Genomic DNA, 115,343 nt, shown 5'->3' with positions numbered 1-115,343 from the left:
TCAATACTTAATTCCACTTGCCGGAATGCTCTTGGGGAACTCAATGAGCGGTAATATCGTGGCACTGCAAAACTTCTTTAACTCCCTTGATGAACGTAAAGGAGAATATGAAGCCGCTATCGCACTTGGAGCATCTAAGGAGTACGCGACGATTCCTTTTGTGCAATCGGCTATTAAGCGCTCTTTGGCACCAACGCTCGCAACAATGACCACCAGCGGGCTTGTCACTCTACCTGGAATGATGACGGGACAAATTTTGGGAGGAGCTAGTCCTCTTGTCGCTATCAAATATCAGATACTCATTATGGTGGCGATCTTTGTCATGATGTCGATTTCAATCACCGTTGCGCTCAAGCTCACCATCAACAATCTCATTAATAAAGAAGGAAGAGTTTTGATCAAACCGCTGGCTTAGCCGCTCCTTCCTCACCATAAACAGTCTGCGTAAGATCTTATCCACAGTTTCTGTGGATAACCGTGGTGATACTTCAAAAGCAAGTCTTTTTATTACCTAAGTTCATCAAAGAACACAAAATTTTCTTTGCATTCATACGCATATAATTTAATTCACGAACTGTAATAATTTGGTCATTCCGGCGACTTAAGATGAAGCCTGTAGTGACACAAGGAGAGTGATACGGCGATGAGAAAAGAGTGGATGGATCAATCTGAACAAAATGTTCAAGATAACCCACAACGTGATTGGTTAATCACAGAGCCCTTAGAAATTCCCCCATTGGAAGAGTTGTTCTAGGCCTAAAACAGCAAAAGGCTCACCGCTTTAGTGAGCCTTTTAAAAATCACATCATCAATGAATCAGCAATCAATCTCGCAGATAGATCAACCAGTACCACATGCCGACAAACAAGCCACCACCAATAATGTTACCCAGAGTAACAGGCAACAAATTGTTCGTGATAAAGCCAATCATATTCAAGTCAGCGTAATCAGCGATGTTCGCTCCTGTCATCTGCCAAAATTCAGCAGGCGCAAAGTTTTTGATACCAATCGCCATCGGCACTTGGAACATATTCGCAATACAGTGTTCAAACCCTGCCGATACAAACATCGCTACAGGTAAAATCATCACTGCTATTTTATCAGTAAGGGTTCGGCCACTAAATGTCATCCAAACCGCTATACAGACTAATACGTTACACATAACACCAAGTGCAACTGCGGATAAAAACGAATGGTGCAGCTTATGCTGAGAAATCGCCATTGCATTTATACCCACTTGGCCATGATCGAACATGTACTGTTTTGTCATCAGCATGCATATCACTAACAGCAGTGCACCAATCAGGTTCCCACCATAGACAACAGCCCAGTTTTTGAACAAGCATTTCCATGTTATCTTGCCACTTGCGCGGGCAACCAAGGTCAATACCGAGCTCGTGAACAATTCACCGCCCGTAACAACAACCAAAATCAACCCCAAGCTAAAAGCCAATCCACCGATAAGTCGTGTGATACCCCAAGGCAGATCACCAGCACCCGTCGTTACGATAGTATAAAAAACAAATGCAATGCCAATGTGGATACCCGCTGAAATCGCCAGTAAAAAAGATTTGATTGGATCTTTTGTCGCTTTACCTACGCCAATCTCTGCCGCACGCTCAGCCATTTGTGGAGGAAGTAGAGAATCAAACTGGTTTAGATTTATCATCGAAGAAATATTTTGCAACATGAGGATTAGTGGGCGCGGATAATTACGTGAATTGTGATCAATTTCAAGCGTAAATTATTTGCGTAAGACAAAATAAATTTAATTTAAAGAAAACTTCTTGTTATCCAGACTAAAAACTCACATAAACGTAATATCACGCCAGATCTCAAAAAATCAATTTTAATCTAACAATCATAGACTTAACTTTTGATTGAATTTTAGATATTTGTTCTCAATACGCTTTAGTATGTTCATTCATATAAACCACATGTTTTAGACTATTTTGCTATTAACAAACGCCTTATAGGTAGAATAGTAAGTGCAAGGATTAATCTTTGATTTATATCTATTCCTTACTCGATTGGTTACCTGACCACCACACAACCACAAACTTATGATGAAACTAAGGGCTGGGTAACATTTCTTAACGCCTGAAGTTGATGATTCGTTACTTCCTGATTAAGTTGAAATAAGTACTTTCGATAAGGAACACAATATGAAATTCACGCCAGAGCATTTATCTGAACTTAATCTTCTTCTTCAATTTGATTTGAGCAGTTCAGCAACGGGCATTAAAGTGCACCACGAAGCATCAGAAGATATGCAGGCGGCCGTTCAACGTATTTATGAGAAAGGCTTATGTACATTGCCTGACGGTGGATACCTAACGGATGAAGGGATCGAAGTGGCAGAGCATGCAGATAAAATCTTAAGAGTTTTATGTAGCTAAGCCTTCATTCAATTGGAACGCCGCCAACAAGTTAAGTGTGGCGTTCCTACAACAAAATTATTCTCTCGTATCTCTCTGTGCTTTCTAAGCTCAGATAAATCACTCCCCATCCTCCTTTCACATTTGTTATGCTGAGATTGATACCAATTAGCCATCAGCCTGTCGCGTAAACTCAATTCATCTAGTTTGAAAGCTGTTCTAGGCGATGATAAGGGAAGCCATAGTGAAAAAGATTTCAATTATTGGCGGGGGTTGGCTTGGACAACCACTCGCGCATTACCTCAGCACTCTCGGACATACCGTTTCAGTTAGCCGAACCACCACTATGGGGGCTACTGAGCTTTGCGAACAGCACCTGAATGGATTCCAGTTCGACCTGAGTGCACCTTTGTCAGAAAGTGAGCATAAACTTGAAGCGACAAAACCAGATATCGTTATAGGTTGTTTTCCTCCCGGCTTTCGTAAAGGTCGCGGTGATGAATATGCACACTACTGGCATACCTTAGTTAGTCTGTGCCAGTCACTCGACGTATCACGCCTAGTGATGGTGAGTTCGACAACCGTTTATCCCAACAGTGCTGATGACATGACCGAAGACAGCGCAAGTCTCGAACTGGCGACACGCCACAACCACTTTTCCGATAATGCAGTCATCATGCTGCAAGCTGAGCAAAGTCTGATCGATTCTGGGCTCAGTTACGCTATTGTCCGCTGCAGTGGTTTAATAGGCCCTGAACGCCACCCGTCTCGCTTTGCAAGTAAGCTCAAACAGGTCAGCTCGCTAGCACCAGCGAATATGCTCCACTTAACCGATGCAGTAGGTGCGGTCAGCTTTATGGCGTTGAATGAGATCAGTGGTGTTGTCAATGCGACGACTCCTAACACGGTCAGTAAGGCGGAGTTTTATCAATCAGCTTTGGATAACGTAGGGTCTGATGATCCCCTTCCTCCCGTTGTTGAGATCAAAGACAAAAGAATCGTTTCTAATAAACTTCAAGATCTTGGCTACCGCTTCCACTTCGACCATACCTTAGAAGCAATCTAACCTATACGGAGCTGCGCAAGTACGATGAAAATCTATCAGCACATCGAACACATTTGGTCCTACATGCAGTTAGGTCATAAGCTTGAAAAAGCAGACTGTATTTTTGTTCTGGGCAGTAACGATCCTCGCGTTGCCGAATATGCCGCAGAGCTCTATTTGCAAGGTTGGGCAAAAACATTGATCTTTTCGGGTGGTGTGGGACGACTAACTGAAGGTGTTTTTGAGCAAACCGAAGCCGATACTTTTGCGGCGATTGCCAGAGATGCAGGCGTACCAAGCGATGCCATCATTGTAGAAAACAAAGCAACGAATACTGGGGAGAACGTCCGTTTCACTCACCAACTGCTGACAGGACATGGACTCCGTCCAAAACGGTTCATTCTGGTGCAAAAGCCTTATATGGAGAGGCGAACCTACGCAACATTCGCAAAGCAGTGGCCTGACGCTTACGACCACGTGATAGTGACCTCTCCTAGATCTCGGTTTTGTGATTACTTTAATGATGAAATTGACCTAACCACCACGGTTATCGCAATGCTTGGCGATCTAGAGCGAATCAAAGATTATCCAAAGCTAGGTTTTCAGATTGAGCAGCCCGTCCCTAGTTCAGTTGACGCATCCCTAATCGCACTCAAAACAATATTTGATCAACAATAACTGAATTCTTACTGATACAAAAAAGCCAGAGCAATTAACTCTGGCTTTTACTTTTTCAATGACAGCTTAATGAATCGCTGCCTCTTTCTCGCTCAGGTATTCAAATTTAAGCTCATCGTCTTTCAAGTTAACCTTCACGGTACCCCCGTCAACTAACGAGCCAAACAGAAGTTCATTCGCAAGCGGCTTTTTCAGCTGCTCTTGAATAGCACGTCCCATTGGACGAGCACCCATCGCTTTGTCATAACCTTTCAGCGCAAGCCAATGACGAGCATCATCCGACACTTCGAGTGATACGCCACGTGCATCAAGTTGAGCTTGTAGTTCAACAATAAACTTATCAACCACTTGATGAATAACGTGCTCATCTAGACTATTGAACCAAATAATGTTGTCTAGACGGTTACGGAACTCTGGTGTAAACACTTTCTTAATGACAGACATCGCATCATGACTGTGATCTTGTTGGATCAAGCCGATCGATTTCTTCTCCGTCTCTTGGACGCCCGCGTTGGTTGTCATCACTAGGATCACATTACGGAAATCCGCTTTTCGGCCATTGTTGTCCGTTAGCGTACCGTTATCCATCACTTGAAGAAGCAAGTTAAAGATATCTGGGTGCGCTTTCTCAATCTCATCGAGCAATACAACCGAGTGAGGGTGCTTGATGACAGCATCAGTCAGTAGACCACCTTGATCGTAACCAACATAACCCGGAGGTGCACCAATTAGACGGCTCACTGAGTGGCGCTCACCGTACTCAGACATATCAAAACGCAGTAACTCAATACCTAGCAGCTTAGATAGCTGCACAGTCACTTCTGTTTTACCCACGCCTGTTGGGCCTGCAAACAGGAATGAACCCACAGGTTTATGGTCGTTACCAAGACCCGCTCGTGTTAGCTTAATCGCTTCGCTAAGTACATCGATCGCATCATCTTGACCGAATACCAGCATTTTCATCTTCTCATCAAGGTTCTGAAGAATCTCTTTGTCTGAAGAGGAAACTGATTTTTCTGGGATTCGAGCCATTTTAGCGACCATTGCCTCGATGTCTGCAACACCGACTGTCTTTTTACGACGACTCGCTGGGGCTAAACGACTACGAGCACCCGCTTCGTCAATAACATCAATGGCTTTATCTGGAAGATGGCGCTCGTTAATGTATTTCGCTGACAACTCTACTGCAGCGCGCAACGCTTTGTTCGTGTAACGGACTTCGTGGTGTGCTTCGTACTTAGGCTTAAGACCAATCAAAATCTTAGTTGTATCATCTAATGATGGTTCAACAACGTCGATTTTCTGGAAGCGACGAGACAACGCACGTTCTTTCTCAAAAATCGTACTGTACTCTTGATAAGTCGTAGAACCAATACAACGAAGTTTACCGCTACTTAATAGAGGCTTGATGAGATTTGCAGCATCAACTTGTCCGCCCGATGCGGCACCAGCACCAATGATGGTGTGGATTTCATCGATAAACAGAATCGCATCATCTTCTTTCTCTAGCTGCTTCAAGATCGCCTTAAAGCGTTTTTCAAAGTCACCGCGGTACTTAGTACCTGCAAGTAGAGAGCCAATATCCAGAGAGTAAATCACGCTATCAGCAATGATGTCAGGTACTTGACCTTCAACAATGCGCCACGCTAAACCTTCAGCAATGGCCGTTTTACCAACGCCAGCCTCACCAACAAGCAGCGGGTTATTTTTACGACGGCGACACAGCACTTGGATAGTACGCTCTAGCTCTTTATCACGACCGATCAATGGATCAATTTGACCCTGCTTTGCAATCTGGTTGAGGTTAGTTGCAAAACTTTCTAGACGGTCTTCAGAATTCGTTTCTTCTGGGCTTTCGCTGTTAAATGAACCTGGTGATGAAGGCTCATCGTCTGAGCTTGAGGCTTTGGTAATACCGTGAGAAATGAAGTTAACAATATCGAGACGACTGATGTCATTCTTTTTCAGCAAATACGCTGCGTGAGACTCTTGCTCACTAAAGATAGCCACCAATACGTTAGCACCCGTTACCTCACTGCGGCCAGAAGACTGAACATGGAAAACCGCACGCTGAAGTACGCGTTGGAAACTAAGCGTTGGCTGAGTTTCACGTGTTTCGTCATTTTCAGGAATAAGAGGGGTGGTTTGATCAATAAAAACGTCTAGCTCACTACGAAGCGCGTCAATGTCGGCTTGGCACGCTTGTAGAGCTTCTCTTGCAGCATCGTTCTCTAACAATGCTAACAGGAGGTGCTCGACGGTCATAAACTCATGTCGTTTGTCTCTTGCGCGTGCAAATGCGCCGTTTAGACTCGACTCTAATTCTTTATTCAGCATAAGTACCTCCTTCAAGAACAACTTAGGTTGCTCGGACAAGCGTTAGGCTTGTTCCATTGTACAAAGCAAGGGATGCTCGTTCTCTTTTGAATACATGGTAACTTGCGCTACCTTGGTCTCAGCAACTTCAGCAGTATACGTGCCACAAATTGCTTTGCCTTCATAATGCACCTGCAGCATCACCTGCGTTGCTTTGTCGATATCCATAGAAAAAAAGCGTTCTAGGATTTCAATTACAAAGTCCATAGGGGTGTAATCATCGTTGTTTAAAACAACGTTATACATGGACGGTGGCTTAACTTTTGTTTTCTCTAACTCCAGCAGATCTGAATCTGGAGTAACCCATTCAAAATGTTTGCTCATGATATTTCGATGTTAATGTTGAACTCTCTTAATTTTACCACTTCATGGAGCGAAAGTTTTGAATTTAGTTCTTACTATTACGAACAAAATGCGACAAAAAAATTTTGTTCATACTTAGAGACTAATGCAGCATTTGAGTCGCTGCAAATAAAAGATTTCTATCTAGCGAGTACTTCTATCTAATTGATTAAAAAGAAACCAAATTATATTGGACTGAGTGATGTATTCTCGAAATTGATGCAATAAGAAGTAAACAAAATGTAAATCTCAAAAGTGAGTTGCTTGCAATAATGTCGACTGTAAGACCTTTTGGCTATTGACTGTACTGTGTCATTGGCTACATTGGTCAAATAGTGACTAAAAATTTAGCAGCGACTGGATTGATATTCACTTTTTGTTTACAAGGAAACAGTGTAAACAACCTTAACAACATCAGTAACAATATGCATGAGGGATGTATAGCATGGCTACAGGTACAGTAAAATGGTTTAACAACGCCAAAGGATTTGGTTTTATCTGTTCAGAAGGAGACGACTCAGATGTGTTCGCACACTACTCAACGATTCAAATGGACGGGTATCGTACTCTGAAAGCAGGCCAACAAGTAAACTTTGAAGTTGAAGAAGGGCCGAAAGGCTACCATGCTAGCTCAGTCGTTCCGGTGGAAGCTCAAGCTTCTAAATAGAAGATGGTACAATTGCAGAAACGCCCACTTTCATGGGCGTTTTTCTTTTTTCGTTATCTAGTGAGTTTTATCCAGCTTGAATCGTTTCACGACTTCTACAAGGCTAGTTGAAACGTCTGTCATACTCGCTGATGTCTGCGCAATTTCAAGCGATGAAGAACCGACCTGACTTGCGACATCTGAAACACTTGCCATTCGAGTTTCGACAGTCTTAGCAATGCCACGCTGACTTTCGACAGTTTGTACAATTTCTTCCGTGTTAACCGCCACCGACTGCATGTTGGATTTTAGTTCATTAATCGAACCAACGACTTGATTAACCTGTTCGACACTTTCTAGCGCCTTTTCTTGCCCTTTTGCTGTAGAGACTACGATGTCTTGTGTCCCTTGATGAATCTTATCCAACAATGACTCCGTTTCGATCAACGCATTCTGTGTACGCTGAGCGAGCGTTCTTACCTCATCAGCAACGACAGCAAAACCTCGTCCCTGCTCACCAGCACGTGCAGCTTCAATAGCAGCGTTTAGAGCGAGTAAGTTGGTTTGCTCTGCCACTTCACGAATAGCCCCCAAAATACTGCCTACGTTTTCCGCTTGGGCATTTAAGTATTCAACTTGATCATTCGTTTCGTTCAAAAGCTCTGACAAATTAGTCGCACTTGACTGAGCATGATTAAGCAATTGATGTGATTTCTCTGACGAAGCGACACCTGTTGAAATAAGTACTGATACTTGAGAAACCGTATTGTCAATTCGTCCAGTTGACTCAATCAGTTGGTTTAATGTACTTGATACTGTTTCAATGTCAGCTTGCTGAGTCGCTGCACCTTCGCTCGATTCACGTGTAACAATGGACAATTCTTCCATTGACGAGGCTACCTCTAATACGGCGCGATCAACGTCATGTAAAATTGCGGCCATGTTCCCTTGCATGACTTTTAAACTCGATAGCATCAGCCCAACTTCATCTTTCGAATCGGCCTTAATATTTTCGGTCAAGTCGCCTTGCGCTAACCTATCCATAATTTTGCGCGCATAGTTAATCGGATTAATTACAGAGCGAGTAGTTAGGATTGAAATAATCACAGCTATAACGACGGCTATCGCCGATAAGACATAGATTGAAAGCGCCGCTTGGCTATTATCTTCTGCGATTTTGGGACCCAAGATATCTTGCCCTTTTAACCCTTGAAGTTTCATCTCTTCAAGCTGCCAAGCAATAGCAACACCAATAACATCTAATTCATTTTCTATAATTGCGTTGCGATCTTCGATCAGTTGATGAACACTCTTGAGCGCTGAGGTATAAGCCAATGAATACACATTGTATTCATCGTACAGTGAGGCCAAACGTGCTGAACTAATTTCTTCTCGTAGTATTGAAGACGCTTCATCAAGTTCACTGCCTAAAAACTTCATCGCTACATCATAGTCTTTTTGCGTATTCGTTTTTAAATACTTATTGCTATACAAACGACCTAGCATCAGCATCTCTTGTACTTGACTCGCCGCAACTATGACCTCATAAGCATGAAAGTCTTGTGGTTCAACGCCATCAATTATTTTACGAATTGTTTCACGCATCGCTAACCCATTAGTGTCTAACTGGTTAACCACAACTTGGTTACGCTCTTGGATGAGCGCTTTAACTTTTAGTTGACCAGCGTTATATCGCTCAAGCTCTTGCAATGAACGAGTGTAATCACTGCTAGACTGAGCCATCTCTTTGAAGAGTTCATTTAACGTATTATAACGCTGAGAAAATTGTTGATCGGTCGATTGTGACGGCTCACGAATATAATTCTTAGATGCAATCCTTAGCTCTAATAAATTTGCCTGCATTCGACCTAGTAAGTTGTTGTTTTTCGCAAGCTCTCGATACTCACTAAAACTTGAAGCCATGCTATTGCTCGAGATCAGGCTATGACTCGAAATAAAGAATAGTAGTGCTAGTAGAACTAAAAATCCGAGTATGATTTTCATCCTGATCGTTAGTTTTTCCATCCGCCTCTCCATATATGGAATGAAATACTGTTTGATGAAATATAGCAAGGGCGGGACAAAAGCACAAAAAAAATGCCTAGGATTTACCTAGGCATTTCATTTAAAGATTTAAACTGTGATCAGCGTGAAACAATACTGTTTAGCGTATCGCTTGGACGCATCAGTGGTGACGCCTTTTCAAACACTGGTGCATAGTAACCACCAAGCTCACCCGCAACACCTTGCGCATCATTTAGTTCAGCGACAATCTTCTCTTCATTAGAAGAAAGTGCTTCAGCGATAGGCGCGAATTCAGCCGCTAGTTCAGCGTCAGCGGTTTGGGTCGCTAGAGCTTGTGCCCAGTAAGTCGCTAGGTAGTAGTGGCTACCACGGTTATCTAGCTCACCAACACGGCGCGATGGCGACTTGTTGTTATCAAGGAACTCACCCGTTGCTTTATCAAGCGCATCCGCTAGAACTTGTGCTTTAGCATTGCCCGCGACTGTACTTAGGTGCTCAAGTGATGCCGCTAGTGCAAGGAATTCACCCAAAGAATCCCAACGCAGGTGGTTTTCTTTTTCTACCTGCTGAACGTGCTTAGGAGCAGAACCACCCGCACCCGTTTCAAATAGACCACCGCCATTCATCAGTGGAACGATAGACAGCATCTTCGCAGATGTACCTAGTTCTAGAATTGGGAACAAGTCAGTTAGGTAGTCACGTAGTACGTTACCTGTTACTGAGATAGTGTCCTGACCTTCTTTGATACGAACTAGAGAGAATTGACATGCTTCTAGTGGAGCAAGAATCTTGATCTCCAGACCAGACGTGTCGTGTTCTGGAAGGTATGCGTTCACTTTTTTGATTAGCTCTGCATCGTGTGCGCGATTCTCGTCTAACCAGAATACCGCTGGAACACCTGTTGCACGTGCACGTGTAACTGCAAGTTTCACCCAATCTTGGATTGGAGCGTCTTTAACCTGACACATACGGAAGATGTCGCCTTCTTCAACTGATTGCTCAAGCAGAACTGCGCCAGAAGTGTCAACAATGCGAATTGTACCCGCCGCATCAAGAATGAACGTCTTGTCGTGTGAACCGTACTCTTCTGCTTTTTGAGCCATTAGGCCAACGTTTGGTACGCTACCCATAGTTGTTGGATCGAATGCGCCGTTCTCTTTACAGAAGTCGATAACCGCTTGGTAGATACCTGCGTAGCTACGATCTGGGATCATTGCTTTGGTATCTTTCTGCTTACCATCTGGACCCCACATTTGGCCAGAAGAGCGCAGCATTGCTGGCATAGAGGCATCAACAATGATGTCGCTTGGTACGTGCAGGTTAGTGATACCACGGTCAGAATCAACCATCGCTAGAGGTGGCTGAGTTTCGTACACAGCTTGTAGAGCCGCTTCGATCTCTTCTTTTTGAGCCGCAGGCAGTGCTGCAATCTTAGCGTAAACATCACCGATACCGTTGTTTACATCAACACCTAGCTTCTCGAATACGTCACCATATTTTGCGAATACATCTTTGTAGTAAACCTTAACCGCATGACCAAAGATCACTGGGTCAGAGACTTTCATCATCGTCGCTTTCATGTGCAGAGACAGTAGAACGTCTTGTTCTTTCGCTTCAGCGATTTGCGCTTCGAAGAACTCTACCAGCGCCTTCTTGTTCATTACTGAACAGTCGATGATTTCTTTATCTTGTAGTGGGAAAGCACCTTTTAACTCTTTCACCGCGCCGTCAGCAGCAACGAACTCGATTTTAACATCTGTTGCGCTTTCAACAGTGTGCGATTTTTCACTGCCGAAGAAGTCGTTACCCGCCATGCTAGATACGTGAGACTTAGAATCCGCGGACCATGCACCCATTGAGTGTGGGTTTTTCTTTGCGTAATTCTTAACAGATAGAGGAGCTCGACGGTCAGAGTTACCTTCACGTAGTACAGGGTTTACCGCACTACCTTTGATCTTATCGTACGTTGCTTTGATCGCTTCTTCTTCGTACGTGCTTGGCTCTTCTGGGTAATTTGGTAGGTTGTAACCCTTAGCTTGAAGTTCAGCGATTGCTGCTTTTAGCTGAGGAATCGATGCTGAGATGTTTGGCAGCTTGATGATGTTTGCTTCTGGTGTTTTCGCTAATTCACCTAGCTCTGCTAGCGCGTCACCAATACGTTGCTCGTCTGTTAGATGCTCTGGGAAGTTAGCAATAATACGCCCAGCTAGAGAGATATCACGAGTATCAACGTTAATGCCTGAAGATGCAGTAAACGATTGGATAATTGGCAGTAGTGAGTAAGTTGCCAGTGCCGGTGCTTCGTCAGTAATGGTGTAAATAATTGTAGGTTTTTCTGTAGGCATGAAATTTCCCTATTGTTCTAACCGGACCCTTCGAAATTGGTCCTGTGAGTGTGTCCGCATACAAGTTATGAATAATCCCCTCACTTGCTGCGATTTGTCCGTCTCTTTTGTATTTGTCGCAATATGCGACATCCTTGAGAGCGATTAGTTATAATTAAACAAAAACGCGATAATAGTCTATTATCTTGTTCAACAATCCTGTTTTTGGGCGCGCAAATGATAGCCCATCCCAGAAACTTTAGATACTTTTACGCACACTTCATTTACATTTTTGCAAGGTAGTTAACATGTCACCACGCTCTCGCCGTGACTCATCTTCTTCTTCATCGAAAAAGCAGCATTCAGGTTTTAAACGTAAAAACAGTTCGAGTAGCCATAAGCCATCGTCTTCACGTCATCGCAGTAAGCCTATAAAAAACAAACCGAAAATCGCGCCAGAAGATCGTAAGGTGATTGTGTTTAATAAGCCATTTGACACGTTAAGCCAATTTACCGATGGAGAAGGACGAAAAACACTTGCAGATTTCGTTACGGTTAAAGGTGTATATGCCGCAGGTCGACTCGACCGTGACAGCGAAGGGCTAATGATACTAACCAATGACGGCATCTTGCAGGCGCGACTCACACAACCGAGTTCTAAGTCTCCTAAAACCTATTGGGTACAAGTCGATGGTGCGCCAACTGAAGAAGATTTAGACAAGCTACGTAAAGGGGTTGAACTCAAAGATGGGATGACACTCCCCGCTCAAGTTGAAGTCATGGAGGCTCCTGAAGTTTGGGAACGTACTCCACCTGTTCGCTTTCGTGCCAATATTCCAACAACTTGGCTTGCGATAACCATTATTGAAGGGCGCAATCGCCAAGTTCGTCGTATGACTGCAAACATCGGCTTCCCTACTCTGCGTTTAGTTCGCTACTCGATGGGTGATGTAACCCTAGGTGATTTACAGCCTGGTGAGTGGAAAGAAATCAATCTTTAGATAGTCGAATAGTTTTAGAGATTCCCTACTCGCTCCTACGTCACTCTATGGAATGACGTTATACAATGTGGTCTTCCAAATACAAAAACGGCGCTTCAATCGAAGCGCCGTTTTTAATATCTAAGAGAAGAAAGAGATTACTCTTCTTCTTTCTTCTCTGCTGCTTTAACAGCAATCGCTAGCTCTTCAAGTGATGCAGGATTTGCAAGACTTGGAGCGTCTGTTAGTAGACAAGAAGCATTGGTTGTTTTCGGGAACGCGATAACGTCACGAATGTTTTCTGTACCACAAAGTAGCATCACTAGACGGTCAAGACCGAATGCTAGACCCGCGTGCGGTGGTGTACCGAACTTAAGTGCGTCTAGTAGGAAGCCAAACTTAGCTTGCTGCTCATCAGCTTCAATGCCTAGGATATCGAATACTGCAGATTGCATTTCAGCGTTATGGATACGTACAGAACCACCGCCAACTTCATAGCCGTTTAGAACCATGTCGTATGCGTTTGAGTTAGCCGCTGCTGGGTTCGCTTTTAGCTCTTCCGCGTTCACACCTAGAGGCGATGTGAATGGGTGGTGCATCGCGTGTAGGTTGCCTTCGTCGTCTTCTTCGAACATTGGGAAGTCAACAACCCATAGCGGAGCCCATGCAGACTCGTCTGTCAACTCTAGGTCTGTACCTAGTTTCAGACGTAGCGCGCCCATTGCTTCAGACACAGTATTTGCTTTGTCTGCACCGAATAGAATGATATCGCCAGTCTCTGCACCTGTGCGCTCAAGAATACCGTTGATCACTTCTTCGTTTAGGAACTTAGCCACTGGAGATTGGATACCTTCCATGCCAGCAGCACGGTCGTTAACCTTCATCCATGCTAGACCTTTCGCACCGTAAATACCAACGAACTCACCGTAACCGTCGATTTGCTTACGAGTTAGCTTAGCGCCACCTGGTACACGGATTACTGCAACGCGACCTTTTTCGTCGTTTGCTGGGCCCGAGAATACTTTGAACTCAACGTCTTTCACTAGGTCAGCAACGTCTACTAGCTCTAGTGGGTTACGTAGGTCTGGCTTGTCAGAACCGAAACGACGCATCGCTTCAGAGAATGGCATGATTGGGAACTCACCTAGATCAACGTCTAGAAGCTCTTGCCACATGTTACGAACCATCTTCTCAGTTGTTGCACGTACTTCTTCCGCGCTCATGAACGATGTTTCGATATCGATTTGAGTGAATTCTGGTTGACGGTCAGCACGTAAGTCTTCATCACGGAAACACTTAACGATTTGGTAGTAACGGTCAAAACCAGACATCATTAGCAGCTGTTTGAATAGCTGTGGAGACTGAGGAAGCGCGTAAAACGAACCTTTATGAACACGGCTAGGTACTAGGTAGTCACGTGCACCTTCTGGTGTCGCTTTCGTTAGTACTGGTGTTTCGATGTCTAGGAAGCCGTTGTCATCTAGGAAACGACGAACAAAGCTAGACGCCTTAGCACGTAGCTTGATGCGATCACTCATTTCTGGACGACGTAGGTCTAGGTAACGGTACTTTAAACGCTGCTCTTCTGAGTTCTTCTGGTTGAAGTCTAGTGGCAGAACGTCAGCACGGTTGATGATTTCAAGGCCTTTAGCGATGATCTCAACTTCACCCGTTGCCATGTCTTTGTTTACTTGGCTGTCTGGACGAACGCGTACTTCACCCGTTAGTTTGATACAGAATTCATTACGAAGTTGGTTAGCTACTTCGTACGCATCTGCCATATCTGGGTCTACAACTACCTGAACGATACCTTCACGATCTCGCATATCGATGAAAATAAGACCGCCCAAATCACGACGACGGTTAACCCAGCCGCAAAGTTCTACAGTTTGTCCTGCAAGGGACTTGTTCAGGTGACCACAGTAATGGGTACGCATAATGAATTTCCCAATCTATTAAAATTTGTTGATTACTATCTACCAGTGTACATTGACTGATAGAGCAAAGTTCCATTTATACGCTGAAAGTCCGATTAAATCGACTATCCAACGTACAATTTATTGCGATTTATTATCTATTGATGCTTTTTACACCAACAAAGGCGTAAAACGGCACCATTAGTTAAAAATTGGCGCTGATTATAGCCCTATAATGGCTCTTTGAGCAAAGCTCTCCATCACCTATTCAGAATCAAGAAACAGCATCGGGAATATGAACCAATTACCTCTTCGTCTTGGCTTAACAATGTGGTCCAACAATCAATGGCAACAAAGCTTTTATGGCCGAGGTACACAAAGTAGTGAACGCCTTGAGAAGTATGCGAGTGTTTTCCATACCGTTGAAGGCAACACCACTTTTTACGCGACACCAACGCTTACAACGGTGAAAAATTGGTATGCCGCGACGCACGATGAGTTTCGATTTACCTTCAAGCTGCCTCAGAACATTACTCACAGGCAGATGCTGCAAGGCTGCCAAAGCGAACTGAAGAGTTTTATGGCTATCATGGCGCCTCTTCACGAACGTATTGGTCAATGGACCATTCAACTCCCTGCGGCATTCAGGCCAGAGCATTTAGATAAGCTCAAACTGTTTTGCGACTTGTTTCCTCCCAACTACCCGATTGGCGTTGAAGTGCGTCACCCTGCTTTTTTCGCTAAAGGAGACGCCGAAAAGCAACTTAACCAATGGTTGATGGAAAAAGGCTATGACCGCATCATAATGGACAGTCGCCCAGTCTTTTCTGAAACACTGACTAAATCGCACCCTCACTATGAATCTTTGCTCGATGCTCAGCAGAAAAAGCCTAAGGTTCCCGTGCATGCTATCGCGACCGCATCTAACCCTATGGTTCGCTTTATTGGCCACCCAGAAGAGGTGCGCAACCAGCAATTTTTCACCCCTTGGATCAAAAAACTGCCCGAGTGGATTAATGAGGGTAAGCAGCCCTATCTGATGATACACACGTCCGATAACCTGATAGCACCTGACTTAGCAATGAAGCTCTATAATCAACTAAGATCCAACATATCATTACCTGACCTGTCACCCTTTCCGCATGACAGTGGCAACACACAAATACAGATGTTTTAGTCCATATCCGTGCAAAGAATGACAGAGCGACGAATTTCCCATAAAATACGCGCCTTTTTGTGACAGCAACTAAGATGCTGGCAACTTTGATAGTGTAAGAGAACAGAGTTATGAACCCTAACAGTAACCCAGACAATATTTTCTCGGCTCCAATCGATAAAATTGGGGACTTTACATTCGACGAACGCGTAGCAGAAGTGTTCCCGGATATGATTCAACGCTCTGTTCCTGGCTACAGCAACATCATCTCTGCCATTGGTATGCTAGCTCAACGTTTTGTTAAGCCACATTCAAATATCTATGATTTGGGTTGTTCACTCGGTGCTGCGACGTTATCAATGCGCCGCAACATTACTCAAGAAGGCTGTCAGATCATCGCTGTCGACAACAGCGCCGCAATGGTTGAACGTTGCAAGTTGCACGTAAACGCCTACCGTAGTGATACGCCTGTCGATGTAGTCGAAGCCGATATTCGTAATATCGAGATTGAAAACGCCTCAGTCGTGGTACTTAACTTCACACTACAATTTCTCTCTCCAGAAGATCGTTATGCACTACTTGAAAAGATCTACTCAGGTCTTCGCTCGGGCGGTATTTTGATCTTGTCAGAAAAATACGTATTTGAAGATGAAACAGCTAACGAGCTATTGATTGATCTACACCACGACTTCAAACGTGCCAACGGCTACAGCGAACTTGAGATAAGCCAAAAACGCAGCGCCATTGAAAACGTAATGCGTCCGAACTCTAAAAAAGAGCACAAAGAGCGCTTCGAGAAAATCGGCTTTAGTAGCTACGACGTTTGGTTCCAATGTTTTAACTTTGGCTCGATGTTTGCCATTAAATAATGCACTCCCTTCGCCCGGGAACAACACGCTTAACTTTTACACCACCAACTCAGTGAAAAACTATGTTTAACTTTGCTAATTTCTACCAATTAATTGCTCAAGACACACGTCTTCAACCTTGGCTGAATGTATTGCCACAACAGCTAACAGACTGGGCAAATGCAGAGCATGGCGACTTTGGTCGTTGGGTCAAAGCACTGAATAAAATTCCTGAAGGAACACCAGATAACATTGATATCAAAAGTTCAGTTACCATCACAAATGATGAGCCTTTCCATACGGGCGAACTGAAGAAACTTGAAAACCTACTGCGCACTTTCCATCCTTGGCGCAAAGGGCCATATCATGTTCATGGTATCCACATTGATACTGAGTGGCGCAGTGACTGGAAGTGGGATCGTGTCCTGCCACACATCACGCCACTAAAGAATCGCAGCGTTTTGGATGTAGGTTGTGGTAATGGTTACCACATGTGGCGCATGCTAGGCGAAGGCGCTCGTTTGACCGTGGGCATCGACCCATCACATCTATTCCTGATCCAGTTCGAAGCCATTCGCAAACTAATGGGCAACGATCAACGTGCGCACCTTCTGCCACTTGGTATCGAACAGCTTCCAAAATTGGAAGCGTTTGACACGGTATTTAGTATGGGTGTTCTTTACCATCGCGTCTCTCCACTAGAGCACCTTATTCAACTTAAAAACCAACTCGTTTCTGGCGGTGAGCTCGTCCTTGAGACTCTCGTTATTGAAGGCGATGAGACGTCAGTACTGGTGCCTGTTGACCGCTACGCTCAGATGCGTAACGTGTACTTCTTCCCGTCAGCGAAAGCACTGAAATTGTGGTTAGAGAACGTTGGTTTTGAAGATGTTCGTATCGTAGACGAGAACGTGACGACAACGGGCGAGCAACGCACCACAGATTGGATGACACACAATTCACTGCCTGACTATTTAGATCCTAACGACCCGTCAAAAACCGTCGAAGGTCACCCTGCTCCTCGCCGAGCAGTATTGGTTGCCACTAAGCCATAGAAACGGTCGGTAGGAGTTGGCGAATTGACAAAGAGTTAACTCAGCGTCAACACGAAAACATATCTATCAACCTAAAAGCTCAATACAATAATAGGGATGCTCTGCATCCTTATTTTTTTGCGTGTGATCACCCTTTGCTTATTTTTTAAGACACCGAATTATCTGTGACTTGTGAGCTTTGTTTTCTATACGCTAAACTTCTAATTTCTCTGTTATTTAACTTACTTTTCAGGTTTATTAATGCTGACACGATTGACCCCTATAATGGCGATACTACTCCTTTCTGGCTGTGCCCTTACCAACAGTGAGCAATATCACCAAGAAACATTAGCGGCAATTCAGGCTTCCGAAGCCAATCTAACCAATCAATACCAAAATCTAAACTTACAGCTAAGTAACCAATCTGACTATATTGAAAGCTTAGAGAACCACATCATCGATCTTGAAGACCAACTTGTTGCTTTCAAAACAGAGGCAATCGAAGAGGTTCGTAAAAAACCGGATCCTGTCGTGATTCCTGCACCAGCGCCAATTCAACCAGCGCCAAGCTACAATGTGGTTTTGGGTGAAGTAGAAACCGTCACTATTGACTCAATCGAGGGCAATTTTTCTGCACGTATCGATACGGGGGCGGCAACTTCGTCACTCAATGCAGTTGATATTGAACAATTTGAGCGCAATGGGAAAAATTGGGTGCGTTTTCACTTATCCAATGGCAACGCTGAGTTGGATGACACCAATTGGATCGAAGCACCAATCCTTCGCTTTGTAAAAATTCGCCAATCAACAAATGATGAAGTAGAGAGACGTGCAGTAGTCGAGTTGTGGGTCAAGCTCGGAAAAATCCATGAAAAAGCGCAATTTACTTTGGCAGATCGTTCTCAAATGAGTCATCCTGTACTTCTAGGCCGCGAATTTATAAGGGATATCGCAGTCGTGGATGTAAGTAAAAAATTTATACACACGGAAGTTCCACAAAAATAATAAGGTAGCGCAAATCTATGACGTCAAAAATTCCATTCTATATATCAGTCGCACTGCTTATCGTCGCTGGTATTGTTTTAAGTATGTTTCGTCATCAGCACTATGGGGTTCCCTGGACTCCAGGTGAAACTAGCCAAGTCTGGGATATTGAAGCCCGCGTAGAATTCAACGGTCAAAACAAACCTGTTAAGGCCTCTCTAGCGGCTCCTCACACTCAATCCGGCTTCACGCTCATCAACGAATCATCTTCGTCACCTGGTTATGGCGTCTCTTACGTAGCAACCGACTCTGGCCGTCGAGCTGAATGGTCTATCCGTTCCGCGTCTGGCCCACAAACGATTTACTACAAGGTTCAATTCCTTGTTGACCCTCAAGCTAAAGTCGACCCTATCCCACCAAGTGATGACATCACGCCTCCTACATTTGATGGCCCGACAGAAGCAGCTGCTGTGGCACTTATTGAACGAGCTAACCAACGTTCAGCGGACGACATTACATTCACTCGTGAACTGATTAAGTCGTTGAATGATGGTGATAGCCAAAACGCCTCACTACTACTCAATAATATGTCTAAGGTAGAGTCTGTTGACAAGCTACTCGCTTACTCAAAAATTCCGAGTAAAGTTGTCGGTGTGATCGAGCTAGAAGATGGCCGACGCCGCCAGACAATCCAGCACATGAACCTAGTGTGGGATGGTAAAAACTGGGAACTTTTCAATCCAAATAGCGCAACTCAAGTTATTGAAGAAAACATTTTAGTCTGGGATGAATCAAATGTTTCATTACTTGATTTGATCGGTGGCCAAAACAGCCAAGTTCACTTCTCTATGATTTCTCAAGAAGTGTCTCCATCACAGGCGACGAAAGAGAAAGTCGAAGCGGATGGCCTGCTGAACTTCTCGATTCACAGCCTACCACTGGAAGAGCAAGCAATGTTTAAGACCATTATGCTCATCCCGATTGGCGCACTGATCGTTGTTTTCCTACGTGTCATTATCGGTCTGAAAACATCAGGCACCTTCATGCCTGTTCTGATTGCGGTTGCCTTCGTACAAACCCAACTTGTAACCGGTATTGTCGGCTTCCTACTTATCGTCGGTACTGGTCTGGTGATTCGTAGTTACCTATCCAAATTAAACCTGTTACTTGTCGCCCGTATCTCAGCCGTCATTATTACGGTCATTATGATCATTTCGGTGTTTACGGTTGTTGCGTTTAAGATTGGATTGACTGAAGGTCTGTCGATTACGTTCTTCCCGATGATCATTTTGTCTTGGACAATCGAACGTATGTCGATCCTCTGGGAAGAGGAAGGCGCGAAAGAAGTTGCGTTGCAAGGCGGTGGTTCACTGTTGACTGCGGTTCTCGTTTACCTAGCAATGACCAGTCCATTTATTCAACACCTGACTTTCAACTTCATCGGTCTACAGCTGATTGTACTCGGTGGCATCTTGCTTCTTGGTACATACACTGGTTACCGCTTAACTGAGCTTCGTCGCTTTAAGCCACTAGCGGAGGACTAAACATGTTTGCACGTTTTGTCTCTCAGTTCACTTCTCCTAATAAGCTGCGTCATAAAGGCATTATGGGAATGAACCAACGTAATCACAGCTTTATTGGACGCTATAACGATCGTTCCAAGTATCCATTGGTGGATGATAAGTTAAAGACTAAGATCATTGCCCAGCAACATGGTGCTACCACCCCTGAGCTAATTGGCACCATCGCTAACCAAGCCGAAGTTAAGCGAATTCACAAGATGGTCACTAACTGGCCAGGTTTTGTTATTAAACCTGCGCAAGGCAGTGGTGGTAAAGGCATCTTGGTCATCGTTTCTCACAAAGACGGCGTATATACCAAACCATCAGGGGCGACCATCAACAAAGAAGATGTCGAACGTCATATCAGTAATGCATTGGCCGGCCTTTTCTCTCTGGGTGGTAAGAATGACGTTGCCGTTGTGGAGAATCTGATTAAGTTCGATGATTGTTTCGACGGCTTCAGTTATGAAGGTGTACCTGACGTTCGTATCATTGTATTTAAGGGCTACCCGGTAATGGCAATGATGCGCTGTTCAACGGCGGCTTCAGACGGTAAAGCGAACCTTCACCAAGGCGCTGTTGGTGTTGGCATTGACATTGCCACAGGCAAAGCGATTCGCGCTGTACAGTTTGACCAGCCGATCACACACCACCCTGATACTGGTAAAGACCTCTCAACCTTACAAGTTCCACACTGGGAAAGGTTGCTTGTCTTAGCGTCTAGTGCGTGGGAGATGACCGGGTTAGGTTATATGGGTACAGATATGGTTCTGGACCGTGATGAGGGCCCTATGGTGTTAGAGCTTAATGCTCGCCCTGGCTTAGCGATTCAAATTGCCAATGGCGCGGGCTTGTTGCCTCGTCTCCATCACATTGAAAGCTTAGGGATGCTAGCAGATTACCCTAAACCTGAAGAGCGCGTAGCGTATGCCGCAAAACAATTTGGTTCAAGCGTTCAATTCTAAACTCTAAATGATGGAATAAAAAATGCCCCATAGTGACAAGCTATGGGGCATTTTTATTGGGGGGTTTCTTTGTGACTATCGCGCTAAAGTTTGACTAGGACTTTAACGGAACCATCAACCAAGCTTTCATCGATGTAACCGATGACGTTACTGCCGCTTGCGACTTTGGCTTTTAGTTGCTCAGGCGAATTCACTGACTCAGGTGGTGTTCCTTTCCCCGTAAACAGCTTTTTCGACCAATAAGATTCCAATTGGGCAAGTGATTTTTTAGTCACCGCTTGGTGGAAGTCTGCTTTTTCACTGTTCTGGTCACTCAGTTCAAGCACGGTCACTTGACCGCCATTGAATTTGGTCTTTTTGCCGAGATATGCCTTCTTTGCATCGGCCACAGATAAACCATCAGGCAACGTAGGAGAACCAATAATGACGACTCCTGCTGCGGCATTAAACGATAGTAGTAAACCCAAAGCAGTGGTTACGATTCCTTTCATCAGTCATCTCCTTAAAATGTTGCATCTAGCTTAACGGTATAGACAAGTGTGTCATCCAGTCCATTTAGCTCATTAGAATTGCGTTTTTCAGCAGAAAGATTGTTTTCTGCATAAGTGACGTCCCCCTTCAACGCTAGGCCAGGTTGGATGTCCCAACGTGCACCGACACTATAGGCATCTCGATCACGAGGTGTGTTAGCTTGCGAAATAACTTGATGATCATTATCGTCTGTCGTCTTAACAAAAGAGTACATGACGTACGGCGTCACAGAGCCAAAGTGATAACCCGTGCTAACGTAGCCTGACATGCTATCCCCATAAACACCTTCGATCTCTGTATTGGTAAATTCCGTCAGAAGTTGAACGCCGTGGTCTTCATAACGAGCTCCTAAACTGTAAAAAGAAGCCGTATCGCTAGTTGCAGCAACAGTAATCGGCCCTGCCACTGGGTGTTCAAATGAATATGCTGGCGTATTGATTTCAGCCGACGTGTAGCTTGCTCTTAGTGTTAAGATATCGTCCGTCCAGCTCGCAGATAACCCCATCAGCTTGTCTAAAGACGTGCCATTTACCGCAACATCTTTTTCGTTACCATAGAAACCCTGTAGATAAAGACTTGAATCTTCAAACTCCAATTCATAACCTGCATCAGCGCCAGTAAATGAATCAATAATTACTCGTCCATAGACTTCCTCAGGCCCGCGAGCCCATGGCATGGCATAAGTCACATCTAGGTAATCCGATAGCATGAACAATGGTAGGCGCAACTTACCACCACGGATCTTCAATCCATCTTCAAACTGATAGCCTAGGTAAGCCCACGTCACTTCTGGTTCCCAACGATCTCGGTTCATATCACCATCATCGTCAGTTCCCTTAGCAACTAACTGCAGCATTGCTTCGACATTACTGGTTGGGCGAAATACCCCTTGAACACCAAATAGTGACTCATTTTCGAATTCAACGCTGTCAGTCACTCCTGCATAGCCTGATTCATTGTCCGCTTTACTGATACCCGTACTCGCAAAGCCGTTTACCGCAAGAGTCGAACCAGACGATGAAGAAGCCACCATTTGAGAAAGTTGCTCGACTTGTTTTTCCAAAGTCTCAATTCTAGCTTCATCTGCAAAAACTGATTGACTTAGCAGCACTGCACAAATACCGGCAGTAAGTTTATTTACTTTCATAAAACATCCACTGTTTATAGTTCTATTATTGATTGCTCACCTTAAACTGCTTAATAACTGAATGCAGTTTAGTGGTAATTTCTTCTATTTCATTCGACAGGGTAAATAGACTCCCTGCCTTTTCAGTTGCGGTAGCTGATTGAGCTTCAACACCAGCCAGTCCGTTCTCTGCGTTGGCCGAATTCACTCTTTGCTGCTCGGCTGCAGCAGCAATACTGCTATTGAGGTCACTCATTAGCTGTACTTTACCTGTTACTTCGTTTAGTGCATCTAGCACTTGCTTCGACTGTTCTGCGCCTTGGTTAGCTTTCGTTACACCATGCTTCATTGAGACCGAAGCGTTGTCCGAAACAGATTGAAGCTCAGCAAGCATGTCACGAATCGATGACGTTGATTCTTGGGTCCTCGAAGCTAGCTGCCTTACTTCATCAGCCACAACAGCAAAACCACGCCCTTGCTCGCCAGCACGTGCGGCTTCGATCGCTGCGTTTAAAGCTAGAAGATTGGTTTGTTCTGCGATTTCACCAATGGTATTAACCGCGCCCCCCACTTTCGCTGAGTACTCAACGAGTTGATTCACAACATTAGCGGTCTGTTCAACGTCCTGTGCTAAGGACTCAAAGGAGTTAACAGAGTCAATAACCGTTTCATGACTAATTCGAACCCGATCTCGCGCTTCAGACGCTTCCATAGACGCTTCATGCGCACTGGTCGATATGGTGTTAACTCCTGCAATAAGCTCCGACACGTTGCGTAATGTCTCACCTATTGTCTGCTGTTGCTCTTCAGTCAACGCACGACTACCTTCACTGAATTCAACAAGTCGTTCGCTGATTGAAATAAGGTGCGATACTTCGTTTCGAGTTGTTTTGATATTGCGCTCAAGGATGCCAATGAAGCTGTTGAAGTTCTCCACCAGTTCACGAACCTCTCCTTGTCCATCAAAATCAAGGCGTGAACTCAAGTCCCCTTCGCCGGAAGCGAATTTCTCAAGAGAACTTGCTACTGCAATGATATCGCGCTGCAGGCGATAACCCGTTAATGCAGAATAGAAAGCAAAGATAATCAGCCCCAAAGCACCAAAGGCACTGATATAAAGAAATGTGATGTGTTCAGCGTCGATAAAGGTATTACTTTCGGTAGCAATGTTCTCCATCGTCAGCTCGTACCCTTTTACAAGGCTTTCTACCTCGTGAGTCAAGCTATCAAAATGAGCAGCATTTTGTTTTGCTCGTTTTCCAAGTTGCTCGAGATTGTCTGTCCCATCGATAAACTCCATCACAATGCTGGATGTGTTGGCGTGAAACTTTTCGATCTCTTGTTTCAACTCGACGATTCTGCTGGTCTCTCCACTTTGAGTGATCAAAGTTAACTGAGTAAGCGCCTCAACTAATTCAACATACACTTGCTGAGCATTCTCAAAGTTCTCTTCTTCAGCAAGGATCACCGCTTGGTTCATCTGTTGATCGTAGTGGACAAGTAAGCTCATAATCTCAATGCTTTTTTGCGTCGCTGGGAAGACAACTTCTTTTATGTCCGTTAAATCTGAAGTCACCTTTTTGCCTAGCTGTTCATACATATAAAATGTTGAACCAAATAAGCCAAAAGCCAGTAAGCAGAATGAAATTAGGCGAATTGTGATATGCATAGTTACTATATGTTATTCCGTTAAACCAGTTACAACATACCATACACCATACCATTTGCAAATTAATAAAACTGAACATTTACCTTATTTCGGAAGTTCAACTATAAAAATGACAACAATTTGCTATCAACTCCATAGTCAACAATCACTTATTACGCTGTATCGCATCCATAAAAAAACCTCATCAAATTTGATGAGGTTTTTATTAACGCTTAAGGTTGAATCAGAGTTCTTCGACTAGCTGCTGAATCTCACTATTCTGTTTTTTCTCTTGGCCAAAGCCACGCAGACCTACAACGTGTACATGCTCATGGTCTTTAAACACTTTACGTACCAATTTGTAGGTTGTCCCTTTCTCTGGGCTGATATTCTCTGGCGCAGCAATCAGAAGTTGCATATCCAGACGATCACACAACTCAAACAGGGTTGAGATAGACTTAGCATCCAGTCGCGCGGCCTCATCGAGGAACAACAAACGACACGGTACAATGTCTTTACTTCGTAGTCGGCGAGATTCTTCTTCCCAACTCTGTACCACCATCAATAAGATCGACTGGCCAGTACCAATTGCTTCACCAGTAGAGAGTGCACCAGATTCTGCTTGTAACCAGCCATCAGAACCACGGTTCACTTCTACGCTGAGTTCTAGGTAGTTACGGTAGTCGAGTAGCTCTTCACCCAGAACCTGTGGTGAACGTTGACCCATATCGATATGTGGGTTTACACGTTGGAACAACTTCGCCATCGCCTCAGAGAACGTAAAGCGTGAAGACTCAAACAGATCTTTGTGCTGTTCTTGCTGCGCTGACAATCCATTAAGTAGCACTTCATGGCTCTCGCGGATCTTCACGTTCAGACGAACACCTTTCACCTGACCAAATGAAATATTCGATAGGCCTTGGTTCAGCATACGAATACGGTTTTGCTCACGTTGAATCGTCTTCTTAATGATGCTTGCTACTGACTCAGAACTGATTGCTAGACGGTTTTCACGTTGAGTTAGTTCTTCTGTTAGACGCGCTAGTTCTACTTCCATCTCTTCAATTGCTTCGACTGGATCGTCAGTGCGAATGATATCTTGGCGAATACGTTCGCGTAGATGCTGGTAAACAGCGATGTAGAACAATACTTTACGTTCTGGTCGTGCGTTGTCTTCCGACAGACGCAATGCATCTCTCAGGTCATCATTGTCAGCGACTGCAAGACGCAGCGCACCTAATGATTTATCCGACATTGAGCGCAACTCATTGTCAGACATGTAAGCCAATTCACGCTTGTGCAGACGACGTTCAACATCGTTCTCACGCGCTAAACGCAATACAGAGCACCAACCCGCTTTAGCAGCAACGACAAATGTACGAAGTTCAACGTACTCTTTCTGAACTTTCTTGAGGCGCTTCGCCAATGCTTTCATCTCGAGTTCAGTCGAGGTAATCGTACGCTCGTATTCACTCTTACGTGTACGTGAAGTGTGCAAACGCTCTTGTAGTTCATCACGTCGACGCATTGCACGCTCTGCCGCACCTTCATCTGCCGTTACGCCGTACTCTTGCAGCTCTTGTTTAAACTCTTGAACCGTTTCTAGCTTAGCTTGATGCGAACTCTTCAATGACGCCAATACTTGGTTGTACTGGTTCATCTGGCCTTGTGCTTGCTTGAGTTCATCACGCGAGCGTGTACGAGTTCGTTCAGCTTCGACGAGCTTAGATTTAAGCTGTTCGCTCAGTTCACTACTCTTGTTCAACAAGTCAACGGAATCTGAGTACGCAAAGTAGTGGCGACGTTCTACAAGATCAGATACAGCGAAGATCTGCTTCTTAAGCGCTTGTAGGTTTTCGTCCGCTTGCTTGTAGTTGGCTTCCAGAACATCAAACTGCTCTGGGTCAGCATCTAGCGCTGAAACGATCTTCTCAAGCTCATTGAGTGCTTTACCATGGTTGGCAACGAACGCTTTCGCTTCCGTTAGCTTTGCCATGCTCTGCTCTAGTTCTTCAAATTGAGCCGCTAACGCATCATCTTCAATCAACGCCATGTTTGGTGCGATCTTATCTAGTGCGCTTAATGCTTGCTTACTTGCCAGTAACTGACTACGTTGCTGCTGCTCTTTTGCATCCATCTCTGACAACAGACGCACGACTTGATTGCGTTTTTCACGAATGTTCGTCAGAGCTTGTTCAGGATCGGATTCAAAGGCCACTTGAATATGTTTAGCAACAAAGTTATTGAACGCTTGGTATAGGCGCTGCAGCTTTTGTGAATCGAAAGCAGCTTTTGCGTGTTGCTCCACCACTTCATCACGTTCAGCGCGAAGTAGCTCTAAACGCTGCTCACGTGCTGCACGGCCAAACAGTGGAATTTCAGGCAGTCGAGAGTAACGCATTTGGCGGGCGTTCATACGAACACACACTGCGCCTTCTAGCTCTTCCGCATCAAATGAACTGTCATCAAAGGCATCAATATCGCCTTCAATGATGTAGAGATCTTCAGGACAATCATCCAGCTCTACCAACTTCTCTTCGATGTCTGACAGATCTGAAACTACAATGGCATGACGTGCTGGACCGTACATTGCACTGAAGTAAGGCGCATCGTCGATAGTGATGTCGTCGTAGATCTCAGATAGAAGTACACCACCTAACGTATCCGCTAAGCCTTTAAGACGAGGGTCATTTGAACCACCTGGCGATGCTAAACGCTCAATCTCACCTTCAAGTTGTGTCCGGCGCTCAGCCAATTTGTCTTTCGCTAATGATTGCTGCTTCTCATCTTCCAGCACCACTTGCATTTGGCTCATAACCGCTTGGCTATCTACTAGATCAGCATCACTTTGCTCACGCAGCGTTTCAAGCGCATCATGTGCTGCAATCCACGTCGGTGCGATAGCTTCAAGCTTGCTGATTTCAGAGTTTGCGTCTTGCTCTAGGCGACGTTGCTCACTTCGCTGTTCGCGCAGCTCTTCTTGCGACATCTCTAACGATTCAATCTGCAAAGCATGACGCTCACGCTCTTGCTCAAACGAAAGCTCATCAACAAGATCAACGTGATGCTGCTTCTGGTACTCAGAAACAAGCTCTTGAGTTTGATGCTGTTTGAGTAAGCGACGCTCTACATCACGATGTTGCGCTCGCCACTGTTGTTCGTTTTGAACAACATGTTGTGCATCTCGACCTTGTTGAATCGCTGACTTCGCTGATGAAGCCGCTTGCTGGCGATCAACTTCGCCAACCACTTGTTTCACTAACTTAAACGCAGTTTCAAACTGTTCAGCTGCCGCTGAAGAAAGATCCAACTTATGCTTAATAGAAAGCAGCTCTGTTGTGCTTTCTGCTTCTTGCGACTTCAGCAGGGCAACGAGTGTCTGTGCTGATTCTGCTGTTAAGCTGTCATCATCCAGAAGTTGCTTAGCCTTCTCTAACGCTTGAACCGCTTGCTGGTACTGAAGTGCACGAGTCTGTTGAACATCCAAAGCCTGTTGGTAGTCTGCAAGTTGGCTCTTCAAGCTATCGACTTCTTCTTCAGAAACCGTCGCTTGCTCTTCCATCATCAGAACACGTTCTTGCGCTTCTTCAACGACCATCATCTGTTCTTCAAGACGCTCTTGGAGCTCTTCAAGGTCTTCTTGATAGCGTTCGATCTTCTCTTGCTGACGCAGCGCGTTTTGTACAAGCTGCAAGTGGTCAGACGCCGCTTGGTAGTCTTGCTCTAACGAAGACTCAGATTCAACTAACAGTTCGAGCTCTTCTTGAACGCGGTTAAGTAGGTTGTTCTGCTCTAGTAGCGTTTCTCGCGAACCAAACAGTTCTGAGCGCAGTGACAATGTTTTATCTAGTTTGTTACGGCGATCATTCGCATGGCGCATGTAATCGGCAGCAACGTAATTCGTTGACTCAGTAATCAAATGTTTAAACAGATCACGGTCAGCTTGGGTAGTTTTGATCGCCTCAAGTGTCATGCGGTTTTCACGCAGCGCCGATTCCATATCTTGGAACGCTTTCTTCACTCCGCCATTTTGTGGCAGTAGGTAGTCGCGTAGAGAGCGAGTAATCGCACTTGAAATACCACCGTAAAGCGATGCTTCAATCAGACGGTAGAACTTAGAACGGTCACTTGAGTTGCGAAGTTTCTTAGGAATAACACCGAACTCAAACATTTGTGAGTGGTAATCAACAATCGAAGAGAACGCTTTAAACTGAACGCCTTCAAACTCACCGATGGCTTCTTTTACTTCATTAATTTGACGAACACGTGCTTGCGTCGCCGATACACTTTCAATCAGTATATCTGTCGGTTTGACATGACTTGGTAGGCCTTGGATAACAAACGGTTTGATATCCACTTTCTTGTCACGACCTGCAACTTGCTGAAGCTTAACTGCGAACAGTAAACGTTGATTGCGTGAATTCACAACATCCAGCGCAGCGTAACACGCACCCGCTTGAAGCTTACCGTAAAGGCCTTTATCACGTGATGATTGGCTACTGCCCGCCTCAGTGGTGTTACGGAAGTGAAGTAGCGTTTGATCTGGAATTAGAGCGGTAATAAACGCGGCCATTGTGGTCGACTTACCGGCACCATTACCACCAGATAACGTTGTAACTAGTCCATCAATATCAAAAGTACGTGCAAAGAAGCCGTTCCAGTTGACCATGGTTAACGATTGATATTTACCTCGTTCAATCATGCTTCACCTTCTTCTATCATTTCATCTTCGGCTTTTTCTTCGTTCGTATCTTGTTCTAGCAAGTTACCTTGGCTTGGTTCTTTCGTGTGAACAACCGCTTCACCATCACGAATCAAGCGCAGCTGTGCTTCACGCATGTCGTCACCCACACGCACATCCGCACCAAAACGGAAAACAGATTCACTGATACTGAATTTGCCTGTTTCACCGATGTTGATGATCATACCCAAGCGGCGCAGACGACGTAGCGACGTACGTACTTTTTCAAACAGTTTTTCTTTATCTAGGTCTGAGCCCGTTGCACGGTTAGTCACAAGCTTCATAAGTTTGCTTTCATCCGCAAGAGCAATCAATTCTTCATACAACTCTTGGTTGGTGAAGATGCCTTCATGAGCCAAACGCTCAGGACTTAGGTAAAGGAAACAAAGTACCTTACCCACTAGCATATCGAGCTCAGATAACACACTTCGGCCAATCAATGACGTCGAGCGTGGTCGTAGATAGAAGAACCCTTCAGGTGCTTTCACTAGCTCAGTGTTGTAGCGCTGATAAAAAGACGACAGTTCGATTTCGAAGTCTGATAGTAGAGCGTGGTTATCAAGATCTTCACTTGAGATATGACGCCCTGCTCGCAACATGCTATCTAGCGCTGGGAACAGAGGGTTTGAAATTGCTTTTGCCAGTTTATCTGACATGTAATCATTAATATCGGTCGATGACATTTGCTTGTACCTTTGCACCATGATCGTTGATCGCCTGCCAATCTGGCTGAATCGCTTGGTAGTCAGACTCTGAATAGCCTAGACGTACTGCTTGGTCGATAACAATTCGTGCTAAATCAAAATGATGAGTATGTGGGTGTTGCGCTAAGTAATCGCGAAGCACAAGTCCCAGATCGATTGGTGCGCCCTGTTCTTTATGAACTTTTAGCATGGAACCAATTCGCTCAGACAGCTCATCATTGACCTGTTGGAACTCTTCGTATTCAACTTCTAAAGGTACTTGTCCAGTCACTTCATCGTCACGGAGTACCAGAGCTTCATCACGAAGATCGGTGAGACGCTCAGCATCTGCGTAAGTCAGATACCAAGGCATATCGAAATAATCTTTTACTGATTGACGCAGACGTGTGCTAAAGGCGCGGTTCTTGTCCATATCAATCGCAGTACGGATAAACTTATGAACGTGACGGTCGTAGCCAATCCAAAGGTCGATCGCTTGCTGCCCCCAACTGGTAATGCGGTCCAGTTTCATCTGTAGGCCAAACAAGGTCTCAGCAATGAATTCAAGTTCATCATCGCCATAAACCAACTCTTGGATATCGAGAATCTGCGTTTGCAGTTCATCGCCTGCTGCTTGAAGAGTATCTTGCAGCTCTTTCAACGTATTTGAGGTTTCCGACAACAGAGATTCACAGTTATTGATTGCATCACGCCAATCTTTATTCAGTAACTCAGCGATTTGCAATTTAACCGATTGCTGCTGTTCGTCCATTACGCGCTGGTTAAGATCGATTTGGTCAAAAATCTCTCCAACAGAATACTTCAATACGCCGTAAACGTTTTTGCGCCAATGGCCAGGCGTTCCACCTTGACGTGCAGACTCAATCGCCTTCGCCATTTCATCAGCAACCATCGATAGCTGAATAGAGAGTTTAAGCCTTGAGAACTCTCTATGACGCACGTAGTAATCCGTAATACCAATCGCTAGTGGAGAAAGGCGGTAAATGCTCGCGCCGTCGGTAACTTCACTCGTAAAACGGCTAATCAATCGCTGTTTTACCATTTCGTTTATCGCATTATTGGCACGAAATGCCGATGCATCTCCAGTCTCTTCGAATAATCGAGTGACAATCGTGAATGCGTCGTGCAGTTCGCCCTCTCCTAGCTCTTCATCAAACCTTTCATTACTCAATACAGCGATGGCAATTAAGAACGCCAGTCTCTCTGTACTCAAGTTCAATGAGAAGTCATGCTGCTTTACCCAACCAACCAATTCATCGATTGGCTGTTCTGCAGCATTTAGAGTCATCTCACTCATGTTAATCCTGCTTTTCTTTCTTTTGTGCCCATACGTGTATGTATCGACCTAATGAGAGGTATGGCTCTTGTCTGCACAATTGTCTTTCCAGGGCCAACACATCTTCATACTGGTAGTCGCCCATGTACTCCATATTGCCTATGTAGTCACTGAAGCATCGAATACCAGACTTACCACAAATCGTGAAACCAGCGTCTTCGATCCATTCATAGACCTCTTCTGGCTTTAACCCTTTTTGAGGCTGTAACTTAAATCTTTTTCGGTGTGGCATTCCGTTTATTACATGAGGGATATTGCCACAAACCACATTTTTGTAAACCAAACCATGATGGTTGTAGAACATGATGGATGCCACGCCACCCGGTTTCACCTGTTCAAGAACCTTTTCAAGAGCGGGTTTAGGGTCGCCCAACCACTCCATGACCGCATGAAACAGCACGACGTCCACTTGACTGTCTAAGTGCTCGTCAATGGATTGAACAGGAGAATGAATGAAGCGATACTGCTCAAGCAGGTTGTTATTTGCAATATCCTGCTCTGCTAATTGCAGCATTTCAGAAGATAGATCACATAACGATATATGATGTCCGAGTTTGGCAAGCTTTTGCGACATTTGTGCTAAACCACCACCCGCATCAAGGATGTTAAGTTGTCGATTTACCCCATCAACAGTGTCTATAACTTGTTCAAGGTCTTCCCAGACAATGACTTGGCGAATCTCACCTTTGTCAGAGCCGTAAATATTTTTTGCAAATTTGTGGGCAATATCGTCGAAATTGCGGTCTTCAGTCACAGCAGCTTGAGTTATGATGTCTAATCGTGCCGCTATTCTGTCACAAGAAAGGCAGGAATAAAGAGGCTTTCTCTTAAAATATAATCAATTGATGTTTTTTCGGACTATTTAGTATGTTTGAGCTGAAAAAAGTTGTGTCCTCTCTGCTAATGCCACTACCAGCGATGTTAATCATCGGTCTGTTTGGCCTAATGCTGATCATGTTCACACGCAAGCAAAAAAGTGGATGTTTTGTTGTTCTATTCTCTTTCATCGGCATTTTTCTCATTGCATTCCAACCTGTATCATCCCGCTTATTGATGCCACTTGAGCGCCAATATTCAGCCTTCTTCCCCGTCGACGAATCGATCGACTATGTCATGGTATTAGGAAGTGGCCATGTGGTAGATGATAAGATCCCACCAACCTCTGAACTAAGTCGAACCGGATTAATGCGTTTGGCTGAAGGCATTCGCATTATGCGTATCTACCCAGGTGCGAAACTCATCTTATCTGGTTATTCTGGGGGTTCAGAAGTAAGTAATGCTCGAATGATGGCGAAAGTCGCGCTTGCGCTGGGCGTTTCTAAATCTGACATTATCTTATTAGAAACAGCAAAAGATACTTGGGAGGAAGCAAGACAAGCAGCCGCTTTTGTATCAACAAAGAAACTGGTTGTAGTAACGTCGGCTAGCCATATGACACGTGCGCTCAACGAGTTCCATTCTGCTGGGCTTAAACCTTACCCAGCTCCTACTAACTACCTAGCTCATGACAAGGTTACACAAGCTTGGGCTAAATACACACCCAAAGCTGTTTACTTAGAGCAAACCGAACGCTACTGGCATGAAACGTTAGGACGTATGTGGCAAACGCTTCGCGACTGGGCGTCTGACTACGAAGAGAAAAGTATTCAAGCCGGAGACTCTAAGCTTTAACTTAGGCTCCAGACAAAAAAATACCGAGGCATGCCTCGGTATTTTTATAATCACAATAAAGGTTGATGCGTATTAATCACCCGCAAACATGTACCCTTCGCCATGAACTGTCACAAAGATTTGTGGGTTCTTTGGATCAAACTCCATCTTAGCGCGCATGCGACGAATAAGAACGTCAATCGTACGATCATTTGGAGCATCAACACGATGACTGATCATATTTAGGATACGCTCACGGCTCAGCACCTGATTCGGGTATGACGACAGCGCAACAAGAAGTTCGTATTCTGCCTTGGTCAACTTAACTGGCTCACCATTGCGACTTAATGCGCGGCGTTGAACATCGAAAGTCCACTCGCCGAAACGAACAACGTTCTCATTTTGCTTTTCTGCTTCAACATTACCTGAAACATTTCGAGCAGAAGAGATACGCCAAAGCAAGTTCTTAACTCGAACCAATAGCTCACGCAGTTCAAAAGGTTTTGTTACATAATCGTCGGCGCCCATTTCTAGACCAACGATTTTATCAATGCTATCCGTGCGTCCTGTTACCAGGATAATTCCAATGTCAGATTGACTGCGAAGCTCGCGTGTTAGCATTAAGCCATCTTCACCAGGAAGATTAATGTCCAACATCACCAAGTCAATCGCATTACTTTGTAGCATAGCGCGCATCTGCTCACCGCTTTCTGCTTCGCTGACTTGGTAACCCTCATTTTGAAAGTAACCAACTAGCTTGCTGCGAGTCACTGCGTCATCTTCTACAACTAGTACGTGATAGCTCATTTACACCACTTAATTTACATTGGGAATTGCTCTTACTAATATTCTATTCATAAATAGTCACAATTCTAGTATTTATCACTTTAAAACCAAGAAAGATGATTTTTTCTTGATTCAAGACAATTCCCAACCCACCATTCACATTCGTCTTTATTTGCATTTAATTTGATATATATAGCATTATCGCTGTTCATTTTTATTGGGTACAATACCTCCAATTATTTTGGGAGTGATACCTGATGCAAGAGATTAAAGCATTTAACGAACAGCGTGCAGAAATATATTGGTGGCTTTCAAGCTTATTTGTAAAAGAGCTGACTGAAGAGAATATCGCCAAATACCATTCGCCGGAAATCCGATCTTTCTTGACTGGGCTTGGCGAAAATGACGAACTGAAGCCAGCCATTGAACGTGTTGTAGATGCGCTTAATCGCCTGATGGATCGTGAAGATGCACAACTTGAATTAGCGGCTGACTTTTGTGACCTATTCTTGAAGTCAGATAAAGACTCAGCATTGCCTTACGCCTCTCTTTACATTGGAAAGTCTGGATTACTAAACGATACTCCAGCGAAAGAGATGGAAGAGTTGATGCAAAAGCACGGCGTTGAGGTAGACAAAAACCTGAATGAACCTGCCGACCACATCGCTATCGAACTCGATTTTCTTGGTAACTTGATCATTAAATCTAACCAAGCTGATACAGACGAAGAGCTTGAAGGCGCATTAACGGCACAAGAACAATTCATTCGTGAACGTATTTTAAGCTGGGTACCTCAATTTAATGCGAAGTGCCAAAACTTAGATGAATTCGGTTTTTATGCAGCAGTAAGCTCACTCACCGTTTCATTTCTGACACTGGACTGTCGCTACTTATTAGGCGAATAAACAGAACATTGTGACCTACGCCATAGCGTCACGATGTTTTTATTTGCTCTAAACTTGTTTGCGGTCTAAAATTGTGACCGCAAACGATAAAAACAAACGAATCAAATACAAACCGCTAAATAGAGCGGTTTTTGTGTTTCTGATACTTTCTGCCAAGATATTCTAAACTGGATATAACACGGGGCAGTCACCCACAGGACAGAACCTTATGGCCACTATTAAAGACGTTGCTCGCCTAGCTGGCGTTTCAACGACCACTGTGTCACACGTAATCAATAAAACTCGCTTTGTTGCTGAAGCTACTCAAGAAAAAGTAATGGAAGCGGTTAACGAGCTAAACTATGCACCAAGTGCTGTTGCCCGTAGCTTAAAATGTAACTCTACACGTACTATCGGTATGTTAGTAACGCAATCAACCAATTTATTCTTCTCTGAAGTTATTGATGGCGTTGAAAGCTACTGTTACCGCCAAGGTTACACATTGATTCTATGTAACACAGGTGGCATTTACGAAAAGCAACGTGACTACATTCGCATGCTTGCAGAGAAGCGCGTTGATGGCATCTTGGTCATGTGTTCTGACCTGACAGAAGAGTTAAGCGAGATGCTTGACCGCCATAAGGATATTCCAAAAGTTGTTATGGATTGGGGTCCAGAGAGCTCGCAAGCCGATAAAATTATCGATAACTCTGAAGAAGGTGGCTACCTAGCGACTAAATACCTAATTGACCGCGGTCATACTGATATTGCTTGTCTAAGCGGACATTTTGAAAAAGCGGCATGTCAGGAGCGTATTCGCGGATTTAAACGCGCAATGACAGAAGCCGACCTAAACGTGAACGAAGATTGGATCTTAGAAGGCAACTTCGAGTGTGATACGGCCGTTCTTGCTGCCGACCAGATTGTGGCTATGGACAACAAACCAAGCGCTGTATTCTGTTTTAATGACACTATGGCTTTGGGCCTAATGAGCCGCCTACAACAAAAAGGCATCCGTATTCCTGAAGATATGTCTGTCATTGGTTACGATAACATCGAGCTTGCAGAATACTTCGCGCCACCACTGACAACGGTTCACCAGCCGAAACGCCGTGTGGGTAAAAATGCATTTGAAATTCTACTAGAGAGAATCAAAGATAAAGAGCATGACAAACGTATCTTTGAAATGCATCCAGAAATCGTGGAACGCTGCACAGTTCGCGACCTCACCAAGTAACACTCTATGCGCCCAAGGACTTTATTTATATCACTTGGGCGTATTAATGCCCCCTATTTATTGAACCAAGATCACACTTATCCCATTAAGACGTGATGTAGTGCCCATATTTTATTTATCCTTTAAATTGTTCGAACCAAGCCACGAACAGGGCAAACCACTCCGAAAGGATGGGACGCAAAGCCTCCGGCCTTACACAATATTTATTGTCTGGTAGCGGGGTTGCCGACGGTAAATATGCAAACGTCATACACGTTTATTAGCACTCGTATGACACCTTACTGACAATAATTCTGCATACATTTGCTAATCTCTCGGACCTGAATTGGTGGCGTATAAATATACACCGAGAATACACAGCATGGATAAACCAATACTTAGAGATTCAATGCGACTGTTTGAGCGATTAGGCTTAATTAAGTCTCGTTCGATGTTTGGTGGCTTCGGTATTTTTGCCGATGACACAATGTTCGCATTGGTCGTTAACGACAAGCTTCATTTACGCGCAGACGCTGAATTAGCTAAGCAGTTTAAAAACAACGGATTGGAACCTTACGTTTATAAGAAACGTGGTTTTCCGGTCGTAACAAAATATTTTGCTTTACACTCAGACTGGTCTGAAGACACAAGTAAGACAATAGAGCTCGCAACTACAGCGCTCGCCGCAGCAAACAGCGAGAAAAACAAACAAGCTAAAGCTAAGCCAAACCGCCTTAAAGATTTACCTAATCTTCGTTTGGCAACAGAGCGTATGCTGAAGAAAGCGGGAATTGATTCGGTCGAGAACTTAGAAGAGACTGGCGCAGTCAACGCGTTTAAAGCGATTCAATCCAGTCACTCTGCCGATGTCTCTGTTGAACTGTTATGGGCTTTAGAAGGTGCTATTAACGGTACCCATTGGTCGGTCATTCCACATAGCCGACGCGAAGAGTTGCTTACTCAATTGAGTCACTAACATCCTGAAAATACCTTTCAAAATGTCAGCCTAAGTGCTGACATTTTTTATCTTTTTGAAATTTCTCCCTTGCTTTCTCTGTCTAGTCTAATAACACTTTAGCTACTCGACTTCTGATGGAGCAGTACCATGAACAAAAAAATCATCCTTGGCATTTTATTCGTTTCTTTGATCGTTATTCTTGGTGTAAATTTTGGCCAATATCTGACTCTCGACAATGCCAAAGCTCAACAAGCTGAACTCTCTGCATTTATTGCGGATAACTTTACGGTTGCTGCTGCCACCTACTTCATTGCTTATGTAGCCATTACCGCGTTTTCTATCCCTGGTGCAGCTGTTGTCACATTGCTTGGTGCTGCTCTATTTGGATTCTGGACCAGCTTGTTATTGGTATCATTTGCCAGCTCAATCGGGGCAACCATTGCGTTTTTGAGCAGTCGTTACCTTTTGCGAGATTGGGTGCAATCTAAATTTGGAGACAAACTCAACGCGATCAACCAAGGCGTCGAACGTGATGGGGCTTTCTATCTATTCTCGCTCCGACTGATCCCAGTATTTCCTTTCTTCTTAATCAACTTATTGATGGGGCTGACACCTATCGCTACGGCTCGTTTTTACCTCGTCAGTCAACTAGGGATGCTACCAGGCACCGCGGTTTACTTGAATGCAGGTACTCAACTGGCTCAAATAGATAGTCTATCTGGAATTGTCTCTCCAACCGTTCTTGCTTCATTCGCTTTACTCGGTCTATTTCCCGTCATCGCTAAGTGGATTATGGCGAAGTTCAAGTCTCAGCCATCTGCATCGAATGGGAGCGTTTAATGAAAGTCTACTCTGCAACAACACCAACTGAAGCTCACATTGTTTGTGAGCTTCTAAAATCCCAGTCTATTGATTGCGAAGTGCGTGGTGAAGGCGTATTTGGTTTGCAGGGCGAAGTGCCATTTGGTGAAAGCAGTGAGCCGTATGTTTGGTTAATTGAGACAGACAAACTGAGTACAGCACAGAGTGCAATTGAAGATTACACACGTGCTCATGTCGGAGATGACTGGAAATGTAGTGATTGCGGGGAGACTAATGAACCGCAATTTGGGGTGTGTTGGCAGTGTGGCGCTACCGCCCCTTAATTCACAGGCTGTATTTGCTGTTTAATGAACGCGATAGAATGATGGTTGAATTCGTCGGGTTTTTCCACGTTACACACGTGACCACAGTTCTCTATCTCAAGAAGCTGACTGTCCTGATGGGCAGCGACCATCTCTTTTACAGGCTGAATAAACATGTAATCACGATCCCCCATCAAATAGAGTGTTGGGATGGGAAGCTCACGCTCTTTGAAGTAACGCATCAATGGGTTCACTTCAGCCGTCAAAATAAACCAACGCTTAAACTCTTTTTGACACAACTTTTTGGCTTCTCGGATAAATAAGTGTCTTGACTCTTTTTGTGCTCTTTGTGGCATGACAATATACGCGAATAGGCTGTATAGCCACATATAAGGCACGATGTGCTTGCAAAGGTCACCTAACCTAACTAACACCTGTGAACGCGTATTTAAACGTGTTACAGCGCCTCCTAAGACCATGGACTTAACTCGGTCTGCTGCAAGCTCTGCTAAATTACGCACGATGATGGTACCAAGAGACATGCCGACGAAGTGAGCAGAACGAATCTTCAAATGGTCGAGCACCTTTAGAATATCTAGAGTAACCGTTTTAAAGGTGTATCGATTGGTCATCAGCTCTTTTAACAACTGGTTCGACTTGCCATGACCGCGAAGGTCGATAAGTAACAAGTTAAAATGCTGTTTATACGCTTTGATCTGCTTGAACCAAATCGATGAACTTCCACCAGCACCATGCACAAACACCACCCATTCGTCGCTCGAAGGGTGAGGAAAGGTTTTATGAAATAGTAGTGAGTCGCTCATAAACGTAATGCTGGCCAATTCGTAGGGTTAGGAGATTAACATAAAGATAGATGGATGGGAGCCAATACGCTTGATTTCTTTTTCAGAACTTTGCAAAAATTTGTACATCTCAATAAAAAAGGCGCCTTATAGACGCCTTTTCACCGAAGTTATGCACTAAGTGCCGTATGATAGAGTTCTAAATACTCATCGGCCGCTTTGTTCCAACAGAAGTTTTGCCCCATCGCATAAAGCTGGACACGTTTTACTTCATTTGGACGCTGCGCATAGAGCAGAAGTGAACGCTGAAGAACATTGAGCAGCGCTGATGGTTCTGGTTCATCAAAGATAAAGCCTGTCGCACTATCTGGGTCTGCGTCGTAATCGTTAACACTATCACGAAGCCCACCTACACCACGCACAATAGGCAAAGTACCATAAGCCATGCTGTAGATTTGATTCAACCCACACGGTTCAAACTCAGATGGCATAATAAAGAAGTCCGAACCCGCCTCTACGAGGTGAGCCAATTCATTACTATACGCTTCAACAAACGCAAACTTATCACTGTGCTTGGCCGCAATCTCTTTAAGTTGAGAAGCCAATACTGGGTCACCCGTACCTACAATCACAACCTGCACATCATGCTTAAGGAACTCAGACAAGATTGGCAGTAGGTAATGAATGCCTTTTTGATGAGTCAGGCGACACACCATCCCGTAGAGCGCAACGTCTTGCTCCTCTAGACCAACGCGATGTTGAAGTTCACGCTTACACGCTTTTTTACCACGAACCATACTTTGACGATTCGCTTTGTAATTTACGGGTAAGAATGCGTCGGTTTGAGGGCTCCAAGCCGAGTAGTCGCACCCATTAAGAATCCCGACAAGATCATCTGCACGCTGCTGGAACTCTGCCGCCATACCATGACTGCCTAGTTCTGTTTTCAGCTCTTGCGCGTATGTCGGACTCACTGCATTAATCTTATCTGCGTTGAGTACGCCAGCGCGAAGCATGGTGACATGCGTTTCACTAACGGCTGCATCAGGTGCAAAGCGAGTGTGCATTTCAGGAAGTACCTGCAACTCATCGTAGCTAAACACACCTTTAAAGACGGCATTATGGATCGACAAAACACTCTTAGTCTGAGCAAAGAAATCATCAGAACCGAAACGGTGTTTAAGTAGATAAGGGACAAAACCGGTATGCCAATCATTGGCGTGGATAATGTCTGGTTTAAAGCCCAGTTTAGGCAACATGTCTAAGCAAGCTGCGCTGAAAAACGCAAAGCGCTCACCGTTGTCTTGATATGCTTGATTACTTTCTGCGTACATTTCAGAGCGATCGAAATACTGTGGGCAATCAATCGCAAAAACCGGAACACCTGCAATTTCTAACTGTTTAACCGCATACTCGGTATGCGGCCAGTGCTCAAGTTGCGTTTCAAGCAGCGTTTCAGCTTGCGCTATACCCGCTACCTTTTGGTAAGCAGGCAAGGTAATACGAACATCCTGTTGAAGAGTATGAAGCGCTTCAGGCAGTGCCTTGGCTACATCAGCCAAGCCACCACTTTTAATTAAGCCTTCAACTTCCGATGCTACAAATAGAATAGATAAATTCTTAGTAGCCAACTCTTGCTCCTTTTGGAATAACAACGATACCATCATCTGATACGTGGAAGTGTTTCTTGTCTTCTGCCAAATTCACACCGATCTGGGTTCCTGGTGCGATATCTGCATTTTTATCAACAATAACACGTCTGAGGACACAGCCCTCACCAACTTTTACATCGCCAAGTAAAATACATTCGCTGATGTCACATGCAGAAGCGATGTTACTGCGGAAACCTAATACCGATTTCTCAATGCGCGAACCACGAACGTAGCTACCATTACACACTAGGCTGTCAATGATCTGAACTCGACCGTTGTCTGAATCAGTAAACGTTGCTGGCGGTAATGGTGGGTAAAACGTGTGAAGAGGCCACTTGCGGTTGTACAGTGAGAATGGCGCATCTTTTTCTAGCAGATCCATATGCGCTTGCCAGTACGCATCAATCGTACCGACATCACGCCAATAAACTTCTTCTTTCTCGCCTGTAATACGGTTCGTGCTGAAGTCATAAACGAACACATCGCCACGAGGGAACATCTTAGGAATGATGTCTTTACCAAAATCATGTGATGAATCTGGGTTATCAGCGTCTTCGATCAGCTCAGCAAATAAGTTTTGCGCTTCAAATACATAGTTGCCCATCGAAACAAGTGCGTGCTCTGGGTCACCTGGAATTGATTTTGGATTTTCAGGTTTCTCTTCAAAGCCAATCATGCGGCCCTGCTCATCAACTTCAATCACACCAAACTGTGACGCTTCAGATAGAGGCATACGCAGTGCAGAAACGGTCAGTGCAGCCTCTTTCTCTTTGTGGTAATCAAGCATCTGCTTGATATCCATCTTGTAGATGTGGTCAGAACCAAAGATACAAACTTGGTCAGGCTCAGAGAGTTCCATAAAACGTAGGTTTTGATAGATCGCATCTGCGGTGCCTTCATACCAACGCTTACCTGTACGCATTTGAGCTGGGATAGGGTCGATGAAACGGTCAGTGATACCGTTAATATTCCAACCTTTCTTCAAGTGATGGAACAGGGATTGAGATTTAAATTGCGTAAGAACATAAATACGCATCAAGTCCGCATTTACAAAGTTGTTCAAAGCAAAATCAATAAGACGGTAGCTACCGCCGAAAGGAACCGAGGGTTTACTGCGAGATTCCGTAAGTGGACGTAGGCGTGAACCTTCTCCACCAGCAAGGATCATTCCCAAAACACCAGCCATGTATTTCTCTCCATTTTATTTTTGTATATTGACGAATCAGATTTAGGGGGGATCCGTCTAAATTCCTTGTATTACGCCGCTCCTAGCAAGCCCAATACGCAGCATTCGCCACAGCAAGCCTGCCCACACATACGGTATACCGTTGCGAAGACACTGTGCAAAAGGTTTATTATAACTTATCGTATTTCAGGAAGATTACAATTTAAAATATGCTGTACCTTGGTACTCACAGAAATTACTTTTTATCGCCCTGAGATAGCTCACACTATCCCCTCGCAAAGAAACAAACCGATAACATATCCAATACATTAACGTGACTTTGCTCGCAAGCAGTACCGAAAGACAACATAGTTTGATTAGGCTATGCGGATTTTTTTTCATCGATATCCGCATGAATATGAATCGCGCTTTCATGAGTAGATTTCGCGACGTATAAAGCGCTATCAGCTAGAGCAAGTGCTTGCTGAAATGAGACATCTGGCTCGATCAATGCTCCGCCGATCGTCACATTGATCGGTAAAGCAATATCAACCAAGCTATTGTGTTTGTGATTGTCGATATGGTGCTTAATACGAGTAGCAATTTGCTCTAGGGTGGCTTGCTGGTCACTGCGTATTAATAAAAGGAATTCGTCATCAGCCCACCTGGCGGCAATATCATACTCTCGTATTGCATGGTTCAAGCCTTCTGCGACAAGTTTGAGAGATAAGCGATAAAGCTCAGTATGCTTCTCAGTATCTATTGTTGGAGAGAAACCTGCGTCTATCCAGAGTAAACCAAAACGATATTGTTCGCGTGCAGCACGTGCAAGTTCAAGTTTTAGCTCCCTTTCTAAGCCTCGTTTATTGTGCAGCTTAGTCACGAGATCAAACACTGACATTTTATCTAGGGCTTCCGTTCGAGATGCGACCATATTATCAACGCCGATTCGACTTTCGTTTAGCTCGGACTCAATCAGGTCGATGCAATGGTTGACGCCTTTAACAGAAAAATTGACGCGCTCTGTTTGAGTTTCTGAGAGGTAAGCGAGACGTTGAGTCCAATATTCATTTGGAACCACCCAACGTTTTACAAGATAAAGATAACTGATCAAGGCGAATAAAAGGGTAATGACCGCCAAAGGAAAGTACAAATAGGTCGACACCCAATTGGGTACCATCGCATCGATGCTAACAAACGTTAACTCATACCATCCTAACTCTTCAACATAATGTATCGCGACCACAGCATTCCCCTCCCCTTGCTGGATCATTAGCACCTCGGCTTCCTCGCCATTTTTTTGCCTCTGCATCAAATCTTCGAGTGCTAGATAGTCCTTAGAATTACTGACCACCTCGTGCAATAGAGGTTTCATTTTTGCGGAATCTCTTAACGGATAATGGAAATCCCCTGCTTCAAAAGTAATTTGCACACGGCGACTATCATCAACAAACATCGTCCTCAGTGCACTTGAGTGATGATTGCTTAGCTGATTAAACAGGAGTGATACTTCAATACCTGTTCCGACAATGCCGAGAAACTCACCATTCTTAATGATACTTTGGTTAATCCACACGCGAGTCATATCAAGATGTGCATCACGGGCAATGTTTACCGTCAGGTCAAGGCGACTATCACGTTGCTCAAAGTACCACTTATCATACGCTGACTCTGGTTCAAGATGATGGCGTAAAAACGATGTCTGCCTAATACTTTGCACATCGTTAAAGTGATAAGAGAGGTTTTGATCAAGCGCGATAAAAAAATTCTTTGAGGTAAATCCCCAGCGAAAGCGATCCAATGTATCTTCCGCGACTGATCGATAAACTTCATCGTTACTGTTGAATCCCCATGAAGTGATATTTGGGTGCGAGGCGAGTAACTTGACTCGTTCCACTTCTTTGATGATAGGCATCAAGATGGTTTCAGCATCGTGATGAGCAGACACCTGAGCGTATTTCCAAAGCAACTCCGTCACAACCTTATCGGTAACGTGCTTAGAAATCGAATACGCTGCAAAAACGAAAATCGCGCTACTCGACAGGACGAGCAGCAGTAGCTTAAGTCTCAGTGTCATGGTGTCCATCCAATAGGTCACCTAGATCAATAGATTCTACTTACTACATTGTCAAAAGTGATATTAATTATCTTTCAATAAATCGATTACCGATTATCTAGACATAGCGTTTGATCGCACATCCATGAAAACAGATGATCATTCGGTGCATAAAAAAAGCAGCCATTTGAGGCTGCTTTTTTCGTATTAGTTCGAAAGTTATTTCTTCGCTTTCGCTGGCTTCTTGCGCTTGTCAGTGATTTCCCACTTTCCGTCCACGTAAAGCGCTGTGTAACCTGAAGGCTTACCATCGACTTCTGAACGAACGTAGTTCTCCTTCGACTTGCGACTAAAGCGAACAACCATTGGCAAACCATCTGGATCTTGCTCTGGCGCTTCCGTTAGGTACATGAACTTCGGAGAGATACGCTCTTTAAAGCGAATCAGTTCAGACACTAATGGTGCACGTGTTTCGCGAGATTTCGGGAACGTGCTTGCTGCTAAGAACAGACCAGATGCACCATCACGAAGAACAAAGTACGCATCTGAGTTCTCACATGGAAGTTCTGGCAGGTGTACAGGATCTTCTTTAGGCGGTGCAACTTCACCGTTCTTTAAAATCTTACGAGTGTTCTTACATGTCTCGCTAGTACAATCCATGTATTTACCAAAGCGGCCATTTTTCAGCACCATATCACTGCCACACTTATCACATTCGACAACTGGGCCGTCATAGCCTTTCACTTTGTACTCACCGTGTTCAACCACGTAACCTTCACAGTTAGGGTTGTTACCACATACATGGAGCTTACGCTTATCATCAATAAGATAAGCATCCATCGCAGTTTCACAGATAGGACAACGTTTCTTAGCTCGCAGTGCGGCAGTTTCAACGTCTTCTTCTAAAACATTGATAATGCCTTCTTCGTCACCCAAGTTGATGGTTGTTTTACAACGCTCTTTTGGTGGTAACGCATAGCCCGAACAGCCAAGGAATACACCTGTTGATGCGGTACGAATACCCATCTCGCGCGAACATGTTGGACACTCAATGTCTGTGTAGACGATGTGGTTTGGCTTCATGCCACCGTCGTCTTCTTCAAGTTCAGCTTTTGCAAGATCGCCAGTAAAGTCATCGAAGAAGTTATCAAGAACGTCTTTCCAATCCATCTCACCTTCAGCGATTTGGTCTAGCTTCTCTTCCATACGAGAAGTGAACTCGTAGTTCATCAAATCATCGAAACTGCCATCAAGACGGTCTGTCACGATCTCGCCCATCTTCTCAGCATAGAAACGACGCTGTTCAACTTTCACATAACCACGGTCTTGAATAGTAGAAATGATCGATGCATACGTTGAAGGACGACCGATCCCACGCTTCTCAAGCTCTTTAACCAATGCAGCTTCAGTAAAGCGTGCTGGCGGCTTAGTAAAGTGTTGTTTAGGCTCTAGGTTAACCAAATCGATAATATCGCCAACTTGTACCGATGGCAGGATTTGGTCTTCGTTTTTACCTAACGGGCGCTGAACACGAGTCCAACCGTCAAACTTCAGAATACGGCCTTTCGCTTTTAGCGTGAATTCGTCTGCTTTAACACTTACGGTAGTCGAATCGTATTTCGCTGGCGTCATCTGACACGCAACAAACTGATTCCAAATAAGTGAATACAGCTTGTGAGCATCCGCTTCCATACCTTTCAGGTCATCAGCTTTTACTGTCACATCAGAAGGACGAATCGCTTCGTGAGCCTCTTGAGCTCCCTCTTTGCTGCCGTAAACATTCGCTTTCGCTGGAAGATACGCGTCACCGAAATCTGATGCGATCATGTCACGCACGTTTTCTACAGCTTCTGCACTCAAGTTGGTCGAGTCAGTACGCATATAGGTGATGTAACCCGCTTCATACAGACGTTGAGCTAGCATCATTGTCTTTTTAACACCATAGCCTAAACGAGTACTCGCTGCCTGCTGCAATGTTGATGTTATGAACGGTGCTGATGGCTTGCTCGACGTTGGACGGTCTTCGCGCTTACACACTTCGTACTGTGCTTTCTCGAGCACTGCCAGCGCAGACTTCGTTTCAGCTTCGTTACTAGGCTTAAACGCCTCGCCAGCTTTCTTTGCTACCTGAAGACGAAAGTCTGTTTTGTCAGACGTTTGTGTATTGGCGTGAACATCCCAGAACTCTTCTGGAATAAACGCTTTAATTTCGCGCTCACGTTCAACAAGCAGTTTTACCGCGACCGATTGAACACGGCCAGCAGACAAACCACGCGCCACTTTTTTCCAAAGCAGAGGTGAAACCATAAAGCCAACAACACGGTCCAAGAAACGGCGTGCTTGCTGTGCGTTAACACCAGGCATGCTTAGCTCGCCTGGCTTTTCGAATGCTTGCTGAATCGCGTTTTTCGTGATTTCGTTGAACACGACGCGCTTGTATCGCTCTTCATCGCCACCGATGATCTCACGAAGGTGCCATGCGATAGCTTCTCCTTCGCGGTCCAAATCGGTTGCGAGATAAACGTTGTCAGCGTCTTTCGCTAATTTTTGTAGTTCCGCCACAACTTTTTCTTTGCCTGGCAGAACTTGATAATTCGCTTCCCAACCATTGTATGGGTCGATGCCCATCTTCTTAATAAGAGCTTTACGATCTTTTTCTTTCTTGATTCGCGCTTTTTCTTCAGCACTCAAGCCCTTGGTTGATACAGCAGCAGCTTTCTGGCCTGTACTCTGGCCAGCAGTCGGCAGATCACGTACGTGACCCACACTGGACTTTACAATGAAGTCCTTACCTAAATACTTATTAATGGTCTTCGCTTTTGCTGGCGACTCCACAATAACCAGTGACTTACCCATAATTGACTCAAGTGTCCTTTATCGAATGCGACAATAGCGCACAACATACTTAATACTTTGCTTCTTTTTTACTATTGAGCGAGATTGCAAGAAGATCAATATCTTTTTTACTTTTCTCTTTTGATTGCTCGACAAATCGACGATGTAAAAGAAGCGTTAAATAAAGTGCGACGACCTATATCGTAACTTCGATAGGTTCGAAAAGCGCACATACTAAACGTCTTAAGATTCCCAGCGCCAGTAGAAATAAGCTTTTTTTGCCACTAGTCACAAAACCCGCTGCGATAGGCGATATCTGCACGGTACAAGGTTGATCTACCGCATTGGAATTTCTCATTGAAATCCCTACAATTTTCAGCAACTCTTCTATTTACGAGCCAAGACAGTAAAGGTTACATCCATGAGCGATAAAAAAGTCATTTCTCCGTCAGAGCTATTAATGATTGCTAATCACGTGATTCAAGAACACGATGACTATATAGAAGGAATGCGCGCAGAGAGCGTTGAAGAAAAAGAAGGAGTCTTAGTGTTTAAAGGTAACTATTTTCTTGACGACAATGGTTTACCGACACCAAGGACCACGGCTGTTTTCAATATGTTCAAGTATTTAGCGCATCACTTATCGAAAGAGTTTACGTTAGAAAAATAACAGAGACACAAAGAGAAAGGGTTGGCATGTTATGCCAACCCTTTTCGTTTTTCATGCCGTTAAGAGCTCAAACCTTGCAACTTATCAAAGTAGTCTGGGAATGTCTTAGACGTACATTTAGGGTCGTTGATCGTTACCGGCGTATCACTCAGTGCAACCAATGAGAAGCACATCGCCATACGATGGTCGTCATAGGTATCAATCGCAGCGTGCGTTAATTGCGCAGGCGGAGTCACGACAATGTAGTCTTCGCCTTCTTCAACTTCTGCGCCGACTTTACGTAACTCTGTAGCCATTGCAGCAAGACGATCGGTCTCTTTCACGCGCCAGTTGTACACGTTACGAATTGCTGTTGTACCTTTCGCAAAGAGTGCCGTCGTTGCAATAGTCATCGCCGCATCTGGGATGTGGTTAAAGTCCATATCAACTGCTTTAAGCTCACCCACACGTGAAATGACATAATCATCACCCCACTCAATCTCTGCGCCCATTTTCTCAAGTGCGTCAGCGAATTGGATATCACCTTGGATGCTCTTTTTGCCAATACCGGTCACTTTGATTTCGCCGCCTTTGATAGCAGCTGCAGCTAAGAAGTAAGAAGCCGAAGAAGCATCCCCTTCTACTAAGAAGTCACCAGGGGCAACGTATGACTGACCTTTACGAATCACAAACTCTTGGTAGTCGTTGTTTTCAACTACAACACCAAACTGCTGCATGATGTGCAAAGTGATATCGATATAAGGCTTAGAAACTAACTCACCAACGATTTTGATGGTGACATCGTCTTGAGCAAGTGGCGCTGACATAAGAAATGCGGTTAAAAACTGGCTGGAAATTGAACCATCAATTTCTACTGTGCCGCCTTTAAGACCTGTACCGAAGATTTTTAGTGGTGGATAGTTATCGTTTTCTAGGTATTCGACTTTTGCACCAGCTTGGCGCAGGGCATCGACTAAGTGGCCGATTGGGCGCTCTTTCATGCGCGGTTCACCAGTAAGAACGTATTCGCCTTTACCAAGACAAAGTGCCGCAGCAAGTGGGCGCATCGCCGTACCAGCATTACCTAAAAAGAGCTCCAACGCTTCCGGTGCATCAAACGACTGCCCTAACCCTTCCACTTCACAAACCGTTTTGTCTTCAGACAATGTATAGACAACACCTAGCTTTGTCAGTGCATTGAGCATATGACGAATGTCATCACTGTCGAGCAGATTTGTTAAGCGAGTTTTGCCACTAGCGAGTGCTGCTAGCAGTAGTGCGCGGTTTGAAACACTTTTAGAACCTGGTAAGTTGACCTCACCATTGACTTTATCGATAGGTTGTAACGTAAGGCTTTCCATTAAACTTGTTATTCCTTGCTCACCTCGTCTTCCTAAACGAGACGATGAAATTCTTCGTACTTGCAGCCTATCTAAAAAACCTAGCTAAAACCAGAGCTAATCCACGATTAAAACTGAATAATTATGTGGTCAGCTCTGCTCAGTTATTAATACTCTTTATCGACACGCACAGCATCATCAAAATAAAGAATACGAACCTTATCTCCCTGCTCAAAAAGCATGTTGTTGTCGATATCTTGAATGACGTCGACAAGTTTACCTTTCTCCGTTTTTATCAGGATTTCAACTAGGCGATACTCTACTCGATACTCTTGATTAGCGTGGTTTCTTGCGATTCCCGCTCCCGCAACAGCCCCCACCGCGGTTGCCACTTCTTTACCCGTTCCACCACCAAACTGGTTACCGACGACACCGCCAACGACTGCGCCAAGCAGAGTCTCCCAACCTGAACCTTGCGATCTCACAATATCTTGTTGAGTAATGTATCTCACTGTATCAACCGTACCAAAAACCACTTCATTGACCGGTCTTGCGGTGTTTCTTTGGTACGCTGCATTGGCAATAAGTGGAAAAACCAATATGATCCACAGTAACTTCTTCATTTTCTGTTCCTTTATTTGCAATGCCACTCTATCTTACTGAACTTGACCCTGATGAACTTTGGTTTCCCTCTCCATTCGATGCTTTAGCTGATCCGAATGGCTTGTTAGCTTTAGGGGGCGATCTCAGCCCAGAGCGACTATTGTTTGCTTATCAAAATGGTATTTTTCCATGGTATGGCCCCGGTGAACCCATTTTATGGTGGAGCCCTTCACCACGTGCAACCTTTAATCCTAAGACATTCCAACCGTCAAAAAGTCTCAAGAAATTTCAAAGAAAGCACCAATACCGAATCAGTATCAACCAAGCGACAGAAAGAGTCATTGATTACTGCGCATCCACACGGAGTGCAGAGGAAACATGGTTGAATGAGGAAATGCGAGCATCGTATAAAGATTTGGCAAAACAAGGGCACTGCCACTCAGTCGAAGTATGGCATGAGAATGAACTCATTGGGGGGCTATATGGTATCTCCGTTGGCCAACTCTTTTGCGGTGAGTCGATGTTTAGTCTAAAAACCAACGCATCAAAAATTGCGTTGTGGTATTTTTGCGCGCATTTTCAGAAACATAACGGCCAACTCATTGATTGCCAGGTAATGAATCCTCATTTGGCGTCTTTAGGGGCAACAGAGCTAGAACGTGAAGACTTTATTCAAAGACTGCTATCCTTTAATAAACTGGCAGTTGATAACGGCTGCTTTACAACACAATGGCTATTACCACCGGGCGAGGAGATGAATGAGCTCTGATCTACAACAGATTCGAATTGGCTTAACGGACTGTCATCCGTGCAGTTATTTAGCAGACAGACAAGAGCGTGTTGCTGTAGCACTCGATCCTACTATGCACTGTGGTTCGAGCTATGAAGTGTTGCTCGCTAATGGTTTCCGTCGCAGTGGAGATACGATTTATAAACCCCATTGCGATCAGTGTCAGTCGTGCCAAGCGCTTCGTTTGTCGATCCCCGAATTCTTGCCATCTCGCAACCAAAAGAGACTGTTGAGTAAGGCTCGTCATTTTCAGTGGGAACTTAAAGAGTCGATGGATGAAGGTTGGTTTGATCTTTATTCTCGCTATATAGAAGCTCGCCACAAATCAGGCACTATGTATCCTCCAAAACGAAATGAGTTTGCTCAGTTTTCTCAATGTAGCTGGCTTAATACGCAGTTTTTGCACGTCTATGACGAAGGTAAGTTGATCGCGATTGCGGTTACCGATGTGTTGTCAAACAGTGCCAGTGCTTTCTATACCTTTTTTGACCCGGATTACCCGCTGTCTTTAGGTACCCTTGGGGTGCTCTACCAAGCGGAGTATTGCCAGCAGCAAGGCAAGCAGTGGCTCTATTTGGGATATCAGATCGATGAATGCCCTGCGATGAACTATAAAGTCCGATTTCAACGTCATCAAAGGCTAGTAAATCAGCGTTGGCAAGGGTAGAATACGCCACAACTTTACATAATTCATTTTTATCGGCATTATGCGCCGGTTGAAATCGTCCATTTTTAAAAGAGGATTAAATGGCTAAAGAAGACGTAATTGAGATGCAAGGCACTGTCCTTGATACTCTTCCAAACACAATGTTCCGTGTTGAGCTAGAAAACGGTCACGTAGTTACAGCTCACATCTCTGGTAAAATGCGTAAGAACTACATCCGTATTCTTACTGGTGACAAAGTAACTGTAGAGATGACTCCATACGATCTATCTAAAGGCCGTATCGTCTTCCGTGCTCGTTAATCTCAGACTGCCTTTGAGCAATCCGAATTAGTCGAATACAACAAAAAAGCGAAGCTCAATGCTTCGCTTTTTTGTTTTCATTATTCACATCACATAAACCAGTGTGACTACACAAGCCGCGCAACTACCTACAGTGCTTGTTGAGACTTCTCGAATACATGCGCATGCGTGTTTCGTAACACCAGTTAATGCTGTTCCGTACCGCTTAGTATAAAAGCGTGAACTTAAAGAGCGTGCTGAGTAGGTATTCTGCAACATGCATGCGTAACTGCATTGAACTCACCTACATCCTACGCTCGTCATTTAGCGGCTTTTGGAAGAATATCTACTTAGTTCGCGTATACACAATGTATATTACAGCTACTTATCTAAAGCTTCCTTGTAGTGCTGACGGCACACAGACACATAACGATCGTTGCCACCAATCGCGACCTGATCACCCTCTTTGATCGCCACACCATGTTCATCCGTGCGGATAACCATGTTCGCTTTACGGCCACAGTGACAGATCGTTTTTAGCTCGACCAACTTATCTGCCCAAGAAAGTAGATATTTACTCCCTTCAAACAGCTCGCCCAAGAAGTCGGTTCTTAAACCGTAACAAAGGACAGGAATGTGTAGCTTATCTACCACTTCCGTTAATTGGTAAACCTGCTCTTTAGATAGGAACTGGCATTCATCAATCAAAATACAATGACGTTTTTCAGCTTCATTTAACGCTGCGATCTCTTTGTAGAGATCCGTCTCAGCATTGAATAGTTGAGCTTCCGACTGTAGACCAATTCGAGAGCTAACTTTGCCCACACCATAGCGGTCATCAAGGGCTGCGGTGAAGATCACCGGCGTCATACCGCGCTCTTGGTAATTAAAAGAAGATTGAAGAAGAGTGGTTGATTTACCCGCATTCATCGCCGAGTAATAGAAATACATCTGAGCCACTGATTTTTCCTGTATGAAGATTTATAAGAATTAAAGAAAAGGGCTGAATAAACAGCCCTTTAAAATGAAAATTGAACCTGATTACTTACGACGCCATGTTGTGCCTTCTGGACCGTCTTCAAGGACGATACCCATCTCAGTCAACTTATCACGCGCCATGTCAGCATTTGCCCAGTCTTTCGATGCACGAGAGTCGTTGCGAAGTTTGATTAGTGCTTCGATTTCAGCCACTTCATCATCGTTACCAGCATCGCCTTTTAGGAACGCTTCTGGGTCTTGGTGAAGAATACCAATCACATCTGCCAGTTCACGCATCAGCGCACCAAGCGCACTTGCTGAAGCGATATCTTCAGTCTTGATTCGGTTAACTTCTCGAGCCATATCAAATAGCACAGAGTAAGCTTCTGGCGTATTGAAATCATCGTTCATCGCGCTAGTGAAACGCTGAACGTACTCTTCGCCACCCGCTGCTGGAACTGAAGAATCAAGGCCACGCAGAGAGGTGTATAGACGCTCTAGAGAAGCACGAGCTTGATTCAAGTTATCTTCGCTGTAGTTCAATTGGCTACGGTAGTGACCAGACATTAAGAAGTAGCGCACTGTCTCAGCGTCGTAGTGACCAAGAACATCACGGATAGTGAAAAAGTTACCTAGTGACTTAGACATCTTCTCGCGGTCTACCATTACCATGCCGCTGTGCATCCATGTGTTTACATAGTCTGTACCGTGTGCACAGCATGATTGCGCGATTTCATTTTCATGGTGTGGGAACTGCAGATCCGAACCGCCGCCGTGAATATCAAAATGGTTACCAAGAATCGAAGAGTTCATTGCTGAACATTCGATGTGCCAACCTGGACGACCTGGCCCCCATGGAGACTCCCATGTAGGTTCACCTGGCTTAGACATTTTCCAAAGAACAAAATCAAGAGAGCTACGTTTTGCACTTTCGATCTCTACGCGAGCACCAGCTTGCAGTTGCTCTAGGTCTTGACCTGACAGCTTACCGTACTCATCGTACTTAGCGATTTCGAACATCACATCACCGTTATCAGCAACATAAGCAAAACCACGTTCGATCAAAGTCTCTACTAGTTCGATGATCTCTTTAATATATTCAGTCGCACGAGGCTCAACGTCAGGGCGCTTCATGTTTAGTGCATCAAAATCAGAATGCATTTCGCCAATCAGTCGCTCAGTCAACGAATCGCATGACTCACCATTTTCATTCGCGCGTTTGATGATCTTGTCATCAATATCGGTAATGTTGCGAACAAACGTTAGGTCGTAGCCTAGGTAACGTAGGTAGCGTGAAACTACATCAAAGGAAACAAACGTACGGCCATGTCCAATGTGACAGAGATCGTAGATGGTTACCCCACAGACATACATGCCAACTTTGCCAGCAGTGATTGGTTTGAATTCCTCTTTCTGTCTTGTGAGTGTGTTATATATCTTTAACATGATCTCTATCTAATAATTGGTGAAACAAAATAGTGGTTCAGTATACCAACTCACGCTTCGTTTCGTCATCCCTCAAATGAGCAAAAAGACATCATTAACACCTATACTCAGGTCTCACCCCTTACTTTTCACGTATTAATGTCTGAAAAGTTACGTTAGAATCGCGGCTTCAAGTCAAAAACCTATGTAAAGGACATAATCATGATCACCCTTCACACAAATTTTGGTGACATCAAAATTCAACTAAATGAAGAGAAAGCACCAGAAACTTGCGCAAACTTCCTACAGTACTGCCGTGATGGTTTCTACGACAACACACTATTCCACCGTGTTATCGATGGTTTCATGATTCAAGGTGGTGGTATGGAGTCTGGTCTTCGTGAAAAGCCAACTCGTGCACCAATTAAAAACGAAGCGAACAACGGCCTAAGCAACAAAGTTGGCACACTAGCGATGGCTCGTACAATGGAACCGCATTCAGCTAGCTCTCAATTCTTCATCAACGTAAACAACAACACATTCCTAGATTTCCGCAGCGAAAGCCTAGATGGTTGGGGTTACTGTGTATTCGCTGAAGTTGTTGAAGGCATGGAAATTGTGAACAAGATTAAAGGTGTGAGCACTGGTTCTTACGGTATGCACCAAGACGTACCACTAGAAGACGTGCTAATCACTGGCACAACAATCGAAGAATAATCTTAGATTTAGAGAGCGCACATTGTTGCGCTCTCTTCTTAAATGACTATGACCACACTATTTATCTCCGATCTTCACTTATCCCCGACCACACCCGATATTACTCAATGCTTCGTTCGCTTTATGCGTGAAGAGGCCATACATGCCGATGCCCTTTATGTACTCGGTGACTTGTTTGAGTTTTGGGTAGGCGACGATGACCGCTCTGACTTTGCTCAGGTTATTCGCGACGAATTTAAGTCTCTGACGCAAAAAGGCGTACCGTGTTTTTTCACACAAGGTAACCGTGACTTTTTGGTGGGCAAGCGTTTTGCTAAACAAACCGGTGTGACATTATTGGGCGATGAGACCGTTATCGACCTTTACGGTAAGAAAGCCGTCGTACTTCACGGCGATACGCTTTGTACCGAAGACGTAAAGTATTTGGAGTTTCGAGCGAAAGTCCATCAACCATGGCTTCAATGGGTCTTCAATCGCATCCCGATGTTCATTAAGCAAAAAATCGTAGCGAAAGTACAATCTGACATCCGTACCGATAAACAGACCAAATCACTTGATATCATGGATGTGACACAACATGAAGTTGAGCGTGTTATGACACTACACAACGTTGACTTAATGATCCACGGTCACACTCATCGGCCAAACGTACATACATTTAATAAAAACAACACTAAATATACTAGAATTGTGCTAGGAGACTGGTATACACAAGGTTCAGTACTGGTGTACGATAACGACAAATCAGAGTTACAACAACGCCCTTTTGGCAAATAATTTTCGGCTTATAGCACTGCTTTATGTCACCCATTTTGGGTAGCTAACACTTGTGAATATGTTACACGGAGCGCGGTATATACCTTGAAATACTCTTATATAGCTAGACAGCCCATACTCGACACTGACAAACATACCGTTGGTTATGAACTGCTATTTAGGGACGGGCCGAAAAATACGTTCCCAGAGATCGATCCAGAACAAGCGACCAGCCGTCTTCTGTCTGACCATTTCCTCTCGACGCATTATGAAACACTCGGTGATAAACTTGGCTTTGTTAACTTCCCTTATCAAAGCTTGGTGAACCGTGTTCCAACTCTTTTTCCTGCTGACAACCTAGTCGTAGAGATTCTTGAAAACTGCGAGCCTACACAAGAGTTATTAGAAGCCGTAAAAGAGATGTCATCCCTCGGCTACAAGATTGCACTTGATGATTTTGTACCGAGCCGTGAATGGAAGGTCTTTCTACCTTACGTTTCTATGATCAAATTCGACATTCAGACCGTGCCTATTGCTAAAGCGCAGATTTTCATGATGCGTTTGTCTGAATTTGATATCACTTTTCTTGCCGAGAAGGTCGAAACCTACGAGGAGTTCGAGCAAGCAAAAGCGGCTGGATTCCAATATTTCCAAGGTTACTTTTTTAGCAAGCCGGAGATGATCAGTCGTAAATCACTAGAACCCTCATTTATGACGGTGGTGCAACTGCTGACTGAAATTGCCAAACCGAATATTGATTACCCGATGATTGAATCACTCATCAGCAAAGATGTGACGCTCTCCTACAAGCTTTTAACGTTCGTGAATTCGTCATCGATCGTCAAAACTCGTATTCAGTCATTTAAACAAGCATTGGTTTACCTTGGTGAGGACAAGCTGCGTAAGTTCATATCGTTAGTGGCTCTCGCTTCTACACAAGACAGTAAACCAGATTATCTTTATGGGTTGTCGATTCAAAGAGCACGCTATTGCGAATTGGTCGCGTCTAGACTCAAACACCGCTTTGAACCAGGTCAGGCCTTTCTAACGGGGATGTTCTCTTTGCTAGATAGCTTACTTGATCGCCCACTAGAACAAATCGTCGAAGAAATTTCCGTTGATGAAACAATAAAATTCGCAATCACTAAAAATGAAGGCATACTCGGCACCATTCTTGACCTAACCAAAGCTTACGAAAAAGCAGAATGGGAAGAGGTGCAACGCCACTGCGACACTCTCGGGCTAGATCAGCAGACACTAAGTGAATGCTACGATGCCTCTGTGAAATGGGCGGCAGAACTTCTTTCTGTGAAAACGAATTAATTGGAGTCATTATGAATTCGTGTCCTTGCGGGAATACTCTCGAGTACAACCAATGTTGTGAACCTATTCACAACAACCACTCTCTCGCCGATACACCTGAGAAGCTAATGCGCTCACGTTACTCTGCGCATGTAAAAGGGCTTGTCGATTATGTGGTCAATACCTACCACCCAAGCTGCCACGCAGAAGAACAACGCGATGCTATTGCAGATTCCATCAAAAGTGAGTGGTGCGGACTGGAAGTTATTGAATCGGAGCCTGGTTTAAACTCCGAAGAAGGCTTTGTAACCTTTAAAGCGTTCTTTAATGAAGAGGAAAAACAGTATTGCTTGGAAGAGCGTTCTCGTTTTGTTCGTGAAAATGCACTCTGGTTTTACATTGATGGTACTTTCCCTGAGGAAACAACCGTTGATCCTCGATTAGAACAGACTGTGCAGAGCCTCAAAGTCGGTCGCAATGACCCATGTATTTGCGGCAGTGGCAAAAAATTTAAAAAATGCTGTGGCTAAACCTACATCAAAATACAAAAAGGCAGGGACTCCCTGCCTTTTTCTTACCCTTCAACGTTTGGGTTGATGCGGACAATGTCCTCTTGCCCATCTTGAAACTGCTTTTTCAGCTCAGCTTTCGACTTAAAGCTAATTTCTCCACCCTGCGCGACTGTCATATGTTGCGCTTGTGAATTATGCTTAGACTGATACAACATCACAGCTTGCATACAAGAGTCTCGCTGCGCTTGTGAAAGTGGGGTACCCTCAGGCCATTTCCCTGTTTCTACAGCGAAAACTAGACGCTCATAAGCCTCTGGAGTGATGGCATCTATTAACTGGTTTGCGTCCATGGTATATCCTAATCAGTTATAACAAGATAAGCGCACATTAACGGGCTAGCTGCTCTAGTCAAGGCAGCAACAATAATTAAGTGTAACGGATCACAAGCAACGACAGTATGAATCAACTAAAACTGCTAGTACTTCTAAGTGCAGGCTTCTCCCTAGTAGGTTGCTTCGAAAGCAACAAGAACACAGAACAACTTTGTAGTAGTAATCCAAGCCTACAATGTGAACGCCTCAATATGGGTGATGGCCAGTGCCGAATTCCACGCACTGATCTTATCTGGCATCGCTTTGAAGTGTTAAAAAATCCAAGTGATGAAAATCGAATTAAAGAGTATGAACTACTCGCTGGCTATAAGAAGTGTCTTGAGTTGGCATCTCAAATTCAGCCAATTGATCAATCAGGTCTAAAAGAGAGACGCTTTAATGCTCTTATTAACTCCGCAGAAGATCTAGAATCGATTGTCGCTGTGTTGGAAAAGTCCCAATCACCTGAATCTTATTACTTCCTGTGGAGCCAAACGGGCAGTGACAGTGCGCGTCGTAATTTTCTTCAGCTTGAAGGCAGCCCAGCGCTAGAAAATGCAGAAATGCAATATGCGCTCGCGACCTTCTACACTAGTCGTGACCAACAGAAAACTCATGACTTATTGATCAAGACGCTTGAGCTGACCAAACGAGGCAACGTCAATACCGAGGTTTTCAAATCTTTAGCAAGTACGACTTATCGTTTGGGCAATAAGAAAGAAGCCTATATTTGGACCATGGTTGCAAAGCACTATGAAGTGCCTATAGCTTCTGAAAGTGAGCTGCAATTACTCTATGGGTTTGATAACAGTACCTACAGTCAGTTAGACGATATTGCAGAGGATGTCGAAGATGCCATTAGCAGCGGCACCTTCAACAAAGGGCTAGTACCTAAATTCAAGTAGCTGACTGTCTACTGAAAGGATAAAACAAATGGCGGTGAATAATTCACCGCTTTTTTATGAATTGTTGAAAATTAACGACACGGAGTTTACACAAAAACGTTCGCCTGTTGTTTTTGGCCCATCAGGAAAAACGTGACCTAAATGGCTATCACAAGCTGCACATCTGATCTCAGTTCTGACCATTCCGTGACTTACGTCTTCTAAATAACGAATAGCCTCATCATTGATAGGGGCATCGAAGCTAGGCCAGCCACAGCCTGAGTCATACTTACTATCAGAGACAAACAATGGTGCTTGGCAACAGGTACATGAGTAAATTCCCGTCTTCTTGTTATGCAGCAGCTTACCTGAAAAAGGGGCTTCTGTACCCTGCTCTCGGCATACATGATACTCCTCACCGGAAAGCACCTCACGCCAGTGTTCATCAGGCATCACTACCTTTTCTACCTTTTGTTTCACAGCAACAATTCTCCATATTCTCATTTTTTATTATGACTTTTTTCGCGAAAAACTTGCGAAGCGCAGCCTTTGTAGCACATACTTTGACACCATAACAGGATGGTTAAACTTTCAGCATCGCTGGCATCATCTTTACTATTTTACGTCAACTGGTTAGGGAAAAAACCAGTAATCCGTTCAAAAGATAACCATTTGCGACTAATTGTGAAAAAAAGCGACGCTTTTTTTTGACTTTAAACAAGTTAAGTCCGATTATCAGTTGCAGATTTTGACTGGATTCTGTAATTTTACTACCAGTTATCTTTAATCAGAAATTAAGTTGTGGAGCAACTATAATGACTATCAAAGTAGGTATTAACGGTTTTGGCCGTATCGGCCGTTTCGTTTTCCGTGCAGCGCAAGAGCGTAACGACATCGAAGTAGTAGGTATTAACGACCTAATCGACGTAGAGTACATGGCATATATGCTTAAGTACGATTCAACTCACGGTCGTTTCAACGGTACTGTTGAAGTTGAAGGTGGTAACCTAATCGTTAACGGTAAGACTGTACGTGTTACTGCTGAACGTAACCCAGAAGATCTAAAATGGGATGCTATCGACGTTGACGTTGTAGCTGAAGCAACTGGTCTTTTCCTAACAGACGAGACTGCACGTAAGCACATCACTGCTGGTGCTAAGAAAGTTGTTCTAACTGGTCCTTCTAAAGACGCAACTCCAATGTTCGTTAGCGGCGTTAACTTCGACACTTACGCTGGTCAAGACATCGTTTCTAACGCTTCTTGTACTACTAACTGTCTAGCGCCTATCGCTAAAGTTCTTAACGACAAGTTCGGTATCGAATCTGGTCTTATGACTACAGTTCACGCTACTACAGCAACTCAAAAAACTGTAGACGGCCCATCTGCTAAAGACTGGCGCGGTGGTCGTGGTGCTTCTCAGAACATCATCCCATCTTCAACTGGTGCTGCTAAAGCTGTAGGCGTTGTACTTCCAGAAGTAAACGGCAAACTAACTGGTATGGCTTTCCGCGTACCAACTGCTAACGTTTCTGTAGTTGACCTAACAGTTAACCTAAAAGAAGGCGCATCTTACGAAGCTATCTGTGCAGCAATGAAAGAAGCTTCTGAAGGCGAAATGGCTGGCGTTCTAGGTTACACTGAAGACCAAGTTGTTTCTCAAGACTTCATCGGTGAAGTTTGCACTTCAGTATTCGATGCTAAAGCTGGTATCGCACTTAACGACAAGTTCGTTAAAGTTGTATCTTGGTACGACAACGAAATCGGTTACTCAAACAAAGTTCTAGACCTAATCGCACACATCTCTAAGTAATTTCTTAGGATGCGCAATTAGCGTATGAATTTTGAAAAGGCGGCTTTCGAGTCGCCTTTTTTGTATCTGTATGACGCTCACAATGAGATTGAATCCAAATACGGCTGAAATCAGCCTATTCATAACAGAAAACAGCACCTTATTTTCGTATTTGAATTCAATTTCCCTTAAAAGGATTATGTAATGGATTTATCAACCCTCCCAGCTCTAACGGTTTTATCTGACAACATCACAATCGTTGAAATTGATTCGGTTAAAGCCGTGCGTGTTATCCATGATAAAGCCACGGCGGCGATATCTCTATTTGGCGGCCATGTTCTTTCCTACAAACCTAACGGTCAAGAAGACCTGATTTGGATGAGCCAGCAAGCTAAGTTTGATGGTAAAACAGCACTTCGTGGCGGTATTCCGATCTGTTGGCCTTGGTTTGGTCGCATTGCAGCGCCTGCTCATGGCTTTGCTCGTAACAGCGAGTGGACATTACTAGAGCACCGTGAAAATGAAAACGGAGTGATCATCGAATTGGGTCTGCTGCCTTCAGAAACAACACTTGCAGTTTGGCCGCATCAGTTCCAAGCTCATCTATTGGTTGAAATTGGCGATGAACTCAAAGTGACACTGGACGTTACCAACACCGATACCAAAACGTGGACGTTCTCAGGCGCACTCCACACTTATCTAACCGTTGGTGATATTGAGCAAACGACAACAACAGGTATGGGCCCTGAGTACATCGATAGCTTGAAAGGTGGTGAAGTTTGTCAGGGTGGCGAGACTTTGCAATTGACCGATACAATCGACCGTGTTTACACCCAACCTGAAACTCAAATTACCGTTGCTGACCCAGTACTGAATCGTTCGTTGGTTGTTAAAAACCAAGGCCACAACTCTGCAGTATTGTGGAATCCATGGGCTGAAGGTGCACAATCTATGGGTGATATGCAAGACGATGGTTACAAGACATTCTTATGTGTTGAGTCAACATTGCATGCGCCATCACTTGAGCAAGGTAAATCACTTGAACCGGGTGAAAGCCACCAGCTAGTCACAACGATTACGGCTCAATAAAAACCACACCACTTTCTGCCCCAGATCCCCTTATGCTCTGGGGCAGCATCAAGATAAAATCTTTTTCCCAGAACTCGATCCTGCTAGACTTTGCGCTCACAAATATTGAATTGAGCACTTTATGTCTTACACCTGCCCTTTATGTCATCAGCCTCTTTCTCTATCCGAGCGCAGCTACCGTTGTGAAAGCAACCATGCCTTTGATTTAGCCAAAGAGGGCTACATCAATTTGATGCCAGTTCAGCACAAACGCTCAAAAGATCCAGGTGATAATAAAGAGATGATGCAGGCACGCCGTCGTTTCTTAGAGAAAGAATACTATCAACCTCTAAAAGCTCATATTGCCAACCTATGTGCTGACTTACTAAAAGAGACCGACCACAAGCTACTCGATATCGGTTGTGGCGAGGGCTACTACACAACAGAAGTCGCCAATGCTCTTTCCGCTCATTCAGAATCAGCCAATGTGTACGGCTTGGATATCTCCAAAGTCGCTATCCGCTATGCCGCCAAACGCTACCTAAACTGCCAGTTTAGTGTTGCTTCTAGCCATCGATTACCATTTGAGAGTGCGAGCCTTGATGGCGTACTAAGAATTTACGCCCCTTGTAAGGCCGAGGAGCTGCAGCGCGTTGTTAAAGGCAATGGTGTGGTCGTCACGGTTACCCCTGCTGGTCGCCACCTCTACCAGCTACGCGATGAAATCTACCCTGATGTTCGCCTCCATAGCGAAGAGCCAGAGACGATAGAGGGTTTCGCTCTCGAGAAAGAAGAGAAGCTTAGTTATGTGATGGATCTTGTTGAAGGTGATTCACATGATTTGTTGCAAATGACGCCTTTCGCTTGGAAAGCATCTGAAGAGCTCAGAGAGAAACTAAAGTCCGCTACACTATATCAATGTGAGGTTGATTTTATGGTTAGAGTGTACAGAAAGAACACTTGATAACAATTCTCATTTTTATTGAGTTATTAAAGAGCCTCCTTTACTATTACTGCATATAATAATGGAGGTTCTTATGTTTCGGCTGTTCGCCACTTCCCTAAGCTGTTTTGCTCTTGTTGCTTGCTCTTCTATCTCTACTCAAAACCCAGAAAGTGCCGTGAGTACGTATTATGACTACCAACTCTACTCACCAAGCCAGCAAACACTCTCTCTAGATTCCCTTCCAAAGACGCTCCTTGATGCTGACGTTATTTTGGTTGGTGAATGGCACACTCACGCGGGTATCCACCGTTTTCAGACCAATTTGATCGAACAGCTTAAAGAATCTCGAGAGGTCGCTGTTTCGATGGAGCAGTTCTCCAGAGACAAGCAAGCTGTTGTTGATAACTACCTATCGGGGAAGATTGGTGAACAAGTTCTGATAAAAGATAGTAATGCTTGGCCAAATTATGAAAGTGACTATAGACCTTTAGTTGAACTGGCAAAAGCTAACGATCTTAACGTTATCGCCGCTAATGCTCCAAAACCCTTCGTGCGTTGCATCGGTCGCAAAGGACTCAGTTACCTTAATAAGCTTAATGACGAGCAGCGTAGCTACCTTGCACAGTCGATAGACACTTCTAATAGCGCGTACAAAGAAAAGTTCATGGCCTCAATGCATCATGGGAAACCGGAACAAACCGAAAAACAATATGCTGCACAAGTGTCTTGGGATGAGACCATGGCAGAAAGCATCACACTTTATTTAGACCAAAACACGACACACCAAGTTGTCCATATCGCAGGAAAGTTTCATACAGAGCAAGGGTTGGGTACAAAAGCCTCGATCCTAAAGCGTAATCCTAATCTTAACGTTGTGGTGATCACACCAACAAACAGCATCACAGAGCAAGACAACCAAAATCAAGACTATTTACTTCATGTCCTCGCGCCGCCAGTTCGGTACGTCCAAATGGAAAACAGAATGGCCGCCTACAAGCACCTATCTAAGCGTAACGATAGCCTAGATTGTGAATAGGCATCCTACTTGCTTGGCACTATACGTCTACCTCCCTCAATGTCCGAATAGACATTATTGAAGGAGTTTATAAACTAGGCACACTTTATGCTTGCGTTGTTTTTATACAAATATTGCATATTTTGCACAAGTTTTTCACCGAGCAGTCGATATATTGTCTGAGGATGATGTAAGGAGATCGTTATGACCCCAGTAGGCATGGAGCCAGCGAAGCTGCCCCCTACCCAGCAGGTAAAACCTCAAACAGCTGCAACCCAAGACGCAGGCCCAGCGCCGCTAAAGGTTGAACAGAATAAGGTGACCCTTTCAGAGGAAGGAAAGGCACTTTTGGCTGCGCTCCAGCAACTAGAGAAAGACAGCAAAGTCGAGGACGGAAAAACCGTTAGCGACAAAGTCGAGTCTTTTGCGCACGGTGCGTTAGGCATGGATCACCCAGATAAAATTGAAGAAGAGGATGATGGTTCATACTCAGCGGGGCAATATCTTTCCGCAGCGGCAACCATCGGCGGTATTCTTCTCGCCGTACTTTAATGGCTTAATCATAGAGTAATAAAAACTTCTATCTTATCGACAATAATCTGCGTTTGTTGGTATTTTCGTCTAGTTCCATAATCAAGCGACTATTGATTATGGAAACTTAACGCGTGAAAAATTCCTTTTCGCTGATCGATAAACCGACCTTCTTCGGTGCTATCGCTCTGCTCTTATCCATTGTAACGCCGTTAATCTTATTCCCCCAGCAGGGAGCAGAATGGATTGCGGTGGCAAAAACCTTTATGACCGATAAACTCGGTTTTCTTTACTTAGCCTTAGGGTTGAGTGCATTTTTCTTCATGATATATGTCATTTTTAGTGACATGGGCCAAATCAAACTAGGCGACCCTGACGAGAAACCAGAATTCGCAACCTCTTCGTGGGCTGCCATGCTCTTTTGTGGCGGCATCGGCGCAAGCATTCTTTATTGGGGCTGTATAGAATGGGCTTATTACTATCAATCTCCACCTTTCCAGCTAGAACCTGGTAGTGAAGAAGCTATTCGTTGGGCTGCTACCTATGGTTTGTTCCACTGGGGTCCAATTGCTTGGGCTATATACCTAATCCCAGCCCTTCCTATCGCTTACTTCTTTTATGTCCGCAAACAACCGGTACTCAAAGTGTCTAGCGCGCTGATGCCAGTACTTGGCGAAGAGCGTACTAAAGGTGCAGCGGGTAAAATTGTCGATATCCTATTTATCTTCGGTCTACTTGGCGGTGCTGCAACCACACTAGGCTTGGCTGCGCCTCTAATAGGGGAAGGTTTAAATGCTCTATTTGGCATCCCACAAACCACGCTTAGCCAAATTGCTGTTCTTCTCGTCTGTACCGCTATCTTTGCTTACTCTTCATACGCTGGTATGGAAAAAGGCATCAAGGTACTGAGTAACATCAACTTTTGGGGTGCAATGGGGCTGCTCGCATTTGTTCTTGTCGTAGGACCAACCATCTTCATGCTTGAAACCGGTTTAGATTCGATCGGTCGTATGCTGTCTAACTTTTTTGTGATGGCAACATGGGCAGAACCATTTGGTGGTTATGGTACGTTTGAAAACACCCATTTCCCTCAAGATTGGACGATTTTCTACTGGGCTTGGTGGCTAGTATTTGCGCCAAGCATGGGGCTATTTGTTGCCCGTATTTCACGTGGTCGCACTATCAAACAAATGGTGTCGGGTTCGATCTTCTTCGGCTCAATGGGCTGTTTCCTATTCTTCATGATTCTAGGTAACTATGGCCTTTCGCTTCAACTTTCAGGTGAGCTTGATGTTGTGGGGATTCTGAACACTGAAGGCGCAACCAAAGCCATTTTCTCTATGTTGGGCGCGCTGCCAATGGGCACTGTCGTCATCGCTGTATTCACGATTTTGTGTATCATCTTTACTGCAACCACGTTTGACTCCATCTCCTATATTTTGGCATCTGTAGTGCAAAATGATGTCACGGAAGAACCGATGCGTTGGAACCGTCTATTTTGGGCGTTCACCCTATCATTCCTCCCGACTGTTTTGATGTTCTTGGGCGGCCTTAGCACACTGCAAACCGCCGCAATTGTCGGTGGCCTACCTCTACTTGGTATTTCAGTGATGTTGATGATTTCTGCGGTACGCGCAACGAGCTTAGACCTACGTCACCAAGAGGATTATGTCGAACCGACGATCAACATCGAAGATCTTCCAGAAATGGATCCATGGTCTTCTGAAGGTATGGCACTCGCTCGATTCGAACGTAGCCGTGATACAGCTCAAGAAGCAGCCGAGCAAGAACGCCAAGCTATGGCTCACGTACTTAAAGTGAAAAAGCGTATTCGTGCATTTGCATTAGAGCATTCCGGTGATGAAGAGTTTGCTGACCATCATTTGCCACCAGAACTATACAATGACCTACAAGAAGCATTGGATGAGGTTTCTAAAGCTCAAGAACGCAAACAAGAGGCGTCAGAGCAAGCTCAGATGGCTCGTGGAGAGTTCAATCAAGCCGTCACTAATTCAGCAGCGGCCAGCTAATTTGCTATCTTCCTTCCCTAAGTCAAAGCTCACCTTCGTGGTGAGCTTTTTTTATCGCTTATTCTGATTCTTTAACCATATGCAAATGGACATCTTGTTGAGGGAAAGGAATCGAAATACCCTCTCGATCAAATCTCAATTTGACCTCCTTGGTGACATCCCAATACACATCCCAATAGTCGTCAGTTTTTACCCAAGGGCGAACAATAAAATCAACGGAAGATGTATTCAGTGTATGAACGCGGATATTAGGTTCTGGAGTGCGGAGTACATCTGGGTGTGCCATGACAATCTCAGTAAGGATGGCTTCAGCTTTGAGCAGGTCATCCGAATAACCAATACCAAAGACCATATCAACACGACGCACTCGTTCATGAGTAACGTTTTTAATGACATCACCCCAAATCTTACCATTCGGGATAATAATGATCTGGTTATCAAACGTCTTAATGGTGGTGTTCACTAAGCTCATGTGGCTGACCTTACCATCAACTCCACCAGCGAAGACAAAATCTCCGACATCAAATGGACGATAGATAAGCAGCATCATCCCTGCAGCAAAGTTGGACAAAGTATCTTGCAGTGCAAAACCGATAATGACACCCGCGATACCAAAACCGGTCAGCACAGGCGCTAAGTTAAGCCCAAGTTGTGACAAGGCGACCATGATACCGATGACCCAGACAATATTTCCCGACATACCGATGAAGAAATCCTGCATAAGCTGAGACAACTTGAGGTTCTTCGAAACCACCGTCTTACTCACCACTTTGCGAACCAGCTTTGCCATCAACTTAGTGACGAAAATCAACAGTGCAAAGATAAACAATTGGAACAGGTGCTGAGGGGCATTACTACCAAACCAATCCCAAATGTTCGCAGACCAATGAGATAATATGGAGAGAATGACCTTACCTTCAAACAAGTCCTGAGTGATACTTCCAGTCACTTCAAACATCAAACGTTTATACTCAGAAGTATCCAACCCAAGATTATCGGCGATCGATATCAAAGACGTTAAGCTGTCTACCGCAATATTCATGCGCTGCTTGATCACCAACTGAGATAATTGAAGCGACGCTTTCTCAGAGTCCGGGCTGGCCGTCAATTGCTTGCCAACCACACTGATCTGCTGATTGAAATACTCCACCGAAGCCGACATCAACCTCAAGCGTTTCGATACAACGTCACGAAACTTAATTTCGGCTTCCGTTTCATCTACGCCTAGCTTTTTCAGCCACTCAATATTCTGCCAATTTGACCTTATGACACTGTCTAAATAGTGCTGGAGTTCTTGGTAATCATTGAGCAAAGAGAGACGCTCTTCATCTTTGGCTTTATCAATTTCAATGTTGAGCGTTTTAATTTTATCTTCTAAGTAGAGAGCCGCGCCTTGAGAGTAAACTTGCTGCTGCTCAACCTGTGCAATCAGTGCGTCTTTAGGCATTGAGCCTTGTGACACTGCCGTTGAGAGTGCCGATCGAAGCTCTTCATTTTTTTGGAACAATTTCAATTGCAGAGCGTCTTTTTCATCCCCGCTTGAAATAGTGAGTGTGTCAGACAACTCCCTGAGGTCAGAATTGATCTTATTGATCGCGATTTCTGAACGTGATGGGCTCTGTATAGCGGACTCTTGCGCCGAAAGAACACTAAAACTTAACGTCAGGCTAAGAAGCAATAACAGCCAACGAGTGTACAAAGATAAAGGTCGGAGAGACAATGATTCCATAATCACCTCTAAAGAAAGAAACGCTTGTAGATGGCATGATGAGAGTGACTCAATCACATGCACATCACCCAAGCAGGGATATTTCAAGTGTACACCACAATAAACCTATGACTGTTATGGAGTTATCAATATTACAGATAAAAAAACAGCCACCTAAGTGACTGTTTTTTGAAAGGCTAATCGCGATTTGGGTGATTCAAAATATGGTCTTCCCAATTGACGACATCGATTTCATACACCACCTTGTTTCGCACACTTTCTCCTGCAGCATGCATCGCCGATTTGGAGCCAGTGATCAGAGGGTGCCACTCAGGAAGAGGTTGACCTTCTGCAAGAAGTCTATAAGCGCAGGTGTGCGGCAACCAAGTGAAATCCTCAATATCATCACGGGTTAGCTTCGTGCACTCTTCATCGTAGTTAAAACGGTTCGGGTAATCTTTACACGAACACGTTTTGCTATTCAGGAGACTACACGCAACGTTGGTGTAGTAGATTTCGTCGGTATCTTCATCCATGAGCTTATGTAAGCAGCATTTACCGCAACCATCACAAAGAGATTCCCACTCTTCTTCAGTCATCTCTTCTAAAGACTTTTGCTGCCAAAAGTGTGTCATTGTCGCTCACCCTTACTTTAATTAGGTCATGGAAAAGGAAAGCGGAATTTATATAGATCATTGTTCCAAAGTGCAAGTATTAAGCGGTTACTACAAACTCATTTCTTTCTTCTCTTTTTCAAGTCGTTGATTTAGCTCTACCGTTTGCCATGCTAGGTTGTTTAGTCGATTTCTGAGCTCGAGAAGCTCATCCTCTGCTCGCTGAAATTGCTTCTGCTCCAGCAAAGCTTGGATAAAGTCGGCCCGGCCATAGATAGGAGAAAGGCTCACCGCGTAGTCTTCAAGTCGTTTGGCTTGAGCTTCGACGTCCGCCCAACGTTTACTTTTCACTAACTTCGAGATATTCGCCATTTGCGTTCTTGCAAGCCCGAACCGTTCTATCATTAGATTAACTTGGTCTAATGCCGCCTCTCGTTCCTTGGCTACACTATGCGTAAGCGCATTAACTTGTTGGTCTTCACTGTACAAAGTTTGTAGTACTGAGAGCTGATCCAAAAGATGGCGGTATGGTTCATCTGCTGCCTTTTTCAGCCGTTCGCTAATCTCGGCTTGGTAGAGAGGGACTAACTTATCTCTATACAAACGCAGTTGTTCAGCCGAGGTATTATTAAGAAAGGCTTCAGCTCTCGTCGCATCAAGCGTAGGAACACTCTGCCACGACTTATACTGATATTCATTCAGGACATAAGGGTTCAAGTAAAGCCAAAAGCCCCCAATGCATGCCGCCGCAGTCAACAGACTAGCGAGAAATGCATTGATAGTTGAGCGATTTCTAGAGCCCGCGCTCTGAGGCTCTACCTGCTGCTTCTCCTGACGCTTGACCAATGTGTGATATTGAGTTTCTATCCGATCAATATGCTCGAACAATACAAAACCCAAACCTTCAAAATCGACCTCATGCTTTGGCTGCTGAAGACTCATCCATTCATGAATCCTCTCGCACATCCGTTCACTGCGATACAAGTCTTTCAGCAGCTCATGGTTTGGCTTCATATTCTTGATTTCTGGAATCGCTTTTTGGTTTATCCAAGACAGAATATCTTTGCGCATTTTAGCTGCTTTCGTATCCGGTTTAGAGAGCTGCATCAGGCACGACAAAACGAGTTCGAGCCCATTCGCAAATCCCGCAATCCCCTCTAACTTTAACTTTGCAATAGATAAGTAGCTGCTCATAAGAAGGTCTATTCCCTCCCCTTGTGCTAGCGCCTCACTCTCTTTTAGTACGACTTGCCAATCTGTTCCACCAGCGAATGGAGTAAATCTTCCGTTAATTTCTTCTCTCACTGCCACGTAGGACTCAAGCGAACGAATTTTCTCTGAGTCCGTTGTGACAGTATAAAGTTTCTGATCGAGTAATAGTGTGTTGGGCATAAGTACTTCATCCCGCAAATAGGACGGAGCGTGAATAAAACGCTCCATCCCAACTGATTAATAGAGTGTCTTAGACAATTTAAATGATTTGAATAGTCGCTCAGTAAATGGGTTAGCATCCGATTCGGCATTGACTCGATAGATCATGCTGCCTCCATCAATTGAGAACTGGTAGTCCACAGACGTTTTACTTGCTGCTACTACATTGCCTTTCTCGAGCAACCTGAACAGCGCCCACGGGCCTTGTCTATTGATACTCCTCGGAGACAAATTGGTTCCGTTTGGTACCAGAGTCACCTTTGAAACAGCCGAATCCCTTAATGTATTTGGCCATATAAGCTCAACGCCTTCTCTTGGGCCATGACTATATGAAAGGTATTGGCCGTCGAGATTCAAAACACTGCGCCTCTTGTTCCCGCTAAGCTGTATAGGCTCAACAGAAAAATCGACATCTAGTACGCCCTTACGGTTGAAGAATGCGTGGCGAATACGCTGAGCTTGTTCTATTTGACTCAGTACCTCTGGACGAATCAGAGATTGCGGTGAACCATACTCATCAACTGAAATATTTTCTTCTATAAAGACCTTCAACTGATTGACGTAGAAATTGTCTAGTGTGCCGTTTGGCGCAAAGAACGTTTCAAAATCCTCTAACGCTGCATCTTTGTTCGACTCATTGTTAAACGGATAACGCGTGGCCAGTTTAGTACTAAATGGTTTGTAGACATCTTCATGCCAACGCACTTCCAAATGACGGATCGCTTCTTGTTTCACCACATACCAACTCTCATCGGCGATTTTTTCGATCATGCCATCCAGTGGCTGCGGTAAACCCGATGCAATCCTAGTGAGTGTATAGATAGGATCGGCACTCACCAGCTTAACTCGCTCTTTGGTTGCAGTAAGCGCGGCCATCCCGACGTTTGGAGACTCTTGAATCGACTTTAGATAATTTTTGAGATCATCTATGGATGTCAAAACCTCGTCGACATAAGCTGGCTGGTCACCAACAGGTTTCAGCATTAAATTCAGCTCAGAAAACGGTGCCTGAATATCGGAAGCAACTCGATACTTTGCACTTTTAACAAGCTCTTGCTGAGCATCACTATCACCGCTATCTAGACCAGCAACCACCTGAGTATTACTTTCCAGTGTGCGCAACAGACGATGAAGAGGCTCTAAATTGCTGGTTAAACTCTCCAACACGTTTACAGCATCATTGATGTCAGTAAACCCCTTCATATCAATGTCATTAAGCGCGACCCGCCAAGTGTTCACATAGTCAGACACGTAGAGTTCACGAATTTTTTCCCTCAAGACTTTCTTATCAGCTTCACTAAATTGAGCAGTTTTAGATTGGCCCAGTACCCAGCTGTCTATCAGAGCCAATTCTGAAACAGACTCAGAGCGCGGCATAAAATAGTCTTCAAAACCAGACTTAGTTAACATTTGAGGGATATATAAACTTTGGTTGCTTACTCGCTCTTCAAATACAACATCAAAAATAGGCCCCACTAAGTTTCTAAGGCTGATTGATGGCCCCAAAACCGACTCAGCGTTGAGTTTCAAATTTCGGTAGACCCTTTGGTCATTCGGCATAGTACTCAGTTCACTTTGAACTTGAGCGATCGTATTTTCATACGGTTTCATTACCGCTTGGACACTTTCATCACCGGAAGCACGTGCACCTTCGAGATCAGTATGACGCATTGCATAGTCAAGGTGCTCGAGTAACTCTTCTTGAACCTGCTTTTGGCCTACAAAGCTGCGTTGCCAATAATGGGCAAAATAGTCGAGAACATAATTTTTGTAACGCCCGCTTTGATCGACCAACATCTTGTAGACCCTCAGAGTCGCGAGTTTCTCTTCGTCGGTTTGAGCGTGCTTCAAATCAACAATGACATCAGCCATTAGTAAAGGCAGAAAACGGGTCTCCAGTAAATTCAAATAGGTCTCTTCTACCCTAGGCCCTATCTCATGTCCTTGATAAAGCCCTAAGTCAGAAATGTACTGAGGCTTATCTCTGAAAAAACCAAACTCTAACGTCGCTTGGCGAATCTTATTCAGCGGATCCAACATGTCTTGCTGAGAAACAAGGGTCAAACTGGATGGGAATTGTTCCCGGTATTCGCTCACTTTGCTTAACACCGCATCCGACTGTTCTATATTCGCCAAGTAATAACGATGCCAGCTACCAATCAGCACAAACGAAGCTACCGTGCACACCGCTAGTGAGAGTCCAATTAATCGGCGCTTCTGTTTCGCAACCCGAAAGTTGTCGGAGGCTAATCCCGCTTCTGGATAAATGATCTTGCTGAACAAGCTGCGTGTGAAATAGGCTGTCGAGTTCTTTACTTTCTGCGCCTTATTAACTGCATGAGAAAGTCCATAACGTCTTGCGGCTGAATCACTGAATGCGTTAGTCGGCACACCTTGCTGATAGACTGAGGTAAAGTAAACGCCCCTCACTAAAGCTGAAGTCGAGAATTGGTCACTCGACAGAGCATCATCAAGAAAGTTATGTAATACATCTTGTAACCCAGACAGCTGGCGAGAAAAACTGTAAACAGCGCCTCGCTCCTCTTGGCTAATCGGTAATGAGGCAATATGAGGAAGCGCATCTTGAACACGTGACACAAATTGACCGTATTCAACAACAAATTCTTCAAGCCAATGATCGAGATTATCAACTGATTCTAATGAGAAGGTAAAGCCAAGCACATCATCTCGTTCAGTCTTTGAGTAGTAATGGAAGAACGTATCAAATCCGTAGAGTAAATCTAACTTGGTTAAAGTAATGTAGACAGGAAGCCGCGTCGATAGCGTCTCCATCAGTTCACGAATGCGAGCACGTATTAAGCTTGCATAGGCTTTGCGCTCTGTTGTCGTCGCCGTTGCCAAATGTGATACGTCAAGCGCAAGCACAATGCCATTAAGAGGTCGTCGGCTGCGAGTTTTATCTAACCAACTTACAAAATTAAGCCACAACCGCCTTTCTAGTTCACCATCATTGTCTTCACTACGGTTACCTTGAGTGAGCAATTCTCCATCGGGGTCGATAAGAACCGACTCATCGCCAACCCACCAATCAAAAGAGTATGGGTTGTCGCTCTTTCGCCCTGACGCTCGCATGACGGAAGATAGGGCAAAGCTTTGTCCTGAGCGGTTTATTAAACTCGTCTTGCCCGCATTTTCTAATCCGAGTACCAGATACCAAGGAAGTGCATAGAGATAATTTCGAGTGTTGAGGCTGTGTTTCATTTCAGCCATAACGCTATTTAACTCTGTTTCTTGACGTTCTTCAAAGAGAGCAATAGGGTCAGCGTTTAGCTGTTCTTCTCGGCGCTGTTGACTGTTAAGCTGTTGCAGCTTTTTCCACTGCCAAATACCCCAAACTGAGAACGCAGACAAAGAGAAAACTGTACTTGCGACACCACTAGATAACCAAGTCTCTAGTGGTTTACTACCTTGAAGATCCAACCAAGGTCCCATCCACCATATCGCTACATTCACCAAGATAAAAAGAGCGATAAGAAGAGCAGGTAATGCGGTGATCAACCCAAATTTAAATTTTGCCAATAGTCCAATCATACTTTTCCACATGGGTAATCCTTTCACTTAATCTGACGAGGTGTGTCTTTCTAGTTGTTCTATGAGTGTGGGTTCCCATTGAGAGACACTCGCTTGTAGTACTTCTTGCTTTAACGTGTGGTATTGCTCTTTCGCAATCTCTTCAAGTTGGTGCTCTTGCATCAGTTCCGCACTCAGCAAGCGCCAATAAAAGCGCTCTCGCGGTTCTGTCGCTGCTTGCAAACCGTCATTGAGTTTTGACATAGCAACAGCAATTCCCCCCTCCCTAGCAAGAGTAAAGGTACTTTCACGCTGCTCTTGCCACCCACCAGCCATTACTGAAGAAGTGCTTTCCTCTGCCTGAAGCCAATGTCGAACCGAATCAGTAACAAACGGAGAGCCTCCTTTAAATTTCAATTCACAGAGACTAGGGAACCTATCGATAAACTGCTGAGTTTCTTGCTTAATTGCATCACACAAAGGGTCATGACCTAACACCTTAGCGATATCATGACTGAGCAATTGCCCTTCAAACCAAAACGGTGCCAGAGTTAAGCTTTGTTCCACACGTCGCCAAAGGGCAAGATCGGGGCTTTTCATCTGGTCTTGATACTCCTTAACCCGGTCAGCTTGCATACCCCGCAGCATGGTATGACCTTGTTCATCATGGTCAGGCAATGTTGTTATTGCGCCCCATACTGCGTGTCTACGTAAACGAGTTGCTAAGGCAATACCAAATTCTTGTTCAGCCAAGAAGTCAGCAACCTTTAACAGTGTGTCCTTAACAGCTTTATCACTGGAGTTATCAATAGACAGCTTCGAGTTTTGAGGAGTCGATGTTTGAGCTGTTACTCGGGAAGACGGTGCAGGCTGAGCTAACTGCGCCCTGTCTTCAGCTTGTTTGATTTTGTGCCTGATAGAGACAACAAGAGATTCAACGATATCCGATTGAAGACTTTGTGCTTCAATGGTGCTTTCCCATACGCTAACTGCCTGGACGAGTTCATCCCTCGATTGACTATCAAGAAGCGAAAAGTCAAACTTGTCGACCACCATCGAGAATCGCTGACACATTTGGCTAAAGTATTTTCGGCGCGGTAAGTTGCCCCTCTTGCCAGGCGCAGGAAAACTCTCTTCCCAATAATGGGACATGAAGTCACTCATCACTCCAAAGGAGGTAATCAAACGACTTGGCGTCAGATCGTTATGCAGGCATTGCAACAGATAAACCAGTAACTTGATGTCTTTACTCTTCTCTCCAAGTAAAGTCACAGCACTGAATTCAACTTCACTCCATTGCACTAAACTATGAGAAAGAGAGCCAACCTTCATCATCTGATCTTCGATAAAGTCAAATAACGGCTCATCGATCAATCGCTCCCCAACGGGTGAAGTTCGGCTAATTGGAGTCACAATGCTGGAACGATAAGTTGTGATATCCATACTCACCACCCACACTGCTTTCTAAGAGGTTTAATCGCAGAGCTTATGCCACTAGAGTTGAACGACAACCCTTCGAGGACAGTAGCGCTCGAGTGCAATTCAAAGTCCGATTTCTGCATTATTGATTTCATCAAGTTGATCGCAGGCAATCCTTGAGCAGATGAGAACACGATCCCTTCATCGTCACTACGCCAAGACTGCTTTGAGCCCCTACCTATTGATAACGTGATTCGCCCATCATCTATCGGCTTCGGCAATGCTACTTCAACTCGGCTTATCTTATTCAGGCAACTCATTACGATAACCGGGTCAGGCTCTGAGCTAGCAGAAAGCGGACGAAGAATAAGCCAAGCATCTCCATTGTCGTTGCTTCCTTCATAAAAACTCCCACTCTCAATAGATTCATTGAAAGCCAGCTGCCAAGCTTTGGGTCTTTCCTGTGTTGTCCCTGCTAATGGGATTTGAGCAGGCGTGGAAAAAGCACGGTCAAAACAATCAAGGCGCTCAAGGCGCTCTGGAATCAAGCGACAACCTAAAGCTTGTTGTACTTTCTCTGTTGTTAGCTCTTCAGATAAAACACTGTTGGATACCAAAACAAACACTAAAAGGAGTAAGCCTCTCATTGCGCTTTAATCTCCAACTTCTGGCACTTATAAGCGAGCGTCCTTTTCGGGATCCCTAAACTTTTCGCGGCTTTTGCGCGATTTCCTGAAAACTTAAACAGTCGATCACGAATGATTTGTTCTTCGTAATCACTCACGGCTTGTTTGAGATCCGTTATGGTCGAGAACTCACTCTGATGGACATAGTAAGGATTGTCCTGTGTAAAGCTTGGAACAAGGTCTTGTGGCGTTGGAGCTGAAACCGCTTTCAGCTCAAAGTTTAGACTTGCTATACGATTGGCAAGGTGACCTTCTTGCACTTCCAGCTCGCCTCGACATTGAGCGCAACCAAATTCAATCAAGTGTTTTAACTCTCGGACATTACCAGGAAACGTATACTGCTTGAGACACTCTATCGCACGATAATGCAGACCCATGATACGGGTGCCATGCTTGTGGTTAAAGTCTGATACAAAGTGCTCACATAGTCGTTCTAGATCGTCTAAACGATCCGACAGTTTTGGCAATGAAAGTGGGTACTGAAACAATCGATAGTAGAGGTCTTGTCTAAACTGTTTCGAATGTACTTGAGCGATAAGATTAACGTGAGTCGCTGAAACCAAACGAAAATCTGAGCTCAGCTCTTCTTTTCCACCGACAGGTCTATATTGCTTGGTTTCTAAAACACGCAATAGCTTTGCTTGTAAAGTGACGGGCATGTCACCGATTTCGTCCAAGAAAAGAGTGCCGCCATCCGCTTGGGCTATTAACCCTTTTCGATCGTAATCGGCGCCGGAAAAAGCCCCTTTACAGTAACCAAACAATTCGCTTTCCAAGAGGTTGTCTGGAATCGCTGCACAATTTATCGCAATAAACGGTTTATCTTGGCGAGTGGATAAAGAGTGGACGGCTTGTGCAACAAGCTCTTTCCCTGTCCCTGTTTCTCCCTGAACCATAACCGATAGCTGTGACTCAGCTGCGCTGACTATCTGCTCTCGCAAACGACGCATAATACGACTATCACCAATGAGGGATTGAGAAAGCTCATCCGCTCGCTCTCTTTTTTTTGTCGCCTTCTCTATGTCATTCAATGACTCTGACAGCGCTTTGGCCTCTCTTTTCTCTCGTTCTTTTTCTAACAATAGATTCCATTGCTTACAAAAAACATCAATGAATGTCTTACAGTCTGAACTAGAGAATGCGCGTTCAACCTTTTCTTGGTCTCCCACCATGAACAGAATCAATTGCACCTGATTTGATTCCATTGGCAAAGGATAAACGAACACGGTGTCGAACATTCCAACGCGAGAGACCAAATCAGTAAATGCCCGATCAGATTGCCAGAAAAGCAACTCATCACTCGACAAGCTCATCTTACTCGCACTTTGTAATACGTGTGCAAATGGGGTATTAAGATCATCTACAGCCCAAGAGTAGCCCAACGAGGAATCATGAGGGGTCAAACGTCGGCCATCAGAAGTAGGTTGCAATACTAAACAACTTTCGAGCCCCAGCTCTTGCCTAAGTGAGTCTGCAAAACCATCAACCAAGGCTTGATTCGTATTACTTCCAATGAGATCCACGATTCGCTCTAACCATTTAGCCATAACTAATCAACCTCACCGATAAACTGACCATTCTGAGCTGAAAGGTAGATGCGCTCTACTGGCTGCTGTTCTGCCAATTTATTCAATAGCGCCAAAGACACTGGAGGAAGCAATTGACCTTCAATTATCGCCTCTAGCATGCGGGCGCCATTTTCTGCTCGCGTTGACCTGACAAGAATTTCATCGATGAGCGACTCTTCAATGATGACTTCTGCGTTATAGCGTTCGCTGAATAAAGACTCGAGTCGCGCCAATTTACCTAAGGTAATGTTTCGTAGCACGTCGTGATTAAGTGGCATGTATGGGATAACTTCCATACGCGCCAACAAGGCTGGCTTAAAAAAAGCGGCCAATTCAGGATAGAGAGCTTCATCCAAGCCTTGTTCACATTCAGCATGATCGACAATGGTTTGATAACCAAGATTCGATGTGAGGAAAAACACAATGTTTTGGCAATCAATAATTCGACCTTCACCATCCGCAAGCTCGCCTTTATCAAAGGCTTGATAAAACAGGTTTAGAACTTCTGGGTGAGCTTTTTCTACTTCATCAAGTAAAACTACTGAATATGGCATCTTACGTATTGCTTCTGTTAGTACGCCGCCTTCTCCATAGCCTACATACCCCGGAGGGGAGCCAATCAAACGTGAAACGGTGTGTTTTTCTTGATACTCAGACATGTTGATCGTGGTTAAAAACTGCTTACCTCCATAGAGGCTTTGTGTCAATTGAACAACGGTTTCTGTTTTGCCAACACCGCTAGGACCAACCAACAAAAACGCCCCTTTAGGCCTCCCCGCACGACGTAAATCCGCTCGCGCAGTAAGCAAGTGTTGGTGCATACGCTGAATCGCAACGTCCTGCCCTTTGATCGATTCTCCTAAAATGGAGTCAAGATGAGTAATCTTATGCAGCTCATCACCACTCATCTGATCAATTGGCACACCAGTCCAATCAGCAATGACTTCCGCGATCTGCTGCGCATCGACTTGAGGGTGAATGAGTTTTTCTGCATGAGAAATAGCGTTAAGCTGTTCGTATTTGCTGCGAATCTCACTGACAATGTTATCTCGCTCCCCAAGTTCAAGTACGCTCTCTTGGTTGTCATCGTGAAGACAAGAACGCAGTGCAATAATCTCTTCAACGAGTGTTTTTTGCGTTTGCCATCGCTCTGTTAAACAATCTCGTTCTTCTAAATCTTGCCTTTCATCAATGCGTAATTGCTCTAAGCGTTCATGGTCGATATTTTGGCCTAGAAGCTGCGCTCTTTCCAACATAGTAATTTCAAGCTGTCGCTGATGGCATGCAGTGTCAATAAACGCTAATCGTTTCGGAGGCGCACTCAAATTAATGGCAATCCGTGCGCAAGCCGTATCGAGCACATCAATCGCTTTGTCAGGTAACTGTCTCCCTGAAATGTAACGGACTGACAATTCCGCTGCTGCTTTCAACGCATCATCGGTAATTAATACATCATGACTTTCTTCATAAACCGAGCTTAACCCACGCAGAATATCGACAGCTTGGTCAACGCTGGGCTCCTCTAGCTTTACAAGTTGGAATCGACGTGTCAGTGCTGGGTCTTTCTCGAAATATTTCTTATACTCCTTCCAAGTCGTCGCAGCAATAGTGCTGAGCTCGCCACGCGCTAATGCGGGCTTGAGCAGATTTGCAGCATCACCGCCACCTTCTTGGTTTCCTGCACCAATCAAGGTATGTGCTTCATCGATGAAAAGAATAATCGATGCTGATGCTTGCTTAATGTCATCAATCACACCTTTCAATCGCTTTTCGAACTCCCCTTTCACTGATGCACCCGCTTGTAATAAGCCCAGATCTAAAGAGTACAATTCAACGCCTTGCAATTGGCGAGGCACGGAGCCTGATACCACTTGCAACGCCAGACCTTCGATCATGGCACTCTTACCTACCCCGGCATCACCAACTACAATCGGGTTGTTCTTGCGGCGACGGCAAAGAATATCAACCATCAAGTTGATCTCACTCTCGCGGCACAACACCGGATCCAGCTTTTTCTGACGGGCTTGCTCTGTCACGTTAGTACAATATTTAGCTAAGAACGAACTACCACTCGTGACCCCGTTAGCCTTTGTAACATTCGTATTGGCTTTTAGGACGTCAGATTCAGCAGAATCCGCGAGAAGCAATTCAAATCTTTTCTTAAGGTCTTCACGGTTCACCGTATCAAACACACGAATAAGATTAGGTTGCATATAACGGTCGGCACGCAGCAGCGCCGCCAACATGATGGCGCCAGACCTAAGCTCGGTTTGATTTAGCTCCGTAGTGGAAAGAAGCCATGCCTCCTGCAATAGCTCCACCAGCAATGGTGAGAACGCTGGATAACTGTCTAAGGTAACGTCCCTTTCAAAGCTTGTAGAAACCGCTCTCATCACGTCATCTAATTCAATCTGACTATGTTTAAGGAGCAGCCTCACATCACATAACGGGTTGTCCAATAACGCTTCTAGATAATGCTCATAAGTAATTTCACTGTACTGTCTTTCAATACAAAGACTGGCTGCCTGCTCTAGAGCTAACTTACACTGTTCGTTCAATTTTGAGATAAGAACGGGAAGTTCAATACGTATCACGGAGTTCACCTAGCCTTATAAGATTTGATTTAGTTGTTCGATGACATCACTGGATTTGAGATGTAATACATAGCTGTAGCCAAGAAATACTCCGATCCAGAGTAGAGAAAATCCGGCAAAAATAGACCATAGAGGCACTTGCTTGCTCAGCTTGTATTTTGAGCGCACAACGTGGTCAGTAGCGTGCGCTAACGGTGCGCTTTCTGCTTGACCACCGGCATAGAGAAGTTTGTAAAGTTGTTCGATAATTTTCTCTCTCTCAGCTTCACCAGAGACAATCACGCGATACTTACCCTCAAAACCAAGGATTAAGCACTGGTAAATAAACTCTATGAGTGGCATGTAATTCGCGGGTTCTGCCTCGAGTCGTTTTAGAATCGTAAAGACCTTTTCGCCTCCCCACGTTTCATTGTGAAAACGGGATAACATAGAGTGCTCAGCCCAAATACATGAGGCCCCCCACTCAGTACCTAGTACCGACTCGTCGAGAAAGGCACACAGAATGTAGCGATACGCCATCAATACTGACTGGTCATAACCCTGTTCAGTCAATTCAATCTCAATGGTTTTAATTTCTTCAATTGTCTGATCATAGATGACGTCGATATTGTCACATTCGACCAACTGGCGAATTCGGATGGACAAGCCCAGCAAAGGCGTCGCAGCATCAATCAAAGGATTTGATACACTGCCACGTAACTGAAACCAGTAGTCCTGGTCATGATCGATTCGTTCAACATCATCAAACAATAGCTGACTGTACTTATTGGATTTCTTATCCATCGTTAGCTCCTTATTGCCCAGAATTGAAGATCCAAGTCATCAAAGGCTGCAGCGATATGGAAAGCAAAACCGCTCGACTTAGACAACAACTGCCATGCTGAACTCGCTTTATCGAGCTGGTAGTAAATATACCCTGCATGATATGGCAACTGACGTGGAGCAACGGGTAACGCCACCAAAGGAACGCCTGGTAATTGAAGAGAAATGAGTTCACGGATTTTCTCAACCGACGAGATCTTGGTTTGCTGCGTAAACTTAGAGCGCAGCTCGTCCATTGGCATTCGGGCTTTAACTGCGACGATAAAGTCAGCACTTTCCATTAACTGAGGATCTTGTATTGGGGCTACCATCAGGCCGTATTTGCGTTTATCAAGTTGGATTGATACTGCTCGGGGTTCTAAGACAACACTCAGTGCCTGCCTTAAATGACGCATAAGAGGAATGAAAGACTCTGTCGGCATGTCATGGTTATAACTGTTCAGCTTAGGTGGAAGACGACCTTCATCGGTGAACGTGGATAACTCACCAACCAACATGGTTAACGATTCAAACAGCCTTTCGGGATGCAAGCTTCTCAGATCCGCTAAGTGACGAACTTGTGGCTGAAGCCTATTCAAAGCTTGAAGCAGCATGAAGTCTGATACATCCGCAACGCCTCCTTGTGACGGTGAACTAATGCGCTGAGCGATATTCTTCGCACGCTCTGACATCAAACCCGCCACCTCATTAATAAAACGATGTAGAATTTGGTGACCAACGACATTTACATGACACGGTATAAACTCAGGATCCATGACAACGCTGCCGTCTGGGCGTTTTTCTAAGATTCTCCCCACCGCTAGTGATGCATACGAGCTTCGGTCATCCCTCTCTAACATCAGTTGTATACGAAATGGAGAAACATCAATCGTCGTCAGGTCACCTTGCAGAGTATGGATATCTCGAACCTCTAAACGACGACTGTCATAACGACCAGTCCCTTGTTCCTCAGGCCAACTGACTTCTCGCAATGATTCGCTACGAAGTGGCACAGCAAGATAAACCAGTTGATTGGCTAGAGAACCATCTTCGACTTCCAATGCGTCAGGAGAAAGATCTTCTTGAGGGATACGAAATACGGAACCGTCGGGCATAACACCTACTGCGCGATCAATCGCAATACGCCCAAATGACAGATACTCAGGATTGAACGAAAATTCCGATACGCCATATAAATAGCCGCTTATCGTTGCGATACGTTCATCAATAACATACTCAGTATTTCTCTGTTGCTGTTGAAAATGTTGAGGCTTTATGAATAACCCCTCATTCCAAATCACTCGATTTCGAGAAAACATTACCCTATTCCACCCTTTCCAACTTTACATCGTAGTCGCTCAACAACATCAACAAGTGATACTCCCTACCTTTATTTAAAACCTTCACTGCCTTCTTCCATTCACTCAGCTCTACGTCCGAAAAGTTTGCGAGAACACCGATGTAATTCGTCTCATCGTCCACTTCAATAGGGTTAACGAACTTGAACTGCCCTGGGAGCAAAACGTAGTCATAACTTTTGACAAAGTTGCTTTTTAGCGCTTTTTTATGATCTTGTTTAAGTTGGTCGTAGCTTGCTGACATGAACATTGAATCATCAACCAGTTCAAATACTTGTATTTCTACGGGAGAAGCTTCTCCCCAAACATTTGGGTTAACGCCTTCAGAAGCGACTAAACTAAACGTTACGCTAGTCGCTTCCTGTGCCGGGTTATAATCAGGTTCACTGCTGCAAGCTGCGACCAGCAGTGAAAACAAGCCAATAAAAAGTGAACGCTTCACCATTAACACTCCAATTGTCTTTCCCGAATCTTTCGGTCATACGCTTGCTCAAAGATCTCCCAAAACAACTTGTCAAAGCCTTGCTGACGATGTGACGTAAGCTCTTGATAATAGTTACAGTACATATCCCACGCCCACGAGTTCTCACTTTGTTCTAAAGGTTGGCTTGTACGTTTGTAGCTATTAAAACGTTTCAGCAAAACGTCTGGGGAAAACGCACCTAGGATTTGATTCAATGCTTCACTGGTCGCGTATTGCATAGCTTCATTATGAGATTGAACATTCGCTAGACTCTCTTCGATCGCCGCTGGTGCAGACAGATGAACGGCACTTTTGCCTTGTCCGTACATGGTCTTTATCGTCTGGTCATATGGTAACCCTAGTCTCAAAGGGTTATCTTCAATCGGCTGAAGGTTGCGATTCAACGTACCAAAACGTCCTTCATCGACGTGTTGATGAAGAGATAAAAGCCCTTGAATGCACGCTTTTAAAGACTCACCTATTTCCTCAGATAGTATATGCATACGTTCGACACTTTCTGTGCCATCCACTTCTGCACCTAAACCATTGAGCATTGGGCCAGTCACAAGGTGGCCAGCTGAACTCTGTATTGTCGATCTTTTAGGGTCAATTTGAATGCTTTTTGCTACCTCTTCCTCAAGTAAGTCAAGCGTTTGATCGTCCATGTATAAGTCCTCTGAAGCCATGTGTGTTGGTTGATTGGTATGAGGTTTAATAACCTCAATGCTGTTCTCTTTATCTTTCGCCAATGTTTTTTTCTTAGCGCCAAAGCCAAAACTCAAGATTCTTTTTAAACTCATTGACGAAGAAATTTGGTCATCACTGTCTGCCTGCAAAGTGCCGTTTGTTTTATTTATCAGTGTGTTACTTTCCACACCCGAATCTAACAGGCTTTGCTCGTCTTGCTCGTGCTCAATAGGGTCTAACAATGACTTTGGGGATTCATGGTTACCGCGTTGTTCTAACGCGGCTAATGGATCGAGATTGGGCATTTCACAATCTGCTTTTTTCTGTACTTCAAAGGTCCCTTCATCCGATAAAAGGTCAGCTTCTTTAATAGAAAACATACCGCTCAATGGGTCGGTCAATTCACCCTCTGCATCGCCAAAAATGACACGCACCTGATAAGGTCCAATAACGATTTGGTCCTTATGTCCGAGTTTTGCTAACTGGTCCCTTCCTATCGGCATATCAGAACCGTTTATATACGTTTCACCACAAAGATCTCTAAGGCAAAAAGCTCCGTCCACCATTACAATTTCACAATGACTACTATGAACTTGATTTTCTGCGTCCTTCAAACACCACTCTGACGAAGGTGATGACCCGATAACACCATAGGGCAATATCCACTCAATAAATGCCGAGAGTCCTGAGTCTAGTTTTTCAGCGTTTATTACGATAAACGATAAATCGGGTAAACGAGAGTTGACCATCTATTACTGCCTTACTTGAATTAAAATGTGTTTGCTTTCTTGGCTTCTACCTAAAAATGAAGTCCAACCTAGTGCGATGTCTGAATGCTTGGTTAGAGCCAATTCCTGCTCTTCGTCATCGTTCATTGTGAGCTCTAGGTCATAAGCCATCTGTTCACGTAAAATAAACTCCACCAATTTACATAAAGGCTTAAACTCTTTTCCTGAAGGTAAAAAGTCTAAAAACTGACTGCGAGAGAGACCTCGAATGCATATCGTGAATTTCCCGTTACAATCGATAACTGACTCTCCGACCATACTCGACACTCCTAGCTCACTATTTCGCTTACCTAGCTGAGATTGTTGAGATGGGTCAATCTGCACCTTTCTTGGAGTCCATTGACGAATTTTTACATCTTGTAAATCAAAGCAATGGGCGATAATGCCTGACACTACTTGAGGTGAACGACTTCGCCCGGCGAGAGTTCCAGAATACGCCAACATCTTGCACCAATTGATTGGCGTGTCCCCTCGCAATTCCGGAGACCCTAACCCAACGAGTGACAGTAGTTGACTCGAAAAGTCGTCCGTTGCATCCGGCTGAAATCGAACGAAGTATCGATACTTTCGCCAAATGCGATAAACCAAGTTGATTAAGCGGTTATTAAAGAAATCAACAAATGGTTGCTTATGTCCTCCGGGTTCTTCATTGAGAAACTGTTCTACGACAAAACCCGGTAATGGAGACTGCGCACCAGAAAGGCCAAAAAAGTTTGTCCTGACGACCATCCTTTCATCTTCTAAGCAAACCAATTCATCCACATCTGAAGGCGAAAAACCCAGACTGGGGTTTGCACTAAACACCAGTTTGCATTTCCGCTCCCAATCATCTTCATCTGGATTCAACTGACTCAGCTTTTGCAATACCTCAACCAATTGAAAGAAGTTGTAGTCATGCACCTTACTGGGTAACTCGAACTGGTTGAGATCCGTGTCCTCCTCAACTAGATGAGGGGTTGCATCCCCACTTGAGATCCCCATGTATACCTCTCTTGATTGTTGGTATTCACTACGTGCAATTCATGAAAAGAGTTGATACTCGCATACAGCGCAAAAAAATGACTCAAAACTGAACCAAACAAAAATAGATCACCTTCCGAACCAAAATTCGATTGTTCTATGTGGAGAGTTGAATGAAGCCCTCGGACAGGTAAACCTCGAATAATCCTATCGACAGGTTTAGATTCTATTTTGTGGATTGCATCTAAACGTTGACGAGAGATCTTTTCTGCTTGGCGATCTACCAATGCTTTAAAATCATAGGCTCTCAACACACTGCTTAGCGCATCTTTTGAAAGCAACGACAAATAGTTCAGAGACAAGTTGGAGATCAGTGTCCACAGTAAACTTCCGTCCAAAATTGGCCTTAAGGACTGTGATGGAATCGTAATATTTTGAAAGCTCGCAAACGGTGGTGATGTATCAGTGGGCTCATTAATATCACCAATACCAAGTTCTAAGGGTAACAGTCTATTGGTGCACATAAGCTTGATCGATACCGCTTCATCAACGTCAAGTGATGTCGTCTCATCACTACGCACAAATGAGATAAAATTATCGAACCCATCACCTCGAATGCTCTCTTTAACTCGCACTCGATAGTAGAGCGCCTTGCGATTCCTTGCTCGTTCCACCTCATGCTGAAAACTCTCAAATGGCGAATAAACTCGTTTTGCTCCTCTAATTCTCTGACCTTTTGCTGAAGAGTCTTGCCACCCTTCTACACTTTCAAAACTGAAGATTTCATAGTGAGATGGGTACCGACTCGAAGGAGTCACTCGATACTCAGATTGACGGCCTGATAGATCAATTGGATCCGCATCATGTTCAAATAAATTGATGATTGGCGTGCAATACAACTGAAAGCTTTCTTGTTTAACTCGAACATCAACAGGCAACGTCTTAGAAAAATGAAACTTAATTGAAAACTGACCCGTGAAACCTTTGGGCACCGTTTGATCAAGCCCTACAAGATCAAAAAAATGAAACGCTTCAGGGAATGACAAGTATTCCTGTAAGATTCGATAACCTTCATAAACATTGGTTGGATACGGCAACAACACATCACTACTGTCAAAACCAACGGTTTTGAAACAGTCGTCTCGTAAGAAAAACTCCGTGCCATTAATCTCAACAACGACTTTATCTAGGTAATGGTTTAACCAGAGGTACAACATCTGTGAACTATAGTTGTCTCCCCCAAGATAAAAGCGAAGATCATCCAAACCTATATTTCCTAATGTACTTTCACCTTGCGTTTCCATGATTACTTCAATCGTGGTCGCTTTTCGGGTGTGTTGCGTTTGAACACCGGTGCATTCTAAAGGATAGAGCGAGACTTCGCGGCAAGTTTGAAAATGGCATTTGGTGTCAAAAATCACCTTACTATCAACTTGAGTCCCTTTACTGATCACCTGCTTTTCACTAACACTTTTGTTCGGTGTAAAAGCTAGAATACTCATACTCGGAACAGGGCGAAGGTAATTAGGCCAAAGCATATTAATCATCGAGTGCGTGAGCTCAGGAAATTCATCGTCAACTTTTTCACGTAATCGTCCGGTTAAGAACGCAAAACCTTCAAGCAAACGCTCGACATCTGGATCCATTGTTCGCCCATGAAGGAATCTTGACAATTGAGGATAGATTTCCGTGAACTCCCTTCCTTGCTCTTTTAGGAAAGTAAGCTCCTCTCTAAAGTATTTGTCTTGGGTCATAATCCTTAAACCACTCGGTACTTTCGATTTTGATCAAGTAACAGGCTAAATTGAACTCGCTCATGAACGGCAGCACTGTTTATCTCGGCATTGATGTAAAACTCAAGCGATAAGGCATTGACCGAGTCATTTTTCGCGACCACTAATATATTCTTCAAACGTGGTTCATAGCGTTGTAAACACTCTTGTATCGAGAGTTTCACTTTTAGTGACAAGTCAAGCTTATCCATTGTGGCATCGTTAAAATCTAATAACCCAAGAGAAGGGGCACTTTGCGCTCCACCTACTCGAGTGTTCAACACTTTAGTGACATTCAATTTGATAGATTTCAGAACATCACTCGGTGTTGGCCCTTTTGTCATGGAGACGTCAGGAGTGTTGGCTTCTAGTCGTTCTAAGAAGCCAACACCAAACGTACTCTCTTCTGGAGCAAAGTACGCCATACAATTACGCCTGATCTAAGCGACCAACTAAGGACAACTCAAAGTTAGCCCCCATGTACTTAAAGTGAGGACGTACCGACAAAGAAACTTGATACCAGCCAGGATTTCCCTCGACATCGGCAACTTCGATATTCGCACCGCGAAGTGGTCGTCGACTGCGAACATCTGCAGGCGGGTTCTCTTGGTCCGCAACAAATTGCTTAATCCAAGTATTCAACTCTCGCTCTAAGTCTTGACGCTCTTTCCAAGCACCAATTTGTTCACGCTGAAGAACTTTAATATAGTGAGCAAGGCGATTGATGATCATCATATATGGGAGCTGCGTGCCCAGTTTGTAGTTGGTCTCGGCTTCTTTACCTTCCTTGGTATTTGGGAAGACCTTAGGTTTCTGGATGGAGTTTGCTGAGAAGAATGCCGCGTTATCGCTTCCTTTACGCATCGTCAACGCAATAAAGCCCTCTTCTGCGAGTTCGAACTCTTTGCGGTCGGTGATCAGCACTTCCGTTGGAATTTTTGACTGCAATGCCCCCATCGACTCAAACACATGTACAGGTAAATCTTCTACTGCACCACCACTTTGTGGACCGATAATGTTTGGACACCAGCGATATTTCGCAAAACTGTCGGTTAGGCGCGTCGCGAAAGCAAATGCAGTATTACCCCACAAGTAATGTTCATGAGATTCAGAGACGCTCTCATTGTAATTGAAGGACTTGATTGGATTCTCTACTGGATCATATGGAACTCTCAAGAGAAAACGAGGCGCTGTAAGACCAATATATCGGGCATCTTCTGATTCACGTAATGAACGCCACTTAGTATATTTCGGGCTCTCGAAAATCGATTTAATATCTTTGATATTCGGTAACTCTTCAAAGGAATCAATACCAAAAAATTCAGGAGCAACACTCGAAAGAAATGGCGCATGAGCCATAGCACCCAATGAACCCATGTACTGGAGAAGCTTCATGTCGGGTGTTGATGGGGTAAAGGAAAAGTTACCGATAATAGCCCCAGTCGGTTCTCCACCAAATTGACCATAACCAGATGAATAAACATGCTTGTATAGACCAGACTGGGTTGTTTCTGGCGCGAACTCAAAATCTTCCAGCAATTCTTCTTTAGTGACGTGTAGAAGATCGATTTTATTGTTTTCTGCAAAGTCAGTTCTATCAACCAGTAGTTTCAATCCACGCCACGATGACTCCATCTGTTGAAACTTCTCGTCATGAAGTATCTCATCCATCTGGGCGCTGATTTTCTTATCGAGTTCGACCAACATTTGATCAACAAGAGATTTGTTTACTGCTTCATCCGTTTGCTGAGTTCCAATTAGATTTTCAATAAAAGCGGCAACACCTTTTTTTGCTATATCGTAACCTTCTTCACTCGGTGCAATTTTCGTTTGTGCCATGATTTCATCAAGTAAACCAACTTGGGTTTCTTGAGGTCTTTCTAATACCGTATCTGTAGACATTCCTGATTATCCTAATCCATAAATGACGCGTGTTATTAGTCAGTTTTTGTTCTAGTTTGTATCGCTACTTACAAGGTTCAGTTCACCCAGCAACTTCTCGCGCGACTCTTCTGAACTGAGTAGCTCTTGCAAACGTTCTCTGAACGCTGGAATGTTCCCCAACGGCCCCTTTAGTGCCACCAAAGCTTCTCGAAGTTCTATAAGCTTGTTTAGTTCTGGAACTTGAGAGCTGATCGAGTCTGGAGAAAAATCTGAGAGAGAGTCAAATTTAAGCTCAATAGGTAGGTCTGCATTCTCATCTTCACCAAGTTTACTTTTCACTGAAGTCGTTAAACGCAGCTCACTTTCGCGCATGACAGATTCAAAGTTGTTTTTATCTACTGACACTGTGCTACGTTCTTCAATCGGTGAGTCTTCTGCATGACCTTTAAAGTCACCCACCACCAATGTTTTCAATGGTAGTTCTACTTCAGATTGAGCATCACCTGTTGCCGGAATGTATTTAATATTAATCCGTTCTTTTGGCGCAACGCTTCCTTCCTTTGACATATCTAAATCTCTCCAAGTCTAAGTTTGGGTGTAATAATATGGGTTCATATAAGTATTGAAATAAAATGAAGAGCGACTGATTAATAGCCATTAAATAGTTAATGTTCGTCGCTCAATACCTCTATTGAGAAGGCATATATAATCTAACTTTAAACCGTGTTGATTAAAGTAAAATATATATTATTAAGACGTAAGTATTATCTGATTCAGATACGGCGTTGTTCTCAGCTTATCATTCTAATTTAATACTTATGGAGTCCCAGATTTCATCATGGTGATAAAATACGACTGATTGTCGCATTTCACGCTTGATATTCTCGATTGATTGCAGATCTTCCATCGCAAGATCTGCAATCGAATTCAAGTAGCATTGTTCAGCCTGTCGGTAAATCATCGGGAATCTGTCCTTTCCTGCGACCTCAAGATAGAGAGCACAGTAAGCGGCAGACTTCACTTTATCGAGATCAACAAAAGCATCATATTGAGACGAACTGTCTCTGTAGATATTCGCAAGTGCAACAAGCGATGTGATGTCCCCAGCCATAAGTGCCGTTTTCCGCCATTCATACGCCTGACTAAACTCCGCTTTCTCTTCTAAAACTTTGATGTAGCTTTTAATTGCGGGTATGTACCCCGCACGTGCAGCGAACAGATAACGGCGATTAAGCTCCCTCTGTGCCTTTGCTTCAAAGACGTAATCCAGCTCTCCCGCACTAATTCGCCACGCACTTTCCAAGTAGGCTCGTGGAGATTCGAACTCAATCGCTATATCTAGATAGTAAAGAGATAGCTCGGGATCTATCCGATGGTAGAATTCAGCCAAAAGCCAGTAAGCGTTCCGAGGGTTATACTTCCCATTATCAATCAGAGCGTTAAAGTAACCATTTGTAAGTGTCTCACGTTGCCTCTGTGTTCCCCATGCTGCTTGAGTCGAAAAGTAGTTCATTGCACTCAGTGAACCCTGTTCGTATGCTTGTAGCATGTAGCTTCGAGATAATGTTTCATTCCGATAAGCCGTGTTGGGGCTTAATAGCTCAAGAGCCATGACGAAAGCACTATCCGCATGCCCTCTGTCTGCAGCAGACTTTAGAAACCGAAGCCCTTCACTGTTTTTAAATTGAGATCTTAGAAGCATCCCGCGTTCGAAAGCATCCTCTGGAGAGAGCGATGCCTCATCGTATACCTTTGTGTCAGACAGCAAGAGACTGCTATACAACAAGCTAGTCATCGTGAGCAGAGTGATCCCTAATAACTTAACCAATATTGACACTGCTTCCACCTTGTAGCACTCCGCCACAACTTACTGGATCGCCAGATCTTGCAGCAGGCTTTCCATCTATTTTGACCGTGTTAGAACCTGCTGCTATTGCTCGATCATGAGCTGGATGCTTAGGTTTGTCGTGAGGGGCAAGTGGGTCTCCCAGTCTTGCTGCAGGTACTCCATCAATCTTGACCGTTCCTGAACCAGCAATGACTGGTGTGGGTGGGAACCCATCATGCTCTGTTCCAATATCGCCAACAATAATTCCATTTCCCATGATGCCACGTCCTCTACTTTTCAGAATAATTAGGCATACAAGCAATTAATAAGCCATCCCCAAAAACCTTTCAATCCGTTTTAATATAAACTATACGAGAAAAAACCTACCAAGTCTGGGCAATAAACTGCCCAACAAGAAACTATTGTTATAATTATAGCTAGGCATATCAAACATTAAATAGCAGTCCAAATAAGATTATTATTCCAATGCTAACAATATCTTTAATATCACATAGTAAACAATCTATTAACAATGTCACTTGCCGATAATATATTGAGAGTTCTATTACTAAAGAAATCTATTACTTAGACTCTCTACTAATAAATAATATTAAATCAAGAAATAACAATGTTTAGTCCAGAACTCCAAAGATAAGTAAGTGGTGAAGAGGGGTGAAAACTCTGATAGGATTGCGCGCTTGATTTTGTGAGGTTATCAAAGATGGATTGTCGACTAGGTTGTGGAGCGTGTTGTATCGCGCCAAGCATCTCTTCTTTTATACCAAGTATGCCAAATGGGAAGCCTGCGGGTGTACGCTGCATTCAGTTGAATGAAGAAAACCTGTGTAAGTTGTTTGGCAAAGAAGAACGCCCTAAAGTTTGTCATCAGTTTAAAGCATGCCCTGTTATCTGCGGCTCAACATCGCAAGAAGCGATCGACAACATCACTGAACTTGAGAACATTACCTGATAACTATCGATTATCAGCGCTATAACCACGCGCAATTAGAGATATGGCTCACTCGCATTCATAATTTACCCCAACAAATCAACTGGAGTAAAACATGAAAAAGAGCCTTGGACTTATTGTTTTAACTAGTCTCTGTAGCCCAGCCTACGCTGTAGATTTTTTCCTTGGTGGTGGTGGTAGCTACCAAAGTATGAAAGGGGAAATTGCGGATAGCGAATTAGGCTCATACAGTGACAATGCTCAGGGTGGAGCTTTTCATCTAAGAGGCGGCTTATACATCGACAACACCCATAGATTGACAGCAACAATCAATCATATGACAGACTCTTCACTGTATCGCAATCGCCTCAATCAAGAACCAGAGGATATTAGCACTGGCATTGATTTGTCGCAGACTGAATACCTCATTTCTTATGACTATCTTTATGCCGTTAGCTCAACGGTTTCTCTATTCGGTGGTGCGACTGCGGGCCTTGTTAATAATCGTGTAGAAGCTAACTTTTATGACCGCTCTAACGGTGATAACGCATCTCACAAAGGAAGCCAAACTGATTTCACATATGGCTTACAGGCGGGCCTTCAATACAAGATAATGAATAATCTATCCGCTGACCTACAGTACAGGCACATGTTTGAGTCTTATTCAGAAACCATCAATTGGGAAACAGGTGACTCAACCACTCTATCTGTCCCGTATAACAATCAAATTAGCTTCTCAATAGATTATCGATTCTAGGTAATCAGTTGCAATCTAGGGATGGATTGCTTTTCTCACATCAAAAAAAACCGCAGTTTCCTGCGGCTTCTATTAAGACAGTTTTTGTCGCCCGAGTAGAGAGTGGGATAACGTAGTACCGTCCACCAATTCTAACTCCCCACCAACTGGGACACCGTGTGCAATTCGACTTGCAGAGACTTGGTGCTCTCGACACAACTCAGCAATATAGTGCGCAGTGGCTTCCCCTTCGACGGTCGGGTTCGTTGCTAAAATGACTTCACTAACATCGCCACGACGCAATCGATAATCGAGCACGTCTAATCCAATATCGCTTGGGCCAATACCATCAAGCGGAGAAAGGTGGCCCATTAGCACAAAATAACGACCAGAGAATTGTCCTGTTGCTTCTACCGCAGCAATATCTGCCGGGCTTTCAACAACGCATATTTGGCCGTTTTCTTGACGTTTCGGGTTGGTACAGATATGACAAACTTCCTCTTCAGTAAAAGTTCGACATTCGCTGCAGTGTCCAATCTCGATCATCGACTGGCTTAACGCATCGGCGAGTTGAAGCCCGCCTTTTCTATCTCGCTGTAACAAATGAAAGGCCATACGCTGCGCCGACTTGGGGCCAACCCCAGGTAGACAACGTAAGGCCTCCATCAATTGCTCCAGCATGTGACTGGTGCGCATTAATTCTTACTCAATAGTCTATTAGAAAGGCATCTTCATGCCTGGTGGTAGTTGCATACCGCCAGTTACGCCAGCCATCTTCTCTTTTTGAGTCTCTTCAACGCGACGAGCTGCATCATTGAACGCTGCTGCGATCAAATCTTCTAGCATCTCTTTATCGTCTTCCATTAAGCTCTCATCGATTTCAACACGACGAACGCTATGGCTACCAGTAATCGTTACTTTCACAAGGCCAGCACCAGACTCACCTGTTACTTCCATATTAGCGATTTCTTCTTGAAGCTTTTGCATGCGATCTTGCATTTGCTGGGCTTGCTTCATAAGGTTGCCCATACCGCCTTTACCAAACATGTTTGTCTCTCTAGTTTGTTAGCTTGTTTCGTTATTAGATTGGGTTAAAACCATTAAGTTTCAACCCCACAAAATTAAATCGGTCGAACGCTTTCACTGTCCAGCTCAGCGGCAAAGCGCTTCTCAATAAACTGAACGTGTGGGTCTTCTTGCAAACTATCGAAAGCTTGCTGCAGGCGACCTTGGTAGAGTTTGTCTCTTAACTCTAGTGGTGTTTCACCGCTGTCGCCGACCTGAACCGTCAATTGGCACTCTTCACCCAAAACACGATTCAGCTCTCCAAGCAGTTCACTTTGAGCTTTATCGGTATTCAAATGAGCTTGGGGAGCACGTAAAGTAAGTTCAATTGTTGAACCACTTTTAACGAAATTTGAGTTGAGCGCGAGTTGCTCGGTCAGCTTCGCAGTGGTGAGTTGGCTAATCAAATTTGCCCAATCACTTTGCTCTAAACTCTCTTCCACCAGCTTTTGTACCATTTCAGGTGTCTTTTCATGCTCTAACGCTTTTTTGAGTAGTGTCGGCGTCAGTTCTGTTTTCTCTTTTTGGACCTGTGGTTTACTCGGCGTCCAACGGTACGCTTCTTCTTTCACAGGTTCTGCAGGTGCTGCGTTAAAATGGCTATTAGTCAATGGCGACACCTGCCCTGTTCCACCGTGTTTCTTCGCTACACGGTCGAGAACAGACTCTTGTTTTGCAGATGTCGCATTAGCCTTTTTTGGCGTATTACCTTGCCCACTGCTCAAACCATTACGTTGAGAGCGTAATTGATGACGCAGCCCACTTACAGGCGAAGAGGAACGAACCTCTTGCTGCTGCGGTGGTTGTCGATCTTGTCGGACAGGTTTTTGCTCTGGAGCACTGTAAGATTGAGATTGCTGTGGAGCATACTGCTCATGCTGCGGCATATAAGACTCATCATACTGCGGAGGCTCTGGCATGTAGTCCGGCATCGGTGGAGCATCGTAACCTTGCTGCGGGGCAGATGGTGGCTGTGCCGTTACCGATTGACGCTGCTGAGTTGGCTGAGGAGCCATTTGTGACGGCGCGGTCTGTTGCTTTGGCTGGGGGGCACTTGTGCTTGCCGCTGCAGCCTCAGTAGAGATAACGTTCGCTTGTAACTTCTCTACCGGCTTGAATGCCATCATGCGCAAGATAACCATTTCTAAGCCAACGCGTTCCGATGGCGCTAATGGAAGATCTTGACGTCCTTTGATTGCAATTTGGTAGTAAAGTTGGACATCTTGCGGTGTCATCGATTTTCCAAGCAATTCAACTTTCTCAGCATCCGGCTGCGCTTGGTCGAGCGTAGCAGGCAATGCTTGGAACATGGCTAAGCGATGGAGTTGATTCGCTAATTGCTGGAGTAAACCATCCCATTCAACACCATTTTGTGCAAGAGATGATATACACTCCATTGCTAGCTGGGGTTGCTTAGAGCTAATAGCTTCAAGAAGATGCAAAGCTTGGTCGGTATCTAAAGTACCTAACATATGCGTGACACTGTCGGTCAACACTTTGCCATTACCCAAAGCGATCGCTTGGTCAGTTAAGCTTAGCGCATCACGCATACTGCCATCAGCCGCGTGAGAGATCATTCCAAGAGCACGAGCTTCAGCTTCTACTTGCTCTTGGCCAAGAATATTATCAAGCTGCTCATGAATGTTGTCGACACTGATTGGTTTCAGGTGAAACTGAAGACAACGTGACAAAATAGTCACTGGCAACTTTTGAGGATCAGTCGTTGCAAGTAGAAACTTCACATACTCTGGCGGCTCTTCCAATGTCTTCAAAAGTGCATTGAAACTGTGTCGTGAAAGCATGTGCACTTCATCGATCAAGTAAACCTTGAACCGACCGCGTGCAGGTTTGTACTGAACGTTGTCCAGCAGTTCACGAGTATCTTCGACCTTAGTACGAGACGCCGCATCAATTTCTAATAGATCGACAAAGCGCCCTTCATCAATCTCTTTACACGTATCACATTGACCACAAGGGGCCGAAGTAATACCTGTTTCACAATTTAACCCTTTAGCAAAAAGACGTCCAATTGTGGTTTTACCCACCCCTCGCGTACCGCTAAAAAGGTAAGCGTGGTGCAGACGGTTTTGGGCTAAAGCGTTTTCAAGTGCAGTCAGTACGTGAGCCTGACCAACCACTTCACTGAATTTGGTCGGGCGCCACTTTCGCGCTAAGGCAAGATAACTCATGAAACTATAAACCTACCTGATTAGTGGCCTTCAAACTCACAGATGCTATATACGTTAAGACCTAGGCCTTCAAGACGCTTATCACCGCCAATTTCTGGAAGATTGATGACAAATGCAGCATGTTCAACGACACCACCAAGTTGGCGGATAAGTTTTGTCGTTGCTTCAATAGTGCCACCTGTCGCCAATAGATCATCAACCATCAACACTTTGTCGCCTTCAACAATCGCGTCAGTATGAATTTCTAATGTGTCCGTGCCGTATTCTAGCTCGTACGATTGAGCAACCGTTGCACGAGGCAGTTTGCCAGGCTTACGAACCGGAACAAAACCAAGACCTAACTCTAGCGCAAGTGGCGCACCAAATAGGAAACCACGAGCTTCTGTACCAACAATTTTGGTAAAGCCCATGTCTTTGTACTTCTCTACAAGAAGCTGGATCGTCGCTTGGTACGCTTTCGCATCTTCCATTAGGCTTGTCACGTCACGGAACAAGATGCCTGCTTTTGGATAGTCAGGGATACTTTTGATGCTAGATTTGATTAGCGCGATGGTTTCAGTCGTCATAATGTCATTCTTAGATTGGTTCTCAGCACAACCCAACCCAGTGATACACTCAAACAGTCATCGCAGATCGTTGTGCCTAAAAAAACAAACGCCCACTTAAAAAAGCAGGCACTCTTCTTAGCAATCTTAGTGATTTTCTTCGCTATCGGCAAGGTACTCAGTCACAGGTAAACGAATAAACCAACTGAGTAGCACCACCAGCATCACCACTAGCATAATCTTTAACCAAAAATGAGGTACAACCCAAATAGAAAACGAGAAACTGGCTACTATCCAGATTGCGCCACGTTTTTTAACTTTGGCGGTAACGGCTCTGTTTTGGTGCCAATTATCTAAGATTGGGCCAAATGTTTTGTGGGAATGTAACCAACGGTGAAACTTTGGACTACTGCGCATAAAGCAAGCGCTGGCGAGCAGAATAAAAGGAGTGGTCGGAAGTAGAGGAAGAAAGATCCCAATGACACCTAGGATCAAGCTGAGCATACCAACGATATTAAGAATCAGTCGACGAATAATGATGGCATGCTCCGTGCGCTGGAGATTAGAAGCCCGCGTAACCGTTCAACACTCGAATCCACGTTAGTGTTGCTGGTAGAGTTGGGATCAGTAATACAGCGATAAATCCTAGAAAGTAAAAGATATTATACGGTTCTTTGAAATCTTTGTCTGCCATGAGCTTGCTTCTCTAAATATTGAAGGTGATATTTATTGCGCGCAACCATTAAACATTTGTTAAATAGTTGGGCTATTTTTGTTTATGGCGGACTATACCCTAATCGGTCGGCGACAAACACCGACCAAAAAAAGGGTTATTGTAAAAAGGTTATTAAGGTCTCGCTAAGCGTTAGCTCCGCGATAAATATCTAAGCTAAAGCTGCTTGAACCTAGTTTATTCAAAGAGACCTGGCAGGCTGACTGAATCTGCAAATCTGTCGTTATGAAGTTTTTAACACAGTTTTCCCCGAGAGAGAGACCTGCTGGGATGTGTTGAGAAAGGTAGCCATTTGACCATTGAGCATCCAAGCCTGCCGGCAGTAACGATAACGTCCCTTCTGACAAATCAGCGACACCGAAAATCGCTTTCACAGGTGAGCTGCAATCCGAGCACTTAATGCCTTTTTCCAACACATTGGCGAGGTCTTTAAGATCAGCGTTGAAGCATTTCAGGTTTCTTAAATAATCGTGGAACAGAGCTCGAACCAATAACGTAGTGGCCGCACCATGTTGCCCCTCACTATCGGAATCCACTAAGTAGAACGCAAATTGACCATTCATCAGCCACGCGTAGTCGAAGACAAGCGGCATGACATCGGTTGACTGTAATAAACGATAGCCACACTTCCAGTCACCTTGAGAGGTATCTTTATCAGGCAGTAACGCATGAAGCAGATCTTTCGCTGCGCTTGGATTATCTTCTAGGTACTCTAGATGCCAATGCAACTCTTGCTCTTCAGGGACATCTCCACTATCCACTCTAAACCACTGACTAGAGAAGTCGCGTTGGTCTGCTAAGTGGTTATCTGAGTCATCAAGCGTATTTTCGATCGCAGAAGCTAAATGCTCGTGGTTGCTAATAGGCTTAGGCAAGAAATCTTTGATGCCAAAACGTAGCGCTTTAGCGACATCGGAAATATCATCGGTTGCAGACACAACAATAAGAGGAAGTGATGGGTACTCTAGGCTGACCTCTTCGACAAACTCTATACCGTCTAAGATTGGCATGGATAAATCACACAAGATGAGATCGGGCTCTGCACCTCTCAATTTTTGAAGGCCATCTAAACCATTTTCTGCTTCGACGACTTTGTACCCTTGAGATACTAGAAAACCAGACGTAATGCGACGAAAAATGGGGTCATCATCCACTAGCATAATTACCTTTTCAGCAGCAGCTATGGGCACAGCCGCGCTCGTTCCAACTTCTATTGTCTTGTGCATATCTCTTGCCTCACAACTACAGGTACAACTTATATTCGTTATTGTTATTTTTGTTTGTCGTAATATTTACTCTTTAAAAAGTAGCCGTGAACCGTGATTTATACAAATCTTCCACTTTGAACCCTTGTTGCATACTATATGTATGGAATATCGAATTTCTATAAAGTAATTGATGTGACTCAAGCTTTAGCATTTGATATAGATATAAATTAACCGAATTCGTAAAAAAGTGTGTCTGATACCATGAAATTAGATGATCTAAACCTTTTCAGGCTTGTGGTCGAAAATGGGAGTTATACTGCAACTTCTCGTAAAACCATGATCCCCGTTGCGACAATTACGCGACGCATTCAGGCATTAGAAGAGTCATTAAACCTTCGCCTTCTCAATCGCCATGCACGTAAACTCTCGTTGACAGAGGCGGGTGAGCGCTTTTACAACGAGTGTTCTCCACTTTTGAATCGATTAACTTCAGCGGCTGAAGAGATCACCGATGAATGTCGAGGCGCTGCGGGTAAAATTCGCATCATTTCACCGTCGAATTTGACCAAACGAATGATGATGCCAATGTTCTCTAGCTTTATGAGCCAGTATCCTGACATCAATATTGAGCTTACGACCAGTAATCAAGCTGAGCAGTTAGATCCAACGGAGTGGGATGTCATTTTTCGTGTTGGGCCGCAGCGTGACTCAAGTTTAATCGCTCGTAAGATCTCATCTGTAGCGGATATTTTGGTCGCAAGCCCTGATTATTTAAAAAAATACCCAGCGCCAAAGCACGCAGAAGAGCTTCACCAACACTCGCTGCTAAAGGGAGCACCGCTATTAAAGTGGCAACTATCCAACAATAGCGGTGAGATTGTCGTTAATAATGATAAAGGCCGTTTTCAAGCAGATAGCTTGAATGTGGTAAGAAGCGCGGTATCTGAAGGACTTGGCATTACCCTAATGCCCGATGTGATGCTGAAAGAGTTTATTGATGATGGCAGCCTCGTCCGAGTATTAGAAGACTGGAGTGCTAACCCACGCGATATCTACATGCTGTATAACCACAAAGATCACCTACCTGAAAAGGTACGACTGTTTATTGACTTTGTTATTGCCTACAACATTCACTAAATAAAAAAGAGATTGGCCATACCAACCGGGATGAATAGGTGTTCAGAAATTTGCGCAGGAAAAATCGCTTAGAGCAAGGCATAGATTGCAGCTAGCTAGTTGACCTACCTACAAAATCTATAACGATGCTATCAGCGATTTTAATCAGCAAGAATGAACAGGTATTTATTCTGGTTGGTATCTTACCAAGCTCTTTTACCATCTGATTTACAGTTACAAGTATTCGACAAATTTGCTCAGGTCACGCTCTGGCACTTTCATAGGTGTGCAGCCTGCTGTGCCTAAGTAAAGGAAACCAACAATTTCGTCATCTCCCTCTAAACCAAACGCTTGATGTACTTCTGGGTGGAACATCCATTTTCCTGAGCGCCAAAAACCTTGGAACCCTTGCGCGACTGCTGCCATTTGCATCGCTTGAACAGCGCAGCCTGCCGATAGGTGTTGCTCAAGTGCTGGTACCTTTTCATGCTCTGTCACTTTTGCGATCACGGTGATCACCATAGGGGCACGAAACGGCGCATTCTTCACTTTATCAACGACCACTTGCTCACTTTCTTCAGCAACGGCGGCTCTGACTAAAATATCTGACAGTTTGCTCAACCCTTCACCTTGAGCAATCACAAATCGCCAAGGTGTTAGGCCAGCATGGTCCGGAGCACGTAACCCCGAACGAATAATATTCTCTAACGCTTTACCTTCTGGAGCTGGCTCTGACAATTTCGCAATAGAGCGACGGTTGAGCAACAAATCTAGAGCGTCCATTTCACATCCTTTTTCTTGTTTTTTGTTTTCCTCTAGATAATAACGTCCACATACAAAAAAGGCGAACCTGTCGGCTCGCCTAGTCTTATATCAAAAGCTTTATTCGTAGAACTTAGCGTCTAAGCCCGCTCGGGTCAGTAGACCGTCGCATGGAGCAAATCGATCACCATACTTCTGAGCATGATCGTTCATGATCTCCACTAGCTTCTTAATCCCGATTTGATCCATGTAACGGAACGGACCGCCAAGGAATGGAGGGAAACCAATACCGAAGATCGCACCAATATCACCATCACGAGGGCTACGAATAATACCCTCATCTAAACAGCGGACGGCTTCATTTAGCATTGGTAGAACACAGCGTAGAGCGATATCTTTCTCTGCCAGCTTTGACTCTGGATTTAGCCCAAGCAATTTATAAACAGACTTATCGACCTCTTTCTTCTTCCCTTTGTAGGTATAAAAGCCTTTGCCACTCTTACGCCCTTTTCTATCATCGCTTAGAAGCTTATCGAAGACATCTGGCCCTTGGAATCGCTCACCCAACTCATTAACCAAAATAGGCATGATTTTAGCGCCAATATCCACACCAACTTCATCTAACAAAGTAATCGGCCCAACAGGGAATCCAAAGTTCAGCAACGATGTATCCAGTGATTCGATAGGCTCACCCGTTAATAGCACCTGTGCCGCTTCATTCATGTAAGGAGCAAGGATACGATTGACGTAGAAACCCGCACAATCTTTGACAACAATTGGCGTTTTACCTTGTTTGCGAGCAAATTCAACCACGGTCGATATTGTCTCATCAGAGGTTGTCTCATGAGGAATGACCTCAACAAGCGGCATTTTCTCTACAGGGCTGAAGTAGTGTAAACCAACGACATTTTCAGGACGCTGCGCTTTCTCCGCTATCTGATGGATAGGCAGTGAAGAGGTATTTGTGGCGAAAATGGTACTATCTTTCGCGTTCTCTTCTATGTCAGCGACCATCTGTTGCTTTAGGTTAAGATCTTCAAACACCGCCTCGACAACGATGTCGGTATGATTGAACTGAGTAAAGTCTGTGCCGCCAGAAAGTTGCAACATCTTACTCTGTTGTTGAGCTTTGGAGATGATGCGACGTTTTCGCTGCTTATCGAATAATTTGTAGTTGTATTTAAGCGCATTCAGTACACCATCATTCGAAACATCTTTGATACGAACCGGCACTTTTGCTTTCGCGACGCTCACATGGCTGATTCCTGCACCCATCAAGCCGCCGCCGAGCACAGCCGCTCTACTAACCGTTTTAGGCGTAGCATCGCTACCGTTCTCTTTTTTCATTTCAGTCGTCGCAAAGAAAATCGAACGCAGGGCTTTGGACTCAGCCGTCATCACTAACTCACCAAATCGCTCGGCTTCTTTGCTTTGTCCCTTCTCGAACCCTTTTTCTAGGCCGTAACGTATCACTTCCAGGATAGCGTCAGCCGCTGGGTAGTTACCTCTGGTTTTTTCGTTAGTCTTCTTCGCAGCCTGTTCAAAGATCACTTTACGACCTAAACCTGTGTTTGACATCAATTTTTCTTTGGTTGATGCCTTACGCTTACTCTTCTTCTTACCCGAATACTTTTCAACAAAACTCTTAGCGACTTCAAGTAAAATGGTTTGCGGTACAACAGCATCGGCAACCCCGAGCTTTTTCGCCTTTTTAGCTCGAAGCTGTTTACCCGTTAAAATCATATCTAAAGAGGGTAATAAGCCAATCAATCTAGGTAGTCGCTGTGTACCTCCAGAGCCTGGTAATAGGCCAAGCTGGACTTCAGGCAGACCTAATCGAGTTTTATCCGAGTCAGTACATACTCGATAATCACACGCTAGCGCCAGCTCCAATCCACCACCTAAACACGGACCATGGATCGCAGCGACAACAGGATAAGGGAGGTCAGATAACTGCTGAAACATTTGTTGGCCTTGTTCAGCCAAGGCTTGTGCTTCTTTTGCACTCTTGCAAGCGTCCAACATACGTACATCAGCGCCAGCGATGAAGTTATCAGGCTTTAGTGAATGAACAATAAGGCCTTTCACAGATCCGCCCTTTTCCTTCAACTCAGCGAAGATAGCTTCCATCTCTTCTGCAAACGCGGCTTGCAGAGTATTCATTTTCTCGCCGGGTACATCTATAGAGAGCCAAGCAATGCTTTGTTCATCAATTGTTAAATTAAATGCGGTTTGTTCACTCATTACTCAACCTCCAATACCATTGCTGCACCTAAACCACCTGCGGCGCATGCTGTATTTAACGCAAGACCGCCGCCACGACGCTGAAGCTCTCTCAGTGTTTGAGTAATCATACGAGCCCCCGTTGCAGCAAATGGGTGACCATAAGCAATCGAGCCACCAAGCACATTAAATTTGTCCATGTCGATCTCACCGATCGCTTTCGAACGCCCTAACTTTTCTTGCGCAAACTTGTCACTCGCAAACATTTTTACGTTTGAGAGTGCTTGTGCTGCAAATGCTTCATGCATATCGATAAGCGTAAGATCGGAAAGCTCGATACCCGCACGATCAAGTGCCATTGGCGTCGCGTAAGATGGCCCCATCAACATATCGCTTTCAACGCCAATCGCTGAGAATGCGTATGAGCGAATATAGCCCATGATATCTAAGCCAAGCTCTTTCGCTTTGCCTTCTCTCATCAACATAATCGCAGCCGCACCATCTGTGAGTGGCGTACTGTTCGCAGCGGTCACACTGCCATATTGACGGTCAAATGCCGGACGAAGTTTTGCGTAGCCTTCTATCGTTGAGTCTTCGCGAACGTTGTTATCTTTAGAAATCCACTTTTTGTACGGCTCAGGGAAAGCGGTCATCACCTCCCCTTCGATCTTGCCTTCGTTCCATGCTTGCGCAGCTAAGGTATGAGAGCGATGAGCAAGTTCATCTTGCGCTTGACGAGTAATACCATGCGACTTCGCCATTTGTTCGGCAGTCTGCCCCATCGACAGGCCGGTTGAATATTCCGCAACCGCTGGAGGCACAGGCATGAGGTCTTTAAACGAAAGTGTTTTGAGAATGTTGAGCTTTTGGCCAAGTGTCTTCGTCTTACTTAATGCAAGCAAGTTGGCCGCAAGCTTTTTAGACACACCAATTGGCAAAACAGAAGATGAGTCCGCACCGCCAGCAATACCAACGTCAATAGTACCCGACATAATGCTCTCGGCTACGTTAACTGCTGATTGAAAACTTGTCGCACAGGCTCGAGTAACACTGTAGGCATCGGTGTGGATGTGCATCCCAGTCCCAAGTACGATTTCACGCGCAATGTTCGGCGCTTCTGGCATTTGAACCACTTGGCCGAATACAACCTGTTCAATAAGCTTTGGATCAATATCCGTACGAGCAAGCATATCGCTCACTACCATCTTGCCTAAATCAACGGCGGGTACTTGACTAAATTCGGTACTTTGACGTGCAAAAGGGGTTCTCAAACCTGCGACGATCGCCACACGTTCTCCTGAGCGAGTTTTCACTTCCTGCTTGCCCATTGTTGCTCCTTAATATTTAGAGGTCTGACCAGAATCATTGTAACGAGAATGTTAATTCAATCAAACGCTCGTTTGAATAAACGTGACTTTCGGCAGATTATGAAATAATGAGAGATATAAGGTCTGTAGTACTGCTCAGACTTCTCTTCAAGTCATCTTTATGTAACTTTCTGATAATTAGGTGGTCTGAGAGACTTGAGGCAAAAAAAAACCACACAAATCTGTGTGGTTGGAATGTATAAAGCAATTAACTTACGCCAATTGAAATAATCAGTTTCCTGATTAGGAGAAAGTAAAGTCAGCCTTCAAAAGGAAGTGTCATCTTGCTCAACTTGTCAGTGAAACACCGACTAGATGACAGGTGTTACTATAACCGCTAGAGTGACCTAGATTTTGAATTAGATCAATTTTAAGTGGATTTGTACCTCGTAGCGGCATTTATATTTATCCTTACTTCACGACATCAATGCCACCATTTGCATATAATCACTGCTCGCTTGTGTCGACATACACAAAACAGAATGAATATCACTCTCCTGTTCCTACTAGAGAGAACGATTATAATAAGAAATCACAGAGCAACGAGGGAGGCTCATGTGTCAATTATCAATATTTTTGGAAAGAAAAAGTCTAGCGATCCGGTCAACTCGGATATGGACAGACAAAGAAAGTATGAAGCGCTCGTAAGAGCCTATCACAGAGACTTGTACCGCTATGCATATTGGTTGTGCAAAGACCCAACCATTTCAGAAGATTTGGTTCAGGAAACCTGCTTAAGAGCGTGGAAGTCTCTAGATAGCTTACAAGATGAAAAAGCCGCTAAGTCATGGCTAATTACTATCCTACGGCGCGAGAACGCACGCCGCTTTGAACGTAAACAGTTTGATCTGGTTGATATCGATGACCATGGCAACGATGCTAAGGTGTCCGACGATCCTCACCATCAAACAGAATGGGTTCAGGCGCAAATAATGAAGCTTGAAGAAGAGTATCGTGAACCATTGTTCCTACAAGTTGTTGGAGGATTCAGTGGTGAAGAGATAGGAGATATCTTGGGCTTAAATAAAAACACTGTAATGACACGACTCTTCAGAGCCAGGAACCAGCTGAAAGACATGTTAGATTCAGATAGCAAACATAGGGGGCAGCAAAATGGATGAACTAGAATTTCGCCGACGCATTATGTCCGATCCTAAGCAGCGTGATAACGAAATCAATGCTGCGATTCAAGCCAGCGACAAAAATGGTCAGTTTGCTGAAGAGATACTAGACCTCGACAAGCAAATCGCCAAAGCAATGGCCGTTGAAGTGCCAGATGATCTTGCTGATCGTATCTTATTTAATCAAACATCGTCCGTAGAAGAGAACGTCGTTAGACCAAATTTTGCAAGACGCGCGATGGCGATGGCGGCATCAGTAGCATTCGTCGCAGGTTTGCTAGTTGGGCAAGTTAACTGGGGTAAAATTGTGGTTTCTCCAGCTCAAGCGAGTCTAGCATCAACCGCGATGAAACACGTGGTGGATGAAAAGCCTTTTGTCACGAACCTTGATGAACAGGTGCAATCGAATCAGATCAACGCAAAGATGATGCCATTTGATCACCAGCTGTCTGAGACATTTCCTTACCATGTTTACTATTTGAATCATTGTGGCTTTGGTAAATCAAACGCGCTGCACATGGTATTCCAAGGTGAAAAAGGTAAAGTAACTCTGTTCTTAACTGGGATCCCGTCAGACAAAGCCGTCGACTTCAACAAAGATGGTATGGCAGGAATCGTGGAGCCAATGGGAGATACCAGCTTAATTATTGTTGGTGATGAAGGTGAAAATGTAGCGAAAATCGCAGAAAGCATCGCAAATATCATCAAACCCACAACTTAACAATCCGATAACAACTTGTGACCTACATCATGGCTTGAACAATTCGTTCAGGCCATTTTTTTAGCACAAAAATAGAGTTAAGACTCTAAAAAGTCACTTTTTCCGACATTTTCCTGCCAGATATCTGTCATTTCCGCAATTTTATCACCCAAATAGGCAATGGTCGGATTTCTATATCCTATACTTGGGTCTAGTATCAGCCACCACTGAGCTTTTGCTCAAATAATATCGCCCACAAGAGGCGAAGCAAAAAGGAAAAAGCAAAAATGAACAAGACGCGTCTGTTTAAAAAATCACTCTTAGCAGTGACTATTTCAACTGTTACAATCGCTTCGCAGCCGGCTCTCGCTGCAGGTTTCCAACTTAACGCACAATCAGCAACTGGTATCGGCCGCGCTTTCGCAGGTGATGCTGTAATTGCAGATAACGCAGCTGTTATGGCTCGTAACCCAGCAGCAATGGCTCTTTTCGACAAAATGGAGCTATCTCTAGGTTTCGAAAGCATCACTTCAATGATTGAAGTTAAAGATGCTACGTACACAAGTGGTGTTTACAACCCAGCAACAGGTCAGTCAACTCCAGTATCTTCAGCAGACGCTAATTATGACGATGCTGGTGATACTTCTATCGCACCAAACATCCACCTAATCGTGCCGGTTAACGACAAGTTTGCTTGGGGTGTAAACGCCTACTCAAACTTCGGTACAAAAACAGAATTTGATGATAACTATGTTGCTTCTGAGTACGGTGGTTTAACTGACGTTAAAAGTTTCAACCTAGGCCTTGCAGGATCATACCGAGTAAATGAGCAGCTTAGTTTTGGCGCTGGTTTAGATCTTATTTACGGACAAGGTACATTCAAACGTGCAGTACCTAGTACAAACAGTGCTGCTTACCTTCTCAATGTAGATAAAGCAGACGGTTGGGCAGTAGGCTTCAACCTAGGCTCTGTTTACGAGTTAGATGAAAACAACCGTTTTGGCCTATCGTACCGCTATAGCCCAGAGTTCACAGCTGATGACGATGCGGGGCAAAAGGTAACTCTACCACTTCCAGACATGGCTGAGTTCTCTGGTTTCCACAAAATTGAAGATACTAAGTTTGCGGTTCACTACAGTGTTCAGTGGATTGGTTGGAGCTCAATGGATCAGATTGACTTCGAAAACTTAGATGCGTCGTTGTCACAGCTTGGTGCAGTTAGCCCTACATACCAAAAAGATTACAAATGGCAGGACGGTTGGCGCTACGCAATCGGCGGTACATACTACTTAAACAATGATTGGACACTGCGTACTGGTTACATGTATGACACAAGTGCTCAAGATAGCCTAACATCAATCTCTGTACCAGATTCAGATCGCCAATGGCTATCTGCTGGTTTCACATACCATATCGATAGTGCTTCAAATGTTGACTTTGGTTTCACTTACCTAATGGGTAAAGATACTTCAGTAAACGAGTCTCTAGTTCTGCCTAGCACTACTAGCCCAACAGGTTATGCGTTCACATCAGTATCTGGCACCACTCACGCGGATGCAATTCTGCTAGGTCTACAGTACAGCCGCAGCTTCTAAGAAGTTAAGCGTACATAAATTTCTAAAGGGTCAGTTTTTACTGACCCTTTTTGTTATCTGTAACTTATTAATTTACCGTAACTCTTCTGACCTACTCTCGTATTTAAGCTTACACCTGTATACGTAAAACGTTTCGATAGACTACATGTGTACGCTGAAATAAAAAAACAAGCCATTAACATACGTTATATATCACTACAAAGTGGGTCATCTACATTATTTAACTTCAAACATAGTAAAATCACTGTTTTTTATTTTTAAAGTAATAGCTCTAAAACTATGATCGCCCGACTGATTTCAATCAATCTCAGCGAACATTACAATGAAAACAAATAAGACTCTCCTTTCACTCGCAGTGGCAGGCAGCCTTCTGGCAACTTCAACAACCGTTACAGCAGCAGGCTTTCAACTAGCAGAATACTCAGCAACAGGTCTAGGCCGAGCTTACGCTGGTGAAGCAGCGATGGCTGACAATGCAAGTGCGCAATGGCGTAACCCAGCAATGCTGACTTACCTAGAAGGTACACAGATTTCTGTTGGTGCTATCTATGTTGACCCTAATGTTGACCTTGAAGGTAATAGCTACCCTAATACGCCAGTTGCGACTGCGACAGGCTCAAAAGACTTCGCGCACGATGCTGTGATTCCAAACCTATACATTTCGCATAAGTACAACGATAAATTCGCACTTGGATTCGCGCTTGGCACTAACTACGGTATGGAGACATCTCTTGGGCAAGAGTTCGGCGGTGCTAACCACGGTAACGAAGCAAGTGTTTACTCTGTAGAAGCAAATCTAAATGCTGCTTACCAACTGACTGAGTCTGTAAGCATTGGCGGCGGAGTTCGTTATATTGATGCTGAAGGCAGTTTTGGGGCCGTATCATCTAGAGATGTAGTACTCCTCGGCGTATCTAAAGGCGATACCCTTAAATATATGGAAGGTGAAGATACAGCTTGGGCTTGGCAAGTTGGTACAGCGTGGCAAATCAACGACAATAACCGTATTGGTTTTACTTATAAGTCAGAAGTAGATCTTAAACTCGAAGGTACTGCAAATGGCCACGGTTTCCTTTTAGGCCAGCCAACAAGCAAAATCCCTGGCTCAATGAACCTAGCGCTACCTGCCACCGCTGAATTGGCAAGCTTCCATCAGCTAAATGATAAGCTAGCTATTCACGCTAGCATTAACTGGACTGACTGGAGTTCATTCGAAAAGCTAGAAGCAAATCTATCAGACCGTGCTGACCCAGTTCTTATCAAAGAAGAAAACTGGGAAGACAATATGCGCTATGCATTAGGCGCAACTTTCCAAGTTGATTCTAAACTGGTTCTACGCACTGGTATTGCTTATGATGAATCTGCAGTAAGTGAAGAGCATCGTACTGCGACGATTCCAGAAACAGACCGTCTATGGCTAAGTTTAGGTGCTGGCTACCAATGGTCAGAGCAACTTAACTTTGACGCTGGCTTTACTTATATCTTTGCTAAAGATGCAAAAATGTACGAAACAGATCCAGGCTTCGGTGCTGGGGACACGTTTGGCGGCGCATTTGAAGGTGAAGTCACTGGTAGCATTTGGCTAATCGGTGTTCAGGCGAACTACACGTTCTAATAGCTTTAAAATAGCTACAAATAATAAAGGCTTGGTATCGATACCAAGCCTTTATTTTATGGAGTCACTAGAGATTAAAAGTCTTCTAGATACTCATCTAAATAAGCTTCTTCATCCGCATCGTAGTCTTCTGTTTCGATTTCTGCATTGAAGTCTTGGCGTTGAATATACACATCACGCACTAATGCATAAGGATCCGGTGAGCCTTCCAATAGTGACTCTTGCTGAGCAAGGAGCGCCCTACTTTCTAATCCTTCCAGCGCCCATTTGCCTAGGCCTGCCCAAAAGTTTAGGAATGAAAGTGGTACGTACATACCATCAACAAAATCAGCTGTTTCTCGCACTGTCCAAGGGCCATAAGCAGGAACCATCACATAAGGCCCATTGCCTACCCCATAATGACCAATCGCATCACCAAACGCTTTTTCATCGTGATCAGTAATACCCGCCTCTGAAGCTACATCAATCAAACCACCTAAGCCGATAGTGGTGTTGATCCAAAAACGATTAAAGTGGTCTAGCGCTTTACCTCCGTTGCCCATGATCAAATTGTTGACCATACTGGATGGTTCATCCAAGTTGCCCAAGAAGTTACTAATACCGCTGCGCACAGGCACAGGAACGTAGTTGACGTAAGCCAAAGAGACCGGTTTAACCAGATAAGGGTCTAAGTAGTCATAATTGATGGTCCACATCGAGCGGTTAAAACTCTCAAATGGATCGTAGACTTGCGAATCGTCTACAACAATCTCTTCCTCGGGCGCTGACGCACACCCTGTCAACAACAGCGCTGAGAATATAAGTCCCCAATACTGTGGTTTGAGCTTTTTCATTATTATAATTTCCATAAAAAAGCCGGTGTTTACACCGGCCTTTGTCGATTCATACACAGTAACTATTAATACTGACTATCAATCATAACTTCAACTGGTTCGCCCATTTTAACGGCTTCGCTCTCACCAAACCAGTCCCCATCCTTAGTTGCAACGTTTCCGTCACTATCAATGCGAACACGAACCATCAATGCTTCTAGAGAAGATAGTTTGCGCTCTTGCAACATGCTGTTGCCATCATCAAGAACTACCGTACGAGGGAATGAGCCAAGTGGGTAACGAGCAGCTGCAACCGGCATTGGTGAACCGTCTGCTGAGTGGACAGACACGATCAATGCAGCATTAGGGTCTGCTTGCACCTGTTCACTAAGTTTAATAGTGACTGACACTGACTGACCAGTACCAACCTGTTGACCCATCTGTTTCTTCGCATTGTCGATGCTTCTTGATAGCATTTCGTAGCGAGAATCGCTTGGACCAATCATTTGTTGCATGATGCTCCAGTAACGCACTGCTGCTGGATAATCTTTACGCTCGTAAGCATCAAACGCTAGCAATGAGAACACACGTAGATCAACGTAATCTTGTTGGACAAGCTGACCCAGAAGGCGACGTGCTTTGTCTTGGTCAACATCATCTTGAGACAACATCAACGCTTGAGCATAACCCAGCATAACATCAGGATTATCTGACTCTAGCTTGTAGGCTTTTTTCATCGCACCAATCGATGTGTCTACATCACGGTTGGCCAATGCAATTCTTCCAAGCAATAACCAGCCTGTTGAATCCTCTGGTTGATAATGAAGGCGAGTACGCAATGCTAGCGTAAGGTCTTTCATCTCGTCTTCACTCAGTTCTTCACCTTGCGGAGACATCAGCTTTTTAGAAAGTGCAGGTAAGTTAGCACTAACTTCTTGCCACTGCTGAACATCTTCTGAAGCGCCAAACTTGAAGTAGAGGCCATAAGAGAGCACAACAACCAAAATCGCAGACGGTACAATTACTGCTAGGGCTGACATTTTAGTTTCTGCCTGAGTCGCAGTATCTTGAGGAATGTCATCAAGCAGAGACTGTTTCAAGTCATCGATCAAGTCTTGTTGGTTCTCAACCAAACCTTCATCCGTTTCTTCTTCTAACTCAGCAAGACGATCCTTATAGAAGGCTTTGTTCAGCTCATCGCGCAGTTCCGCATCGATGTTCGATTTCTTTTTGATAAACGGTAGTGCGATAAGTACAACACTCATCGCAATAAGAATGACTGAGGCTATCCAAAATAGTGTCATTACTGCTTGTCTCCATCATTCTTTTCTTCATCGAGAAGCGCTTTGAGACGGGCTTCTTTACCTGAGTCCCAACCCTTTGTGTCTTGCTTCACAGTTGCTTTCGACTTGCGGCTGCGAACAACAATAAAGCCAAAACCAAACAGGACGACCGCAATTGGGCCTACCCATAGAATTGACGTCGCTAGCGTAAACGGTGGGTTGTAAGTTACAAAGTTGCCATAGCGAGCAATCATGTAGTCAACGATCTCTTGCTTCGACTTGCCCTCTTTTGTCATCTCGTACACTTTGTGGCGGAGATCAACGGCAAGTTCAGCGTTAGAATCTGCGATAGTATTGTTTTGACACTTAGGACAACGCAGAGTGTTACCCAACTCTTTGAACTGATGCTCTTGCTCTAGGTTGTCAAACTCATAAATTTCAATGGTAGCAAACGCGGTCATTGAGAAGGTTAAGCATGCGACTAGGGCTAATATCCACTTTTTCATTGCTTCGCCTCCTCAATCAAACCTTCATACATTGGCTTGAGTTTTTCGTTCCAGTTGCGAGTGTTCACATCACCGACATGACGATAACGAATCACACCATTTGCATCGATAAGGAACGTCTCTGGTGCACCGTATACGCCAAGATCGAGACCAAGCATGCCGTTGCCATCAAACAAGCTGATTAAGTATGGGTTACCCAAATCGTTTAGCCAGCCCACCGCTTTTTCACGATCATCTTTGTAGTTCATACCAATGATCTTCACCCCTTGTGAGGCAAGTTCATTTAAATATTGATGCTCTGCATAACAAGTCGGACACCAGGTTGCCCAGACATTTAGCAGTAAAGGTTCACCTTTAAAGACGGCTTGGTCATACAGCTTGCCCGGTTCGGCAAGATCTTCTAAGCGAAACTGAGGCACTTCTTTACCAACGAGAACAGATTCGAGCTTAGTCGGATCATCACCATGTTGGTTGCGGATAAGCTGGGTAGCAAATACCGCTACCAAGCCTAAAAATGCCACTAATGGAATAAACAGAAACTTCTTATTCATCATGCCTCCTGCTTCTTCGCACTCTTTCTAAAGCGGTAACGTTTATCGCTGATCGCGATTGCACCACCTAGAGCCATTAATAGAGAGCCCGCCCAGATCCAACGCACAAATGGTTTGTAGTAGATACGTACAGCCCACGATTTGTCGTCGTCTAGACGTTCGCCCATTGCAATGTAAAGGTCACGCGTAAAGCCGCGATCAATCGCCGCTTCTGTCATCATTGAACGAGCTGTTGTGTAGAAACGTTTCTCAGCATGAAGTGTGTTGATGTATTTGCCGTCATGTGTGATTTCAAAATCAGCAATGTAACCATCATAGTTCGGGCCATCTTTGTCGCGTAGCCCCTCAAAGTAGAAATCGTAACCTTGAATTTGGAAATGCTCACCCGGTGCTAAACGTACGTCACGCTCGATGCTGTAGTTTTGCACCATAGCGATACCAATAACGGAAACCGCTAAACCAATGTGACCCATCATCATCGCCCAATGGCTACGTTGAAGTTTCTTCACACCTTCCATAAATGGGTGGCGGTGAGTCGCACGCTGGTACAATTCAAAACCGTGCATGAAGATAATCCACAATGCCATTACCCAACCGATGTAAGCCATAGTTAGGAAAAAGTCTGAGAAGATTGTTGTAAAGACAAATGCCAATACCAATGATGCAATGCCAGAGATAAGCATCGGTTTCTTCAAACTAGATAGGTCATCACGCTTCCAACGAACAAGTGGACCAATACCTAATAGGAATGAGAACGGAATCATCAACCACGCAAACAGCATATCGAAGAATGGCGCACCGATAGACACAGAGCCAAGTCCGATTTGCTTGTGAACGAGTGGTAATAAGGTACCTACGAGCACAACAACCAGTGCAGCAATTAGGAGAACATTGTTAGCTAACAATGCATTTTCGCGTGACACTAGGTCGAAGTTACCACGAACACGTACTGAAGCGCCTTTAACGGCAAACAGTAATAACGAACCGCCAATGACAAAGACCAAAAATCCAAGGATAAACATACCTCGAGACGGATCCGACGCGAACGCGTGTACCGAAACTAGGATACCTGAGCGAACAAGGAAGGTACCCAGTAAGCTTAATGAGAATGCCGAAATTGCGAGTAGAACTGTCCAAGCTTTAAACGTACCGCGTTTCTCTGTCACTGCTAAAGAGTGCATTAGGGCGGTACCTGCAAGCCAAGGCATGAATGATGCGTTTTCTACTGGATCCCAGAACCACCAGCCACCCCAGCCAAGTTCGTAGTATGCCCACCAAGAGCCTAGCGCGATACCCAGCGTTAGGAATAGCCATGCTGCAGTCGTCCAAGGGCGAGACCAACGTGCCCACGCTGTATCAAGACGACCTGTCATTAGTGATGCAATCGCGAAAGAGAAAGCAACCGAGAAGCCTACGTAGCCCATGTACAACATTGGCGGGTGAATAATAAGACCCGGGTCTTGCAGAAGTGGGTTTAAGTCACGACCATCAACTGGGAAGAAAGGCAACGTACGTAGGAATGGGTTTGACGTTAGGATGATAAACAGTAAGAAACCCACTGTGATCATACCCATTACCGCCAATACTCGAGCAACAGACTCTTGTGGCATACCACGACTAAACGTTGCAACAGCCACTGTCCACGCTGCTTGTATCAATACCCAAAGCAACAATGAGCCTTCGTGTGCTCCCCAAACCGCCGTTAAACGGTAATACCACGGTAGTTGGCTGTTGGAGTTATTTGCTACATAGTTGAGGGTAAAGTCGTTGGTATAGAACGCCCAAAGTAAAATAGCAAATGAGATGGAAAGAAGTAAGAACATGCCCCAAGACAGAGGTCTTGCGCTGTTCATCAGTAATGTATTGTTTTTTGATGCACCAACCAATGGCAAGATACTTAGCAATACTGCTAATGCCAAAGAGATAATCAGTGCAAAGTGGCCAATTTCAGCAATCATTGATCGCTTCCTTGTTTTTGTTGTTCAGTATATTGAAGAGGCTCATGCGTCTTTTTCATCGCTTCAGCGATTTCAGGTGGCATATACTCTTCATCGTGTTTCGCTAACACTTCAAAAGCCTCAATGGTGGTTGCATCAAGCAGCACACCTTGAGCAACGATCCCCTGCCCCTCACGGAAAAGATCGGGAAGAATGCCGTCATAAACGATCGTCACTTTAGGACCAACATCATGAAGGTCAAAAGATACACGCAGAGACTCAACATCACGTTTAACAGAACCTACAACGACCATACCGCCAATTCGTAAACGTTGGCCTACTTCAGGTTTAGTACCGTCAGGTTTACCGTTCACAATTTCTGTCGGTGTGTAGAATAAGTCCATATTCTGGTTTAAAGCGTACAGCATGAGACCAACTGTGGTACTGATACCAATGAAGATCGCAAGAACAATGCCGAGCCTTTTTTTACGTCTTGGGTTCATAGTGTGTTCTCCAAATTTTTCGCCGCGTCAATTCGTGCTTGTCTATCAGCCTTTGCCTGAACTTCATTTAGAAGACTACGACCACGTCGTACACTGGCAATCAATAAAACAAACATAACGCCAAAAGTAATGCCAAAAGCTGCCCACACATATCCTGCGTATCCGCCCATAGCAAAAAAGTCGCTCAAAGAATCAAAATGCATCGTAAATTACCCTCTCTGAGTTTTTTCTGCCGCTAACTTCATCACCCAAGGGCGGTGGCTCTCTTTGTTGATGATCTCGTTACGGAAACGAATCATAGTAAGTGCGCCAAAGAAGAAAGCAAAACCAAAAATATTAAGAAGTAGAGGCCAAAGCATATCGTTTGAGATCGATGGCTGCTCAAATTTCGTGATGGTCGCACCTTGGTGAAGCGTATTCCACCATTCAACTGAGAAGTGAATGATCGGTAGGTTAACGACACCTACGATAGCCAAAATGCCGGCAGCTTTAGCAGCTGTTTTTTGGTCATCAAAAGCGTGATACAAAGCAATCACACCAAGGTAGAGGAAGAGAAGAATGAGTTCAGATGTCAGACGAGCATCCCAAACCCACCATGTGCCCCACATAGGCTTACCCCAGATCGCACCTGTTAATAGGGCAATAAAGGTATATACAGCCCCAATCGGTGCCATTGCGGATGCGGCCATGTCGGAAAGTCGAACTTGCCATACCAAGCCGATAAAGGCAGCAATGGCCATCGACATGTAGACACCCATCGACCAAATCGCAGACGGGACATGGATGTAAATGATTCTGAAGCTATCGCCCTGCTGATAATCAGAAGGTGCAAAAGCCAATCCCCATACTGTGCCGATAGATAAACATAACAGCGCCAGTACAGAGAACCATGGTAAAAGCTTACCACTCAGCTGGTAAGCAGATTCAGGCTTGGCGTAGGGATGGAGCCATTTCCACATCGTAGTTCTCACTCTTACTTCAGGTTTATCTAACTTTTTCGTTAGATAATTATTAGTTTTGTAATTTATATAAAGGGAAAAAATCGTGCTTGATCAAAAACAACTAATTGACACTTACTCTTAATGCCGCACTAATTGCGAAAGGTGTTAGCGTCATTGCTCCCATAAACATGGCGCCCAAAATCGCGAGTTGACCGTTATACGCCATTCCAAGCGATGCAGCATCAATCGCAGACGTCGCAAAAATCAAAATTGGAATGTAAAGCGGCAGAACCAACAAACTCAAGAGTACCCCACCTTTCTGTAATCCCACTGTCAGAGCCACACCAATCGCACCAATAAAGCTCAACGTAGGCGTTCCGACAAGCAGCGTAAGCACAACCGCTAACCAGGTATCAAAGTTCAAAGAGAGCAATATTGATAACAAAGGGCTAATCAGAATTAGAGGCAGTCCAGTCAATAACCAGTGTGCTATTACTTTTGAAATAACCACAACCGGTAGTGGGACAGGCATAAGCATCATTTGTTCCAAAGCACCATCTTGAAAATCATCTCTGAATAAGCGCTCAAGAGAGAGCAGTGCTGATAACAATGCCGCTACCCAAACAATACCCGCAGCAATACGAGCAAGTAAGTTCGGTTCTGGGCCGATACTCAATGGGAAAAGCGTGATAACAATGATGAAAAACCAAAGTGGATTGAAAATGTCCGCTTGGCGACGAAAAGCGATGAGAAGCTCGCGTCTTATGATGCTGTTGATTGAGCCAAACATAATCAGTTACCTAGTTTGATTTTGCGTAGTTTTGGGTTATCTGCAAACATGTCTTGGTGAGTTGTAAGCATCACGATGCCTCCCTCTTCTGCATGTTTCAAAAACAACGACTCTAAGACCTTAACGCCCTGTTTATCAATTGCAGTTAAAGGTTCATCAAGGATCCAAAGTTTGTGGTCGCTGAGCCATAATCTCGCCAGAGCTACTCGCCGTTGTTGACCCGCAGATAGCTGAGCAACCGGTACGTCTTCTCTACCCGCTAAGCCTACTTTGGTTAGCGCTTCAAAAATAGTGTTCTTATCAAACGCCTGACGAGAGTGGATACTTAGATAAAAGCGTAAATTCTCATAGGCGGTTAGTTCACGCTTTACACCCGTTTGATGGCCTAAGAACAGTAAGTCTTGATGAAATTGGTCGCGGCTAGATTCGATACTTTCGCCTCGCCAGAAGATGTAACCGTGATCACGGTCGCCTAGCCCAGTAACAATACGCAGTAAGGTCGTTTTTCCTGTGCCGTTTCTACCTTCGATTTGAACTAACTCGCCGGAATCAATAGTAAAAGACAGGGATTCAAATAGAATTCTTTCATCTCGAATGGCTGTCAGTTGAGATACTTCTAACATTTGGGATCACTAGGTAAATTTCGAGGGGGTATCTTACCACAGCCACATGTTTGCAAAACAGAATTAGACCTATACGAATCACGAAACTACGTAAGAATCTGTTAATATTCAAACATAAAGTTTAGTAACTACCACTATTTAGTTACATTTGAAAGTAAATTACCACCTTCTAAAGAAGGTGGCTTTGTGTGAGCCCCCTAAAAGGGGGCCTTTGTTTAGTCCAACGCTAATTGTTGCTGTTCCACGCGCTCTTTC

Annotated in this window: 104 protein-coding genes and 1 riboswitch (1 of these 105 running past the window's edge); of the genes, 40 read left to right on the top strand and 64 right to left on the bottom strand. The window is 44.4% G+C overall.

Annotation, left to right across the window (positions count from 1 at the left end; all coding sequences use genetic code 11):
• Positions 1 to 415, top strand: partial view of an ABC transporter permease gene (locus tag F0231_RS06915; RefSeq protein WP_171758986.1) — the 3' portion only. It extends 374 nt beyond the left edge of the window; 415 of the gene's 789 nt are visible here — the last part of the coding sequence; the start codon falls outside the window, past its left edge; the stop codon is at positions 413 to 415.
• Between the two features lie 408 nt (positions 416 to 823).
• On the opposite strand, the gene focA is transcribed toward F0231_RS06915, so the two are convergent.
• The gene (gene focA / locus F0231_RS06910; RefSeq protein ID WP_171759112.1) at positions 824 to 1,666 is read right to left on the bottom strand and encodes a formate transporter FocA; all 843 of its coding nucleotides are present in this window, start codon (positions 1,664 to 1,666) and stop codon (positions 824 to 826) included.
• A 499-nt stretch (positions 1,667 to 2,165) separates the two neighbouring features.
• Between focA and F0231_RS06905 the strand changes: the two genes are divergently transcribed.
• The 3 genes from F0231_RS06905 (at position 2,166) to F0231_RS06895 (ending at position 4,101) form a co-directional block, all read left to right on the top strand.
• Positions 2,166 to 2,399, top strand: a complete 234-nt coding sequence (locus tag F0231_RS06905; protein ID WP_171758985.1) for a TIGR02647 family protein — start codon at positions 2,166 to 2,168, stop codon at positions 2,397 to 2,399.
• 223 nt (positions 2,400 to 2,622) lie between these two features.
• A complete protein-coding gene (locus F0231_RS06900; RefSeq protein ID WP_171758984.1) occupies positions 2,623 to 3,444 on the top strand; it encodes an NAD-dependent epimerase/dehydratase family protein in 822 nt (273 codons plus the stop codon).
• Between the two features lie 24 nt (positions 3,445 to 3,468).
• The gene (locus F0231_RS06895) at positions 3,469 to 4,101 is read left to right on the top strand and encodes a YdcF family protein (protein WP_253825741.1); all 633 of its coding nucleotides are present in this window, start codon (positions 3,469 to 3,471) and stop codon (positions 4,099 to 4,101) included.
• 66 nt (positions 4,102 to 4,167) lie between these two features.
• On the opposite strand, the gene clpA is transcribed toward F0231_RS06895, so the two are convergent.
• Together clpA and clpS are read right to left on the bottom strand one after the other, a co-directional pair.
• A complete protein-coding gene (gene clpA, locus F0231_RS06890) occupies positions 4,168 to 6,438 on the bottom strand; it encodes an ATP-dependent Clp protease ATP-binding subunit ClpA (RefSeq protein ID WP_171758983.1) in 2,271 nt (756 codons plus the stop codon).
• Between the two features lie 42 nt (positions 6,439 to 6,480).
• Entirely contained in the window at positions 6,481 to 6,801 is a 321-nt protein-coding gene (gene clpS, locus F0231_RS06885; RefSeq protein WP_006879492.1) for an ATP-dependent Clp protease adapter ClpS, read from the bottom strand.
• A 463-nt stretch (positions 6,802 to 7,264) separates the two neighbouring features.
• Here clpS and cspD point away from each other — a divergent pair, with 463 nt between their 5' ends.
• Entirely contained in the window at positions 7,265 to 7,486 is a 222-nt protein-coding gene (gene cspD, locus F0231_RS06880) for a cold shock domain-containing protein CspD (RefSeq protein WP_171758982.1), read from the top strand.
• A gap of 57 nt (positions 7,487 to 7,543) precedes the next feature.
• On the opposite strand, the gene F0231_RS06875 is transcribed toward cspD, so the two are convergent.
• The gene (locus tag F0231_RS06875; protein WP_171758981.1) at positions 7,544 to 9,490 is read right to left on the bottom strand and encodes a methyl-accepting chemotaxis protein; all 1,947 of its coding nucleotides are present in this window, start codon (positions 9,488 to 9,490) and stop codon (positions 7,544 to 7,546) included.
• A gap of 119 nt (positions 9,491 to 9,609) precedes the next feature.
• Positions 9,610 to 11,835: an NADP-dependent isocitrate dehydrogenase gene (locus tag F0231_RS06870; RefSeq protein WP_171758980.1), complete on the bottom strand. Its 2,226-nt coding sequence runs from the start codon at positions 11,833 to 11,835 to the stop codon at positions 9,610 to 9,612.
• Positions 11,836 to 12,122: 287 nt separating this feature from the next.
• Here F0231_RS06870 and F0231_RS06865 point away from each other — a divergent pair, with 287 nt between their 5' ends.
• Complete coding sequence (locus tag F0231_RS06865; protein WP_171758979.1) at positions 12,123 to 12,815, top strand: pseudouridine synthase; 693 nt, start codon at positions 12,123 to 12,125, stop codon at positions 12,813 to 12,815.
• 137 nt (positions 12,816 to 12,952) lie between these two features.
• Here the strand turns inward: F0231_RS06865 and aspS are convergent, their stop codons facing one another.
• Positions 12,953 to 14,731: an aspartate--tRNA ligase gene (aspS, locus tag F0231_RS06860; RefSeq protein ID WP_171758978.1), complete on the bottom strand. Its 1,779-nt coding sequence runs from the start codon at positions 14,729 to 14,731 to the stop codon at positions 12,953 to 12,955.
• Between the two features lie 274 nt (positions 14,732 to 15,005).
• Here aspS and F0231_RS06855 point away from each other — a divergent pair, with 274 nt between their 5' ends.
• The 6 genes from F0231_RS06855 to F0231_RS06830 all read left to right on the top strand — a co-directional run bounded on the left by F0231_RS06855 (position 15,006) and on the right by F0231_RS06830 (position 21,259).
• On the top strand, positions 15,006 to 15,887 hold the full coding sequence (locus F0231_RS06855; RefSeq protein WP_171758977.1) for a DUF72 domain-containing protein: 882 nt from the start codon (positions 15,006 to 15,008) through the stop codon (positions 15,885 to 15,887).
• 110 nt (positions 15,888 to 15,997) lie between these two features.
• Positions 15,998 to 16,735 carry a carboxy-S-adenosyl-L-methionine synthase CmoA gene (gene cmoA / locus F0231_RS06850; protein WP_171758976.1) on the top strand — a complete coding sequence of 246 codons (738 nt, stop codon included), beginning with the start codon at positions 15,998 to 16,000 and terminating at the stop codon, positions 16,733 to 16,735.
• 62 nt (positions 16,736 to 16,797) lie between these two features.
• Entirely contained in the window at positions 16,798 to 17,769 is a 972-nt protein-coding gene (cmoB, locus tag F0231_RS06845) for a tRNA 5-methoxyuridine(34)/uridine 5-oxyacetic acid(34) synthase CmoB (RefSeq protein ID WP_171758975.1), read from the top strand.
• A 240-nt stretch (positions 17,770 to 18,009) separates the two neighbouring features.
• A complete protein-coding gene (locus F0231_RS06840) occupies positions 18,010 to 18,753 on the top strand; it encodes an ATP-dependent zinc protease (RefSeq protein ID WP_171758974.1) in 744 nt (247 codons plus the stop codon).
• 17 nt (positions 18,754 to 18,770) lie between these two features.
• On the top strand, positions 18,771 to 20,276 hold the full coding sequence (locus F0231_RS06835) for an inactive transglutaminase family protein (RefSeq protein WP_171758973.1): 1,506 nt from the start codon (positions 18,771 to 18,773) through the stop codon (positions 20,274 to 20,276).
• A 2-nt stretch (positions 20,277 to 20,278) separates the two neighbouring features.
• Complete coding sequence (locus tag F0231_RS06830; protein WP_171758972.1) at positions 20,279 to 21,259, top strand: alpha-L-glutamate ligase-like protein; 981 nt, start codon at positions 20,279 to 20,281, stop codon at positions 21,257 to 21,259.
• 83 nt (positions 21,260 to 21,342) lie between these two features.
• Here F0231_RS06830 and F0231_RS06825 read toward each other — a convergent pair whose 3' ends face one another.
• The 7 genes from F0231_RS06825 to cmoM form a co-directional block, all read right to left on the bottom strand.
• Positions 21,343 to 21,750, bottom strand: a complete 408-nt coding sequence (locus F0231_RS06825; RefSeq protein WP_171758971.1) for a hypothetical protein — start codon at positions 21,748 to 21,750, stop codon at positions 21,343 to 21,345.
• An 11-nt stretch (positions 21,751 to 21,761) separates the two neighbouring features.
• A complete protein-coding gene (locus tag F0231_RS06820) occupies positions 21,762 to 22,937 on the bottom strand; it encodes a porin (protein WP_171758970.1) in 1,176 nt (391 codons plus the stop codon).
• Positions 22,938 to 22,962: 25 nt separating this feature from the next.
• Positions 22,963 to 24,585, bottom strand: coding sequence for a methyl-accepting chemotaxis protein (locus F0231_RS06815; RefSeq protein WP_171758969.1), 1,623 nt, complete (start codon positions 24,583 to 24,585; stop codon positions 22,963 to 22,965).
• 223 nt (positions 24,586 to 24,808) lie between these two features.
• Positions 24,809 to 29,266: a chromosome partition protein MukB gene (mukB, locus tag F0231_RS06810; RefSeq protein WP_171758968.1), complete on the bottom strand. Its 4,458-nt coding sequence runs from the start codon at positions 29,264 to 29,266 to the stop codon at positions 24,809 to 24,811.
• Entirely contained in the window at positions 29,263 to 29,988 is a 726-nt protein-coding gene (mukE, locus tag F0231_RS06805; RefSeq protein WP_171758967.1) for a chromosome partition protein MukE, read from the bottom strand. The genes mukB and mukE overlap by 4 nt, the downstream gene beginning before the upstream one ends.
• Positions 29,969 to 31,306, bottom strand: coding sequence for a chromosome partition protein MukF (mukF, locus tag F0231_RS06800; RefSeq protein ID WP_171758966.1), 1,338 nt, complete (start codon positions 31,304 to 31,306; stop codon positions 29,969 to 29,971). The genes mukE and mukF overlap by 20 nt, the downstream gene beginning before the upstream one ends.
• Position 31,307: 1 nt before the next feature.
• On the bottom strand, positions 31,308 to 32,099 hold the full coding sequence (cmoM, locus tag F0231_RS06795; RefSeq protein ID WP_171758965.1) for a tRNA uridine 5-oxyacetic acid(34) methyltransferase CmoM: 792 nt from the start codon (positions 32,097 to 32,099) through the stop codon (positions 31,308 to 31,310).
• A 113-nt stretch (positions 32,100 to 32,212) separates the two neighbouring features.
• On the opposite strand from cmoM, the gene elyC reads away from it, so the two are divergent.
• The gene (gene elyC / locus F0231_RS06790; RefSeq protein ID WP_171758964.1) at positions 32,213 to 33,016 is read left to right on the top strand and encodes an envelope biogenesis factor ElyC; all 804 of its coding nucleotides are present in this window, start codon (positions 32,213 to 32,215) and stop codon (positions 33,014 to 33,016) included.
• 72 nt (positions 33,017 to 33,088) lie between these two features.
• Here elyC and torR read toward each other — a convergent pair whose 3' ends face one another.
• Complete coding sequence (gene torR / locus F0231_RS06785) at positions 33,089 to 33,802, bottom strand: two-component system response regulator TorR (RefSeq protein WP_171758963.1); 714 nt, start codon at positions 33,800 to 33,802, stop codon at positions 33,089 to 33,091.
• A gap of 236 nt (positions 33,803 to 34,038) precedes the next feature.
• Between torR and torD the strand changes: the two genes are divergently transcribed.
• The 5 genes from torD (at position 34,039) to F0231_RS06760 (ending at position 37,984) form a co-directional block, all read left to right on the top strand.
• Positions 34,039 to 34,686 carry a molecular chaperone TorD gene (gene torD, locus F0231_RS06780; protein ID WP_171758962.1) on the top strand — a complete coding sequence of 216 codons (648 nt, stop codon included), beginning with the start codon at positions 34,039 to 34,041 and terminating at the stop codon, positions 34,684 to 34,686.
• A gap of 208 nt (positions 34,687 to 34,894) precedes the next feature.
• Positions 34,895 to 35,902: an HTH-type transcriptional repressor PurR gene (gene purR, locus F0231_RS06775; RefSeq protein WP_171758961.1), complete on the top strand. Its 1,008-nt coding sequence runs from the start codon at positions 34,895 to 34,897 to the stop codon at positions 35,900 to 35,902.
• Positions 35,903 to 36,043: 141 nt separating this feature from the next.
• Positions 36,044 to 36,132: riboswitch (cyclic di-GMP riboswitch) on the top strand.
• A 131-nt stretch (positions 36,133 to 36,263) separates the two neighbouring features.
• Positions 36,264 to 36,857, top strand: coding sequence for a TfoX/Sxy family DNA transformation protein (locus tag F0231_RS06770; protein WP_171758960.1), 594 nt, complete (start codon positions 36,264 to 36,266; stop codon positions 36,855 to 36,857).
• Positions 36,858 to 36,986: 129 nt separating this feature from the next.
• On the top strand, positions 36,987 to 37,679 hold the full coding sequence (locus F0231_RS06765) for a TVP38/TMEM64 family protein (protein WP_171758959.1): 693 nt from the start codon (positions 36,987 to 36,989) through the stop codon (positions 37,677 to 37,679).
• Positions 37,679 to 37,984, top strand: a complete 306-nt coding sequence (locus F0231_RS06760; RefSeq protein ID WP_171758958.1) for a DUF2007 domain-containing protein — start codon at positions 37,679 to 37,681, stop codon at positions 37,982 to 37,984. Before F0231_RS06765 ends, F0231_RS06760 begins: the two co-directional genes overlap by 1 nt.
• On the opposite strand, the gene F0231_RS06755 is transcribed toward F0231_RS06760, so the two are convergent.
• From F0231_RS06755 to topA, 5 genes are all read right to left on the bottom strand, one after another.
• Positions 37,981 to 38,787, bottom strand: coding sequence for an alpha/beta fold hydrolase (locus F0231_RS06755; RefSeq protein WP_171758957.1), 807 nt, complete (start codon positions 38,785 to 38,787; stop codon positions 37,981 to 37,983). The genes F0231_RS06760 and F0231_RS06755 overlap by 4 nt on opposite strands.
• Positions 38,788 to 38,936: 149 nt before the next feature.
• Positions 38,937 to 40,397, bottom strand: coding sequence for a glycogen synthase GlgA (gene glgA, locus F0231_RS06750; RefSeq protein ID WP_171758956.1), 1,461 nt, complete (start codon positions 40,395 to 40,397; stop codon positions 38,937 to 38,939).
• The gene (glgC, locus tag F0231_RS06745; protein ID WP_171758955.1) at positions 40,387 to 41,604 is read right to left on the bottom strand and encodes a glucose-1-phosphate adenylyltransferase; all 1,218 of its coding nucleotides are present in this window, start codon (positions 41,602 to 41,604) and stop codon (positions 40,387 to 40,389) included. The genes glgA and glgC overlap by 11 nt, the downstream gene beginning before the upstream one ends.
• 361 nt (positions 41,605 to 41,965) lie before the next feature.
• Positions 41,966 to 43,660, bottom strand: coding sequence for a diguanylate cyclase (locus F0231_RS06740; protein ID WP_171758954.1), 1,695 nt, complete (start codon positions 43,658 to 43,660; stop codon positions 41,966 to 41,968).
• 198 nt (positions 43,661 to 43,858) lie between these two features.
• Complete coding sequence (topA, locus tag F0231_RS06735) at positions 43,859 to 46,495, bottom strand: type I DNA topoisomerase (protein WP_171758953.1); 2,637 nt, start codon at positions 46,493 to 46,495, stop codon at positions 43,859 to 43,861.
• Between the two features lie 400 nt (positions 46,496 to 46,895).
• On the opposite strand from topA, the gene F0231_RS06730 reads away from it, so the two are divergent.
• Positions 46,896 to 47,144: a YciN family protein gene (locus F0231_RS06730; RefSeq protein WP_171758952.1), complete on the top strand. Its 249-nt coding sequence runs from the start codon at positions 46,896 to 46,898 to the stop codon at positions 47,142 to 47,144.
• Positions 47,145 to 47,203: 59 nt separating this feature from the next.
• Here F0231_RS06730 and aroA read toward each other — a convergent pair whose 3' ends face one another.
• Both aroA and F0231_RS06720 read right to left on the bottom strand, forming a co-directional pair.
• On the bottom strand, positions 47,204 to 48,484 hold the full coding sequence (gene aroA / locus F0231_RS06725) for a 3-phosphoshikimate 1-carboxyvinyltransferase (protein WP_171758951.1): 1,281 nt from the start codon (positions 48,482 to 48,484) through the stop codon (positions 47,204 to 47,206).
• A gap of 146 nt (positions 48,485 to 48,630) precedes the next feature.
• Positions 48,631 to 49,086 (bottom strand): glycine zipper 2TM domain-containing protein, encoded by a 456-nt coding sequence (locus F0231_RS06720; RefSeq protein ID WP_171758950.1) that lies wholly within the window; start codon positions 49,084 to 49,086, stop codon positions 48,631 to 48,633.
• 20 nt (positions 49,087 to 49,106) lie between these two features.
• Here F0231_RS06720 and aat point away from each other — a divergent pair, with 20 nt between their 5' ends.
• From aat to infA, 3 genes are all read left to right on the top strand, one after another.
• Positions 49,107 to 49,835: a leucyl/phenylalanyl-tRNA--protein transferase gene (aat, locus tag F0231_RS06715; RefSeq protein WP_171758949.1), complete on the top strand. Its 729-nt coding sequence runs from the start codon at positions 49,107 to 49,109 to the stop codon at positions 49,833 to 49,835.
• Positions 49,825 to 50,523 carry an arginyltransferase gene (locus F0231_RS06710; RefSeq protein WP_171758948.1) on the top strand — a complete coding sequence of 233 codons (699 nt, stop codon included), beginning with the start codon at positions 49,825 to 49,827 and terminating at the stop codon, positions 50,521 to 50,523. The genes aat and F0231_RS06710 overlap by 11 nt, the downstream gene beginning before the upstream one ends.
• An 80-nt stretch (positions 50,524 to 50,603) precedes the next feature.
• Positions 50,604 to 50,822 carry a translation initiation factor IF-1 gene (infA, locus tag F0231_RS06705; protein WP_001040192.1) on the top strand — a complete coding sequence of 73 codons (219 nt, stop codon included), beginning with the start codon at positions 50,604 to 50,606 and terminating at the stop codon, positions 50,820 to 50,822.
• Positions 50,823 to 51,182: 360 nt separating this feature from the next.
• On the opposite strand, the gene F0231_RS06700 is transcribed toward infA, so the two are convergent.
• Together F0231_RS06700 and cysS are read right to left on the bottom strand one after the other, a co-directional pair.
• Positions 51,183 to 51,761 (bottom strand): thymidine kinase, encoded by a 579-nt coding sequence (locus tag F0231_RS06700; RefSeq protein ID WP_171758947.1) that lies wholly within the window; start codon positions 51,759 to 51,761, stop codon positions 51,183 to 51,185.
• A gap of 81 nt (positions 51,762 to 51,842) precedes the next feature.
• Complete coding sequence (gene cysS / locus F0231_RS06695) at positions 51,843 to 53,225, bottom strand: cysteine--tRNA ligase (RefSeq protein WP_171758946.1); 1,383 nt, start codon at positions 53,223 to 53,225, stop codon at positions 51,843 to 51,845.
• Positions 53,226 to 53,426: 201 nt separating this feature from the next.
• Here cysS and F0231_RS06690 point away from each other — a divergent pair, with 201 nt between their 5' ends.
• The 4 genes from F0231_RS06690 to F0231_RS06675 all read left to right on the top strand — a co-directional run bounded on the left by F0231_RS06690 (position 53,427) and on the right by F0231_RS06675 (position 56,509).
• Entirely contained in the window at positions 53,427 to 53,921 is a 495-nt protein-coding gene (locus F0231_RS06690) for a peptidylprolyl isomerase (RefSeq protein WP_171758945.1), read from the top strand.
• A gap of 48 nt (positions 53,922 to 53,969) precedes the next feature.
• Positions 53,970 to 54,698, top strand: a complete 729-nt coding sequence (gene lpxH, locus F0231_RS06685) for a UDP-2,3-diacylglucosamine diphosphatase (protein ID WP_171759110.1) — start codon at positions 53,970 to 53,972, stop codon at positions 54,696 to 54,698.
• Positions 54,699 to 54,782: 84 nt separating this feature from the next.
• The gene (locus tag F0231_RS06680; protein WP_171758944.1) at positions 54,783 to 56,000 is read left to right on the top strand and encodes an EAL and HDOD domain-containing protein; all 1,218 of its coding nucleotides are present in this window, start codon (positions 54,783 to 54,785) and stop codon (positions 55,998 to 56,000) included.
• An 11-nt stretch (positions 56,001 to 56,011) separates the two neighbouring features.
• Complete coding sequence (locus tag F0231_RS06675; protein WP_171758943.1) at positions 56,012 to 56,509, top strand: YchJ family protein; 498 nt, start codon at positions 56,012 to 56,014, stop codon at positions 56,507 to 56,509.
• A 44-nt stretch (positions 56,510 to 56,553) separates the two neighbouring features.
• Here the strand turns inward: F0231_RS06675 and F0231_RS06670 are convergent, their stop codons facing one another.
• The gene (locus F0231_RS06670) at positions 56,554 to 56,841 is read right to left on the bottom strand and encodes a YeaC family protein (protein WP_171758942.1); all 288 of its coding nucleotides are present in this window, start codon (positions 56,839 to 56,841) and stop codon (positions 56,554 to 56,556) included.
• A gap of 107 nt (positions 56,842 to 56,948) precedes the next feature.
• Here F0231_RS06670 and F0231_RS06665 point away from each other — a divergent pair, with 107 nt between their 5' ends.
• Positions 56,949 to 57,767: a DUF2989 domain-containing protein gene (locus tag F0231_RS06665; protein ID WP_171758941.1), complete on the top strand. Its 819-nt coding sequence runs from the start codon at positions 56,949 to 56,951 to the stop codon at positions 57,765 to 57,767.
• Positions 57,768 to 57,821: 54 nt separating this feature from the next.
• Here F0231_RS06665 and msrB read toward each other — a convergent pair whose 3' ends face one another.
• Positions 57,822 to 58,226 (bottom strand): peptide-methionine (R)-S-oxide reductase MsrB, encoded by a 405-nt coding sequence (gene msrB / locus F0231_RS06660; RefSeq protein ID WP_171758940.1) that lies wholly within the window; start codon positions 58,224 to 58,226, stop codon positions 57,822 to 57,824.
• 335 nt (positions 58,227 to 58,561) lie between these two features.
• Here msrB and gap point away from each other — a divergent pair, with 335 nt between their 5' ends.
• The 6 genes from gap to F0231_RS06630 all read left to right on the top strand — a co-directional run bounded on the left by gap (position 58,562) and on the right by F0231_RS06630 (position 65,126).
• Positions 58,562 to 59,557 carry a type I glyceraldehyde-3-phosphate dehydrogenase gene (gene gap, locus F0231_RS06655; RefSeq protein ID WP_171758939.1) on the top strand — a complete coding sequence of 332 codons (996 nt, stop codon included), beginning with the start codon at positions 58,562 to 58,564 and terminating at the stop codon, positions 59,555 to 59,557.
• Positions 59,558 to 59,740: 183 nt separating this feature from the next.
• Positions 59,741 to 60,625, top strand: a complete 885-nt coding sequence (locus tag F0231_RS06650) for a D-hexose-6-phosphate mutarotase (RefSeq protein WP_171758938.1) — start codon at positions 59,741 to 59,743, stop codon at positions 60,623 to 60,625.
• Positions 60,626 to 60,746: 121 nt separating this feature from the next.
• On the top strand, positions 60,747 to 61,568 hold the full coding sequence (gene rlmA, locus F0231_RS06645; protein WP_171758937.1) for a 23S rRNA (guanine(745)-N(1))-methyltransferase: 822 nt from the start codon (positions 60,747 to 60,749) through the stop codon (positions 61,566 to 61,568).
• Between the two features lie 73 nt (positions 61,569 to 61,641).
• On the top strand, positions 61,642 to 62,586 hold the full coding sequence (locus F0231_RS06640) for a ChaN family lipoprotein (protein WP_171758936.1): 945 nt from the start codon (positions 61,642 to 61,644) through the stop codon (positions 62,584 to 62,586).
• Between the two features lie 183 nt (positions 62,587 to 62,769).
• Positions 62,770 to 63,117, top strand: coding sequence for a hypothetical protein (locus F0231_RS06635; RefSeq protein ID WP_171758935.1), 348 nt, complete (start codon positions 62,770 to 62,772; stop codon positions 63,115 to 63,117).
• Positions 63,118 to 63,230: 113 nt separating this feature from the next.
• A complete protein-coding gene (locus F0231_RS06630) occupies positions 63,231 to 65,126 on the top strand; it encodes a BCCT family transporter (RefSeq protein WP_171758934.1) in 1,896 nt (631 codons plus the stop codon).
• Between the two features lie 58 nt (positions 65,127 to 65,184).
• On the opposite strand, the gene F0231_RS06625 is transcribed toward F0231_RS06630, so the two are convergent.
• The 19 genes from F0231_RS06625 to F0231_RS06535 all read right to left on the bottom strand — a co-directional run bounded on the left by F0231_RS06625 (position 65,185) and on the right by F0231_RS06535 (position 89,495).
• The gene (locus tag F0231_RS06625; protein WP_171759109.1) at positions 65,185 to 66,855 is read right to left on the bottom strand and encodes a mechanosensitive ion channel family protein; all 1,671 of its coding nucleotides are present in this window, start codon (positions 66,853 to 66,855) and stop codon (positions 65,185 to 65,187) included.
• 176 nt (positions 66,856 to 67,031) lie between these two features.
• On the bottom strand, positions 67,032 to 67,469 hold the full coding sequence (locus tag F0231_RS06620; RefSeq protein ID WP_171758933.1) for a YcgN family cysteine cluster protein: 438 nt from the start codon (positions 67,467 to 67,469) through the stop codon (positions 67,032 to 67,034).
• A gap of 90 nt (positions 67,470 to 67,559) precedes the next feature.
• Positions 67,560 to 68,840, bottom strand: a complete 1,281-nt coding sequence (locus F0231_RS06615) for a type VI secretion system ImpA family N-terminal domain-containing protein (RefSeq protein ID WP_171758932.1) — start codon at positions 68,838 to 68,840, stop codon at positions 67,560 to 67,562.
• A gap of 57 nt (positions 68,841 to 68,897) precedes the next feature.
• Positions 68,898 to 72,398 (bottom strand): type VI secretion system membrane subunit TssM, encoded by a 3,501-nt coding sequence (gene tssM / locus F0231_RS06610; RefSeq protein WP_253825747.1) that lies wholly within the window; start codon positions 72,396 to 72,398, stop codon positions 68,898 to 68,900.
• A gap of 60 nt (positions 72,399 to 72,458) precedes the next feature.
• A complete protein-coding gene (gene tssA / locus F0231_RS06605) occupies positions 72,459 to 73,853 on the bottom strand; it encodes a type VI secretion system protein TssA (protein ID WP_171758930.1) in 1,395 nt (464 codons plus the stop codon).
• A 2-nt stretch (positions 73,854 to 73,855) separates the two neighbouring features.
• A complete protein-coding gene (gene vasI, locus F0231_RS06600) occupies positions 73,856 to 74,476 on the bottom strand; it encodes a type VI secretion system-associated protein VasI (protein WP_171758929.1) in 621 nt (206 codons plus the stop codon).
• The gene (locus tag F0231_RS06595; protein ID WP_171758928.1) at positions 74,473 to 76,062 is read right to left on the bottom strand and encodes a sigma-54-dependent Fis family transcriptional regulator; all 1,590 of its coding nucleotides are present in this window, start codon (positions 76,060 to 76,062) and stop codon (positions 74,473 to 74,475) included. Before F0231_RS06595 ends, vasI begins: the two co-directional genes overlap by 4 nt.
• Before the next feature lie 2 nt (positions 76,063 to 76,064).
• Positions 76,065 to 78,677 (bottom strand): type VI secretion system ATPase TssH, encoded by a 2,613-nt coding sequence (tssH, locus tag F0231_RS06590; RefSeq protein WP_171758927.1) that lies wholly within the window; start codon positions 78,675 to 78,677, stop codon positions 76,065 to 76,067.
• A gap of 15 nt (positions 78,678 to 78,692) precedes the next feature.
• Positions 78,693 to 79,460: a type IVB secretion system protein IcmH/DotU gene (gene icmH, locus F0231_RS06585; protein WP_171758926.1), complete on the bottom strand. Its 768-nt coding sequence runs from the start codon at positions 79,458 to 79,460 to the stop codon at positions 78,693 to 78,695.
• 2 nt (positions 79,461 to 79,462) lie between these two features.
• Entirely contained in the window at positions 79,463 to 80,797 is a 1,335-nt protein-coding gene (tssK, locus tag F0231_RS06580) for a type VI secretion system baseplate subunit TssK (RefSeq protein WP_171758925.1), read from the bottom strand.
• 4 nt (positions 80,798 to 80,801) lie between these two features.
• On the bottom strand, positions 80,802 to 81,278 hold the full coding sequence (gene tssJ / locus F0231_RS06575) for a type VI secretion system lipoprotein TssJ (protein ID WP_171759108.1): 477 nt from the start codon (positions 81,276 to 81,278) through the stop codon (positions 80,802 to 80,804).
• Between the two features lie 2 nt (positions 81,279 to 81,280).
• Positions 81,281 to 82,735: a type VI secretion system-associated FHA domain protein TagH gene (gene tagH / locus F0231_RS06570; protein ID WP_171758924.1), complete on the bottom strand. Its 1,455-nt coding sequence runs from the start codon at positions 82,733 to 82,735 to the stop codon at positions 81,281 to 81,283.
• 3 nt (positions 82,736 to 82,738) lie between these two features.
• Positions 82,739 to 83,755 (bottom strand): type VI secretion system baseplate subunit TssG, encoded by a 1,017-nt coding sequence (gene tssG / locus F0231_RS06565; protein ID WP_171758923.1) that lies wholly within the window; start codon positions 83,753 to 83,755, stop codon positions 82,739 to 82,741.
• Positions 83,719 to 85,488: a type VI secretion system baseplate subunit TssF gene (gene tssF / locus F0231_RS06560; RefSeq protein WP_171758922.1), complete on the bottom strand. Its 1,770-nt coding sequence runs from the start codon at positions 85,486 to 85,488 to the stop codon at positions 83,719 to 83,721. Before tssF ends, tssG begins: the two co-directional genes overlap by 37 nt.
• 5 nt (positions 85,489 to 85,493) lie before the next feature.
• Positions 85,494 to 85,931 (bottom strand): type VI secretion system baseplate subunit TssE, encoded by a 438-nt coding sequence (tssE, locus tag F0231_RS06555; protein ID WP_171758921.1) that lies wholly within the window; start codon positions 85,929 to 85,931, stop codon positions 85,494 to 85,496.
• A gap of 4 nt (positions 85,932 to 85,935) precedes the next feature.
• The gene (gene tssC, locus F0231_RS06550; RefSeq protein WP_171758920.1) at positions 85,936 to 87,408 is read right to left on the bottom strand and encodes a type VI secretion system contractile sheath large subunit; all 1,473 of its coding nucleotides are present in this window, start codon (positions 87,406 to 87,408) and stop codon (positions 85,936 to 85,938) included.
• 51 nt (positions 87,409 to 87,459) lie between these two features.
• Positions 87,460 to 87,957: a type VI secretion system contractile sheath small subunit gene (tssB, locus tag F0231_RS06545; RefSeq protein ID WP_171758919.1), complete on the bottom strand. Its 498-nt coding sequence runs from the start codon at positions 87,955 to 87,957 to the stop codon at positions 87,460 to 87,462.
• A gap of 232 nt (positions 87,958 to 88,189) precedes the next feature.
• Positions 88,190 to 89,227: a hypothetical protein gene (locus F0231_RS06540; protein WP_171758918.1), complete on the bottom strand. Its 1,038-nt coding sequence runs from the start codon at positions 89,225 to 89,227 to the stop codon at positions 88,190 to 88,192.
• Positions 89,211 to 89,495 (bottom strand): type VI secretion system PAAR protein, encoded by a 285-nt coding sequence (locus tag F0231_RS06535; RefSeq protein WP_171758917.1) that lies wholly within the window; start codon positions 89,493 to 89,495, stop codon positions 89,211 to 89,213. The genes F0231_RS06540 and F0231_RS06535 overlap by 17 nt, the downstream gene beginning before the upstream one ends.
• Positions 89,496 to 89,939: 444 nt before the next feature.
• On the opposite strand from F0231_RS06535, the gene F0231_RS06530 reads away from it, so the two are divergent.
• Positions 89,940 to 90,188, top strand: a complete 249-nt coding sequence (locus F0231_RS06530) for a YkgJ family cysteine cluster protein (protein ID WP_171758916.1) — start codon at positions 89,940 to 89,942, stop codon at positions 90,186 to 90,188.
• Between the two features lie 94 nt (positions 90,189 to 90,282).
• Complete coding sequence (locus F0231_RS06525; protein WP_171758915.1) at positions 90,283 to 90,924, top strand: outer membrane beta-barrel protein; 642 nt, start codon at positions 90,283 to 90,285, stop codon at positions 90,922 to 90,924.
• 72 nt (positions 90,925 to 90,996) lie between these two features.
• Here the strand turns inward: F0231_RS06525 and recR are convergent, their stop codons facing one another.
• From recR to F0231_RS06495, 7 genes are all read right to left on the bottom strand, one after another.
• Positions 90,997 to 91,599, bottom strand: a complete 603-nt coding sequence (gene recR / locus F0231_RS06520) for a recombination mediator RecR (RefSeq protein ID WP_171758914.1) — start codon at positions 91,597 to 91,599, stop codon at positions 90,997 to 90,999.
• A 21-nt stretch (positions 91,600 to 91,620) separates the two neighbouring features.
• Positions 91,621 to 91,950, bottom strand: a complete 330-nt coding sequence (locus tag F0231_RS06515; RefSeq protein WP_004413339.1) for a YbaB/EbfC family nucleoid-associated protein — start codon at positions 91,948 to 91,950, stop codon at positions 91,621 to 91,623.
• 74 nt (positions 91,951 to 92,024) lie between these two features.
• Positions 92,025 to 94,157: a DNA polymerase III subunit gamma/tau gene (gene dnaX / locus F0231_RS06510; RefSeq protein ID WP_171758913.1), complete on the bottom strand. Its 2,133-nt coding sequence runs from the start codon at positions 94,155 to 94,157 to the stop codon at positions 92,025 to 92,027.
• Positions 94,158 to 94,177: 20 nt separating this feature from the next.
• Entirely contained in the window at positions 94,178 to 94,723 is a 546-nt protein-coding gene (apt, locus tag F0231_RS06505) for an adenine phosphoribosyltransferase (protein ID WP_171758912.1), read from the bottom strand.
• A gap of 126 nt (positions 94,724 to 94,849) precedes the next feature.
• Complete coding sequence (locus tag F0231_RS06500; protein ID WP_367613464.1) at positions 94,850 to 95,242, bottom strand: YbaN family protein; 393 nt, start codon at positions 95,240 to 95,242, stop codon at positions 94,850 to 94,852.
• A gap of 22 nt (positions 95,243 to 95,264) precedes the next feature.
• Entirely contained in the window at positions 95,265 to 95,396 is a 132-nt protein-coding gene (locus tag F0231_RS21125; RefSeq protein ID WP_005452089.1) for a hypothetical protein, read from the bottom strand.
• Between the two features lie 164 nt (positions 95,397 to 95,560).
• Entirely contained in the window at positions 95,561 to 96,661 is a 1,101-nt protein-coding gene (locus F0231_RS06495; protein ID WP_171758911.1) for a response regulator, read from the bottom strand.
• Positions 96,662 to 96,904: 243 nt separating this feature from the next.
• Between F0231_RS06495 and F0231_RS06490 the strand changes: the two genes are divergently transcribed.
• A complete protein-coding gene (locus F0231_RS06490) occupies positions 96,905 to 97,780 on the top strand; it encodes a LysR family transcriptional regulator (protein ID WP_171758910.1) in 876 nt (291 codons plus the stop codon).
• Between the two features lie 213 nt (positions 97,781 to 97,993).
• Here F0231_RS06490 and F0231_RS06485 read toward each other — a convergent pair whose 3' ends face one another.
• The 3 genes from F0231_RS06485 to fadI form a co-directional block, all read right to left on the bottom strand.
• Positions 97,994 to 98,542 (bottom strand): NAD(P)H nitroreductase, encoded by a 549-nt coding sequence (locus tag F0231_RS06485; protein ID WP_171758909.1) that lies wholly within the window; start codon positions 98,540 to 98,542, stop codon positions 97,994 to 97,996.
• A gap of 99 nt (positions 98,543 to 98,641) precedes the next feature.
• On the bottom strand, positions 98,642 to 100,765 hold the full coding sequence (fadJ, locus tag F0231_RS06480) for a fatty acid oxidation complex subunit alpha FadJ (protein ID WP_171758908.1): 2,124 nt from the start codon (positions 100,763 to 100,765) through the stop codon (positions 98,642 to 98,644).
• A complete protein-coding gene (gene fadI / locus F0231_RS06475; protein ID WP_171758907.1) occupies positions 100,765 to 102,072 on the bottom strand; it encodes an acetyl-CoA C-acyltransferase FadI in 1,308 nt (435 codons plus the stop codon). The genes fadJ and fadI overlap by 1 nt, the downstream gene beginning before the upstream one ends.
• A 596-nt stretch (positions 102,073 to 102,668) precedes the next feature.
• Between fadI and F0231_RS06470 the strand changes: the two genes are divergently transcribed.
• The 4 genes from F0231_RS06470 to F0231_RS06455 all read left to right on the top strand — a co-directional run bounded on the left by F0231_RS06470 (position 102,669) and on the right by F0231_RS06455 (position 107,142).
• Positions 102,669 to 103,232 (top strand): sigma-70 family RNA polymerase sigma factor, encoded by a 564-nt coding sequence (locus F0231_RS06470; RefSeq protein ID WP_171758906.1) that lies wholly within the window; start codon positions 102,669 to 102,671, stop codon positions 103,230 to 103,232.
• Positions 103,225 to 103,953, top strand: coding sequence for a DUF3379 domain-containing protein (locus tag F0231_RS06465; RefSeq protein ID WP_171758905.1), 729 nt, complete (start codon positions 103,225 to 103,227; stop codon positions 103,951 to 103,953). The genes F0231_RS06470 and F0231_RS06465 overlap by 8 nt, the downstream gene beginning before the upstream one ends.
• Before the next feature lie 266 nt (positions 103,954 to 104,219).
• Entirely contained in the window at positions 104,220 to 105,527 is a 1,308-nt protein-coding gene (locus tag F0231_RS06460; RefSeq protein WP_171758904.1) for an outer membrane protein transport protein, read from the top strand.
• A gap of 322 nt (positions 105,528 to 105,849) precedes the next feature.
• Positions 105,850 to 107,142, top strand: a complete 1,293-nt coding sequence (locus F0231_RS06455; RefSeq protein ID WP_171758903.1) for an outer membrane protein transport protein — start codon at positions 105,850 to 105,852, stop codon at positions 107,140 to 107,142.
• 74 nt (positions 107,143 to 107,216) lie between these two features.
• Here F0231_RS06455 and F0231_RS06450 read toward each other — a convergent pair whose 3' ends face one another.
• From F0231_RS06450 to ccmA, 10 genes are all read right to left on the bottom strand, one after another.
• Positions 107,217 to 107,975, bottom strand: coding sequence for a VacJ family lipoprotein (locus tag F0231_RS06450; RefSeq protein WP_171758902.1), 759 nt, complete (start codon positions 107,973 to 107,975; stop codon positions 107,217 to 107,219).
• 65 nt (positions 107,976 to 108,040) lie between these two features.
• Positions 108,041 to 109,258 (bottom strand): c-type cytochrome biogenesis protein CcmI, encoded by a 1,218-nt coding sequence (gene ccmI, locus F0231_RS06445; protein WP_171758901.1) that lies wholly within the window; start codon positions 109,256 to 109,258, stop codon positions 108,041 to 108,043.
• Positions 109,258 to 109,743, bottom strand: coding sequence for a cytochrome c-type biogenesis protein (locus tag F0231_RS06440; protein WP_171758900.1), 486 nt, complete (start codon positions 109,741 to 109,743; stop codon positions 109,258 to 109,260). The genes ccmI and F0231_RS06440 overlap by 1 nt, the downstream gene beginning before the upstream one ends.
• Positions 109,740 to 110,294 carry a DsbE family thiol:disulfide interchange protein gene (locus F0231_RS06435; RefSeq protein WP_171758899.1) on the bottom strand — a complete coding sequence of 185 codons (555 nt, stop codon included), beginning with the start codon at positions 110,292 to 110,294 and terminating at the stop codon, positions 109,740 to 109,742. The genes F0231_RS06440 and F0231_RS06435 overlap by 4 nt, the downstream gene beginning before the upstream one ends.
• The gene (locus F0231_RS06430; protein WP_171758898.1) at positions 110,294 to 112,252 is read right to left on the bottom strand and encodes a heme lyase CcmF/NrfE family subunit; all 1,959 of its coding nucleotides are present in this window, start codon (positions 112,250 to 112,252) and stop codon (positions 110,294 to 110,296) included. Before F0231_RS06430 ends, F0231_RS06435 begins: the two co-directional genes overlap by 1 nt.
• Positions 112,249 to 112,734, bottom strand: coding sequence for a cytochrome c maturation protein CcmE (gene ccmE, locus F0231_RS06425; protein ID WP_171758897.1), 486 nt, complete (start codon positions 112,732 to 112,734; stop codon positions 112,249 to 112,251). The genes F0231_RS06430 and ccmE overlap by 4 nt, the downstream gene beginning before the upstream one ends.
• Positions 112,731 to 112,937: a heme exporter protein CcmD gene (gene ccmD / locus F0231_RS06420; protein WP_171758896.1), complete on the bottom strand. Its 207-nt coding sequence runs from the start codon at positions 112,935 to 112,937 to the stop codon at positions 112,731 to 112,733. The genes ccmE and ccmD overlap by 4 nt, the downstream gene beginning before the upstream one ends.
• A gap of 6 nt (positions 112,938 to 112,943) precedes the next feature.
• A complete protein-coding gene (locus F0231_RS06415; RefSeq protein ID WP_171758895.1) occupies positions 112,944 to 113,693 on the bottom strand; it encodes a heme ABC transporter permease in 750 nt (249 codons plus the stop codon).
• A 103-nt stretch (positions 113,694 to 113,796) separates the two neighbouring features.
• The gene (gene ccmB, locus F0231_RS06410) at positions 113,797 to 114,465 is read right to left on the bottom strand and encodes a heme exporter protein CcmB (RefSeq protein ID WP_171758894.1); all 669 of its coding nucleotides are present in this window, start codon (positions 114,463 to 114,465) and stop codon (positions 113,797 to 113,799) included.
• A 2-nt stretch (positions 114,466 to 114,467) separates the two neighbouring features.
• Entirely contained in the window at positions 114,468 to 115,088 is a 621-nt protein-coding gene (gene ccmA / locus F0231_RS06405; RefSeq protein ID WP_171758893.1) for a cytochrome c biogenesis heme-transporting ATPase CcmA, read from the bottom strand.
• Positions 115,089 to 115,343: the final 255 nt, after the last annotated feature.

It is taken from the genome of Vibrio sp. RE86 (assembly GCF_013114545.1).
Taxonomy (GTDB): Bacteria; Pseudomonadota; Gammaproteobacteria; order Enterobacterales; family Vibrionaceae; genus Vibrio.
The sequence above is the reverse complement of the archived record's forward strand: the minus strand, read 5'-3'. Positions and strand labels throughout refer to the sequence as shown.

What these genes read in the sequence shown, in the direction of transcription:
- F0231_RS06485 (WP_171758909.1), bottom strand. Translation starts at nt 98,542, where the DNA reads ATGGACGCTCTAGATTTGTTGCTCAACCGTCGCTCTATTGCGAAATTG.
- glgC (WP_171758955.1), bottom strand. Translation starts at nt 41,604, where the DNA reads ATGGCTGGTGTTTTGGGAATGATCCTTGCTGGTGGAGAAGGTTCACGC.
- F0231_RS06650 (WP_171758938.1), top strand. Translation starts at nt 59,741, where the DNA reads ATGGATTTATCAACCCTCCCAGCTCTAACGGTTTTATCTGACAACATC.
- ccmI (WP_171758901.1), bottom strand. Translation starts at nt 109,258, where the DNA reads ATGACACTATTTTGGATAGCCTCAGTCATTCTTATTGCGATGAGTGTT.
- ccmE (WP_171758897.1), bottom strand. Translation starts at nt 112,734, where the DNA reads ATGAACCCAAGACGTAAAAAAAGGCTCGGCATTGTTCTTGCGATCTTC.
- F0231_RS06730 (WP_171758952.1), top strand. Translation starts at nt 46,896, where the DNA reads ATGAGCGATAAAAAAGTCATTTCTCCGTCAGAGCTATTAATGATTGCT.
- F0231_RS06595 (WP_171758928.1), bottom strand. Translation starts at nt 76,062, where the DNA reads ATGGCTAAATGGTTAGAGCGAATCGTGGATCTCATTGGAAGTAATACG.
- F0231_RS06670 (WP_171758942.1), bottom strand. Translation starts at nt 56,841, where the DNA reads ATGGACGCAAACCAGTTAATAGATGCCATCACTCCAGAGGCTTATGAG.
- F0231_RS06440 (WP_171758900.1), bottom strand. Translation starts at nt 109,743, where the DNA reads ATGAAAAAGTGGATATTAGCCCTAGTCGCATGCTTAACCTTCTCAATG.
- apt (WP_171758912.1), bottom strand. Translation starts at nt 94,723, where the DNA reads ATGACGACTGAAACCATCGCGCTAATCAAATCTAGCATCAAAAGTATC.
- ccmD (WP_171758896.1), bottom strand. Translation starts at nt 112,937, where the DNA reads ATGCATTTTGATTCTTTGAGCGACTTTTTTGCTATGGGCGGATACGCA.
- F0231_RS06615 (WP_171758932.1), bottom strand. Translation starts at nt 68,840, where the DNA reads ATGCCCAACACACTATTACTCGATCAGAAACTTTATACTGTCACAACG.
- tagH (WP_171758924.1), bottom strand. Translation starts at nt 82,735, where the DNA reads ATGGTCAACTCTCGTTTACCCGATTTATCGTTTATCGTAATAAACGCT.
- cspD (WP_171758982.1), top strand. Translation starts at nt 7,265, where the DNA reads ATGGCTACAGGTACAGTAAAATGGTTTAACAACGCCAAAGGATTTGGT.
- F0231_RS06640 (WP_171758936.1), top strand. Translation starts at nt 61,642, where the DNA reads ATGTTTCGGCTGTTCGCCACTTCCCTAAGCTGTTTTGCTCTTGTTGCT.
- tssG (WP_171758923.1), bottom strand. Translation starts at nt 83,755, where the DNA reads ATGGGGATCTCAAGTGGGGATGCAACCCCTCATCTAGTTGAGGAGGAC.
- purR (WP_171758961.1), top strand. Translation starts at nt 34,895, where the DNA reads ATGGCCACTATTAAAGACGTTGCTCGCCTAGCTGGCGTTTCAACGACC.
- F0231_RS06815 (WP_171758969.1), bottom strand. Translation starts at nt 24,585, where the DNA reads ATGCATATCACAATTCGCCTAATTTCATTCTGCTTACTGGCTTTTGGC.
- F0231_RS06495 (WP_171758911.1), bottom strand. Translation starts at nt 96,661, where the DNA reads ATGCACAAGACAATAGAAGTTGGAACGAGCGCGGCTGTGCCCATAGCT.
- F0231_RS06430 (WP_171758898.1), bottom strand. Translation starts at nt 112,252, where the DNA reads ATGATTGCTGAAATTGGCCACTTTGCACTGATTATCTCTTTGGCATTA.
- F0231_RS06895 (WP_253825741.1), top strand. Translation starts at nt 3,469, where the DNA reads ATGAAAATCTATCAGCACATCGAACACATTTGGTCCTACATGCAGTTA.
- F0231_RS06415 (WP_171758895.1), bottom strand. Translation starts at nt 113,693, where the DNA reads ATGTGGAAATGGCTCCATCCCTACGCCAAGCCTGAATCTGCTTACCAG.
- F0231_RS06720 (WP_171758950.1), bottom strand. Translation starts at nt 49,086, where the DNA reads ATGAAGAAGTTACTGTGGATCATATTGGTTTTTCCACTTATTGCCAAT.
- infA (WP_001040192.1), top strand. Translation starts at nt 50,604, where the DNA reads ATGGCTAAAGAAGACGTAATTGAGATGCAAGGCACTGTCCTTGATACT.
- torD (WP_171758962.1), top strand. Translation starts at nt 34,039, where the DNA reads ATGCAAGAGATTAAAGCATTTAACGAACAGCGTGCAGAAATATATTGG.
- torR (WP_171758963.1), bottom strand. Translation starts at nt 33,802, where the DNA reads ATGAGCTATCACGTACTAGTTGTAGAAGATGACGCAGTGACTCGCAGC.
- aroA (WP_171758951.1), bottom strand. Translation starts at nt 48,484, where the DNA reads ATGGAAAGCCTTACGTTACAACCTATCGATAAAGTCAATGGTGAGGTC.
- tssA (WP_171758930.1), bottom strand. Translation starts at nt 73,853, where the DNA reads ATGGATATCACAACTTATCGTTCCAGCATTGTGACTCCAATTAGCCGA.
- F0231_RS06765 (WP_171758959.1), top strand. Translation starts at nt 36,987, where the DNA reads ATGAACAAAAAAATCATCCTTGGCATTTTATTCGTTTCTTTGATCGTT.
- topA (WP_171758953.1), bottom strand. Translation starts at nt 46,495, where the DNA reads ATGGGTAAGTCACTGGTTATTGTGGAGTCGCCAGCAAAAGCGAAGACC.
- mukB (WP_171758968.1), bottom strand. Translation starts at nt 29,266, where the DNA reads ATGATTGAACGAGGTAAATATCAATCGTTAACCATGGTCAACTGGAAC.
- F0231_RS06825 (WP_171758971.1), bottom strand. Translation starts at nt 21,750, where the DNA reads ATGAAAGGAATCGTAACCACTGCTTTGGGTTTACTACTATCGTTTAAT.
- F0231_RS06465 (WP_171758905.1), top strand. Translation starts at nt 103,225, where the DNA reads ATGGATGAACTAGAATTTCGCCGACGCATTATGTCCGATCCTAAGCAG.
- F0231_RS06675 (WP_171758943.1), top strand. Translation starts at nt 56,012, where the DNA reads ATGAATTCGTGTCCTTGCGGGAATACTCTCGAGTACAACCAATGTTGT.
- F0231_RS06760 (WP_171758958.1), top strand. Translation starts at nt 37,679, where the DNA reads ATGAAAGTCTACTCTGCAACAACACCAACTGAAGCTCACATTGTTTGT.
- cmoB (WP_171758975.1), top strand. Translation starts at nt 16,798, where the DNA reads ATGTTTAACTTTGCTAATTTCTACCAATTAATTGCTCAAGACACACGT.
- F0231_RS06530 (WP_171758916.1), top strand. Translation starts at nt 89,940, where the DNA reads ATGGATTGTCGACTAGGTTGTGGAGCGTGTTGTATCGCGCCAAGCATC.
- aspS (WP_171758978.1), bottom strand. Translation starts at nt 14,731, where the DNA reads ATGCGTACCCATTACTGTGGTCACCTGAACAAGTCCCTTGCAGGACAA.
- F0231_RS06525 (WP_171758915.1), top strand. Translation starts at nt 90,283, where the DNA reads ATGAAAAAGAGCCTTGGACTTATTGTTTTAACTAGTCTCTGTAGCCCA.
- clpA (WP_171758983.1), bottom strand. Translation starts at nt 6,438, where the DNA reads ATGCTGAATAAAGAATTAGAGTCGAGTCTAAACGGCGCATTTGCACGC.
- mukF (WP_171758966.1), bottom strand. Translation starts at nt 31,306, where the DNA reads ATGAGTGAGATGACTCTAAATGCTGCAGAACAGCCAATCGATGAATTG.
- F0231_RS21125 (WP_005452089.1), bottom strand. Translation starts at nt 95,396, where the DNA reads ATGGCAGACAAAGATTTCAAAGAACCGTATAATATCTTTTACTTTCTA.
- F0231_RS06625 (WP_171759109.1), bottom strand. Translation starts at nt 66,855, where the DNA reads ATGGAATCATTGTCTCTCCGACCTTTATCTTTGTACACTCGTTGGCTG.
- clpS (WP_006879492.1), bottom strand. Translation starts at nt 6,801, where the DNA reads ATGAGCAAACATTTTGAATGGGTTACTCCAGATTCAGATCTGCTGGAG.
- F0231_RS06820 (WP_171758970.1), bottom strand. Translation starts at nt 22,937, where the DNA reads ATGAAAGTAAATAAACTTACTGCCGGTATTTGTGCAGTGCTGCTAAGT.
- tssB (WP_171758919.1), bottom strand. Translation starts at nt 87,957, where the DNA reads ATGTCAAAGGAAGGAAGCGTTGCGCCAAAAGAACGGATTAATATTAAA.
- elyC (WP_171758964.1), top strand. Translation starts at nt 32,213, where the DNA reads ATGTTTGAGCTGAAAAAAGTTGTGTCCTCTCTGCTAATGCCACTACCA.
- F0231_RS06460 (WP_171758904.1), top strand. Translation starts at nt 104,220, where the DNA reads ATGAACAAGACGCGTCTGTTTAAAAAATCACTCTTAGCAGTGACTATT.
- F0231_RS06515 (WP_004413339.1), bottom strand. Translation starts at nt 91,950, where the DNA reads ATGTTTGGTAAAGGCGGTATGGGCAACCTTATGAAGCAAGCCCAGCAA.
- F0231_RS06535 (WP_171758917.1), bottom strand. Translation starts at nt 89,495, where the DNA reads ATGGGAAATGGAATTATTGTTGGCGATATTGGAACAGAGCATGATGGG.
- F0231_RS06635 (WP_171758935.1), top strand. Translation starts at nt 62,770, where the DNA reads ATGACCCCAGTAGGCATGGAGCCAGCGAAGCTGCCCCCTACCCAGCAG.
- lpxH (WP_171759110.1), top strand. Translation starts at nt 53,970, where the DNA reads ATGACCACACTATTTATCTCCGATCTTCACTTATCCCCGACCACACCC.
- tssE (WP_171758921.1), bottom strand. Translation starts at nt 85,931, where the DNA reads ATGGCGTACTTTGCTCCAGAAGAGAGTACGTTTGGTGTTGGCTTCTTA.
- fadI (WP_171758907.1), bottom strand. Translation starts at nt 102,072, where the DNA reads ATGGGCAAGCAGGAAGTGAAAACTCGCTCAGGAGAACGTGTGGCGATC.
- F0231_RS06455 (WP_171758903.1), top strand. Translation starts at nt 105,850, where the DNA reads ATGAAAACAAATAAGACTCTCCTTTCACTCGCAGTGGCAGGCAGCCTT.
- F0231_RS06840 (WP_171758974.1), top strand. Translation starts at nt 18,010, where the DNA reads ATGCTGACACGATTGACCCCTATAATGGCGATACTACTCCTTTCTGGC.
- F0231_RS06865 (WP_171758979.1), top strand. Translation starts at nt 12,123, where the DNA reads ATGTCACCACGCTCTCGCCGTGACTCATCTTCTTCTTCATCGAAAAAG.
- cmoA (WP_171758976.1), top strand. Translation starts at nt 15,998, where the DNA reads ATGAACCCTAACAGTAACCCAGACAATATTTTCTCGGCTCCAATCGAT.
- dnaX (WP_171758913.1), bottom strand. Translation starts at nt 94,157, where the DNA reads ATGAGTTATCTTGCCTTAGCGCGAAAGTGGCGCCCGACCAAATTCAGT.
- F0231_RS06875 (WP_171758981.1), bottom strand. Translation starts at nt 9,490, where the DNA reads ATGGAAAAACTAACGATCAGGATGAAAATCATACTCGGATTTTTAGTT.
- gap (WP_171758939.1), top strand. Translation starts at nt 58,562, where the DNA reads ATGACTATCAAAGTAGGTATTAACGGTTTTGGCCGTATCGGCCGTTTC.
- icmH (WP_171758926.1), bottom strand. Translation starts at nt 79,460, where the DNA reads ATGGATAAGAAATCCAATAAGTACAGTCAGCTATTGTTTGATGATGTT.
- F0231_RS06620 (WP_171758933.1), bottom strand. Translation starts at nt 67,469, where the DNA reads ATGACACACTTTTGGCAGCAAAAGTCTTTAGAAGAGATGACTGAAGAA.
- F0231_RS06855 (WP_171758977.1), top strand. Translation starts at nt 15,006, where the DNA reads ATGAACCAATTACCTCTTCGTCTTGGCTTAACAATGTGGTCCAACAAT.
- rlmA (WP_171758937.1), top strand. Translation starts at nt 60,747, where the DNA reads ATGTCTTACACCTGCCCTTTATGTCATCAGCCTCTTTCTCTATCCGAG.
- F0231_RS06835 (WP_171758973.1), top strand. Translation starts at nt 18,771, where the DNA reads ATGACGTCAAAAATTCCATTCTATATATCAGTCGCACTGCTTATCGTC.
- F0231_RS06435 (WP_171758899.1), bottom strand. Translation starts at nt 110,294, where the DNA reads ATGAATAAGAAGTTTCTGTTTATTCCATTAGTGGCATTTTTAGGCTTG.
- F0231_RS06490 (WP_171758910.1), top strand. Translation starts at nt 96,905, where the DNA reads ATGAAATTAGATGATCTAAACCTTTTCAGGCTTGTGGTCGAAAATGGG.
- mukE (WP_171758967.1), bottom strand. Translation starts at nt 29,988, where the DNA reads ATGTCATCGACCGATATTAATGATTACATGTCAGATAAACTGGCAAAA.
- cysS (WP_171758946.1), bottom strand. Translation starts at nt 53,225, where the DNA reads ATGTTAAAGATATATAACACACTCACAAGACAGAAAGAGGAATTCAAA.
- tssF (WP_171758922.1), bottom strand. Translation starts at nt 85,488, where the DNA reads ATGACCCAAGACAAATACTTTAGAGAGGAGCTTACTTTCCTAAAAGAG.
- tssK (WP_171758925.1), bottom strand. Translation starts at nt 80,797, where the DNA reads ATGTTTTCTCGAAATCGAGTGATTTGGAATGAGGGGTTATTCATAAAG.
- vasI (WP_171758929.1), bottom strand. Translation starts at nt 74,476, where the DNA reads ATGAGAGGCTTACTCCTTTTAGTGTTTGTTTTGGTATCCAACAGTGTT.
- recR (WP_171758914.1), bottom strand. Translation starts at nt 91,599, where the DNA reads ATGCGCACCAGTCACATGCTGGAGCAATTGATGGAGGCCTTACGTTGT.
- ccmA (WP_171758893.1), bottom strand. Translation starts at nt 115,088, where the DNA reads ATGTTAGAAGTATCTCAACTGACAGCCATTCGAGATGAAAGAATTCTA.
- F0231_RS06755 (WP_171758957.1), bottom strand. Translation starts at nt 38,787, where the DNA reads ATGAGCGACTCACTACTATTTCATAAAACCTTTCCTCACCCTTCGAGC.
- F0231_RS06770 (WP_171758960.1), top strand. Translation starts at nt 36,264, where the DNA reads ATGGATAAACCAATACTTAGAGATTCAATGCGACTGTTTGAGCGATTA.
- fadJ (WP_171758908.1), bottom strand. Translation starts at nt 100,765, where the DNA reads ATGAGTGAACAAACCGCATTTAATTTAACAATTGATGAACAAAGCATT.
- F0231_RS06450 (WP_171758902.1), bottom strand. Translation starts at nt 107,975, where the DNA reads ATGAAAAAGCTCAAACCACAGTATTGGGGACTTATATTCTCAGCGCTG.
- F0231_RS06710 (WP_171758948.1), top strand. Translation starts at nt 49,825, where the DNA reads ATGAGCTCTGATCTACAACAGATTCGAATTGGCTTAACGGACTGTCAT.
- F0231_RS06690 (WP_171758945.1), top strand. Translation starts at nt 53,427, where the DNA reads ATGATCACCCTTCACACAAATTTTGGTGACATCAAAATTCAACTAAAT.
- F0231_RS06665 (WP_171758941.1), top strand. Translation starts at nt 56,949, where the DNA reads ATGAATCAACTAAAACTGCTAGTACTTCTAAGTGCAGGCTTCTCCCTA.
- tssC (WP_171758920.1), bottom strand. Translation starts at nt 87,408, where the DNA reads ATGTCTACAGATACGGTATTAGAAAGACCTCAAGAAACCCAAGTTGGT.
- aat (WP_171758949.1), top strand. Translation starts at nt 49,107, where the DNA reads ATGCCACTCTATCTTACTGAACTTGACCCTGATGAACTTTGGTTTCCC.
- F0231_RS06740 (WP_171758954.1), bottom strand. Translation starts at nt 43,660, where the DNA reads ATGACACTGAGACTTAAGCTACTGCTGCTCGTCCTGTCGAGTAGCGCG.
- F0231_RS06830 (WP_171758972.1), top strand. Translation starts at nt 20,279, where the DNA reads ATGTTTGCACGTTTTGTCTCTCAGTTCACTTCTCCTAATAAGCTGCGT.
- F0231_RS06905 (WP_171758985.1), top strand. Translation starts at nt 2,166, where the DNA reads ATGAAATTCACGCCAGAGCATTTATCTGAACTTAATCTTCTTCTTCAA.
- ccmB (WP_171758894.1), bottom strand. Translation starts at nt 114,465, where the DNA reads ATGTTTGGCTCAATCAACAGCATCATAAGACGCGAGCTTCTCATCGCT.
- F0231_RS06870 (WP_171758980.1), bottom strand. Translation starts at nt 11,835, where the DNA reads ATGCCTACAGAAAAACCTACAATTATTTACACCATTACTGACGAAGCA.